Raw genomic sequence first — 114005 nt, 5'->3', positions numbered from 1 at the left:
CCAGGCGTCGAAGAGCGCGTCGAGCTGCTTACCCGACAGGCGTTCGGCCAGCGCCACGAACTGCTCGGTGGTGACGCTGCCGTAGCGGTGCTCGGCGGCCCAGGTCTTGAGCAGGGTGAAGAACGTCCGGTCGCCGATGGCCCGGCGCAGCGCGTGCAGCGTCATGCCGCCCCGCGTGTAGACGGACTCGTTGAACAGGTCGGCGGGCCTGGCCCGGCCGGGCGGGTAGGACCAGATCGGGTCGGTGGCCGGGCGGGCGTGGTAGGAGGCGAACAGGGCGTCGGCGGTGCGCCGGCCCTTGTGCTCCGACCACAGCCACTCGGCGTAGGTGGCGAAGCCCTCGTTGAGCCACAGGTCCTTCCACCGCTTGATGCTGAGGCTGTTGCCGAACCACTGGTGGGCCAGCTCGTGCGCGATGATGCCGTCGTCGGGCTCGAAGCCGCCGTAGATCGGCTTGGTCTGGTTCTCCAGCGCGTAGCCGGCGGAGAAGTCGTCGACCACGCCCCCGGTCGAGCCGAACGGGTAGCGGCCGAAGACCGTGCTCCAGTAGTCGGTGATCTCGCCCGAGACCCGGTGGAACTTCTCCAGCGTGGAGCGGAACCTGGGGTCGACGGCCGCCAGGTTGGGGATGCCGCCCGTCGTGGTGCCCTTCTTGAGGTGGAACTTCCCGATGGTGGCGGTGGCCAGGTAGGTGGTCATCGGGTGCGTCTCGCGCCACCGGAACGTCGTCCTGCCCTCGCTGGTGCGCGGCTCTCCGCGCAGCTCGCCGTTGGCCAGCGCCGTCACGCCCTCGGGCACGGTGATCTCGAAGTCGAAGGCCGCCTTGTCGGCGGGGTGGTCGTTGCCGGGGAACCAGGTCTTGGCGCCGTTGGGCTCGCACGCCACGAACGCCCCGTCGGGGGTCGGGACGAAGCCGTAGGTGCCCAGGTTGGTGGAGTTGCGCACCGGCTCGGGCACTCCGGAGTAGGAGACCCTGGCGATGAACGGCACGCCGCGAGCGAGCGGGCGGGCCGGGACGACCGTGAGCTCGTCGCCGGCCCGGGTGAACGTGGCGGCGGTCCCGTCGACCCAGACCCCGTGCACGGTGAGGCCCCTGAGGTCGAGGTTGAACCGCGACAGCGGCGCCGTGGCCGTGGCGCGGATCGTGGCCTCGCCGTCGAGCTGCTTGCTCGCGGGCGTGTAGCCGAGCTTGAGCGCGTAGTGGGCGACGTCGTAGCCGCCGTTGCCGTCGGTGGGGAAGTCGGCGTCCCCGATGCCCGCCGCGCCCGCCTGGGCCCCCGCCGGGCCCTCGTCGCGGGCCGCCCCGTCGGACGGCCCGCACGCGAGCACGCTCATCAGGGCGGCCAGCGCCGCTGCCCGCCGCCTGGTGTGCCTCATGACGCGGCTCCCCTTCGTGATCGCAAACTTACGTAACGTAAGCATCCACGAAGGAGCCGCTGATCACCACCGGTTCAGAGGTTGCCCCTGCGCTCCTGCTCGCGCTCGATGGCCTCGAACAGCGCCTTGAAGTTGCCCTTGCCGAAGCCGAGCGAGCCGTGGCGCTCGATGAGCTCGAAGAATACCGTCGGGCGGTCCTGCACCGGCTTGGTGAAGATCTGCAGCAGGTAGCCGTCCTCGTCCCGGTCGACGAGGATCTTGCGCTTGTGCAGCTCCTCGATCGGCGCGCGCACGTTGCCGATGCGGGCGCGCAGCTCCGGGTCCTCGTAGTAGGAGTCGGGGGTGTCGAGGAACTCCACCCCGGCCGCCCGCATGTGGTCGACGGTGGTCAGGATGTCGTTGGTGGCCAGCGCGATGTGCTGCACGCCGGGGCCGCCGTAGAACTCCAGGTACTCGTCGATCTGCGACTTCCTGCGGCTGACGGCCGGCTCGTTGAGCGGGAACTTGACCTTGCGGGTGCCGTCGGCCACGACCTTGGACATCAGCGCCGAGTATTCGGTGGCGATGTCGTCGCCGACGAACTCGGCCATGTTCGTGAAGCCCATGACGTTGCGGTAGAACTCCACCCACTCGTCCATCTTGCCGAGCTCCACGTTGCCGACGCAGTGGTCGACGGCCTGGAAGAGCCGGCCGGACTTGGTGGCGGGCGGGGCGACCAGCGGCTCGGCGGCGACGTAACCGGGCAGGTAGGGGCCGCCGTAGTTGGACCTGTCGACGAGCGTGTGGCGGGTCTCGCCGTAGGTGGCGATCGCGGCGAGCACGACCTTGCCGTGCTCGTCCTCCACCGTGTACGGCTCGTCGAGGCCGCGGGCGCCGTGCGAGACGGCGTGCTGGTAAGCCGCCTCGACGTCCGGCACCTGGATGGCCAGGTCGATGACTCCGTCACCGTGCGCGGCCACGTGTGCGGACACCCCGGTGCCCGCCCGTACGGCGCCCCGGAACTCGAACGTGGCGCTGCCCGAGGTCAGCACGTAGGCCACCTCGTCCCGGCTGCCGTTCTCGGGCCCTCGGTAGGCGGTCAGCTTCATGCCGAACGCCGTGGAGTAGTAGTGGGCGGCCTGCTTGGCGTTGCCGACGGCGAAGACCACTGCATCCATGCCGTTGACCGGAAAGACATCACTCATGCCACTAACTCTCGATTTACCTGGGCGAGTTGTGCAAGAGTTACGTAGATGAGTGGACAATCTGCCCAATCCTGGGTGTGAAGCACCGGAGAACCTGTGACTATTGACCACCTCGACGCGCGCCTCATCGCTCTGCTCGCCGCGGAGCCGAGGCTGGGGGTGCTGGAGTGCTCGCGCCGGCTCGGGGTCGCCCGCGGCACCGTGCAGGCCCGGCTCGACCGGCTGATCGCCCGGGGCGTCATCACCGGGTTCGGACCCGACGTGTCGACCGTCGGGCTGGGCTACGACGTCACCGCGTTCGTGCTGATGGAGATCCGGCAGGTCGCCGGGCACGACCCGGTGGCCGACCGGCTGGCCCTCATCCCCGAGGTGCTGGAGGTGCACACCATCACCGGAGGCAGCGACCTGCTCTGCCGGGTGGTCGCCCGGACCAACTCCGACCTGCAGCGCGTCATCGACCAGATCGTCGGTGTGCAGGGAGTTCTCCGGACTTCTTCGATCATCGCCCTGGACACCCCTGTTCCGTACCGAGTGTTGCCTTTGGTGGCCGATGTCCCGCGCAGGGAGGGTCAACGGCCGTAGCATCGGCTCAGGACGATGCACCGTTATCGATCGTTTACCCTTGACGTTCGCGCCGAGGACCAGGGGAGGGCGGCACGATGCGAAAGCGGCGGTTGCTGCGATTCCTGCTGATCACGGCCGGTGCCGGCCTCGTCGTGCTGGCCGCGCTGTTCGGCATCGCGTGGGCGATGACGCCCATCCCCGACAGCACGCAGAAGGACGCCACCGCCCAGGGCTCGGTCATCTACTACCGCGACGGCAAGAGCGTCATCGCCCGCCAGGGCATGAACCGCCGGGTCGTCACCCTGGACAAGGTGCCCGAGCACGTCCGCGACGCCGTCATCGCCGCCGAGAACCGCTCCTTCTACGAGGACGGCGGCGTCTCGGTCAAGGGCACGACCAGGGCGCTGTGGTCCACGCTCACCGGGCAGCAGCTCCAGGGCGGCTCCACCATCACCCAGCAGCTCGTCCGCAACTACTACAGCGGCCTGAGCCAGGAACGGTCGGTCACCCGCAAGTTCAAAGAGATCATGATCTCGCTGAAGGTCGACCAGTCCAAGTCCAAGGACTGGGTGCTGGAGCAGTACCTCAACACCATCTACTTCGGACGCGGCGCCAACGGCGTACAGGCCGCCGCCCAGGCGTACTTCGGCAAGGACGTCGAGGACCTGAGCATCGCCCAGGGCGCCTACCTGGCCGCGGTGATCCAGCAGCCGAGCCGCTTCGCCGACCCGGTGGGCCCCGACCTGGACGCCGCCGAGGCCCGCTGGCGCGCGATCGTGGACGCCATGGTGGAGACCCGCGCGCTCACCCCGGCCCAGGCCGCCGAGCAGAAGTTCCCCAAGCTCAAGGCGCCCAAGAAGCCGTTCCAGCTCAAGGGCCAGGCCCAGTACATGCTGGAGCAGGTCACCGCCGAGCTCAACCGGCGCGGCTACACCGACGAGGACATCAACGGCGGCGGCCTGAAGATCGTCACCACGTTCGACAAGGACCTCATGGCGGCCGCCGAACGCGCCGTCAAGGAGACGCTGCCGGACAACCTGCCCAAGAAGCTGCGCACCGGCCTGGCCGCCGTCGACCCGGCCACCGGCGAGGTCGTCGCCTTCTACGGCGGCAGCCCCAGCAAGTCCAAGTACGACAACGCGTTCTCGGCCAAGGTGATGGCCGGCTCCACGTTCAAGCCCTACACGCTGGCCGCCGCGCTCGACAACGGGTTCGGCCTGTCGACCAGGGTCAACGGCAACTCGCCGATGCGGGTGGCGTCCGACCCGGACAACCCCATCCCCAACGACAGCGGCCGCTCCTACGGCCGGATCGACCTGGTCTCCGCCACGCAGAACTCGGTCAACACCGCGTTCGTGGACCTCGCGCAGAAGGTCGGCCCCGAGAAGGTCGCCGCCACCGCCGAGGCGATGGGCATCCCGGCCGCCCAGCTCGCCCCGCACGTCCAGGCCGCCACGTTCCCGCTGGGCGTGGCCTCGGTCAGCGCCGTGCAGAACGCCTCCGGCTTCGCCACCTTCGCCAACGGCGGCGTCCACATGGAGACGCACGTCGTCAGGAGCGTCACCGACGCCGACGGCATGAAGGACGTCGTCAAGCCCGAGGCCACCCGCGCCGTCAACGAGCAGGCCGCCGCCGACGCCACCTACGCGATGCAGCAGGTCGTCCAGTACGGCACGGGCACCGCGGCGCGGCTGTACGACCGGCCGGTCGCGGGCAAGACGGGCACCACCGACGACTCCCGCGCGGTGTGGTTCAACGGCTTCACGCCGCAGCTCGCCGTGGCCGTCGACATGTTCCGCGACGACAACAAGACCGTGAGCATCCCCGGCTACGGCGTGCAGTTCGGCGGCCAGCTCCCGGCGCGGATCTGGCGGGCGTTCATGGCCGAGGCGATGGAGGGCGAGCCGGTCGAGCGCTTCCCCGAGCCGTCGCGCTACGGCTACCAGCCCGACTACGGCGAGCCCCGGCACGACCAGCGGCGGCCCGAGACGCTGCCCACCGACGGGCCGGAGCAGGAGTGGACGGAGACGCCCGACTCGCCCGACGCCACCGAGCCGCCGATCCCCGAGCCCACCACCGAGCCCGACACGCCCGACGAGCAGTCGCCGACCGTCCCGGACGAGCAGCAGGGCCCGCCGACGCAGGCGCCGGCCGAGCCCACGGGCGGCCCGCCCGACGACGGCGGCCGCCCGGAACCCGTTCTCTAGCCGGGCCGCCCACACGTCCTGATCGTGTGGGGACCGGCGTCCCTCCGGCCGCTGTGGAACGTTCTGCGGCTCATACGCTGCCTCTCCCCGTCGGTGCGTTTCACCCCGACGCTAGAGAGCGCGTGTTGGGAACCTGTTGGTGCCCGGTCAGCCCCCGGAGCGCTCCAGCTGCGCCCGCAGGTCGGCGGCCGTGGTGACCGGCAGCTTGCAGGCGAAGCCCTCGCACACGTACGCGGCCGGCGACCCGGCGACCAGCCCGCGCCCCTGGAGCAGCGGCACGGCGTCAGGCGCCGACCCGGAGCCCAGCGCCACGACGGCGCCCGGCGCCCCCGCCAGGTAGGCCGCCTTGTGCAGCTCGGCGGTGCGCGGGTCGTCCGGCGGTCCGACGACCGCCACCTCGACCGGCCCGTCGAGCGCCGCCCGCGCCACGGCCAGCCCCCACCCGGCGAACCGGGCGTGCTTGCCGGCCAGGACCGACACGGTGCCGAGCGCGGCGTGGGCCGCCTCGCGGTGCCGGGCCGAGCCGGTCAGCGCGGCGTAGGACAGCAGCGCGCCCGCCGCCGCGTACTGGCCGGACGGGGTGGCGTTGTCGGTCGGGTCCTGGGGCCGCTGGAACAGCCGCTCGGCGTCGTCGGCGGTGTCGTAGAAGCCGCCCGTCCCGTCGCCGAACCTGTCGAGCACGGTGCCGAGCAGCGTCTCCGCCAGCCGGAACCAGCGCGCCTCACCGGTCACGCCGTGCAGCGCGATCAGGCCCTCGGCCAGGTTCGCGTAGTCCTCCAGCACGCCCGCGTTGGCCCCCGCCCGCCCGTCGCGGGAGGTGCGCAGCAGCCTGTCGCCCTCGACGTGCACCTCGTGGAGCAGCACGGCGGCCGAGGTGGCGGCCTCGACCAGGTCGGGCCGGTCGAACACGATCCCGGTCTCGGCCAGCGCGGCGATCGCCAGCCCGGTCCAGCCGGCCACCACCTTGTCGTCGCGGCCCGGCCGTACGCGCTCCTCGCGGGCGGCCAGCAGCCGGGCCCGCACGCTGTCGAGCCGGGCCGTGTCGGCGGGGTCGGACAGCAGTTGCAGCACCGACGTGCCGTGCTCGAACGTGCCCGTCACCTCGAACACCCCGGCCGCCCAGGCGCCGTCGTCGTCGCCGAGCACCTCGCGGAGCTGCCCGGGGGTCCAGACGTAGAACTTGCCCTCCTCGCCCTCGCTGTCGGCGTCGAGCGCCGAGGCGAACCCGCCCTCGGGCGTGCGCATCTCGCGCAGCAGCCAGTCGGCCGTCTCCAGCGCGATCCGCCTGGCCAGCGGGCCGCCGCCGGCGACCCACCAGTGGGTGTAGACGCGCAGCAGCAGGGCGTTGTCGTAGAGCATCTTCTCGAAGTGCGGCACCACCCAGCCGGCGTCGACGCTGTAGCGGGCGAACCCGCCGCCGAGCTGGTCGTACAGGCCGCCCCTGGCCATCGCCTCCAGCGTGCGGCCGCTCATCTCGCGCTCGCCCGAGCGCAGCAGGAACTCCAGCACCATCGACGGCGGGAACTTCGGCGCGCCGCCGAACCCGCCGCGGACCGGGTCGTACGACTCGCGCAGGTTGGCCACGGCCTGCTCCAGGGTCCCCGCCGTCGGCAGCGGGCCGCTGGGCAGCGTGGTGCCGGAGCCGAGCACCTCGACGACCTTCGCGCCCTGCTGGAGCACGGTCTGCCGATCCTCGGTCCAGGCCTGGTGCAGCCCCAGCAGCAGCCGCTGGAACTGCGGGCGCGGGAAGTAGGTGCCGCAGTAGAAAGGATGCCCGTCGGGGGTCGCGAACACCGTCATCGGCCAGCCGCCCTGCTGCGTCATGGCCTGCGTGGCGCTCATGTAGACGGCGTCGACGTCGGGCCGCTCCTCGCGGTCGACCTTGACGTTGACGTAGTGCTCGTTCATCAGCCGGGCGGTGGCCTCGTCCTCGAAGCTCTCGTGCGCCATCACGTGACACCAGTGACACGCCGAATAGCCGACGCTGATCAGCAACGGGACGTCGCGGCGCCGGGCCTCGCTCATCGCCTCCTCTCCCCACGGCCACCAATCGACCGGATTGGCGGCATGCTGGAGCAGATAAGGAGAGGTCGAGCCGGCGAGCCTGTTCACACAGCCAGGCTCTCACACGCCCGGGACCCACCCGTTATCGGCGGACCGGTGTTTGCGAAGGCGGCGGGGGCGTAGTTTACGGATCGTGGATCTCGACTTCGTCTGCGCGCACGCCGGGCGCGCACCGGCCGCGCTCACCCGGCGCGACGTCGCCCGCGCCCTGCTGGCCGTGGCCTCCGGGGTGGCGCTGGTGGCGCTGCCCGACCTGCGGCGGGCGATGATGGCCGCGGGCAACCCGCTGTCCGTGCGGTTCTGGGACTCGGCCAGATCGGCGCTGAGCTCCATCGAGTCGGGCGCCGCCACGATGGGCGACGTGCAGCGCTGGGTCGAGTCGACGGGCACCGAGCCGATCCTCATGACGCCGAGCTACTTCGTGTGGCCGGAGGAGGACGAGCGCGGGCCGGTGGCCCAGGAGATGTTCGGGCGGCTGGTGGCCTACCTGGAGGAGCGGGTGCGCTCGGGCGAGATCGACCCCGACGCGCTGGCGGCCGGCGACCAGGGCGCGCGGCGCGCGTACGAGGAGCTTCAGGAGCGGTGGCTGGCCACGCCGCTGGCCGACGGGCGGGTGCCCGGGTTCGCGGTCAGCGACGAGCAGGACGAGGAGCTGTTCGCGGCGTTCGACGAGGAGGAGGCGTTCGCGCTGTCGGAGCTGCGGCGCATCCTCGGCGAGCTGGACAAGCTGCCGGAGCTGCCGATCGCGGAGCTGGACCGGGCGGCGACCCGGCTGCGCGAGCTGCTGGGCGAGCCCGGCTATCCCGGCAACGTGCTGCGGGCCTGCGCGGGGTTCGACGAGCGGCCGCTGCCGGTCGACGAGGCGGAGCTGTGGCTGTCGGTGGCGGCGGGCATCGCCGGGCCGGTGTCGGACCTGTCGGAGGAGAGCGACCTGCTGGAGGAGTTCGCCGACCTCGACCGGGAGGTCAGCGTCGAGGACTCGGTGCTGGCCAACCTGTGCGCGCTCCAGCACGCCGACTGGCTGGCCGCGGTGGCCGCGCTGACGCGGCTGGGGCCGGGCGCGCCCGCGTCGCCGGAGCGGATCGCGGTGCTCATCGCCGAGTCGGAGGACATCGACGGCTACGACGAGGACCCGGGCGACCTCGACGCGACGGAGGCGCTGTTCGTGCCGGTGGTCGCGCTGTGGGCGCAGCTCGGCATCGTCGACGAGGACGAGAGGCTCACGCCGCTCGGCTGGTGGGGTCTGCCGATGGCGCTGGAACGCGCCTGGTCGCCCGCCGACTAGCTGCCGGGCTGGTCGCCGAGCAGGCTCTTGAAGTCGGGGTGGCGCTCGATGTAGGAGGCCACGTAGGGGCAGAGCGGCTGCACGGTCAGGCCGGTGTCACGCGCCGCCTCCAGGGCGTGCTTGACCATCCGGCCCGCCAGCCCCTGCCCCTCGTGCTCGGGCGAGACCTCGGTGTGGGTGAAGACGATCTTGGTGGGCAGCAGGCGATAGTCGGCGAACCCGGCGACCTTGCCGTCGACGAGAACCTCGAACCGGCTCTCCGCCGAGTTGTCGACAACTTCAATCGGCATTTTTCACGCTTTCCTGCTGCCGAAGCTCGGCCTCGGAAGGCACCTCGATCTTCGAGATCTGCTTGTTCATCGACTTGACCAGCAAATAGAGCGCGAAGCCGATGAGAGCCACGACGGTGAAGCCGAGGATGCCCGGACTGATGTCACCTGCTGCTAGAACGGTCACACCTCCAGTCTGCCACCTGGGGGTGGTGCTCCGACCGGCGCCTCAGTGGCAGGCGGGGGAGGTCTCCTCGGCGTGGATCCCGGCGAACAGGTCGTCCTCCGGCAGCTCGGTGTCGACCAGCGAGCGCGCCAGGTGGTAGTCCTCCGTCGGCCAGATCTCCTCCTGCAGCTCACGCGGGCAGACGAACCACCAGCCGTCGGGGTCGACCTGGGTGGCGTGCGCCTTGAGCGCCTCGTCGCGGATCGCGAAGTACTCGCCGCACGGCACCTTCGTGGTCACCTCCCACTTGGCCGGCCGGTCCTCCCAGCGGGAGATCCAGTCGGCGTACGGGGAGCCCATGTCGCGCGCGGTCATCGCCTCGTGCAGCGCCTCGAAGCGGGCCCGGTGGAAGCCCATGTGGTAGTAGAGCTTGAGCGGCTGCCACGGGTCGCCGGTGCCCGGGTAGCGGTCGGGATCGCCGGCCGCCTCGAACGCCTCCACCGACACGCGGTTGGTCATGATGTGGTCGGGGTGCGGGTAGCCGCCGTCGTCGTCGTACGTGATGATCACGTGCGGCCTGAACTCGCGCACGGCCGCCACCAGCGGCGCCGAGGCGTCCTCCAGCTTCTGCAGCGCGAAGCAGCCCTCGGGCAGCTCCTCGTCCTCGCTCTCGGGCAGCCCCGAGTCGACGAAGCCGAGGAAACGCTGCTGCACGCCCAGGATCTCGCGGGCCCGGTCCATCTCCGCGCGGCGGACCGCGGCGATGTTGGCCACGATCTCCGGCCGGTCCATCTTCTCGTTGAGCACGGAGCCGCGCTCGCCGCCCGTGAGCGTGCAGACCAGCACGTCAACGCCTTCGCGGACATATCGCGCCATCGTGGCGGCGCCCTTGCTCGACTCGTCGTCGGGGTGGGCGTGGACGGCCATCAGCCTCAGCGGTGCACTCACGGGCTCGATGTCTCCTCAGTAGGGACCGATCAGTTGCCCAGAGAGGTTAGTTTCTGCTGGGCGGTCGCGAGGGCGTGACCCCCGCGGGCGACAATTGTCTCGGATAACGCTCAGGGAGTGCAGGGAGATTCCGCCATGGCCACCAGAGATGTCGGGAACGGACCCGTTCTCGGCACACCCGCCGACTTTCCGGACCGTCCCGAGCGGGGCGGCCGGCTCGTCGTGCACGTCGTGATCGGGGTGCTCGTGGCCATCGTCGCAGGTGGCTGGGGTTACGTGATGTGGTCGATGACGGGCACCGCGACGGGCGCCAAGGCGCAGGTGGTCTCGTTCCGGATCGAGGATCAGGCCCGGGCCGAGGTAACCTTCACGGTGCACAAGCCCGACGACCGCTCGGCGGTGTGCCGGATCAGGGCCACGGACGTGAACCACGGGGAAGTAGGCAGCAAGGAAGTAAGAATTCCGGCTGGTGAGGGTAGTAAGCCCCGCAAGGAGCGCCTGGACACCAGTGCCCAGGCGACGTCTGTCCACGTCCAGTACTGCAATCTCGTATAGTGAGACATTTGGGGAAGCGTTCCAGCCGTTGACTTGTTAGCCTTTCGCAATTCAACCGTACGCAACCTTCAGTGATCTCAGGGCCCCCTAAGCAAGCAAGGAGAACCCGTGGCCGACTCTCGCGATGAGAACGTCACATGGCTGACGCAGGAGGCGTACGACCGCCTGAAGGCCGAGCACGAATATCTCTCGGGGCCCGGGCGCGTCGACATCGCCAAGAAGATCGAGGCCGCCCGTGAAGAGGGCGACCTCAAGGAGAACGGCGGTTACCACGCAGCCAAGGACGAGCAGGGCAAGATGGAGGCCCGGATCTTCCACCTCCGTCAGATCCTGGACAGCGCGCAGGTCGGTGAGGCCCCCAAGACCGAGGGCGTGGTCGGCCCCGGCATGACCGTGACGATCCGCTTCGAGGGCGACGACGACGAGGTGACCTTCCTGCTGGCCTCCCGCGAGGAGAGCGGCGCCCCGATCGACGTCTACTCGCCCAAGTCCCCGCTGGGCGCGGCGATCAACGGCAAGAAGATCGGTGAGAAGGCGACCTACAGCATGCCCAACGGCCGCCAGAACACCGTCGAGATCCTCGAGGCTGTGCCGTACATCGGCAACTGACCCCCGCAGACCGGCACCGCCGGGCCCACGACGGCCCGGCGGTGTTCACGCGTGCCCCCTCGGGCATCCGGCAGGACCTCAGCTTTTTGGTCAACACCCCCAGGCGGCGTGACCACCGCAGGCTGATCCCGTTCATCGTGGTGGCGCTGGTGGCCGTGCTGACGGCCGACGTGCTGCTGCTGGCGGAGATCGAGCGCCCGGCGCCGCAGCCCGTCGCCGCCGAGCCCGTACGTCCCCGCCCGGCGCCCCGGCAGAGCCTGATGGCCGGCACGAGGACGGTCGAGCCGGTCAAGCCGCTCGGCACGCTGCACAAGCCGCACCTGTTCGTGGTGACGCGCAAGCCGTTCACCGCCAAGCAGTTAGCCAAGATCGCCAAGGTGCCCGGCGTGCGGGCGATGGAGCTGGCCGACGCCGCCAGCATCACGCTCGACGGCAAGCGGGTGCAGACGCTCGCGGTGTCGCCGTCCACGTTCCGGGCCTACACCCCGAAGGTGACGGCCGCCTCCGACCCGCTGTGGTCGAACGTGGCCGCCGGGGACGTGGCCGTGTCGTTCGTGCTCGGCAACGACGGCGGGCTGACGCTGCACAGCAGGGTCAGCGGGCCGCGCGGGCCGCTGCGGATCGGCGCCTACGCCACCACCGGGCTCGGCGCGGTCGACGCGGTGGTGTCGCGGGAGACCGGGCGGGCGCTCGGCCTGCCGCGCGACAACGCGCTCATCATCAGCGCGCCCAAGACCAACTCGGCCGAGCTCCAGCGCCGGGTGATGAAGCTGCTGCCCAAGGGCACCCAGTCGGCCATGGTCAACCCGGTCCTGCCGCCGACGCGGGCGCGCGAGCGCAACTGGCCGACCGGCTCGTTCATGACCGGCGAGCAGCTCACGGTCGCGCTGGAGGCCGCCGCCTCCAAGCTCGGCCGGCCGTACGTGTGGGGGGCCGAGGGGCCCGACACCTTCGACTGCTCGGGGCTGGTCCAGTGGGCCTTCGCGCGGGCGGGGGTGCGGATGCCGCGCGTGACGCACCAGCAGTGGCTGACCGGCCCGCAGGTGCCGCTCTCCCAGGCGCAGCCCGGTGACCTGCTGTTCTGGCGCAACGACCCCACCAACCCGGCCTACATCTCGCACGTGGCCATCTACTGGGGCAAGGGCAAGATGCTGCACGCGCCGCGCACGGGCGACGTGGTCAAGATCGCACCGATCAGCACCCGCAACCTGGCCGGGGTGGTGCGGGTGAGCCCGCAGGCCGCCGGGCGGGTCTGAACGGTTCCCCCTACGGATACCCGATGGGCTTCGGCGCGTGCATTCGGGACGCAACTGTGTAATGGTGATTACATGGCAAGCGATGATGTGACCGCGCAGATACGCGGCTGGTTCACCGGGCGGCTCCCCGAGGGCTGGTTCACCGGTGCGCCCGAGGTCATCAGGGACCGCGAGGAGATCGCGGTGCTCGGCACGCTGCCCGACCCGCCGGCCGGCGCCGACGACGCCGAACGGGCCGCGCTCGTCGAGGGGCTGATCCGGCGCTTCCGCGAGGAGACCCGGGAGCGGCGGATCGAGATCGCCAAGGAGGCCGAGCGCCGGTTCCGGCAGAAGGTCTCGTGGGGCGTCGTCTGCGGTGGCGAGACTGTGATGTTCACCACACTCTCTGTGCCCGTTATGACCAGATTGCGGCAATCTGAGCGGCAAGTTCTCGACACGCTCGTGGCCGCCGGCGTGGCCCGCAGCCGCAGTGACGCCCTCGCCTGGTGCGTCCGTCTCGTCGGCCGCAACACCGACACCTGGCTGGCCGAGTTGCGCGACGCGCTCCAGCACGTCGACCGCGTTCGCTCCGCCGGCCCCGATCTGCATTCCTGAGGCACGCAGGGAAAACCGTCCGGGCAATGGACTAAACCATTTCCGAAATTGGTTTAGACCATCCCTATTGGACTGAACCAGTGCCCGGACGAGTTTCTTTTAAATCGTGTCCCGGTGGGTAGGCTCCCCCAATCGTCGAGGCCGCTGCCTGCGGCGACACCCGAGTCAGAGGTCTACGCCAATTGGCTTTCGGGTGCCGTCGTCGTTAATGATGAGCGGGCCCTGAGAGAGTGGAGGAGCCGCAGTCGTGTCCGTTTCCGTGGAAGTCCACGCGCCGACCAGCAATCGCGAATTGGCCGCGTGGGTGAAAGAGATAGCGACCCTTACCGAGCCGGACCGGATCGAGTGGTGCGACGGCTCCGAGGAGGAGTGGACGCGCCTGACGAACCTCCTCGTGGAGCAGGGCACGTTCGTCCGCCTGGCCAAGCGGCCCAACAGCTTCTACGCCAAGTCCGACCCGAGCGACGTGGCGCGGGTGGAGGACCGTACGTTCATCTGCTCCGAGCGCGAGCAGGACGCCGGCCCGACCAACAACTGGATCGCTCCAGCCGAGATGCGCCGGACCTTCGGCAAGCTGTTCAAGGGCTGCATGCGCGGGCGCACCATGTACGTGGTGCCGTTCTGCATGGGACCGCTGGGCGGCGAGATCTCCCAGCTCGGCGTCGAGATCACCGACTCGCCCTACGTCGCGGTGTCGATGCGGATCATGACCAGGATGGGCGAGCGGGCGCTGCGGCTCATCGAGGAGCGCGGCGAGTTCGTCAAGGCCGTCCACAGCGTGGGCGCGCCCCTGGAGCCGGGCCAGGACGACGTGGCCTGGCCGTGCAGCTCCACCAAGTACATCAGCCACTTCCCGGAGACCCGCGAGATCTGGTCCTACGGCTCCGGCTACGGCGGCAACGCGCTGCTCGGCAAGAAGTGCTACGCGCTGCGCATCGCCAGCGCCATGGCCCGCGACGAGGGCTGGCTGGCCGAGCACATGCTCATCCTCAAGCTCACTCCGCCCACCGGCGAGACCCGCTACATCGCCGCCGCCTTCCCGAGCGCCTGCGGCAAGACGAACCTGGCCATGCTCCAGCCGACCATCCCCGGCTGGAAGGTCGAGACCGTCGGCGACGACATCGCCTGGATGCGCTTCGGTGACGACGGCCGCCTGTACGCCATCAATCCCGAGGCCGGCTTCTTCGGCGTCGCGCCCGGCACCGGCCAGGTCACCAACGCCAACGCGGTCAAGACGCTCTGGGGCAACAGCATCTTCACCAACGTCGCGCTCACCGACGACGGCGACGTGTGGTGGGAGGGCCTGACCGAGGAGCCGCCCGCGCACCTCACCGACTGGAAGGGCCGTCCCTGGACGCCCGACAGCGGCGAGCCCGCGGCGCACCCGAACGCCCGCTTCACCACACCCGCCTCGCAGTGCCCGACCATCGCCCCCGAATGGCAGGACCCCAAGGGCGTGCCCATCTCGGCGATCCTGTTCGGCGGCCGCCGCGCCACGGCGGTGCCGCTCGTGACCGAGTCGCTGAGCTGGGAGCACGGCGTCTTCCTCGGAGCCAACGTCGCCTCCGAGAAGACCGCCGCCGCCGAGGGCAAGGTAGGCGAGCTGCGCCACGACCCGTTCGCCATGCTGCCCTTCTGCGGCTACAACATGGGCGACTACTTCGGCCACTGGCTCAAGATCGGCCGTCGCAAGGGCGCCAAGCTGCCGCGCATCTACTACGTCAACTGGTTCCGCAAGAACGCCGACGGCAAGTTCATCTGGCCCGGCTTCGGCGAGAACAGCCGCGTGCTGAAGTGGATCGTGGACCGGCTCAACGGCGAGGCCAAGGCCGTGCCCACGCCGATCGGCCTGCTGCCGGAGACGCTCGACACCGAGGGCCTGGACCTGCCCGAGGAGGACCTGCGCACGCTGCTCACCGTCGACCGCGAGGTCTGGCGCGAGGAGGCGGCGCTGATTCCCGCCCACTTCGACACCTTCGGCACCCATCTGCCCAAGGAACTGTGGGAGGAGTACAACGCACTCCTCGACCGGCTCTCCTGACCTTGCGCGTGCGGTGCGGCCGTTCTAGCTTGGCCGTACCGCACCCGGGGGAGTCGTGGATGAACTTATCGATCGTCGCCGTCCTCGTGGCGGCGGTGTTCCTGATCGCCGCCGAGCCGTACGTCGCCGTCGCGCGACGGCGGGTCGCCGAGAAGCCGCCCAGCGGCATCGATCACCACTTGTCTCACTATGAGCTGGCCTATCTGGCCGGCGGGCCCCGGCGGGCCGTCAACACGGCGCTGACCGTCCTCGCGACGGCCGGCGCCGTCCGCGTCTCACGGGCCGGAGTCAGCCTCGTGTACGGCGCCGCGCCGTCGCCCGTGCCCGTCGAGCAGGCGGTGATCGACTACCTGGCGGCCAGGCCCGGCGGGTGCACCGCCGCGGAGGTGCGGCGCGGGCTCGCCGAAGACCGCGCGGTGACCGCGATGGCCGACGGCCTCGTCCGCCGCGGGCTGCTCGTGCCCGAGGGCGCGCTCGACCACGCCCGTTCGCGGATGCGCCTGCTGGTGACCGCGCTGTTCGTGGTGATAGGCGTCGACGCCGCCGCCCTCGCCCTGACCGCCGGCGGTCTGCTGGGCGACCCCGACGACCTCTCCGTCCTCACGCCCATCAGCCTGTTCACCGTGGTCTACGGGATCGCCACGGTCCTGCGCCAGCGCGAGAAGCTGCGCGCCGTGCTCACCCGCGAAGGGCGGCAGGTCCTGAAGACGGCGCGCTCGGCGCACCCGCGCACCGCCCGCGACCGCACGTCCGTCGCCGCGGCCGTCGGCGTGCCCGTCGCCCTGTACGGGCTCGGCGCGGCCGGCGATCCCGTGATCACCGACGAGCTGGCCAGAGGTGCCCCGGGCGGCGACGTGAGCGGGGTCTGCGGCAGCCACGCCGACCATTCGTCGGGCTTCGGCGACAGCTCCTCCTCCGACAGCTCCTCCTCCGGCGGCGGAGGCTGCGGGGGTGGCGGCGGCTGCGGTGGCGGCGGATAGGTTCTTGAGACCTTCACGGCACAGCCGTCCGGCCGGGGCCGATCATCTCTCCAACGACAGCGTCGTCCGCGGACACCTTCCACCGAAGAGGAGGCCGCTTTGGACAGCATCCCCGGGCTCGTCCTCACCCTGATCGTCTGCGCCGCCCTGGCCGTGCCCATCTCCCGGGCCGTCTCCGCCCTGGCCGAGCTCGACCGGCGGCAGCGCGCCGGCGGCGACGGCGACCGCACCCGCGACCTGACCCCCTACGAGCTGGCCTACCTGGCGGGCGGGCCCAAACGGGTGGTCAACACCGCCATCGCCGTCCTGGTCCGCTCCGAACGGCTGCGCGTCTCACGCGGCGGTCAGCTGCACCGCCTCACCGGCTCCTCCCGCCCGAAGGAGCCGGTCGAGCGGGCCGTCCTCGACGCCGTACGGGCGCAGCCCGCGGGCCTGCCCGCCGCCTCCGTACGCCACCAGGTGGGCAACGGCCCCGCCGTGGACAGCGTGCGGCACCAGCTCGTCCGGTACGGGCTGCTGGTGCCCGACGGCTCCCACGCGACGGCCAGGCGGCTGCTCAGGCGGCTCAAGGCGCTGTCGGTGGTGTCGCTCGTCCTGGCCGTGGCCGGGCTCGCCGTCTTCCTGGCCGTGCCGCACACCCTGGTCGTCGGGTTCGGCGCGGCGGCCCTCGCCGTGGCCGGCGTCACCGGCCTGATCGCGCACCGCCGCCGGCGGGCGCTCGCCGACGAGCTCACGGACGCCGCCCACGAGCACCTGCGCCTCGCCCGCTCCGCCCACCCCGCGGGCGTCCTCGCCGCGTCCGGCATGGGCGCCCTCGCCGTCCCGGTCGCCGTGCCCGTCGCCCTGCACGGCCTCGGCGAGCTGGGCGACCCCGAGCTGGAGGCCGAGCTCCACAGCCGCGGCCAGGACGTCCCGTACGGATCGAGCTGCGCGGGCGGCAGTTGCGGCGGCGTCGGCGGCAACGACTTCGGCAGCGGCAGTAGCAGTGGCAGCGGCGACAGCGGAGGCGGCGGCGGTGACGGCGGCGGCGGTTCCAGCTGCGGCGGCGGTTGCGGAGGCTGCGGCGGCGGCTGACCCCGCCGCCTCCGGTCCCGCCCGGTCGCGTGTCAGCGGCGGCGTCAGCCCGGTGACGGCCCGGCGTCAGCGCGACCGGCGACCGTGGACGTCATGGACGGTGCAGCGAGTCGCTGACGACAGTCCATGACCGCCACCTGGGACCGAACACCGTAGGTAGGGACAGTCATGAGGGAACAAGGCAACCACGGCTCCTCCGCAGCAGGACACGCCGGAGCGACCGGGACGATCCGCCGCGACGGCGGCGCGCCAAGGCGCCGCCACACCGTCTTCCGGCCGATGGCGGTCACAGCACTGGCGACCGGGCTGCTGGCCGGGGCCATCGCACCCCCGGCTGTCGCGCCGGCCGCGGCCGCCGCCACCAGCAGCGCGGTCGTGTCGAACGACGCCGGCCAGGACCGCCCGGAGCTGCAGCGGGCCGCCCAGGCGTTCGTCGACGCCGGGTTCCTCGGCGTGCAGGTGCGCGTGCGCGACGAGCGGGGCGAGTGGACCGGCAGCGCCGGGCGGCGCAAGCTGGGCGCGAGCGCGAAGCCGCCCGCGAACGGGCACACCTGGGTGGGCAGCGTCACCAAGACCTTCGTCGCGACCGTGGTGCTGCAACTGGTGGCCGAGGGCGAGCTCGGGCTGGACTCCCCGGTGGACGGCTACCTGCCCGAGTATGGGCTGGACCGGCGGATCACGGTCCGCATGCTGCTGCAGCACACCAGCGGCCTGTTCAACTACACCGGCGACCTCGCCCCCGACGGCTCATGGGTGCCCGGTCTCCCCGCGACGGGCAAGGAGTGGCTGGACAACCGGTTCCGCTCCTACCAGCCGGAGGAGCTGGTGCGGTTCGCGCTGTCCAAGCCGGTCAAGTTCGCGCCGGGGGCGGACTGGAGCTACTCCAACACCAACTACACGCTGGCCATGCTGCTGATCGAGAAGGTCACCGGCCGTTCGTTCGACGCGGAGCTGAAGCGGCGGGTCGTGCGGCCGCTCGGGCTGACGGGCACCGTCGTGCCGGGCGACCGGACCCGGCTGCCCGGCCCGTACGCCCACGGCTACTTCCGCTACCAGGACGCCGGCCAGTGGAAGGTGGCCGACGTCTCCCGCCAGAACAACACCCTGCTGGCCGGCGCCGGTGACATGATCTCGACCACCGAGGACCTCCAGACGTTCTTCTCCGCGCTCAACGGCGGCAAGCTCCTGCCGGCCCGGCTGCTGACCGAGATGCGCGAGCCGCACGCCAAGAGCGACCCCCTCTACGGCCGCTACGGCCTCGGGGTGTTCGTCAAGGACCTCGGCCCCGGCTGCGGCACCGTGGTCAACCACAACGGCAGCCCCCCGGCGGGCTACGCGGCGCTGATGTACAGCTCGCCCGACGGCGCCAGGACCGTGACGGCCGCGCTGACCGCCGGAGACGCCGAACTCGACATGGCCGCCTATCCGAAGCTGCTGGACGGGCTCGTCAAGGCGGCGCTCTGCGACGGGCAGCCCACCGGCTGACCAGGCGCCGGACGACGGGAGGGACGAAGGTCACCCGCCCGGGGGTTTCCCCGGGCGGGCAGGTGGCGGTTTCATGGGCGGCGACGCCGGAACCTGACGATCGGGGAGGGTGCGTGGAGCGGCTGGGTGTGGGGATCGGCTGGCGGGCGGAGATCGACCTGACCGTCGAACGGCTGCCGGGCGTCGAGTTCGTGGAGGTCATCGCCGAGAACGTGCGCCCGGCGGCACTCCCGCACTCGCTGCGGCTGCTGCGCGAACGCGGCCTGCCCGTCATCCCGCACGGCGTCAGCCTGGGCGTCGGCGGCGCCGAACCACCCTCGCTCGCCACGCTCGCCCACCTCGCCGCCTGCGCCCAGGCCCTCGACGCGCCGCTGGTCAGCGAGCACCTGGCGTTCGTCAGGGCGGGCGGCATCGAGGCCGGCCACCTCCTGCCCGTGCCCCGCACCCGCGACGCGCTCAAGGTCGTCGCCGAGAACGTCCGCCAGGCCCAGGACGCCCTCCCCGTGCCGCTCGCCCTGGAGAACGTCGCCGCCCTCTTCGGCTGGCCCGACGACGAGCTCACCGACGCCCAGTTCCTCACCGAACTCGTCGAACGCACCGGCGTACACCTGCTGATCGACGTGGCCAACCTCTACACCAACCAGGTCAACCTCGGCCTCGACGCCGCCCACGCCCTCGACACCCTGCCCCTGGAACGGCTCGCGTACGTCCACGTGGCCGGCGGGTACGAGCGGGACGGCGTCTGGCACGACACCCACACCACGGCCGTCCCCGATGCCGTCCTCGACGTCCTCGCCCAGCTCCGCGCCCGCGTCGACCCGCCGGGCGTCCTTCTCGAATGGGACGACCACTACCCCAGCGACGACGCCCTGGCCGCCGAGCTCTCCCGCATCCGGGCGGCACTGGCATGACCGGCGAGCGCGACGACCTCGCCCGGGCCCAGCAACGGCTGATCGCCGCCCTGGTCACCGGCGCGCCCCCGCCCGACGGCTTCGACCCCGAACGGCTGCGCATCCAGGCGAACAGCCTCGTCGCCAAACGCCGCAGCGTCGTGGCCAGGCTCCGCCCGGACGCCGCCGCCGCCTCGGGGCCCGACCTGGCCGCCGACTTCGCCGCGTACGCCGCCTCCCGCACCGCCCCGCCGCCCGGCTACCGCGCCGACGCCGACGACTTCGCCGCCTGGCTCACCGCCCACGGCAAACTCCTCCCGCCCCCCAAGCCCCCTTGGTGGACCCGCTTCCTCCCGCACCGATAACCCAGGCGTTGCGCGTACGTCCTGTTGAGGAGGGGCGGGGACCGGGCCGCAGGCGCGCCCTCCCGGCTGCTGGCGGCGGTCCTGGCAGGGGGAGGGCGGGGCCCTTGGGGCGGGCGTGCCCTCCCACCTGCTTGCGGCTGCGTACGCCTTGCCGGGGAACGGGGTTGGTTGGTGCCGGGTGGGAAGAGCTGCCGTACGGGGCGGGGCGGGGGCGAGCTGGGCTGCTGGTTGCGTACGATTCCGGTGTGGGAGCCGCGGCCGGGCGGGCGGTGCTGACGTCGGCGGAGCCGGCGGGCTTCGTCCGTGGCCTGGTCCACGAGGCCGAGATCATCTGTTGTGAAGAACTATCGCGTTCAGGCACGGGCACGGGCGAAACGCGGTGATAATTGCCTGTTAGGTCATCCGACCTGAGGCACGCCAGCGCTGGAGGGACTCCGTGGGCCTGCGCGATCTGGTCTACCGGCTGTATGAGCGCCGGTTGGAGGCCAAGCTGTCGAAGGACAGCATTCCCCGGCACGTCGGGGTGATCATCGACGGCAATCGCCGCTGGGCGCGTGCCATGGGCATGAGTGATGTGGCCAAGGGCCACCGCAAGGGCGCGGACAAGATCTCCGAGCTGCTCGGCTGGTGCCGTGAGACGGGTGTCGAGGTCGTCACGGTCTGGATGCTGTCCAACGACAACCTGAACCGGCCCAGCGAGGAGCTGGAGCCGTTGCTGCGCATCATCGAGGACGTCACGCAGGAGCTGGTGGACCAGGGCTGGCGGATCAGCCCGGTCGGCGCGCTCGATCTGCTGCCGGATCGCACGGCTAATGTCCTAAAAACTGCGAAAGAAGCAACATCGCACCGTCCCGGCCTGATTGTGAACGTTGCAGTTGGGTATGGAGGAAGGCGTGAGATTGCCGATGCGGTGCGCTCACTCCTGCAGGAGCATGCGAGCAAGGGCGCGAGCATCGAGGACCTCTTCGAGGTGCTCGATGTCGAACATATCGCGGAGCATCTCTACACCCGCGGCCAACCCGACCCGGATCTCCTCATCCGGACCTCGGGCGAGCAGCGTCTGTCGGGCTTCATGCTGTGGCAGAGCGCTCATTCAGAGTTCTACTTCCACGAGGCATACTGGCCCGACTTCCGCAGGGTCGATTTCCTGCGGGCGCTGCGCGACTACGCTGCGAGACACCGGCGTTACGGTTCCTGACGGGACATCTGGGTATCCAGGACGTAACGTTGGAAGTGTCCGGCCGCAGGCCGGACGCTCCGGAAAGGGCCCGCCTTTGCGCCAACACTGCCGAGGGGGGCCGGAGTCCGGCGCCCCCGGTGGCATGTCGCGGTCGGGGACACGGGCCCGGTCCGATTCCCGCCTCGTCTGCAGGGCGCCCGTCCCCATGGGCGCCCGGGGGAGAACGTGTGGCAGTGTCCTCGAGCAACCCTTCGTCCAACTCGGCCAAGCGCACGTACGTGCTCGACACATCGGTCCTGCTCGCCGACCCGGCGGCCATGACCCGCTTCGCGGAGCACGACGTCGTTCTGCCGATCGTCGTCATCACTGAGCTGGAGGGGAAGCGGCACCATCCCGAGCTGGGCTACTTCGCCAGAAAGGCCCTGCGCTACCTTGACGACCTGCGGGTTCAGTACGGCCGGTTGGACGAGCCGATGCCGACCGGCGACGGCACGATCAGGGTTGAGCTCAATCACAGCGATCCGTCCATCCTGCCCGTGGGCTTCCGCCTGGGCGACAACGACACCCGCATCCTGACGGTGGCCCGTTCGCTGGCCGCCGAGGGGTGTGACGTCGTGCTCGTCTCCAAGGACCTGCCGATGCGGGTCAAGGCGGCCTCGATCGGCCTGGCCGCGGAGGAGTACCGCGCCGGTCTGGTGATCGAGTCGGGCTGGACGGGGATGGCCGAGGTCCAGGTGACCGCGGAGGACGTCGAGACGCTGTTCGACAGCGGCACGGCCGATCTCGAGGAGGCCAGGGACCTGCCGGCGCACACCGGTCTGCGGCTGCTGTCGGCGAAGGGTTCGGCCCTCGGCCGGGTCCAGCCGGACAAGTCGGTCAAGCTGGTGCGCGGCGACCGCGAGGTGTTCGGTCTGCACGGCCGGTCGGCGGAGCAGCGCATCGCGCTGGAGCTGCTGATGGACCCGGAGATCGGCATCGTGTCGCTGGGCGGCCGGGCCGGCACCGGCAAGTCGGCGCTGGCGCTCTGCGCGGGCCTGGAGGCCGTCCTGGAGCGCCGCCAGCACCGCAAGGTGGTGGTGTTCCGCCCGCTGTACGCGGTGGGCGGCCAGGAGCTGGGCTACCTGCCGGGCACCGAGGGCGAGAAGATGGGCCCGTGGGCGCAGGCGGTCTACGACACGCTGAGCGCGGTCACCACGCCCGAGGTGATCGACGAGGTGCTCGACCGGGGCATGCTGGAGGTGCTTCCGCTCACCCACATCCGCGGCCGGTCGCTGCACGACGCGTTCGTGATCGTGGACGAGGCGCAGTCGCTGGAGCGCGGCGTCCTGCTGACCGTGCTCAGCCGGGTCGGCGCCAACTCGCGCGTGGTGCTCACGCACGACATCGCCCAGCGTGACAACCTGCGCGTCGGGCGGCACGACGGCGTGGTGGCGGTGGTGGAGAAGCTCAAGGGCCATCCGCTGTTCGCGCACGTGACGCTCACGAGGTCGGAGCGCTCGCCGATCGCCGCGCTGGTGACGGAGATGCTGGAGGACATCACCCTCTAGGGCTCACCTGCTCCGGGCACTGGAGACCGCCCTCGCGCCTGGCCGGGCGGCGGTCTCCGTACGTCTGCACGATCCTGATGTCCTCGACGGAGGGGTCCTGCTGGGCCGTGCAGACGATCTGGGCTTTGCCGACCCTGGTCAGGGTTCCATCGCCGCGGATGTAGATGGTGAGCGTCGAGGTCCTGGGCAGCCTGACCTCGTCGCGCGGGACGGGGTTCAGCGAGTCCTCGATGCGTTCGAGCGTGAAGCCGCGCAGCGCCGTGTCCAGGTCGCCGAGCGGCTTGGTGGAGGCCGCGAACAGGGCGTTCAGCAGGCTGCTGACCGAGTCGGACTGGACGTCGGCGGGCTCCAGCGACAGTTCGCCGTCCTTGAGCAGGTAGATGGTCTTCGAGGGCGGCGGGATGTCGACGACGGGCGCCTGGGCCCGGTCGACCACGTCGGTGGGCGCGATGCCGCACGCCGCCGTCAGCAGCAGCAGGGCTCCGGCCAGGGTCCGTCTCATGCCAGCGGGCTCCTGTTGTGCGGGAGCCAGACGGTGAAGAGCGTGCCGGGGTGCTGGGCGCGTACGGAGATCGTGCCGCCGTGCAGGTGCACGTTGGCGCGCGCGATCGCCAGGCCCAGCCCGCTGCCCTGGCTGCGGGCGCGGCCGGAGCCCGCCTTGAAGAAGCGGTCGAAGACGTGCGGCATCGCCTCCGGCGGGATGCCCTTGCCGTGGTCGCGCACCTTCACCTCCAGGCCGTTGTCCGTGGCTCTCGCGCTGACCATCACGGGTGGTTCGCCGTGTTTGAGGGCGTTGCCGACGAGGTTGGCGACGATGACGTCGAAGCGTCTGGGGTCGAGGCTGACGAGGAGGCTGCGGGAGGAGTTCACCCGGACCTTCTCGCTCCAGCCGCGCACCTCCAGGCAGTCCTGGATCGCGTCGGCGACGTTGACCTCCTCCAGGTTAAGCGTGGCGGTGCCCGCGTCGAAGCGGCTGACCTCGATGAGGTGCTCGACGAGCTCGCGCAGCCGTTCGATCTCGCGCAGGACCAGCCGTACGGCCTCGGCGGGGGCCTGCGGGAGCCGGTTGGCCTCCTCCGAGAGCATGTCGGCCACGGCCGTCATGGCGGTCAGCGGGGTGCGTAGCTCGTGCGACACGTCGGCGACGAACCTGCGCGACATCGCCTCCAGGGAGCGCAGTTCCGACACGCTCAGCTCCAGGGCCGCCGCGGCGTCGTTGAACCGGGCGGTGAGCTCGGCCAGCTCGTCCTGCCCGCGTACGGGCAGGCGGGTGTCGAGGCGGCCCTCGCCGAGCGCCTGGGCGGCCGCGCTGAGCCGCCGTACGGGCAGCAGCACCTGCCGGGCCGACAGCAGTGCCACGATCAGCGCTATGCCCACGATGGCCGAGCCGCCCTGGGCGAGCTTGGAGCGCAGCGTGGCGAGCTGGCTCTCCTCGTCGCGCATGGGGAAGAAGACGAACGCGCGCAGCCCGGTGGCCTCGGGGCCGGCGCCGTGGTCGCGGTAGACCTCGGCGCCCACGATCAGCCACAGCTCGCCGTGCAGGAGCTGGCGCTGGGAGACGACCATCTGCTTGGCGCGGCCGTGCAGCTCGTTCGGCACGTCGGCCATGGTCATCGGGCCGTCGGCGTTCGTCAGGTTGCCGTACTCGATCACCACGCTGCGGCCGGGCCCGTCGAGCGCCTGGGTCAGGTAGCCGAGCTCGCGGGTGCTGGGCGCGGCCTCGCCGGGCCGCAGCCGGCCGATGGGGAAGGTGATCCGGCTGAGCTCCCGGGAGATGAGGTCGACGGCGGAGTCCTCGGCCCGCTTGACCAGCGCCGACTTGGCCAGTTCGAAGCCGATGGTGGCGACCAGGACCGACGCGGTCACGGCGACCAGGGTGAAGGTGATGACCAGGCGCGCCCGGAACCCGGTGGGCAGCCTCATCACGGAGGGCTGAACCGGTAGCCGAACCCGCGGACGGTGTGGATGAACACCGGCTCGGCCGGCCTCGGCTCGATCTTGGCGCGGACCCGCTGCACGCAGGCGTCGACGAGCCGGGAGTCGGCCACGTGCGTGTGGTCCCAGACGGCGCGCAGCAGGTAGCGCCGGTTGAGCACCTGGCCGGGGTGGCGCACCAGCTCCAGCAGCAGCCGCAGCTCGGTGGGCGTCAGGTGGATCTCCTTGCCTGCCAGCGTGACCTTGAGCGCGCCCCGGTCGATCATGAGGTCGCCGAACGTGATGCGGTCGGAGGAGGCCGATTCGGCGCGGCGCAGGATGGCGCGGATGCGCGCGTCGAGCACGCGTGGTTCGACGGGTTTGACCACGTAGTCGTCGGCACCCGCCTCCAGGCCGACGACCACGTCGAGGTCGTCGCCGCGGGCGGTGAGGAGGATGACGGGGAGCTGGTCGAGCTTGCGGATGCGGCGGCACACCTCGACGCCGTCGATGCCGGGCAGCATGACGTCGAGAATGGCGATCTCGGGACGGCGTGACCGGATGTGGTCCAGGGCCTCCTCACCCGTCGCGTAGGAGGTGACGGAGTGCCCCTGCCGGGCCAGCGCCAGCTCCAGAGCTGTGCGGACCGAGGGGTCGTCTTCGACGAGAAGGATGCCTGCCACTCGCACATTATTCCGGCTTGTCAGGTATATCCGGGTTGTGTCATGAAACTGTGACGCGCCTCTTGCCTGATCCTTAAACCCCTGTAACAGCGTATGAATCGGCCCTCCCCTCGGTTACGGGTGCCCGAGGGGCGGGCCAACCAGTGTGACCAAAATCACAGTTGCCGGTAACCTGCTGGTTGGCCAAGGTACGGCCAAGCGAATCCCGTGTTCCGGTTGCGCAGCACCCCCCAAGTCACGGCAAGCTCATGGATCGTGAGCCCAGGTCCCAGGTTGAGTGAGCGCCCGTCGCGCAGCGTCCCCCGCTCGGCACGCCGACGCTCGCGGGTGACCCCCAAGCGAGTCGTGATCATCGGCCTCTCCGCCGTGATCGTCTTCGGCGGCGGCGGCTTCGTCGCCTACCGCGCCATCGAGAACGCCAGCGCCCCGCCGGCCGACCCGCTCTCGCTGGAGGACCTCGGCCGGATGGCCAGCGGCGACTTCTACTCGCCCGACCCCGAGGCCGACCAGCTCAAGGAGGCCGCGCTCCAGGCCCACAGGGCCAAGAAGCTCAAGGAGGGCCGGGCGGCCAACGACGACCCGCTCGACGTCATCGAGATCAAGAAGCAGGCGCCCGGCGGCGACGGCTTCCCGCCCGCCAACTTCCCGCCCGGCAGCGACCCCTCGCCCGGCAGCAACAAGGCCACGGCCAAGGCCATGCTGTCCTCGTTCGGCTTCGGCACCGACCAGTGGGGCTGCCTGGAGAACCTCTGGCAGAAGGAGAGCGGCTGGAACGAGCGGGCGATGAACCGCTACTCCGGCGCCTACGGCATCCCCCAGTCGCTGCCCGGCAGCAAGATGGCCAGCGCCGGCGCCGACTGGCAGACCAATGCCGCCACCCAGATCAAGTGGGGCCTCGGCTACATCAAGGGCCGCTACGGCACCCCTTGCGGCGCCTGGGGGCACTCGCAGGCCAGGGGATGGTATTAACAGGTCAGCATTCCTCCTGTAATCGGCAAGCCGTCAGGCCCCGCCGTGTATGACCGCGCACGCTGGCCGCATGGGTGTGAAGGTCAGTGTGATCGTCAATGTCCACAACCCGGGGGATTCCGCCGACGCGTGCATCCGCTCCACACTGGAGCAGACGCTGCCGCCGGACGCGTATGAAGTGATCTTCGTGGACGACGGGTCCACGGACGGCATCGCCGAACGGCTCGACACCGTCGCCGCCGTGCGCCGCAACGTGCGCGTGCTGCACCTGCCGCACACGGGCTCGCCCATGCGCGGCCGCAACGTCGGCATCGCCTCCGCCCGGGGCGACTACGTCTACCTGCTCGACCAGCACGACCGGCTGGAGCGGGACGCGCTGGAGCGCATGCACGAGCGGGCCGTCGAGACCGACGCCGACGTGCTGGTGGGCCGCCTGGTGCGCGACGGCGGGCCGCCGATGACCGCCTTCGGCCGCAGCAAGGCCCGCGCCGACATCCTGCGCGACCGGCTGCTCACCCTGCTCACCCCGCACAAGCTCTACCGCCGCGCCTTCCTGGAGGAGCACGAGCTAGGCTTCGCCGTCCCCGGCGGGGCCATCGCCGAGCAGGCGTTCGCCGTCCGCTGCTACCTCCAGGCCAAGGTCATCGCCGTCCTCGCCGAACAGGTCTGCTGCCACCTCGGCGAACGCCCGCCCGCCCCCGAGGAGCCGCGCGCCGCCGTCCGCGAGCTGCGCGCCCTACTGCGCGACATCGACGCGTACGTGGGCGAGGGCCGGCAGCGGGACCGCATGTACGCGTTCTGGTTCCGCTCGGCGGTGCTGCGGCCGTTCCTGTCGACGGCGTTCGCCGGGTCGTCCACCGACCGGGGCGCCTACTTCCGCATGATCCAGGAGCTGGTGGCCGAACGGTTTCCGGACCGGCTCGACCGCTACCTGCCCGTCCAGCTCAGGGCCGTGGCCGCGCTGATCCGCGCCGGCCGGCTCGACCAGCTCGTCATGCTGGCCAACTCCACCCGGCGGGCCGGGCTGAGCGCCGGGCTGACCGAGGTGCGCTGGGACGCCCAGGTGCTCGTGCTCGGCCTGGAGGTCGAGGTGCTGAGCGGCGACGGCAAGCCCGAGCGCTTCCGCGTCGACGACGACCGCCTGCACTGGCGGCCGCCCAGGGCCGTCGACCCCAAGCTGCTCCCGCAGAGCGTCACCGACGTCAGCGAATCCGTCGAACGCGCCCGCATCGAGGTCTACCTGCGGCACGCCGAGTCCGGCGACGTGCACTTCCTGCCGGTGGCCTACCAGGTCGAACGGGTGCCCGACGGCCGCAAGCACGCCCGGGTGCGCATCGTCGGCGAGGCCAGGGTCGACGTGACCGCGGCCGCGCAGGGCGAGCCGCTCAGGCCCGGCCAGTGGGAGGTGCACGTGCGCATGTTCGGCGGCGCCCACCAGGCCAGGAGCCGGGTCCGGCGGCCGGAGGGCCCGCTCAACTGCCTCGGCGTGCTGGCCCAGCGGCCCAGGATGCGGCTCGTGGTGCCCTGCTGGACCGACGCGGGCGAGTTCGGCCTGGCCGTGGAGCCACGCACGTTCACCGAGTCGATCGCGCTGGTGTCGCCGGGCGTGGAGACCAAGCTGGTCGGTGAGAGCCTGTTCGTGGTGCTGCCCGTGCCGTACCTGCCGCCGAGCGGCGGGCCGCCGCTGGAGCTGGTGCTGCGCGGCACCGGCCGCAGGCCCCGCGAGGTGTCTGCGCCCGCGCTGGCCGAGGCCGGGGTGCCCGGCAAGATCGCCGGGCAGCTCGTGGCCAAGCTGCCGATCAAGCGCAGGATGCCGGGCCGCGACGAGCTCGGGACCGGCGTGTGGCTGCCGGTGCTGCGGGGCCCGGAGGAGGAGGTCGGGCTCCGGTTCGCGCTGGAGGTGCGCAAGGGCCGGGTCACCGTGCACCCGGCCACCGCCGCCGACCCGAAGCGGCGCTCCCCGATGGGCCGCGACACCCGGCTGCACCGGCTGGGCCGGCGGCTGCCCGGCGCGCGGCACATGGTGCGGCTGGCCCGCGCGCACAAGCACCGCTACCTGCGCGACTGAACCCACGCCTCCAGCTCGGCGAACGACTCGCGGAACACCGGCAGCATCGGCGTCAGCCTGCCGGGGTGGGCGTCGACCAGGCCGTCGAGATGGTTGCCGCCCTCCACCCGGTGATAGCGGAAGGGGCGGTGCGGCCCGACCATCTCGGCGTACACGTCGGAGGAGCGCGAGATCGGCAGCAGCGAGTCGAGCGTGCCGTGGATGGTGATCAGCGGCTTGGTGATCCTGCCGGTCAGCGCGATCCTGGCCACCGCCGCGTACGGCCTGCGCTCGGCGTAGTCGTAGTCGGCCGGGGCGCCCTCGTAGGACGGGTCCAGCTCACGCTGGTAGAGCTGCTGGGTGAGCTCCCAGTAGTGCTGCCGGTGGAACGGCCACAGGAACTCCGAGCCCGCCGCGAACCCGGCCCGCCGCACGCCCTCCGGGTCCGGGTACGCCTTCAGCGCCTCCGGCAGGTAGTCGAGCAGGTTGTCGCCCTTGAGCCGCCAGAGCGTGCCCTCCCAGTCGAGGCCGCCGTCGTAGAGGTGGCCGCGGTTCTCCAGCTGCCACCTGACCAGGTAGCCGCCGTTGGAGATCCCGGCCATGAACGTACGGGCCGGCTTCCTGCCGTAGCGCTGCCTGACGACGGCCTTGGCGGCGAGCGTGAGCTGGGTGACGCGCTCGTTCCACTCGGCGATCGCGTCGCCGGGGCGGCGGCCGTCGGTGTGGAAGTCCAGGCCGGTGTTGCCCTTGTCCGTGGCGGCGAACGCATAGCCCTTGGCCAGCACCCAGTCGGAGATCGTGAAGTCGTTGGCGTACTGCTCCCGGTTGCCCGGGGTGCCGGTGACGACCAGGCCGCCGTTCCAGTCGTCGGGCAGCCGGATGACGAACTGGGAGTCGTGGTTCCAGCCGTGCGTGGCGTTGGTGGTGGAGGTGTCGGGGAAGTAGCCGTCGATCTGGACGCCGGGCACGCCGGTGGGGTTGACCGTGGCGGCCGGGTGCAGTCCGGCCCAGTCGGCGGGGTCGGTGTGGCCGCTGGCGACCGTGCCGGCGGTGGTGAGGTCGTCGAGCCGGGCGGTGACGGCGTGCTCGGCGCCCGGCACGGTCAGCCCGCCGGGGCCGCCGGGCACGAGCAGGCTCGCCACGAGCGACATGGCCACGATCATCGTGCCTCCTCGAGGTGCGCGGCCAGCAGCCGGTCGAAGTCGGCGGGCCGCTCCAGGTGCGGGCTGTGGCCGCAGTCGTCCAGCACGACCTCCCGGTAGCGGCCGTAGCGCTCCAGCACCGCCCGGGTCTGGGCGACCATCGGCTGCGCGGGCGTGCCGGGGGAGCCGGGCACCACGCCCAGCGCCCCGAGGTGGGCCAGGTCGTACAGGGAGGTGTCGGAGACGATCAGGTCGTCGGCGCCCCTGATCCACAGGATGGGCGGCCTGGGCTCGACCTGCGGCAGGCCGTCGAGCCGGAAGTGGGTGGGGGCCAGGGCGTTGAGCACGCCGTGCTTGCCGGGGGCGACGTGCGGCCAGGCCGCCGAGGTGGCCGGGTCGCCCGGGTAGTTGGCCTCGCCGACGCGGGTGGTGAGCATCGCCCGTACGTAGAAGTCCTCGTCGGGCACCGGGTGCTTGACGTAGGTGGCGCGGAAGACCGAGCGGGGCGAGGCGGGCGACTCGTCCGACAGGTCGCCGGCCTTCAGCCGGGTGACGAAGTCGGGGTTCGCGGCCCCGGCTCCGGCGCCCGCGCCGTCGGGGTGCGTGAGCGTGCCGTCGGGGCCGTGCGTGCCGCCCCAGCCGTACGGGGACACCGGGTTCACCAGCGTGACGCTCCTGACCAGGGCCGGGTGGTCGAGCAGGAGCTGCAGCACGACGCCGCCGCCCATGCTCCAGCCGACCAGGTGGAGCGCGGTCAGGCCGAGGGCGTCGGCCAGCTCCGCCAGGTCGTCGGAGAAGTCGCGGACGCCGCGCGTGGCGTCGACCGGCTCCGGGTCGCTCTCGCCGAAGCCGCGCAGGTCCACCGCGAGCGGGCGGAAGCCGCCGGGCAGCGCGGCCATGCTGTCGCGCCAGAACGCGCCGGAGGAGACGTTGCCGTGCACGAACAGCACCGGCTCGCCGGTGCGGCCCTCGACGGTCCTGACGTGCTGGGTGAGCCTCGGCGTGGTGATCTTCACGCGCGGATCCTCTCTGCCAGGTCGCGGCCCTGGGTCTCCTTGGCGGCGTAGACGGCGGCCAGGGTGAGCGCCGACGCGAGCGCCAGGTAGGCGGAGATCGGCAAGCTGCTGCCGAACTCCCGCAGGAGCTGGACCGCGATGATCGGGGCCAGCGCGCCGGCGACGATCGCCGAGAGCTGCGCGCCGATCGACACGCCGGTGTAGCGCATCCTCGTCCCGAACAGCTCCGAGAAGAAGGCCGCCTGCGGGCCGTACATCATGCCGTGGAACAGCAGCCCCACCGTCACCGCCAGCGTGATCGCCAGGAAGTTGCCCGTGTCGATCAGCGGGAAGAACGCGAAGATCCACAGCCCGACGCCCGCGGCCCCCGCCAGGTAGATCGGGCGGCGGCCGAACCGGTCCGACAGCGCCCCCCACAGCGGGATCGTCACGAAGTGGATCGCCGAGGCGATCAGCACCGCGCCGAGCACGGTCGAGTTGTCCAGACCGGTCGTCTTGGCGTAGGTGATGACGAAGACCGTGATCAGGTAGAAGGAGATGTTCTCCGCCATCCGGGCGCCGATCGCGATGACCACGTCCCGCCAGTGGTGCCGCAGCACGCCCACGATCGGCGGCGCCTTCTCCGGGGCGGCCTGCTGGAACACCGGCGACTCGGTGATCGTCAGCCGGATCCAGAGCCCGATCAGCACCAGCACGCCCGACAGCAGGAACGGCACCCGCCAGCCCCACGCCAGGAAAGCCTCGTCCGACTGGAACGCCGCCAGCGCGGCCAGCACGCCGGTGGCCAGCAGGTTGCCGCCCGGCGCGCCCGCCTGCGGCCAGGACGCCCAGAAGCCGCGCCGCTTCGCGTCGCCGTGCTCGGAGACGATCAGCACCGCGCCGCCCCACTCGCCGCCCAGCGCGAACCCCTGCACCAGCCGCAGCCCCGTCAGCAGCAGCGGCGCCGCCGCGCCGATGCCCGCGTACGTGGGCAGGCAGCCGATCAGGAACGTGGCGACGCCCATCATGAGCAGGCTGACCACGAGCAGCGTCTTGCGGCCGACGCGGTCGCCGAAGTGGCCGAACACCAGCCCGCCGAGCGGGCGGGCGACGAAGCCGACGGCGTAGGTGAGGAACGCCAGCAGCGTCCCGGTGAGCGGATCGGACTCGGGGAAGAAGAGCTGGTTGAACACGAGTGCGGCTGCCGAGCCGTACAGGAAGAAGTCGTACCACTCGATGGTGGTGCCGATCAGGCTCGCGCCGACGATCTTCTTGATGGAAGTGGCCATGCCGTCACGCTAGGGAGTGACCCGCGTCACTCATATGGGCGCCGGCCCCACACTCTAGCTGGAGGGTGTGTGGCCGAGCCGGTGCAGCCGGAGGGCGAGCTGGATCTCCAGGGCGCGCTCCGGCTCCTGCCAGCCGTCGCCGAGCAGCTTGGCGACCCGGTCCAGCCGCTGGGTGACGGTGTTGACGTGGATGTGCATGGCCTCGGCCGTGCGTGACGGCGACATGCCGGAGCCGAAGTACGCGGCCAGGGTGGCGGCCAGCGCCGTGCCCCGGCGGGCGTCGTACTCGATGACGGGGCCGAGCGCGCCCGCCACGAAGCCGGGCACGTCCCTGCCCTCGCCGATGAGCAGCCCGACGAACCCCAGCTCGCCGGCGCTCGCGCCGTCACCGGCGCGCCCGAGCGCGACGAGCGCGTCCGCGCACCGCCGCGCCTCCCGGTAGGCCCGCGCGACCCCGACGGGGCCCGTCTCCGGGGCGGAGGCGCCCGCGGTCGCGGGGGTGCCGAGCGACGCCGACAGGTCGCCGGCGGTGCGCTGGGCCAGCGCGCCGGGGTCGCGGCCGGGCAGCAGCAGCACGACCTCGCCGGGCCGCGCGGCGGCCAGCCCGTGGCGCTGGGCGGCCTGCGAGGACGCCCAGAACGCGGCACGCTCGCGCTGCCCGTCGTGCCGGGCGACGACCACGACGTGCGGGGCCGTCAGGTCGATGCCGAGCCGCCTGGCCCGGTCGGCCAGCCCGGGGGAGCCGGGCCTGGAGATCAGGTCGTCGAGCAGCTCGCCGCGCACCCGCCCCTCGGCCTCGGCGACGCTGCGCCGGAACAGCAGCAGCAGCGCGCACACCAGCGCGGCCCGCTCCAGGATGCGCTCGTCGGCGTCGTCGCTGCGCAGCACCAGCGTGCACAGCGGTTCGCCGCCGACGTCCACCGACGCGATGCACAGGTCGCCCCGGCGCACGGTGCGGCCCAGCGCCCGCGACGCCTGCGCCGCCTCCAGCACCCCCGGGTCCACCCCGCCGGGCGCGTCCGCGTCCGGCCCGGCAGCCCGTACGGGATCGGTCAGGCCGGCCACGTGGCCGGTGAGCGGGCGGCCGAGGTCGTCGAGCACGGCCAGCGAGCCGCCGAGCACGTCGGTGACGACGGCGGCGACGTCCTCGATGCCGCCGCCGCGCAGCACCAGCGACGTCATGCGGTCGTGCGCCGTGGCGGCCCGCTCCACCGCCTCCGCGTGCGCCCGCGCGGTGCGGTGCGCCTGGGAGAGCTCCTCCAGCGCGTTCCTGGTCTCCTGCAGCAGCCTGGCGTTGTCGATCGCGACGGCGGCGTGCGCGGCCAGGCTGGCCAGCAGCGACACCTCCTCCTGGTGGAACGGCCTGGCGCTGCGGTTGGCCGCCATCAGCACGCCGATCACCCGCTGGCCCAGGCGCAGCGGCACGCCCAGGATCGCGACCAGCCCCTCCTCCTGGACGGCCTCGTCGATGTCGTCCTTGTGCCGGAACCGGGCGTCGGCGAAGTAGTCGGCGGTCGAGTACGGCACCGCCGTCTGCGCCACCAGCCCGCCCAGCCCGGCCCCCATCGCCAGCCGCAGCGACCGGAACTTGGCCGAGATCGACCCGTCGGTCACCCGCATGTACGTGTCGCCGCGGTCGGGGTCGTGCAGCGTGAGATAGGCGGTGTCGGTGGCCAGGAGCTGCCTGGCCCGGTGCACGATCGCCTCCAGCACCGCGTCGAGGTCGCGCAGCGCGGCCAGGTCGCCGGCCGTGTCGTAGAGCGCCGACAGCTCGGCCTCGCGCCGGGCCCGGCGCCTGAGCAGGGCGCGCACGCGCAGCGCCTCGACCTTGGCGCGTTCGAGCTCCTCGATCGCCGCCGGGTCGGCGCCCGCGGCCCGCGCCTCGATGACCGGGCCTTCGAACTCGACCGCCGACGCCTCCCTGGCCAGCAGTTCGAGGAACCGCCTGACCACTACCGCGCCGTCCAGCCGCCGTCGACCGGCAGCGACACGCCGGTGATGAACGACCCGGCCGGCCCGCACAGGTAGGCGACCAGCTCGGCGACCTCCTCCGGCTCGATCAGCCGCTTGATCGCCGCCGGCCTGAGCATGATGTCCTCGACGACCTCGTCCGCCGCGATGCCGTGCGCGCGGGCCTGGTCGGCGATCTGGCCCTCGACCAGCCCGGTCCGCACGTACGCCGGGCACACGCAGGTGGAGGTCACCCCGTGCGGCGCCCCTTCGAGCGCCAGCGTCTTGCTGAACCCCTCCAGCGCGTGCTTCGCGGTCGTATAGGCCACCTTGTACGGCGAGGCGCGCAGCCCGTGGACCGACGAGATGTTGACGATCCGACCCCAGCCCCTCGCGTACATGCCCGGCAGCACCCGGCGGGCGATCAGGAACGGCGCCTCCACCATCACCCGCATCATGGCGGCGAACACGTCGGGCGGGAACTCCTCGATCGGCGCCACGTGCTGGAACCCCGCGTTGTTCACCACGATGTCGACCGGCTCATCGGGCAGCGTGCCGGCGAACCCCGGCTCGGCCAGGTCGGCCTCCACGGCCAGCCCGCCCACCTCGGCCGCGACCTCGCGCGCCAGGTCGCCCCGCCGGTCGACGACCAGCACCCGGGCCCCGCCCGCGGCCAGCCGCCGGGCGCACGCCGCGCCGATCCCGCCCCCGGCCCCCGTCACGAGCGCAGTGCGCCCCGTCAGCTCCATGCCTCCGACCCTAGGCGGTCGCGGCTGCGGCACGCATGGGCTGGGACGACATACCTGACCGCTTCCCTATGTGGTCCGGCGCACCTGATAGCCTGTCCGCGTGATCGCGTATCCGTCCCAGTGGTGGCCCGCCTCCTAGGCGGTCCCACCAGCGCATACGCATCCCTGGCCGCCTCGACGAGGCGGCCCGCCGGGAGCTCCCGCGACGCCCTGTCGAGCTCCCCGACACACGAAAGGGCGTCCTCATGACCGTCACCTGGTCCGCACTGCTCACCACGCTTCTCGGCGGCAGCTCCCTGTCGGCGCGCGAGGCGGCCTGGGCCATGTCGCAGATCATGTCCGGCAGGGCCACCGACGCGCAGATCGCCGCCTTCGCCGTCGCGCTGCGCGCCAAGGGGGAGACGGTCGAGGAGGTGGCCGGCCTGGCCGACGGGCTGCTCGCCGGCTCGTCCGCGATCAGGATCCCCGGTGACACGGTCGACCTCGTCGGCACCGGCGGCGACCGCGCCAACACCGTGAACGTGTCCACCATGGCCGCCGTCGTCGCCGCCGCGGCCGGCGCCAAGGTGGTCAAGCACGGCGGCCGGGCCTCGTCCTCCACCACCGGCGCGGCCGACGTGCTGGAGGAGCTCGGCGTGGTCGTCGACCTGCCGCCGGCGGCCGTGGCGCGGGTGGCCGAGGAGGCGGGCATCACGTTCTGCTTCTCCGCGACCTTCCATCCGGCGCTCAGACACGCCTCGCGGGCCCGCCGGGAGCTGGGCGTGCCCACGGTGTTCAACTTCCTGGGGCCGCTGACGAACCCGGCGCTGCCCGCCGCCCAGGCCGTCGGCGTGTTCCATCCGCGCATGGCGCCGGTGATCGCGGGCGTGCTGGCCGAGCGCGGCGGGTCCTCGCTGGTCTTCCGGGGTGACGACGGGCTCGACGAGCTCACCACGTCCGGGCCGTCGTCGGTCTGGGTGGTGCGGCGCGGCACCGTCACGCCCACCTCCTTCGACCCGGCCGAGCTGGGCATCCCGCGCGCCACGCCCGACGAGCTGCGCGGCGGCGACGCCCGGCACAACGCCGCCGTCGCCCGCGCCGTGTTCGCCGGGACGCCGGGGCCGGTGCGCGACATCGTGCTGCTCAACGCCGCGGCCGCGCTGGTGGCCGCCGACGGCGCGCCCCCGGCCGAGGGGCTCACCCAGGCCCTGGAGGGCGCGTACAAGCGGGCCGCCGACGCCGTCGACTCAGGTGGGGCCGCGGATCTGCTCGCCCGCTGGTCAGCGGCCACCCGGGCACTTGCTTCCAACTCGTAATGGAGTTAACCTGCAACTGTAGTTGGAGGTTACAGCCACTCCGAGTTTCAAGGAGGTTCGGATGCTGCTCACGTCGATCGACCCGTTCTTCCAGGAGTTCGAGCGCCAGTTCAACCGCCTGGCCCGCCAGACCTTCGACGACGGAGCCGCGATGGCCATGGACGGGCTCCGCCGCGACGACGACGTCATCCTGCGCTTCGACCTGCCCGGCGTCGAGCCCGGCTCGATCGAGGTGACCGTCGACCGCGGCGTCCTGAGCGTCAGCGCGCGCCGCGAGGAGGAGATCGGCGAAGGCGAGCGGCTGTTCGTCCGCGAGCGCCCGATGGGCACCTTCACCAGGCGCGTCTACCTGTCGGAACACCTCGACAGCGAGCGCATCGACGCGGGATACGACAACGGCGTCCTCACCGTCCGCATCCCCGTCCTCGAACGCGCCAGACCGCGCAAGGTGGAGATCCAGCGGACCACGCCCAAGGCCATCAACGCCTGACACCGGCGACCGGGGCGGGCGCCACCGCCCGCCCCCCGTCCGCCCCCGTCCGAAAGCGAGAGAGGCCGCATGCCCCAACTCCCCTTCGACAACGAGCACGCCCCGCTCTACTCGCTCGGGCAGGTGGCCGAGATGCTCCAGGTCCAGCCGGCCTACCTGCGCCGGCTGGACCGCCACGACGTCATCAGCCCCGGCCGGTCCAACGGCGGCCAGCGCCGCTATTCACGCCACGACATCCTGGCCGTCCAGCACGTCACCCGCATGGTCGACGAAGGCATGACGCTCATCGCCATCCGCCGCATCCTGGAGCTCGAACGCGAGCTCGCCCAGGTGCGCGACGAACTCGACCAGGCCCGCGCCCGGCTGGCCGAGCTCGACCGGCCCTAGCCGGGCCGCGTCATCGACAGCACGTCCAGCAGGCCGTCGAGCTGCTCCTCCGTCAGCGTGCCGTTCGCGACGTGGCCACGCTCGATCACCACCTCGCGGATCGTCTTGCGCTCCTGGAGAGCCTGCTTGGCGATCTTGGCGGCCTCCTCGTAACCGACATGCCGGTTGAGCGGCGTCACGATCGACGGCGACGACTCCGCGTACTCCCGCAGCCTGTCGACGTTGGCCGTGATGCCCATGACACACCGGTCGGCCAGCAGCCGCGACACGTTCGCCAGCAGCCGGATCGACTCCAGGATGTTGCGCGCGATCAGCGGGAGCTGCACGTTCAGCTCGAAACTGCCCGACGCGCCCGCGAACGTGATCGCCGCGTCATTGCCGATCACCTGCGCCGCCACCATCGCCGTGGCCTCCGGGATGACCGGATTGACCTTGCCCGGCATGATCGACGAACCCGGCTGCAGATCCGGCAGGTTGATCTCACCCAGCCCCGCCCGCGGCCCCGACCCCATCCAGCGCAGATCGTTGGCGATCTTGTTCAGGGAGACGGCCACCACCTTGAGCTGGCCCGACAGCTCCACGACCGAATCCTGCGCGCTCTGCGCCTCGAAATGGTCCATCGCCTCACGGAACCCGATCCCCGTCGCCTCACGCAGCCGCGCGATCGCCAGCTCCGCGAACCCCGGCGGCGTGTTGATCCCCGTGCCGACCGCCGTGCCGCCCAGCGGAAGCTCCAGCAGATGGCCCAGCGCCGCCTTCACCCGCACCGCGCCGTGCTCCACCTGCGTCGCGTAACCGCCGAACTCCTGGCCCAGCGTCACCGGCGTCGCGTCCATCAAATGCGTGCGGCCCGACTTCACCGCATCCTGGAACTGCAGCTCCTTCGTCCGCAGCGCCGTCGCCAGATGCTCCAGCGATGGCAGCAGATGGTAGGTCACCTCCGTCGCCGCCGCCACGTGGATCGACGTGGGGAAGACGTCGTTCGACGACTGCGAGGCGTTCACATGGTCGTTCGGATGCACCGGGCGGCCCAGCCGCTCCTCCGCCAAGGAGGCGATCACCTCGTTCGCGTTCATGTTGGACGAGGTGCCGGAACCCGTCTGGAAGACGTCGATCGGGAAATGCTCGTCGTGCTCGTTCTCCGCCACGTCGGCCGCCGCCTGCGCGATCGCCTCCGCCAGATCCTTGTCGATCACGCCCAGCTCGCCGTTGACCTCCGCGGCCACGGCCTTGATCAGGCCGAGCGCGGCGATGTGGGACGGCTCCAGCGTCCGGCCCGAGATCGGGAAGTTCTCCACCGCTCGCTGGGTCTGCGCGCGCCACCTGGCGCCCGCCGGGACGCGCACCTCGCCCATCGAGTCACGTTCGATACGGTACTCGCTCATGCCTCCCAGTCTGGCTCACGGGCAGGCGATCAGCCCTGAAGCAGGGCCACGATCAGGATGGCGATCACCACGGCTGCGGCGGCGGCGACGCCCATGAGCATGAGCATGCCCTTGCGGTTGCCGCTCGCGGGCTCGTCGGGGCCGGCGATGGCGAACAGGTCGGTGCCCAGGCCGTGGGAGTCGGGGCGCTCCGGCTGCTGGGGCCCCGGCGGGTACGGGCCCTGCTGGGGCTGCCCGGGAGCGGGCTGCTGGGGGCGCTGCTGCTGCGGGGTCGGCGGGTACACCTGGAGGCCCGGCGCGCTCGGCAGCTGGATGCGCGTCGTGACGATGGTGCTCTCGTCCCCGGCCTTGCCCACGGGCCCAGGCCGCCCGGCGCCCTGAGGCCCAGGCCCCTGAGGCCCCTGCGCCCGCGGTCCGCGTCCCTGAGGCCCTTGCGGTCCGGCCGCCTGCGGTCCGGGGCCCTGTGGTCCGGGGCCGTGAGGGGCGGCCGCCTGGGGTCCCGGCCCCTGGGGTCCGTTCGCTTGGGGCCCCGGTCCGTGGGGTCCCGGTCCCTGCGGCCCTTGTCCTTGGGGGCCGGGGGCGTACGGGCCCTGAGGAGACGGAGGCTGAGGGGACGGAGGCTGGGGGGACGGAGGCTGGGGGGCGTGCCCGGGGTCGCCGTGCGGGGGCGTGCCCTGCGCCGGGCGGCCCTGCGGGGGCGACTGCGGCGCGGGCGGCGTCCGGGGAGGGGCGGGCTGGGGGAAGGGGCTCTTGGGCCGCTGCAGGCTGACCGTCCTGTCGGAGTCGGCCACCGCGCCGGGCCCGCCGAGCTGTACGGGCGCCGCCGCGCCGGGCGCGAACGCCGAGCCGACCTCGCTGCTCGCCGGCGTCCCCGCGCCCGGCCCGGGTGTGGCTGGGGGTACGGGCTGGGGGCGGGAAGCGGGCTGGGACAAGGGGGACTCCTGGTTGAGGGCCTCGCCGGTGATGGCCGGCATCTCGCTCGTCGGCGTGTCGGCGACCATGCGCAGCATGGTCTCGGCCTTGGCGGCGTTGAGCCGTTGCTTGTAGTTCTTGTGCAGGAGCCCGTCGAGCACCGGGCGGAGCTGGCCGGCCTGGGTGGGCGGGTCGGCGCTCTCGCTGAGCAGCGCCGCCAGCGTCTCGGCGATCGTGGAGCGTTCGTAGGCGGGCCGGCCCTCGACGGCGAAGTAGAGCGTGGCCCCCAGGGACCAGATGTCGGACTCGGGCCCGGTGTATTCGCCTCTGGCACGTTCCGGGGCGGTGTAGCCGGGGGAGCCGATCACCATGCCGGTCCGGGTGAGCCGGGAGTCGCCCTCGGCCTTGGCGATGCCGAAGTCGGTGAGGACGACGCGGCCGCTCTCGGTGATGAGCACGTTGCCGGGTTTGACGTCGCGGTGGGTGATGCCCTGGGCGTGCGCGGCGCGCAGTGCGCCGAGGAGGTCGACGCCGATCTCGGCGACGAGCCGGGGCGGCAGCGGGCCCTCCTCGTCGATGACCTGCTCCAGGGAGCGAGCCTCGATGAGCTCCATGATGATCCACGGGCTGTTGTCGTGGACGAGCACGTCGTGGATGGCGGCGACGGCCGGGTGGCTGATGCGGGCGGCGATGCGCCCTTCGCGGACCATGCGTTCGCGCAGCTCGGCGCGTTGCTCCTCGGTGAGCCCGGGATCCTGGCGGATCTCCTTGACCGCCACTTCGCGGCCGAGGGCGCGGTCGCGGGCACGCCACACGGTGCCCATGGTGCCCCGGCCGAGGGGCGAGATGAGCTCGTAACGCTCCGCTAGCAGGCGCGTCTGCTGTTCCGGCATGAGAAGAAGATATCGATTCTCGCTTGGGAAGTGCTTTAACCTCGCTTGCGAAGTTCTCTTGGCCAGAACCGCCGAGGAAGGAACAACTTTATCACCGTCGATTTCAAGCGGGCATAAGCCGACGGGGCGGGCCTGGCTTCCCCTCTTTTCCTGTGAACTCCCTCACCCGGCTTGCGTTCCTGCCGCTGGACGGGCACGCTCACGGTCGCCGAGGAGGTGACGTCGGCCCGGTGGAGCCCGCGGTGCGCGGGCCGGCGTGGGAAAGACGGCGCGTGGAGCGCCATGGCCGGGCGCGGGGCCTTGCGCGGGGTCAGCGGCTCCTCGGCGGACCCGCCCGCCGCCACGCGGGCGAGCATGAGGGAGGCGCGCACCGAGTCGAGCCGGGTGTGCGGGTTGATGCGCAGCAGCGCGTCGAGCACCGGGGCGAGCGGCCCGGCCTTGGCCATCGGGATGGGCTCGCCGCTGGTCAGCGCGGCCAGCGCGGCAGCTGCCGTACGGCGTCCGTGCAGGCCGCGGCCCTCGACGGCGGTGTAGAGGGTCGCGCCGAGCGACCACAGGTCGGCGGCGGGGCTGGCCTTGGCGCCGAGCACGCGCTCTGGAGCGATGTAGCCGGCGGAGCCGAGCACGATGCCGGCCTGGGTGATGGAGACGTCGCCTTCGAGGGCGGCCAGGCCGAAGTCGGTGAGCACGGCGCGGTCCTCGGTCACCAGCACGTTGCTGGGCTTGACGTCGCGGTGCAGGATGCCCTTGGCGTGCACGGCGCGCAGCGCGCCGAGGATCTGGCGGCCGATCTCGGCGGCGTGGCGCGGCTGGAGCGGTCCCTCCTCCTGGATGAGCTGCTCCAGGGACTTGGCCCGGAGCAGCTCCATCACGATCCACGGCCGGTCGTCCTCGGTGACCACGTCGAAGACGGTGATGACCGACGGGTGGGCGACCATGGCGGTGGCCCGGCCCTCGCGTTCGGTGCGCGCGCACAGCTCGGCGCGCAGCTCCTCGTCGAGCACGGTCGGAAGGCGCACTTCCTTGACCGCGACCTCGCGGTTGAGCAGCTCGTCATGTGCCCGCCACACGGTGCCCATGCCGCCGCGTCCGACCGGTTCGACGAGCCGGTAGCGCGCGGCGAGGAGGTAACCGGAGGGCGCACGCATGCCTGGCAGCTTACCTATTTGTGTAAACCGACCAGTAGAGGCGTGGCCGATAATTTGTTGCGAATCCAAGTCAACCGGTCTGACCGGTGACGTCAGCAAAGCGGGCGGCCACATCCTCCCAGTTGATCAGGCCCCAGAGCTTCTCGACATAGTCCGGGCGCACGTTGCGATACTGCAGGTAGTAGGCGTGCTCCCAGGCGTCGAAGACGAGCAGCGGCGTGGTGTTCATGCCGACGTTGCCGTGGTGGTCGTACACCTGTTCGACGACCAGCCGCCGGCCGAGCGGTTCCCAGGCCAGCACGCCCCAGCCGGAGCCCTGCACGGACGCGGTGGCGGTGGTGAGCTGCTTCTGGAACGCCTCGAACGTGCCGAAGTGCTCGTCGATGGCGTCGCGGAGCGGCCCGTCGGGGCGGTCGCCGCCGTCGGGGGAGAGGTTCTGCCAGAAGATCGAGTGCAGTACGTGCCCGGACAGGTTGAACGCGAACGTCTTCTCCAGCCCGACCAGGCCGCCGAACTCGCCCTTGTCGCGGGCCTCGGCCAGCCGCTCCAGCGTGTCGTTGGCGCCCTTGACGTAGGCGGCGTGGTGCTTGGCGTGGTGCAGCTCCAGGATCTCGCCGGTGATGGCGGGCTCCAGCGCCGCGTAGTCGTAGGGCATGTCCGGAAGGGTGTAGTCGCCCATGAGTCCTCCTTCGGTGGTGATCACGACACTATTGCAAGAGATTCGCAGTTGCATCAGTCTTGCGACCTAGGACTCGAGTCGGGCAGCATGGGAGGGCAGTTCGGTCCTGTCCGGGTGGGCGGCTCGCCCCGCCCGCCCGGGTGACCGCACTCCACTCCTCTTAGACACGCCGCCGGGTAACGGGCAGGCAGTGATTGCTGACGGGAACTCTGGGGACGCGTCAGCAAGTTGTAAGGCTGTGGTAAGGGCACGCAGGCATGCTGGATCTATCGGGCAGGAAGGCACATAAGGAGGCCGAATCTGTCGGTGCCGATCGTCACAATGAAGGCATCAGCCCGAAGCTCGACAGCAACTGACAACCGATCGAGGGACGTGGTGAAGATGCGCCAGATCCAGGTTCGCCGCCGGCCCCGCAGGCCGAGCGGGGCCTCGCTGGACCTTCGCACGCCGTCCGGGCGCCAGCTGCCCTACTGAGATCAGAACCCAGGAGCGCCATCTGAGAGGTGCACGATGTGCAGTCACGTCCCCACTTGTCCGAGTTCCGATTCCCCCGACCGTGAAGCCGCGCACGTGATCTCGGCCCACCCCGACCAGGGCTGGAGCCTGCTCTGCAACGGTGTCGTCCTGTTCGAGGACACCGGCCTGCTGCTGCCCGACGGCAGCGTCGTGGCGCCGCATCGGGTGCCGGTGGCGGCCTGACCGCGCTGCCCGGCACCCTGGGACGTCAGGCGGCTCAGCGCCGCCCGATGCTCAGCACCGGCCCGGTGCGGTCGGTGAAGAAGTCGTCGCCCTTGTCGTCGACCACGATGAACGCCGGGAAGTCGACGACCTCGATCTTCCACACCGCTTCCATGCCGAGCTCGGGGTATTCGAGGACCTCGACCTTCTTGATGCAGTCCTGGGCCAGCCGCGCCGCCGGGCCGCCGATGGAGCCCAGGTAGAAGCCGCCGTACTGCTTGCACGCCTCGGTGACCTGCTTGGACCGGTTGCCCTTGGCGAGCATCACCATCGAGCCGCCGGCCGCCTGGAAGCGCTCGACGTAGGAGTCCATGCGCCCCGCGGTCGTCGGGCCGAACGACCCGGACGCGTAGCCCTCAGGCGTCTTGGCCGGGCCCGCGTAGTAGACCGCGTGGTCCTTCAGGTATTGGGGCATCTCGCCGCCGTTGTCGAGCAGCTCGCTGATCTTGGCGTGCGCGATGTCGCGGGCGACCACGAGAGGGCCGGTGAGCGACAGGCGCGTCTTGACCGGATATTTCGTGAGCTCGGCGAGGATTTCGGGCATCGGGCGGTTGAGGTCGATGGAGACGACGTCGTCCGACAGGTGCTCGTCGGTCGTCTCGGGCAGGAACCGCGCCGGGTCGGTCTCCAGCTTCTCCAGGAACACGCCCTCCGGCGTGATCTTGGCCAGGGCCTGCCGGTCGGCCGAGCACGACACCGCGATCGCCACCGGGCAGGACGCGCCGTGCCGGGGCAGCCGGATCACCCGCACGTCGTGGCAGAAGTACTTGCCGCCGAACTGCGCCCCGATGCCCAGCTTCTGCGTCAGCTCGAAGACCTTCGCCTCCAGCTCCAGGTCGCGGAAGCCGTGCCCGGACGCCGACCCCTCGGTGGGGATCGAGTCGAGGTAGCGGGCGCTGGCGTACTTCGCGGTCTTGAGCGCGTACTCGGCGGACGTGCCGCCGACGACGACCGCGAGATGGTACGGGGGGCACGCGGCGGTGCCGAGCGAGCGGATCTTCTCCTCCAGGAAGGCCATCATCCGCTTCTCGTTGAGCACCGCCTTCGTCTCCTGGTAGAGGAAGGACTTGTTGGCCGAGCCGCCGCCCTTGGCCATGAACAGCAGCTTGTACTCGTCCGGGTGGCCGTGCGGGTCCTCGGCGTAGAGCTCGATCTGCGCGGGCAGGTTGCTGCCGGTGTTCTTCTCCTCCCACATGGTCAGCGGGGCCATCTGGGAGTAACGCAGGTTGAGCCGCGTGTAGGCGTCGTAGACGCCGCGCGAGATGTGCTCGGCGTCGGCCCCGTCGGTCAGCACGTGGCGTCCGCGCTTGCCCATGACGATCGCGGTGCCGGTGTCCTGGCACATGGGCAGCACGCCGCCGGCCGAGATGGAGGCGTTCTTCAGCAGGTCGAGCGCGACGAACCGGTCGTTGCCGCTGGACTCGGGGTCATCGACGATCTTGCGGAGCTGGGCGAGGTGCGACGGCCGCAGGAAGTGGGAGATGTCGTGGATCGCCGTCTCGGTGAGCAGCCGCAGCGCTTCGGGCTCCACTTCGAGGAAGGTCCGCCCGGCCGCTTCGATCTTCTTCACCCCATCCGACGTGATCAGCCGATATTCCGTGTCATCGGCGCCCAGGGGAAGCAGATCGGTGTAGTCGAAGTCCGGCATGGTCAGTAGGGTACGCGCTCTCCCGCGCCGTCCGCCGCGCGGTGGTCAGGCCGATGAGGATGCCGACGATGACCAGCCCGGCGCCGAGCAGGTCGTAGCGGGACGGCGTGGCGATGCCCAGCACCAGACCGGTGCTGATGGCCCCCACCGGGATCAGCCCGGCGAACAGCCCGGCCCGCCCCGGCCCGAGCTTCGGCAGCGAGGTGTACCAGAGCAGGAACGCCCCCACGGTCACCACGACCGCCAGGTAGCCGAAGCCCAGCGCCTCGGCGGCCGTCGGCATCCGGAGCATCCCCGTGCCTTCCCGGACGAACCCGGTCACGGCCAGCAGGGGCACGGCCAGGACCGTCGAGTACGTGGACACCCGGATGGCCCCCAGCTTGGGCAGCAGCGGCAGCGCCAGCAGGGAGAAGCCCACCTCGCCCACCAGGGCGACGAGCGCCCACAGCAGGCCGGGCAGGTTGCCGCTGCCGAGCCCGGTGGCGAGCGTGGCCCCGGCGACGACCACCACGGAGCCGGCCAGCAGGCGCGGAGCGGGCCGGCCGCCGGCGATGGCCAGCGCGAGCGGCACGGTGCCGAGCACGGTGCCGACCAGGGCCGGGCCCGCCACGCGGGTGGACTCGATCACGGCCACGTTGAAGATCACCAGCCCGACCGTGGTGAGCGCGCCGAGGAGCAGCCACTCCCGGCCCGTCAGCCGGACGAACCGCAGCTTCATCACCCGCGTCACCGCGACCAGGACGACGGCCGCGAGCAGGTAGCGCACGGCCTGCCCGCCGTACACGGGATAGTCGTTGACCAGCCCGGACACCCCGGCCAGTGTCCCGACGAGGAACATGGCGGCTGTGGCCCCGGCGACTCCGTTTCTCATGTACGGCATGCTAGGAAGCCAATGGTCTCCGCAAATAGTCCAAAGAGCCGAGGTAAAACAGGACCATTATGGCCGACCTTCATATCGCGATAAATCGCGGCAAGGGGGCGATCGCTGGGCAGATCGCCTCCGAGGTGCGTGACTCCATCCGGCTCGGCAGACTCACCCCCGGCACCCGCCTGCCCGCCTCCCGCGACCTGGCCGCCGACCTGGGCGTCTCCCGGGGCGTGGTGGTCGAGGCGTACGAACAGCTCGTCGCCGAGGGCTTCCTGATCTCCCGCGTCGGCTCCGGCACCCAGGTCGCCCCGGCCGCCGCCCGCGCCCCCAGCCCCGCGCCGCCCCGGTCAGGGCCGCGCGCCCCCTACTACGGCCACCGCCCCACCTCCCCGGAGCTCGGCCACTTCCCGCGCGAACGCTGGCTGGCCGCAGTCCGGCACGTCCTGGCAACCGTGCCCGCCGACGCCCTCGACTACGGCGACCCCGGCGGCGTCCCCGAGCTCCGCGAGGAGCTGGCCGGCTACCTGCGCCGGGTGCGGGCCGCCGACGTGCGCGCCGAGAACCTGGTCATCGTCGGCGGCGTCGCCCAGGGCCTCAGCCTGATCCTGCACGTGCTCACCCCCGCCGGGCTGGCCGTCGAGGACCCCAGCAGCCACCGCCAGGCGCCCCTGCTGCGCCGCGCCGGGGCCGAGCTGGTGCCCGTCCCGGTGGACGAGGACGGACTCGACGTCGCCGCCCTGCGGGCCCGCCGGGCCGACTCGGTGCTGGTCACGCCGGCCCACCAGTTCCCGACCGGGGTGGTGCTCTCGCCCGCGCGGCGGGCCGCCCTGCTGGAGTGGGCGTGCGAGGGCGACCGGACGATCCTGGAGGACGACTACGACGCCGAGTTCCGCTTCGACCGCGACCCCGTCGGCTGCCTCCAGGGGCTCGCGCCCGACCGGGTGATCCTGTCCGGCAGCGTCAGCAAGGCGCTGGCGCCCGGCCTGCGCCTGGGCTGGGTGGCCGCCCCCGCTCACCTCGCCGACGCCGTCCGCCGCGCCCGGGGCGAGCTCGACCTGGGCTCCCCGGTCATCGAGCAGTACGCGCTGGCGCATTTCCTGCGCACCGGCGGCTACGACAAGCACCTGCGCCGCATGCGCCGCGAGTATCACCGCCGCCGCGACGCGCTGGTCCAGGCACTGGCCGAGCACGTGCCCGGTGTCCGGGTGCGCGGCATCGAGGCCGGGCTGCACGCCTACCTGGACCTGCCCGACGGCTGGGACGAGGACGAGGTGGTGGAGGCGGCGCTGGAGCTGGGGCTCTCGGCAGAGGCCGTCGCGCCGATGCGCTCGTCCGCCGGACCGCCGGCCGTCGTGATCGGCTTCGCCCGGGTGCCCGCCCGCAAGGCCGCGGAGGCCGTACGCGGACTGAAGGTCAGAATGTCTGGACAGGAGTAGGGCGCTCGCCTAGAAAGAAGCCATGCGCGTGGGACTGCTCGGGCTGGGCCGCATCGGCGCCTTCCACGCGGCCACGCTGGCCGCGCATCCGCTGGTGGACGACCTGGTCGTGGCCGACCCGGTGCGCACCTCGCCGCACGGCAGGCCCGGCGACCCGTTCGAGGCCGACGCCGTGGTGATCGCCACGCCCACCGGCACGCACGCCGCGCTGCTGCGCGAGGCCTGCCGGCGCGGCGTCCCGGCCTTCTGCGAGAAGCCCGTCGCCGCCGGCGTCAAGGAGACCGCCGAGGTGCTGGAGGCGGCCCGCGGCCACCGGGTGCAGATCGGCTTCCAGCGCCGCTTCGACGCCGGTTACGCCGCCGCCCGGGCCGCGCTGCGCGCCGGCGAGCTGGGGGAGCTGCACCGGGTGCACCTGATCACCGCCGACCCCGCCCCGCCGCCCGCCGCCTACATCCCGCAGTCCGGCGGCATCTACCGTGACTGCCACATCCACGACTTCGACATCCTGCGCTGGGTGACCGGCCGCGAGGTCGTCTCCGTGTACGCGACCGGCACCAACCGCGGCGCCGCCTTCTTCGCCGAGGCCGGCGACGTCGACACCAGCGCCGCGCTGCTCACCCTCGACGACGGCACGCTGGCCACCGTGCAGGGCTCGCGCTACAACGGCGCCGGGTACGACGTCCGCATGGAACTCGCGGGCACCCGGGGGACCCGCGCCGTCGGCCTGGGCCCGCGCGCCCCGCTGTCGTCGGCCGAGGGGCTGCAGCCGCACGGCGAGCCGTGGCCCGACTTCGTCACCCGCTTCGCCGACGCCTACGCGGCCGAGCTCGACGCGTTCCTGCGCGGCGCGCCCGGCCTGTGCCCGATCGAGGACGCCCTGGAAGCCCTGTACGTCGCCGAGGCCGCCGAGCTGTCACGCCGCGAACGCCGCCCGGTCGAGGTCGCCGAGGTGCGCGAACCGGTTACGCCCCGGCCCTGACCCGGGGCGCGAACCCGCGCGCCAGCACGATGATCGCGGCGGCCAGCACGAGCGGGGCGGCGAACGCGACCCGCATGTCGGCGGCCTCGGCGATCGCGCCCACCAACGCCGAGCCGACGATGAACCCCACGTAGTTGAACAGGTTGACCAGGGCGATCGCGTTGCCGGTGCCCGCCGGGTCGAGCTTGCCCGCCGCCGAGAACGACTGCGGCGCCACCACCGACAGCCCCACGCCCGTCAGCCCGAACGCCACCACGGCCAGCGGCTGGCTGGGCGCCGCCACGATGCCCAGGAAGCCCAGCGTGGCGATCGCGCCGCCGAGCCTGACGATGCCCGCCGAGCCGTAACGCCTGACGGCCAGGTCGCCCGCGAGCCGTACCAGCAGCGTGGTCGCCTGGTAGGCGGCATAGGCCAGCGGGATCACCCGGGCGTCGGCGGCCAGCGTGTCCTGCATGAAGACCGTGGAGAAGTTCGACACCGCCGCGTCGCCCACGTACAGGAAGGCCATCGCCAGGCAGAGCGGGAGGAGCGGCCGGAACGGGACGCGACCACCTGCCGTGGCCGTCTCCGGGACGGCCCGCTCCTCGGCCGCCGTGTAGAGCTTCGGCCCCGCGACCAGGGAGCCCGCGACGGCCACGGCCATCGGGATCGCCATGGTCGCCTCCAGCGGCAGCCCGTCGCCCACCGCCGACACCCACAGCGCCCCGGCCAGGCTCAGCACGCTCCACAGGCAGTGGAAACCGTTGAGCACGGCCCGGCCGTAGCGGCGCTCGACCGCGACGCCCTGCATGTTCATGCCCGCGTCGACCGCGCCGACCGCCACCCCGAACAGCAGCAGCGCCGGCACCAGCAGCGGCACGCCCGGCGCGAGCCCGGCCAGCACGACGGCGGCGGCCACCAGCGGCTGGGCCACGCGCAGCAGCGCCTTGCTGCCCAGCCGGGCCGCGATCGAGCCGGCCGCCACGCTGCCGACCCCGGCGAAGACCGGCACGATGAGCAGCAGCACCGTCAGCGCCCCCGTGTCGAGCCGGTGCTTGTCCTGGAGGTGGGCCACCTGGGTGAGCAACGTGGCGAAGGAGAGCCCCTGCACGGCGTAGACGGCGAACGTGGCGAGGCGGGCTTGGCGATCACGCGGGGACGGCACGGCGGCCTCCTGATGGGGGGAATCAAACGTGAGGCGGGGTCAGGTTAGCCCGCCGACGTCTCCTCCACCAGGCCCACCGGCTTGCCCGCCGCCCACACCCCGAGCGCCGTCAGCGCGATCACCTCGATCGCGGCCAGACACCGCTCGACCAGGCCCAGCGGCATCACCTGCCACCACGCCAGACCGCTGCGCGCCCCCACCATCACCACCGCGCCCATGCCCAGCACCCACAGCACCGCCACGATCCCGAACACGAACGCCGCCAGCGCCGCCCGATGCCGCTCCGCCCGCCACGGCCTGGCGATGATCAACGCCGCCAGTGGCAGGCTCAGAAACGCGATCACGCTGCCCGCCCGATGGATGCTGCCGCTCAGCGACGGCCCCACCGACCAGTCGTGCTTCGGGAACCACGCCGTCACCAGCAGCCCGGCACTCCAGGCTAGCAACGCCACCGTGCCCACCACCCCCGCCAGCCGCCGCCGCGCCAGCGACACGCCGATCGCCGCCGACCCCACCGCCAGCAGCGCGACCCCCAGCCCGAACAGCCACCCCCGCTCACCCAGGCCGTGCTCGCTGATCGTGCGCCGGAACGGGTCCATCTCGCCCAGCGCGGCCAGATCCAGGCCCACGAGCAACGCCGCCCCCGCGCCCACCGCGCCCAGCCCCCAGCGTGCCGACCGATGCACGAACACCCCTCCCGACGCCTGCCTGTCCGGCTCAACGGCCGCAATCTCAGGGAGATTCCGGGGTCCGCTCCCGCGGAGCGCCGGATATTGTCAGAACTGTGAACGAACGCCCCGGGTCCTGGTTGCCGCGCCTGCAAGAAGTCGGTGAGCGCCTGGCCGAGGAGTGGGTGTCCGCCCGCCGCCCGGCCCAGGAAGGCGCGCCCCAGCCACACGAGCTGCGCGCCTCCGACGCCGACCGCGAACGCATCGCCCAGGTGCTCCAGGACGCCCACGCCGACGGCCGGATCACGCTGGAGGAGCTCGAAGAGCGCCTCACCACCCTCTACGCGGCCCGCACGCTCGGGGAGCTCGCCCAGCTCACCGCCGACCTGCTGCCCGCCGACCAGCAGCCGCTCAACCTCGACGGCCGGCCCGTCTCCGCCGTCTTCAAGAAGCAGGAACGCGGCGGCCGGTGGGTGGTGCCCGCCGAGCTGTCGGTCACCGCCATGTTCGGCACCACCAAGCTCGACCTGCGCGACGCGATCCTGCAGAACCGGCGCATCGTCATCAACGCCACCCTCGTCTTCGGCGGGCTGGAGATCCACGTGCCCGAAGACCTGGAGGTCATCCGCGTCACCAAGGACAAGACCGTCAGGCTCACCAAGCAGCCCACCGAGCCCGGCGCCCCCGTCGTCGAGGTGCGCACCAGCAACTTCGCCGGCGAGGTCAAGGTCAAGGAGCCGCCCCGCCGCAAGCGCCGCCGCTGACGGTCCCGCTCAGCCCGCCGTGTCGAAGTTGATCGCGCTGTAGGCGCGCAGCTTCCACAGCTGGTGCTCGCTCTCCACCTTGCGGATCGTGCCCGAGCGCCCGCGCATCACCAGCGACTGCGTCACCGCGACCCCGCCGCGGAAGCGCACACCGTCCATCAGCTCGCCCTGGGTGATGCCCGTCGCGGCGAAGAACACGTCGTCGGACCTGACCAGGTCGTTCGTGGTCAGCACCTGGCTCAGGTCGTGACCGGCGTCGATCGCCCTGGCCCGCTCGGCGTCGTCACGCGGCCACAGCTTGCCCTGGATGACGCCGCCCAGGCACTTGAGCGCGCACGCCGCCACGATGCCCTCGGGCGTGCCGCCGATGCCCAGCATCAGGTCGATGCCGGTGCCGCCGCGCGCCGCCATGATCGCGCCCGCCACGTCGCCGTCGGTGATGAACTTGATCCGCGCGCCCGTCTCCCTGATCTCCTTGACCAGCCGCTCGTGCCGGGGCCGGTCCAGGATCACCACCGTGACGTCGGCCGCCGAACAGTGCTTGGCCTTGGCCACCGCGGCGATGTTCGCCGCCACCGGCGCCTCGATGTCCACCACGTCGGCCGCCTCCGGCCCCGTGACCAGCTTCTCCATGTAGAACACGGCCGACGGGTCGTACATCGACCCGCGCTCGCTCACCGCGATCACCGACACTGCGTCGGGCATGCCCAGCGCCGTCAGCCTGGTCCCGTCGATCGGATCGACCGCCACGTCACACTCAGGGCCACCGCCGTCGCCGACTTGCTCCCCGTTGAACAGCATCGGGGCGTGATCCTTCTCACCCTCGCCGATCACCACCACCCCGTTCATCGACACGGTGTTGATCAGCTGGCGCATCGCGTTCACCGCGGCGCCGTCCGCGCCGTTCTTGTCGCCCCTGCCGACCCAGCGGGCGGCCGCCATCGCCGCCGCCTCTGTAACGCGTACGAGCTCCAAGGCGAGATTCCGGTCAGGGGCGTGCTCGCCCGTAGCAAGTGCAGCCGGAACCGACGTCTGATCGGACATGATGAAGGGCCTCCTCGTGGACGACTATCCCGATCGTAGTTGTCCCTGTATCCCCGGTCAGCGGAGGATAATGTGCCAGCCATGAGCAGCGAAGTGGAACAGCCGGTCACGGCCCGCACCTCCGAGCGGGGCGCGGCCACGCGCAGCGCTCTGCTGAGGGCCGCCCGCGACGTGTTCGTCTCCAAGGGCTTCGCCGAGGCGGGCGTCACCGACGTCGTGGCCAAGGCCGAGGCCAGCGTCGGCAGCCTCTACCACCACTTCGCCGGCAAGGCCGACCTCTACCTGACGCTGTTCGAGGAGTTCCAGGCCCGGCAGACCCAGCGGACCAAGCAGGCCGCCCGCGACGTGCGCGACAGCGGCGAGAGCGACCCCATGCGGGTCTTCGTCGCCGCCGCCCGCGCCTACCTCGACGGCTGCCTCGAAGAACGCGAGCTCGCCGCCCTCTTCCTGCGCGGCGACGGGCCGCCCGGGTTCGAGGTCGTCATGCGCGACCGGCTGCGCACCTGGGCCCGGCGCAACGCCGCGCTCTTCGACGACTCCGAGAACGCCCTCGTCGTCGTCATCACCGGCGCCCTCGCCGCCGCCGTCAGCGAAGTCGTCCAGACAGGCGACCGGGCGCTCGCCGACGACGTCCTCGCCATCGTCGGACGCATTCGCCCGACCGGCGACGCCACCGGGTAACCTCGCCAAGTGTGCGACGGTTCACCGAAGGTTTCTACGGCTACGCGGTAGCCCTGTTCGTCTGTTTCGGGGCGGTAGGGTTGTTCCTGCTCATCACCCCGCAGAGCCAGGGCGAGCACATCCCGAAGCTCGACTACACGATCACGGTGGCCAACTTCGCCCGCACCGTCCCCTACCAGGTGTGGGCCCCCGCCAAGGACCCCGAAGGCTGGATCCCCAACAGCAACCGGATCGCCAAGGGCGAGGGCAAGGCCCAGGTGCTCCACGTCGGCTACGCCACCAAGGCCCGCCAGCACGCCATGCTCATCCAGAGCGACGAGAAGCCGGCGGCGGGGTTCGCCAGCCGCATGGCCAACTCCGACAAGCCCACCGGCACTCAGGACGTCAACGGCCAGCAGTGGGAGCGGCGCTTCCGCGAGGACAAGAACCAGCGGACGCTCATCCGCATGCTGCCCGACGTGACGCTCGTCGTGACCGGCACCGCCGACTGGACCGAGCTCGGCCAGCTCGCCGCCACCCTCCAGCAGCGCCCCAAGCCCGCCGCCTGAGCTTCGGCGGGGCCCCTTCGCGGGGCTGGGCTCACGCGTTCGGGTGTTTCGGTCCCTGTGCGGGCGGTGGGGCGTGTTCTGTCGGGTGGGGCCCCTAGGGTTGGAGGGTGGCAGATGACAAGGCACCCTCATACGAGCAGGCCCGCGAGGAGCTGACCGAGGTGGTGCGCCGCCTGGAGACCGGCGGGCTCACCCTGGAGCAGTCCATCGAGCTCTGGGAGCGGGGCGAGAAGCTGGCCGCGATCTGCGAGGAGTGGCTCCAGGGCGCCCGGGTCAAGCTGGCCGCCGCGATGGCGCGCCGGTCCGACCCGTCGGCCACGCCGGGCGACGCCCCCTTCTAGCCTGCCCCGTTCCAGCCTGCCGCGTACTAGCCGCGGTGCAGGGCCACGACCGGGATGCGGCGGGTGGTCCTGGCCTCGTACTCGGCGAACGTGGCGGCGACGGCCACCATCCGCGCGTAGAGCTCGTCACGCTCGGCGCCTTCGACGAACTCGGCCTTGACCTCGAACGTCTCGGTCCCGATCTCGGCCGTGGCCACGGGGTTGGCGCGCAGGTTGTGATACCAGGCCGGGTGGTGGTCGGCGCCCGCGTTGGAGGCGATGATCACGTAGCGGTCGCCGTCTTTCAGATACATCACCGGGGTCGTCGTCGGCTTGCCCGACTTGGCGCCGGTCGTGGTGAGCAGCACCAGGTCGGAGCCCTCGAAGTAGCCGCCCACGCGTCCGCCGTTGGCCCGGAACTCGTCGATGACCTGCTGGTTGAAGTCGTTCGCCATGATTCCCACCTCTAATCGGAGAACTCTCCGTTCTCAACCGCGGAGCCTAAACGGAGATTCCTCCGGTTGCAATCGCTATGCTCAGCGTGTGCGCCGACAGTTGCCAGTGGTCGGGCAGCCGCAGCCGGAGCGGGCCGACGCGGCGCGAAACCGGCAGAAGATCATCGACTGTGCCACCCGCCTGATCGCCGAACGGGGAGCCGACCAGCTCTCCCTCGACGAGATCGCCCGCGAGGCGTGCGTGGGCGTCGGCACCGTCTACCGCCGCTTCGGCGACCGCGCCGGGCTCGTCTACGCCCTCGTCGACGAGCGCGAACGGCGCTTCCAGGAGGCGTTCATGACCGGGCCGCCGCCGGTCGGGCCGGGGGCGGAGCCCGTCGAGCGCATCAGGGCGTTCCTCGCCGCGCTCGTCGACCGGATCGTCGAGCAGCTCGACCTGTTCATGCTCCTGGAGACCGGGCCGCCCAAGGCCATGTTCGGCGGGCCGTACCAGGTCCATCATCGGCATCTGACCACGCTGATCGCGCAGGTCAGGCCCGGCTCACGCGCCGGCTTCCTGGCCGACGCGCTGCTCGCCTCCGCCACCGCCCGGCTGATCTCCTATCAGCGCGAGGAGCGGGGGCTGAGCGTCGAGGAGATCAAGGCCGGGTTCGACGAGCTGGCGCTGGCGCTCGTCACTCCCCGGCAGGCTCCGCGCGCACCGTCACCCGGTCGTCCGGCAGCCGCACCGTGAGCACGGCGCCCGGCTCGATGTCGGCGGCCCGCCGCACCACCTCACCCGACGGGTGCTGGACGATCGCGTAACCGCGCTCCAGCGTGGCCGCGGGCGACAGGGCGACCAGACGCGCCCGTACGTGCGTGAGATCGTCGCCGGCCCGGTCGAGCGAGGACGTCAGCGAACGCCTGGCCCGCTCGCGCAGCGCGTCGACCTGCTCGGCGCGGCGCTCCAGCTCGCGCACCGGATCGGCCAGCGAAGGGCGGGAGCGCACCGAGGTCAGCCACGACATCTCGCGGTCGAGCCAGCCGCCCACCACCCGGCGGCCCCGGTCACGCAACTGGCGGACCAGCGTGAGCTGCTCGCCGACGTCGGGCACCACCTTCTTGGCGGCGTCGGTCGGGGTGGAGGCGCGTACGTCGGCCACCAGGTCGAGCAGCGGGCTGTCCTGCTCGTGGCCGATCGCGCTCACCACCGGCGTGCGGGACGCGGCCACGGCCCTGACCAGCGTCTCGTCGGAGAACGGCAGCAGATCCTCCAGCGACCCGCCGCCCCGGGCGATGACGATCACCTCGACCGAGGAGTCGGCGTCGAGCCTGGACAGCGCCTCGGTCACCTCGCCCACCGCGTAAGGGCCCTGGACCGCGACCTCCTCGACCTTGAACCGCACCGCCGGCCAGCGACGCCTGGCGTTCTCCAGCACGTCGCGCTCGGCCGCCGAGTCACGGCCGCAGATCAGCCCCACCGTGCCCGGCAGGAACGGCAGCCGCCGCTTCCTGTCGGCGTTGAACAGTCCCTCGGCCGCCAGCAGCCGGCGCAGCCGCTCAAGACGCGCCAGCAGCTCGCCGACGCCCACCGGGCGGATCTCCAGCGCCGTGAAGGCGAACGAGCCCCTGTTGACCCAGAAGTCCGGCTTGACGTGCACCACGACCCGCGCGCCGTCGGCCGGGCGCGGCTCGGTCGCCTCGTAGACGCCGCGCGGAGCCGTGACCCGGGCCGACACGTTGGCCACCGGGTCGCGCAACGTCAGGAAGACCGTGCCGCCGCGGGCGCTCAGGTCGGTGATCTGACCCTCGACCCACACCGTGCCCAGCTTGCCGATCCAGCCGCCCACCATCTGCAGGACGGTGCGGACCGGCAGGGGCGCCTCGGGGGTGGTCTTCGAGCTCATGCCCGAAGCCTACGGTGCCGCGCCGACTATTCCCCGGCCTGCAGCTTGGCCAGCCGGTTCTCGTACATCTTGACGACCTCGGGGCGGGCGGCCGTCGCCTGCTCGTAGGCGAGGCAGGCGCCGATCTGCTCGGCGGACTTGCCGCGCATCCGGGCGCGCAGCGAGGCGACGCTCAGCTCGGAGTAGCCGGGCATCGGCTCCACCAGGCCCGTCTCCTTCACCGGGGTGGCCACGGCCGGAGCGGTCTCCTGCGCGGGGGCCTCCTTGGCGGGAGTGGCCTCGACCGCCTCGGCCAGCTTGTCGGCCTTCGCGGCCTTGGGAGCCTTGGGCGTGCTGGTCTTGGCGGGGCTGGTCTTGGCGGGCGCCTTCGCGGCGGGCTTGGCGGCGGCCTTGGGCTTGGCCTTCGGCTTCTCGGCCGCGGGCTCGGCCACGGCGGCACGCTCCGTCACGGCGACGGCCTCGGCCACAGACGGCTCGGGCACGGCGACGGCCTCAGGCGCGGCAGCGGCTTCCGGCTTGGCCTCGGCGGCGGGCTCGGCCTTGAGGTCGGCGGCGGCCTCGGGCTTGGCCTCCGGGGTGGCGGGCTCCGGCTCGGCCTCCGTGGGGGCGGGCTTGGGCTGGGGAGCGGCGGCGGCCTCGGCGGCGGGCTTGTGGACGGCCTCGGCCTGGGCCTCGTCCTGCTTGGGCGCCGGGGTGAAGATGACCGGGTCGGGCTTGGTCTTGGAGGTGCCGTTGGGCGCGGCGGCGTCGGGCCGGGGCGCGAAGATGACCGGCTCCCTGCGGGCCGGCTTGTCCTCCTCCTCGGCGGCAACCGCGTCGGCGGGACGGGAGTCGCGCTCCTCCTGCTTCTCCTCCTCTTCCTTGCTGCCCAGCCCCTTGATCGAGTTCTTCACCCGGTCGACGAACTGGAGGGCGTGCCCGGCGATGCTGAGCGTGCCCTGGACGAAGAGGACGGGCAGGTCACGGGCCTTGCCCTTGAGCTCGTCCTTGTCGGTGACGGTCTTGGTGATGTTGCGTATCACGTCGCTGAGGGACATGTACGTCTCCCTGGGAGGTCAGTATTGGACGGCCAGTCTGGCAAAAGGCGGGCAACCGCGCACGCTCGGGCTTGCTGGTCGTTCCACGTAGCATAAGAAGTATGGAGCCCCAGACGTCCACTTCCCGCCGCGTCCTCGTGGCCAGGCCGCGCGGCTACTGCGCCGGAGTCGATCGAGCCGTTGTCGCGGTCGAGAAGGCCTTGGAGCAGTACGGCGCGCCGATCTACGTGCGCAAGCAGATCGTGCACAACACGCACGTGGTCAAGACGCTCGAGGCCAAGGGGGCCATCTTCGTCGAGGAGACCGAAGAGGTGCCCGAGGGCGAGATCGTGGTGTTCTCGGCGCACGGCGTCTCGCCCGCCGTGCACGGCGAGGCCAAGGAGCGCGGCCTGCGCACCATCGACGCCACCTGCCCGCTGGTGACGAAGGTGCACAACGAGGCCAAGCGCTTCGCGAGCCAGGACTACGACATCCTGCTCATCGGGCACGAGGGGCACGAGGAGGTGGAGGGCACCTCCGGCGAGGCGCCCGACCACATCCAGCTCGTCGACGGCCTCGACTCCGTCGACCGCGTCCAGGTGAAGGACCCGAGCAAGCTCGTCTGGCTGTCGCAGACGACGCTGTCGGTCGACGAGACGACCGAGACCGTGGCCCGGCTCAAGGAGCGCTTCCCGACGCTCATCGACCCGCCGAGCGACGACATCTGCTACGCGACGCAGAACCGGCAGGTCGCCGTCAAGGAGATCGCCGCGCAGTCGCAGCTCGTGATCGTCGTCGGCTCGGAGAACTCGTCCAACTCCAAGCGCCTGGTCGAGGTGGCCAAGGACTACGGCGCCGACGCCTCCTACCTGGTCGACAACGCCTCGTTCATCCGTGACGAGTGGCTCGACGGCGTCACCACCGTCGGCGTCACGAGCGGCGCGTCCGTGCCGGAGGAGCTGGTCGAGCAGGTGCTCGAACGGCTGGCCGGCCACGGGTTCGGCGACGTGGAGGAGGTCGAGCCGGTGAAGGAGAGCATGCGTTTCGCCCTGCCGCACGAGCTCCGCAAGGACCTGCGCGCGTCCTGACCCACGATCGGCCCGTACGGGATCCCGTACGGGCTAGTCGTCGCCCCGGGGGGTGCCGTAGACCTTCGGCTCGAAGTAGCCCTCGGGCTCGGGGACGAACGGCTGGCGCGGGCGCGGCACGTCGGCGCCCGCCCGCAGCTCCTCGCGCAGCTCACGCACGTTGTCGCGCAGGCCGCGCCCCCAGGCGATGCCGAGCACCACGGCCGAGCCGGCGAACAGCCAGGGCGCGCCGCGTGACAGCGAGCTGTAGAGGCCGAGCGCCAGCGACTGCACGATGCCCACGGAGCTGAGCGCCCGCCCGAGCTCGACGAAGAGGGTGGCGACGAAGAACACCAGCGGCGGCGTGACGACCAGCGACAGCAGCTCGCGTGGATTGACCAGGAGCACCGCGAGCAGGCACGCCGCCACGAACGCGACCCCGACCAGCGCCTCGATGCCGGCGACCGCGGCCAGCACGTAGCCGGCGAGCGTGGCGAGCAGCGTGAGCGCGATGGCGCCGCGGGCGGTCAGCCTGACGGCAGATCTCTTGCCTTTCCCGGTCATCGGACCCGCCCCCCTTTATTGCGACCCGTTGGCCAACTTACCGTTCGTGTGCGGGAGGAGAGACGTGGTTTCGAGCAGTTCGGGGGAGGCCAGGGGCCTGGGCACGCCTTCGAGCGTCTCGGGCGTGGCCAGCTCGCCGTCGACCACGCCCAGATCGTGCAGCTTGCGCGCGGTGACGAGCACCCGGCTCTCCAGAGAGCCGACCGTCTTGTTGTACGCCTCCACCGTACGCGCCAGCGAACGGCCCAGCGACTCCACGTTGCGGCCCATCGAGGACAGTCTTTCGTACAGCTCCTTGCCCAGCTCGAACACGGCGCGGGCGTTCTCGCTGAGCGCGGCCTGCTGCCAGGCGTAGTGGGCGGTGCGCAGCATGGTGATCAGCGTCGTCGGGGTGGCGATGTGCACCCGGCGGGCCATCGCGTACTCCAGCAGCCCGGGGTCGCGCTCCAGCGCCGGTGACAGGAACGCCTCGCCCGGGATGAACAGGACGACGAACTCCGGCGACGGGTTGAACCCCTGCCAGTAGGACTTGGCGGCCAGCCGGTCGATGTGCTCGCGGATGTGGCGGGCGTGGGCGTCGAGGCGTACGGAGGCCAGTGACTCGTCGGCGGCCTCGGCGGCCTCCAGGTAGGCGGCGAGCGAGACCTTGGAGTCGACCACGATGTTCTTGCCGCCGGCCAGGCGCACCACCATGTCGGGCCGCATCGCGCCCTCGGTGACCTGTTCGTCGAAGTCGCAGTGGCGCTGCATCCCGGCGATCTCGGCGACGCGGCGCAGCTGCATCTCGCCCCAGCGCCCGCGCGCCTCGGGCCGTTGCAGGGCGCGCACCAGCGCCGTCGTCTGGGCGCGGAGCTGTTCGTGGCTCTGCCGGACGAACTCCATCTGCTGGGTCAGCTCGGCGCTCGCGGCCCGGCGTCCCGACTCGGTGTCGCGCAGCTGCGACTCGACCCGCGCCAGCGCGTCCTTCAGCGGCTCCACCAGGTGTTCGACGGCCTGCCTGCGCTGGTCGAGGTCGCCGGTGGCCTCGGCGCGGGTGGCGGCCAGCCGGGTCTCGGCCAGCTCCAGGAAGCGCACGTTGTTGACGTCGAGCGCCCGCGTGGACAGGGCCTGGAAGCGCTCGGCGAGCTGTTCCTCGACGTAGACGAGCTTGTCGGCGGCGGCCTTGGCGCGCGCGTCGGACTCGGCCACCCGCACCGCCGCCCGCGTGCGCGCCACCAGGAATCCGATGGCCGCGCCGACGAGCAGCCCGATGAGGAGGGAGACGACATCCATCCACACGATGATGGCAGCCCTGCCGCGCCGGGACGGGTCCCGACACGCGACACAGTAAACTCGCTGGACGTGAGCCTCTCTATCGGCATCGTCGGCCTGCCCAACGTCGGCAAGTCCACGCTTTTCAACGCGCTGACCAAGACCGGCAACGCCCTGGCGGCCAACTACCCGTTCGCGACGATCGAGCCCAACGTGGGCATCGTCGGCGTGCCCGACGACCGGCTGCCCGTGCTGGCCAAGATCTTCGGCTCGGCCCGGATCCTGCCGGCCAAGGTGGAGTTCGTGGACATCGCCGGGCTGGTCAAGGGCGCGTCCGAGGGGCAGGGCAGGGGCAACCAGTTCCTGGCCAACATCCGCGACACCGACGCGATCTGCCAGGTGATCCGGGTCTTCGGCGACCCCGACGTGACGCACGTCGACGGGGAGATCTCGCCCAAGCGCGACATCGAGACGATCAACACCGAGCTGATCATGGCTGACCTGCAGACGGTGGAGAAGGCGATCCCGCGCCTGCAGAAGGAGTCGCGTCACAACAAGGACAAGAAGGGCGCGCTGGAGGCCGCCGAGGCCGCGCTCAAGGTCCTGGAGACCGGCAAGACGATCTTCGAGGCCCAGCTCGACGGCGAGGAGCTGCGCGAGCTCCACCTGCTGACGGCCAAGCCGTTCCTCTACGTGTTCAACCTCGACGCCGACGAGCTGGTCGACGACGACCTGCGGGCCCAGCTGTCGGCCCTGGTCGCGCCCGCCGAGGCGGTGTTCCTCGACGCCAAGATCGAGTCGGAGCTGGTGGAGCTCGACGACGAGGAGGCGCTGGAGCTGCTGCAGTCGGTCGGCCAGCAGGAGTCGGGCCTGTCGCAGCTCGCCCGGGTCGGCTTCGAGACGCTCGGGCTGCAGACCTACCTGACGGCCGGGCCGAAGGAGACCAGGGCCTGGACGATCCGCAAGGGCGCCACCGCGCCCGAGGCGGCCGGCGTCATCCACACCGACTTCCAGCGCGGCTTCATCAAGGCCGAGGTCGTCTCGTTCGACGACCTGGTCGAGGCCGGCTCGATCGCCAGCGCCCGCTCGGCCGGCAAGGCCCGGATCGAGGGCAAGGACTACGTGATGCGCGACGGCGACGTGGTGGAGTTCCGCTTCAACGTCTAACGTGGGCGCGTGCCCGACGCGATCTTCGCCGATCCCCGGCTGGCCCGGATCTACGACCCGCTCGACCCCGACCGGAGCGACCTCGACGCCTATGCGGCGATGGTGGCGGAGTTCGGCGCCCGGCGGGTGCTCGACGTGGGCTGCGGCACGGGCACGTTCGCGTGCCTGCTGGCCGCGCGCGGCGTCGAGGTGGTCGGCGTCGACCCGGCGCAGGCGTCGCTGGACGTGGCGCGCGGCAAGTGCGGCGCGGTGCGGTGGATCCACGGTGACGCCACCACGCTGCCGCCGCTGCGCGTGGACCTGGCCGTGATGACCGCGAACGTGGCCCAGGTCTTCCTCACCGACGACGACTGGCAGGCCACGCTGCGCGGCGTCCGGGCGGCGCTGCGGCCGGAGGGCGTGCTGGCCTTCGAGACCCGCGTTCCCGCCCGGCGCGCCTGGCTGGAGTGGACGCGCGACCGTACCCGCAGGCGGGTGGAGATCGCGGGCGTCGGCGAGGTCGAGACGTGGTGCGAGGTGCTGGACGTGTCCGGCCCGCTCGTGACCTTCCGGCACACGTACGTCTTCGGCGACGGCGGGGACGTGGTCACGTCCGACTCGACGCTGCGGTTCCGGGAGCGGGACGAGGTCGAGCGGTCGCTGGTCGCGGCGGGCTACCGGGTCGAGGACGTGCGCGACGCGCCGGACCGGCCGGGGCGGGAGTTCGTGTTCGTCGCCCGGTTCGTTGCCTGAGGGACAGCTTCCGCGTCAACCACCCGGCGAGTTTGCGCGTCGAATCGTCACGGCGTTCACGCTGAATCGGGAGGCCCTCATGATCCGTCGCATCATCCGCAGACGTCGTCCGGTGCCGAAGCTCGCGGGCATCACCCTGGAGGAGGAGCTGGCCCTGCTCAGGGTGGAGCTCATGTACGGCCTGCGCGTCAACCGGGAGGCATATCTGCGCAGGAAGGTGGACGAACGGGAGGAGCTGGCCACCCGCACGCGCGGAGGCGACGCCAGGATGATGCTCGCGGAGCTGCGCGGGTCGCTGGAGCGGGCCGTACCGCCCGCCGCACCCCCGACCGTCGTCGAGCTTCACAGCCGCCGCAGGCCGGTCGGCGACCAGGGCCCCGAGCCGGCCTGACCCCCTATACGGACGTGCCGCCTGCCCGCTGCCGGGCAAGGCGGCCGTTCCTGTTTTCAGGAGGAAATCGCAGGTCAGAGCACCCCTGACGCCATATGGACAGGAATAGGTGGCCACCGGGTTATGCGTTTTTAGGTCTCTGGCCTGGTCAAATGCCCATTCGACAGGGAACGCACACAAGTCGGCGCTCCGATGCGTCCCATGCGCACTCGGTTTGCCCCCGGACGGCGATGCTTGCAGCATGGGCGTGGCTTTCCTGGAACAATGGCGGAGACCGGATAGGGTGACTGCTTCACCGCGGATGATGGGGATCGGCAACGGACGACACCGCGCCAGCCGGGGGGATTGGCGCGAGCGGAGGCGTGATGGCTCGTAGGTCAACCGTCCAGCACGGTCCTCGGATCGCTGGCGACCCCGGCCTTTCCGCACGCCCTGAACACGACTTCGACGCGCCGCCTCCGCACAGGCCGCGGCGCGGAGGCTGGTCGGGCGGCGGCGGGCGATGGCTGGTGTGGACCGGGCGCATCATTCTCTGGGCGCTTATTGTGGTTATCGTGGTGAATGGGATCCGTGCCCCTTTTGAGCGGTTTACCGGCCAAAACGCCGCCGCGCCGAATGCGGCCGCCCAACCGGGCAGCTCGTTCCCGGCGGACCGTGGCATGGCGTTCGCCGCGCAGTTCGCCGGCGTTTACCTGAATTTCAGCCCCGACGACGCCGTGAGCAGGTCCGGCAAGCTGGCCGCGTTCATGGCCGACGGCATGGACCAGCAGATGGGCTGGGACGGCAACGGCAAGCTCGGCGCCGTGGCGATCCAGCCGTACGACATCCAGGTCAGCGACGACAACAACGCGATCGTCACCGTCGCGTTCCAGTCGGGCTCCCGCAGGCTTCACCTGTCGGTGCCGCTCTACTACTCCGAGGACAGGTTCGTCGTCTCCGGCTGGCCCGCCATCCTGCCCGCCCCCGCGCCGGCCGAGCTGCCGCAGGTGGCCGCGCCCGAGAGTGACGACGTGGCGGCCGCCGAGCTCAAGCCGCAGCTCGAAGGCTTCTTCCGCTACTACGCGCTGGGCAACACCGTCGAGCTGCAGCGTTACGTGACCGCCGGCACGAGCCTGCCCACCTTCGCGGGCGCGTTCACCTTCGGCGAGCTCAAGAGTGTCGTGGTGCCTGTGGGGGGTGCCACCCGTGAGATCCAGGCGGTCGTGGTGTGGATCGTGCCCGACGGCACGCCGCCCGCGGACGAGGCCAACAACCCCGAAGCGGTGTCCGGCCGCCTCCAGCAGGCTTACCGCCTCACTGTCGAGAAGCAGGGCGACAAATGGTACGTCGACGACATCCGCGGCGCCGGTAGGGCCGTTGGGTAGACGCACGACCGCGCTGCTGATCGGCACCCCCCGGGAGGACAAGAAGTGATCTTGAAAACCATAGTGCTCAACCTCATCGAAATGACGCCCACACCAGCACCGACGGGCGTCAACACCGAAGGACTCGCCGACTTCCTGCGCGCGTTCTTCGCCCCGCTGTTCCTCGTCGTCGTGTCCGTGGTCGCGCTGTTCTTCCTCTTCACCCGCGAGATCACGCGCTTCGTCCAGTTCCTGATCCTGGCCGTGGCCATCGGCGTGATCTTCTACGTGCCCAACATCATCGAGGTGACGGCCAAGGCGATCGCGGGCGCGCTGGGCATCGACCAGTGAGGGTTGGGACCGCCTCCGCGCGGTCATGAACGAGCGGGTGGAGAGGAGGACCGCGTGGACCTGCCCACGTACACGAACATCTGGCGTATCGAGAAGCGGCTCTACAAGCTGTACGACCTACGGCTCCCCATGCCGCTGCCCATCGTCTGGATCGGCGTGTTCGTCGGCGTCTTCGTGCCGTGGTCGCTCCTGCTCTGGCTCGTCGGCGTACCCGTCGAGATGCCCTGGCACGTGCTCTTCCTGGTCCCGCCCGGCATCGTCACCTGGCTGTCCACCCGGCCCGTCATCGAGGGCAAACGGCTGACCGAGCTGCTGGAGTCGCAGCTGCGCTACCTGGGGCAGCCGCGCGCCTGGTACCGGCTGTCGCCAGCGGCCGAGCCCGAGACCATCACGTTCTCCGGCCGCGTCTGGCACGCCACGCCCAAGCGGGTGAAGGTCAAGAAGCCCCGCAAGGCCCGCCAGACCCAGCGCAAGCGCGCCCCCGAACGGGTCACCGGGCCCCGCCAGGTCCGCCCCGCCGTGGCCGCCGCCGCCGTGGCCGCCGCCCAGGCGCCGCTCGCCGACCCGCCCGTCCGCTGGGGTTCCCGCGTCCGCCCCACCGCCGCCGCCCCCGCCCTCGCCCCCGAGCCGTCGTCACCCTCGTCGTCGCCCGTGCCCTCGCCCTCGGCCCCGGTCGAGCTGCGCCTCGTACGCGACACCCCCGCCGCCCCCGACCCCGCACCGGACGCGCAGGGCCTGCGCGCCTTCGACGGCGTACGCGACCCCGCCCCGGCGCGCCCCAGACCGGAGACGGCGGCCCGCAAACCCACGGGCAAGCCGATCGACACCGAGGCCCTGCGCCGCCTCCGCAAACTCGCCGCCACCGCCGACCCCCCCAAACCCACCCCCACCCCCGACGCCACCCAGACCCCCGAGGTCACCCCGGGCCGCCACAAGGGCAGCCCGACGCCCGACCGCGCACTGCCCGCCGGGAGCGCGCCCGCGCCCGAGCCGGCCGCGGCCCAGGAGGGGGCGTCGGCCTCCGGGCAGCCTCCGGCCCGTGAGCCTGCCCCTGCGTCCGGACAGCCCCCGGTGCCTGCGGTGGCGCGTGGAGAGTCTTCGGTCCGTGAGAGTGCCTCCGTCTCCGATGCGGGGCCGGCCGCTGAGGAAGCGGCCGCTTCCGGGGGGTCCCCGGTTGGGGGGAGTGCCGCCCCCGCCTCCGAGCAGGCCCCCGCCCACCAGCGGGCCGCCGCTTCCGAGCAGGCCGCCGCCCCTGAGGAGGCCCCCGCGTCCGAGCGGGGCGCCGCATACGGGGAGGCCGCCGCCTCTGAGGAGGACGCCGCCCGCTTCCGGGCCGTCGCCCCTGAGGAGGCCCCCGCGTCCGAGCGGGCCGCCGCCCGTGCGAAGGAGGGCGCCTCCGCGCAAGCCCCCGGTCCGGAGCAGGCCGGTGCCCCCGAACGGGCGGCTGCATCCGGGCGGGTCTCCGCCTCCGAGGAGGCCGCCGCCTCCGAGGAGGTCCACGGTGAGGTTGGTGGGGCTGGGCCGGAGGCCGAGGGGGATGAGGCGGCGCGGAGTCAGCACAGGAAGGGGCAGCCGCCCAGGTTGGGGCCGGGGGTGGCGTTGCCCGACGCGCGGGCGTGGGCGCCGTTGAGTCCCGACGCCAAGCCCGTCACCCTGTCGCGCCCGCTGCGGGGGCGTGAGGCTGAGCTGCCGAGCCGGGCGATTCATCGTCCGGACGTCGTGCCCGGGGAGTTGCCGCCGCCGGAGGAGGTCGCGCCGGAGCCGGTGGCCGAGGCGCCGGTGGCCGAGGCGCCGCCGGTGGCCGAGGCGCCGACGGTGCCCGTTGAGCCGGAGGAGGGGCGTGACGGCGGGGCGGCCGTGGTGCCGGGGCCCAGGCCGGGGCAGCGGGTGCGGCGGGTCGAGTCCGTGGTGGGGCGCGACTCGGGCGGCTGGCGGCGCATCGCGCAGGTGGTCGTGGGCGGCAACGGCGTACGGACCGACGGGTCGGAGCTGGACGAGGCGCGCGCCCGGGGCGTGTTCGCCGGGAGCCGGCGGGTGGTGGTGCTGGGGTGCACCGGCGGCGCCGGGCAGAGCACGACGGCGCTGATGCTGGGTCACACGTTCGCGCAGTACCGCGACGACCGGGTGGTGGCCGTGGACGCGGCGTCGGGTGACAGCAGCATGACGAGCCGCATCCATCCGGAGACGCCCGAGACGCTGACGTCGCTGCTGGCGGGGTTGCAGCGGGTGAGCGGCTATCTGACGATGCGCGGCTACACCACGCGCACCGCTTCGGGGCTGGAGGTGGTGGGGGCCGACGGCGACGAGCAGCGGCTGGCCGACCGGGGGCTGTTCTCGGACCACCGGCTGGGCGAGGCGATGAGCCTGCTCGACCGGCACTACAAGCTCACGGTGATCGATCCGGCCGCCGCGCTGGCCGCCCGCGTGCTCCCGTACGCGGATCAGCTCGTGCTCGTGGTGCCCGCGAGCGTGGAGGCGCCGGACGCGGTGGCGATGACGTACGAGTGGCTGGACGGGCACGGCTGCGCGCACCTGAGGCGGCGCGCGGTCATGGTGGTCAACGGGGTGAGCCGGCGTTCGATGACGGACGTCGAGCAGGCGGAGGCGGTGGCGCGCGGCAGGTGCCGGGCCATCGTCAGGGTCCCCTGGGACGACGATCTGGCGCCGGGCGGCGCCGGGGTGGTCGATCCGGGGCAGCTGCGCGCGGCCGGGCGGCGGGCGTATCTCGCTCTCGCCGGGGTCGTGATCGCGGGCTTCGCGGCACAGAAGGTCCGAACTGAGGAAGAGGAGCTGGCGAGTGACCCCCCGGGCACGAGAATCGGTGAGCGATAAGTGAACATGCGAGCAGGCATGGCCCGTTCATGCGCCGAGGGGGCGGCATGAGCAGGGCGTCTAGAGCGCGTCAGCGCCTGGCGGTCCGCTATTTCGACGACCGCATCCTGCTCACGGACACCGACGCATGGGCGTATTTCCGCCTTCCGACGGTCAGCTACGAGTTCGTCACGCCTGAGGAGCGTGAGGCGCTGGCCACCAACATCACGATCGCGCTGGCCGCGATCAGGATGCCCGACGCCGAGGTGCACCTGCGGGTGGCGCATCGCGCCTATCCGGCGGCGGAGTGGGCGATGGCGCTCAACGCGACCTCCGACGAGGGGCCGGGCTGGCGCGACTACCTGGAGGAGATGTACCGGCACGTCTGGGCGAAGGACTTCTGGTCGAAGGAGGTCTATCTGGGCGTACGGCTCGGTCCGCGGGGCAAGCAGCTAGGCGCCGGGGTGCTGGCTCAGGTGTTCGGCTTCTACCAGAAGACGGAGAAGGTCCTCGGGCTGGAGGACGACCACGTGCCCGAGAGCGAGGTCGGCCGGTGGACCGAGCAGGCCGAGCGGCTGGGCCGGGCGCTGGCGTCCAGTGCCCTGTATGCCCGGCATGCCACGTCGGTGGAGGTCGCGTGGCTGTTCCAGCACGCGGCGGCGGGGGCGCTGGCGGACGCGGCGCCGTCGGCGAGCCCGAAGCGGCGCTGGGGCAAGGGCGAGATCGAGTCGCTGGTCGAGGGTGAGATCCACAACGGCAGGTCGCTGCTGCGGATCGTGCAGCCGCAGGGCGACTCGTACGTGGCGTATCTGTCGTTCGCCCGGTTCCCGGACCTGATGCCGTTCCCCGACGGGGAGCCGTGGATGCACTTCGCCGACCAGTTGCCGTTCCCGGTGGAGGTGTCGTCGCGGATGCGGCTGATCCCGCCGGTGAAGGCGTCCAAGGACGTGGCGCGCAAGCTGGCGCACGCCCGCGACATGGACATCCACATCCGCGAGGCGGGCGCGGAGGCGCCGCTGGCGCTGGCGGAGCAGATCGACGCGGCCCGGATGCTGGAGCACGGCATCACGAAGGAGCGGCTGCCGTTCGTGTACGGGTGGCACCGGCTGATCGTGTCGGCGCCGACCGAGGACATCTGCGTGCAGCGGGTGGAGGCGGTCGTCGAGCACTACCGCGACATGGGCATCGACGTGGTCAACTCGACCGGTGACCAGTTCTCGCTGTTCTGCGAGTCGCTGCCGGGCGAGAAGGTGGGCGTCAACGCCTACGCCCAGCGTCAGCCGCTGCGGACGATCGCGGGCGGGATGGCGACGGCGACCGTCGACCTGGGCGACCGGCTGGAGGAGGGCGGCGAGGGCTGGCTGGGCCCGTACATCGGGGAGACCGTCGGCCGGGCGCGCAGCATCGTGCACTTCGACCCGCTGCTGGCGGCCAGCCGCAACCGGCCGACCGCCATCGCGATCACCGGCGAGCCGGGCGGCGGCAAGACGACGCTGGCCCTGCTGATGATCTACCAGATGGCGTTGCGCGGCGTCACGGTCGCGGTGATCGACCCGAAGGGCGACGCCGAGTCACTGGTCGAGCTGCTGCAGAAGCGCGAGCGCAAGGCGCGGATCATCCCGCTGGGCTCGGCCGCGCCGGGGCTGCTGGACCCGTTCTCGTTCGGGGACGACATCGCGGCCAAGAAGACGATGGCGACCGAGACGCTGCGGCTGCTGCTGCCGCGCATGTCGGAGGAGCGCGAGTCGGCGATGATCCAGGCGGTGGCGGCGGTGTCCAACGCCGCCGACCCGTCGCTCGGCAAGGTCGTCGACTATCTGGGGCAGGCCGAGGACGCCGCGTCGAAGAACCTGGGCGCGGTGCTGCGCTCGATGTCGGAGATGCACCTGGCCAGGCTCTGCTTCGACCCGTCGGGCGGCGACCAGATCGACAGCGAGGGCTGGACCACCGTGTTCACGCTCGGCGGGCTGACGCTTCCCGACGTGGCCACGGGCCGCGACGACTACTCCTACGAGCAGCGGCTGTCGGTGGCCCTGCTCTACCTGGTGTCGCAGTTCGCCCGGCGGCTGATGAACGGCCTCGACCGGCGCGCGCCCAAGGCGATCTTCCTGGACGAGGCGTGGGCGATCACGTCCACGCCCGAGGGCGCCAAGCTGGTGCCCGAGGTCAGCCGGATGGGCCGCTCCCGCAACACCGCCCTCGTCCTGGTCTCGCAGAACGCGGGCGACCTGCTCAACGAACAGGTGACCAACTGCCTGTCGTCGGTGTTCGCCTTCCGCTCGACCGAACGGGTGGAGGTCGGTCACGTGATGTCGCTGCTGGGCGTCGAACCGTCGGAGGAGCACAAGGCCGTCCTCAGATCGCTGGGCAACGGGGAATGCATTTTCCGTGATCTGGATGGCAGGGCGGGCCGCATCGGAGTAGACCTGATCTCCGAGGAGCTGCTCCGCTGGCTCGACACGAACCCGACACACGACAAACCCGGCGGCGGCGGGCATGATGATCTTCAAGGGGGAGTGGGCCACGCGCAGGAGGTGCGGTCATGAGGATCCGGCTACCCAGACGATGGGCTCTGGCGCTTGTGGTGTTGCTCGGCGTCCTCGTGGTGCCGATCGTGGCGGGCAGCCTGTCGCCCGCCGCCGCGGGCCCGTGTGACCTGTCCGGCGAGCTCGCCCCCGAGGTGATCGGCGGCGGCACCGACGGCATGATGCAGCCGCCGACGCCCGAGCCCGGCACGCCGGCGGCGGTCACCAACTACAGCCAGTTCGGCATGGCCGGCCAGTTCTGGCACACGCACGAGCTCGGCTGCTCCGACATCGCGGCCGTGCTCGGCAACTCGTGGGCCAACACGATCTTCCTGTGGGCCAAGGCCGTCGACCGGCTCACGATCACGACCTACCAGGCGGCGGCGACCGAGGGGCCGCTCCAGTCGATCAAGGACGTGGTCGACGACATCGTGACGAACCTGTCGGAGGCCATGTACTGGCCCTACCTGCAGCCCATCGTCATCCTCGGCGCGATCTGGCTGGCCTGGTACGGGCTGATCCGCAAGCGGGCCACCACGACCGCCGAGGGCGTGATCTGGATGGTGCTCGCGGTCACGGTCGCCACCTGGTTCCTCAGCCGGCCGCAGGACTTCACCGGCTTGGGCAAGGTCGTCACGGACAAGACCGGTGAGGTCGTCAACTCCGCCTTCTCCGGGCTGCCCGGCGCGGGCGGCGCGTCCTGCCTGCCGCCTCCGGGCGACGCCAGCCCCGAGGTCAAGGCCGGCGGCTTCGGCCAGAACGGCACCCCGGGCGTCGACCAGAACGCCGACGCGCTCTGGTCCACGCTGGTGTGCAAGCCGTGGCTGATGGGCCTGTTCGGCACCGCCGACCCCAACCAGCCGATCGTGCGCGACTTCGGCCGCACGATGCTGGAGACGCAGTCCATCCCACCGGCCACGGCAGGCCAACCGGCACCCGATGTGGGAGCGCATCAGGCGAAATATGCCGAGATCGCTGACAAGCTGCGCAACGACTCGCGTTACTTCATCTTCTCCGGGCGTGACTGGACGAGCCGGCTCGGCGTGGCCATCGGCGCGCTGATCGCCGCGCTGGTGGCCGGGGTGCTCATCTTCCTGGTGGCGGTCTCGCTGCTGGTGCTCAAGGTGGGCTTCCTGCTGTTGCTCATCCTCGGGCCGGTGTTCCTGCTCATCGGCGTGCATCCGGGCAGCGGGCGGATCATCGCCATGCGCTGGGTGGAGATGCTGATCGGCACCCTGCTGCGGCAGGCCGTGCTCGCGCTCGTGCTCGGCGTGCTCGTGTACGGTTACGCGCTGATCATCTCGACCGCGATGCCGTGGGGCATGCAGATCCTGTTCATGGCGTTGCTGACGATCGCGGTGTTCTTCTACCGGCGGCCGTTCCAGCACCTGTTCGCCTCCATGAACGGGCACACGCTCACCACCCGCATGCTCGGCGACGCGGCCAGCTCGCCCGTCCTGGAGCGGGCCTCGAACGTGCTGCCGCCGGTCGCCTCGGCCAGGATCGGCCGCTGGGGGGCGCGTAAGGCGGAGCCCATCGTCAGCGCGGTGGCGGGCGGCGCGGCCGGCGCCACGGCGGCGACCGTCGCCCAGGGCCGGGCGCGCGGCGAGGAGGGCGAGACCGGCGCGATGCCGTCGGGCGTCCGGGTGCCCGCGCCGCTCGACACTGACCCGCAGGGCGGCAAGGCGGCCGGGCGGCAGGCGACCGCTCCCCGCAAGGGCGACGCGCCGCCGCTCAACCTGGGTGGCACGCCGACCCGCACGCGCGGCGCCGGCGCGGCCCCGCGCGGCGCCGCCCCTGGCCGTCCCGGCGGCTCAGGTGGCTCGGGTGGTTCCGGCGGTTCCGGTACGGCGGGCGGCGGCTGGTTCGGCGGCCGTTCGGGCGGTGGCTGGGCGCCACGCGGAGGCTCGGGCGGCACCCGTACGGGCGGCTCCCGCCTCGGCGGCTCAGGCGGCTCAGGCGGCGCGAGCGGGTCCGGCGGGTCGGGCGGGTCCCGGTCCGGCGGCTCCTGGTCGGGCGGGTCCGGCGGGTCGCGGTTCGGCGGCTCCGGGTCCGGCGGGTCCGGGTCCGGGGGGTCGCGCGCGTCGCGGTTCGGCGGTTCGGGCGGCGGCGGGTCCCGGTCGGGCGGGTCGATGTTCGGCGGGTCGCGGCGGACCGGCTCCGGCGGCGGGTCGCGGTCCGACCGGCAGTCGTCAGGCGGCGGCATCTTCGGCAGGAACGAGGACGGGCGGGTGTTCGGCAACGGCGGAGGCGGCAGCATGTTCAGCCGCTCCGAGTCCGACGGCCGCGCCTCCGAGCCGCCGCCGCTGTGGGGCAGCTCCCGCAAGGCCGAGCCGCCGGTGCCGTTCTGGCTCAACCCCTCCCACCCGGACAGGGACTGATCATGGCTCAGCGGGGCGACAAGCGAGGGATGGCCTTCGCCGTCATCGTCGTGATCATCGCTGCCGTCGGCGCCTACCTGTGGCTGTGGCCCGACCCGGAGCAGCCCGCCGCCGAGCAGGCCGCCTCCGGCCGGACCACGAGCACGCCGGCCATCGCGAGCACGCCGCTGGCCACCGCCAGTGACGCGCCCTTCGACGTCTACTCCTTCCTGCCGATGTCCAAGGAGCAGCTCGCCGCCGCCGCCGACCTGGCCGAACGCTTCACCGCCGAGTACGCGACGTACCGCTTCGACGAGGCGCCGCAGACGTACGCCGACCGGGTGCGCAAGTACACCACCGCGGACTTCGGCAACATCCTGGCCAGGACCCGCACCGCGGCCGGCCCGGTGGAGCAGGACGACCAGACCGTGTCCACGGCGACGGCCGCGCTGAAGGAGATCCGGCAGATCGAGAAGACCAGCATCGTGTTCGTCATCACCGCGACGCAGCAGCTCACCGGCAAGAGCGGCGCCAAGCAGCAGGCGGCCGACTACGCGGTGACGGTCAGCCAGCTGGGCTCCGATTGGCGGGTGTTCGACCTGAGGCCCGCCGACGAGGGCCAGGACGGGGATCCGCAGGGGTGAACACCTCCCGCCCCCGCGTGATCCTCGCGGTCGTCGTCGCCGGGATGCTGCTGCTCGTCCTGGTCATCGTGTCGCCGATGCTGATGACGTCCATCCCCTCGTTCGTCGGCAGCGGTGGCGCGCCGCCCGACTGCACCGACGGCACCCAGGTGCAGGAGGCGTCCGACTCGGCCGCCTCCGACATCCCCACCGAATACCTGGAGCTCTACCGGCAGCACGGCAAGAAGATCGGCGTCCAGTGGAACATCCTGGCCGCCGTCGGCAAGCGTGAGACCGACCACGGCCGCTCCAACCTGCCGGGCGTCAAGAGCGGCACCAACTACGCCGGCGCGGCCGGGCCGATGCAGTTCCTGATCAGCACGTGGGGCGGCAAGGCCCGGATCCCCATGTCGTCGACGTTCAACGGCTACGCCTCCGACGGCGACGGCGACGGCATCGGCGACGTCTACAACCCTGCCGACGCCATTCTCGGCGCGGCCAGGATGCTCAAGCGCAACGGCGCCCCCGAGAACGTCCGCCGCGCCCTGTTCGTCTACAACCGGGCCTGGTGGTACGTGGACCAGGTCGAGGAGATCGCCAGGAAGTACGCCAGGTCCGGCGAGGTCGAGGTGCCGCCCGAGACCGACGACTCCTGTGACGAGCCGCTGGTCGAGGCCGCGCCCAGCGACGTCGTGCGCAAGATCCTGGCCTACGCGCTGGACCAGCGCGGCAAGCCGTACCTGTGGGGCGGGACCGGGCCCGACGCGTTCGACTGCTCGGGCATCATCTTCGCCGCCTACCGGTCGGCTGGGCTGTCGATCCCGCGCACCACGTTCGGGCAGTGGCCGTTCGGGGTGAAGATCGAACAGGGCACCGAGCAGCCCGGCGACCTGGTGTTCTTCAACGCCGGGCCGGGCACGTCGGCCAACAACCCCGGGCATGTCGGGATGGTCGTGTCGAAGGGGAAGATGGTGGAGGCACGCTGCCGGCTGTGCGGGCCGATCAAGGTGACGAGCTACGAGTCGCGGGACAAGATCGTCGGGTTCACCCGGCCTCTGCAGAACCCCGCCGTCCTCGACCAGCTCGAGAAGCTGAAGAATGCATCCCTATGACAGTGATCGTGGTGGCCGCGGCGATCGTGGGAGACGGCGGGCAGGTGCTCGCCGCGCAGCGGGGCGCGCCCGCGGCGCTGAGAGGCGGGTGGGAGTTCCCCGGCGGGAAGGTCGACCCGGGGGAGAGCGAGCTCGACGCGCTGGTCCGCGAGTGCCGCGAGGAACTCGGCGTGGAGATCGCCGTCGGCGAACGGGTCGGCGGTGACTGGGCGCTCGGCAAGGAGTACGTGCTGCGCGTCTGGCTCGCCACCGTCGCCGCAGGCACGCCCCGGCCCAAGGAACACCTGGCGCTGCGCTGGCTCGCGCCCGGCGCGTACTACGACGTGCCGTGGCTGGCGGGGGACCTGCCCGTGATGAAAGCCGTGGAGAAACTGCTCCGCGAGGATTGAATGGTCGCCCTCTGTGACATAACGATTACTGGGCGTTATTTGTCACGATGAGGGAGGCGGCGTCATGAATCGGGGCTGGATCGTGGGCGGAGCCCTGATGCTCGCTGCCGCAGTGCCCGCCGTGCCTGCGGCGGCCAACGGGGTGTCCATGGTGCTCGACCAGGTGGGCAACCCCGACGGGGTGCTCAAATGGATCAGGACCGGCGACGTGCTGCGCTACCAGGTGCGGCTCAAGGGCCTGGGGCACGACGCCCGGCTCGCGGTCGCCACGGTCCCGGCCGCCGCCCTCACCACCGTCGCCTGCCCCGCCACGGGCGCTGTCGCTGGGGCTGTCACCGGGGTCGTCCCTGAGGTCGTAGCGAGTCCCGCGCCGGTGGGGGTCGCCGCTCCTCCGGAGGGCGTCCCCGGGCGGGTGGCAGGCGCCCGGGTGACGGCGAACCGGGCGCTCTCGGGGGCGGTGGACGCCGGTGCCCGCGTGTGCCCGCTGGGGCGGCTCGCCGGCAAGCAGGTCGTGGACGTGACGCTCACCGTTCCGCAGGGGGCCGGCGAGGTCGAACTGGCCGCTGTGGCGAAGGTGCGCGAGGACGACGGGCTCGGGCACACGACGATCGCCAGGAGCGTGCGTACCGCGGTCTTCGAGGGGCCCGTGCCGCGTGACGCGGTGGGCTTCAGCGGCAACGCCGTACGCCTCACCCGGAAGGCAGCCCCGCCCGCCGCCGTCCCTCCGTACCCCGGAGGCCACTCGGCCCGGCCGTCCCGGCAGGACGCGCTCGCCCAGAGGGACGCATCCCGCCACGAACGCCCGCCCGCCCAGGACGCGCCCGCTCTCCATGCCGCACCCTCCCTCAAGGCCGCACCCTCCGTCGGGGGCGCACCCGCGCCGGGCGACGCCACCACGCGCAGGCGCACGCCGCCCGTAGGTGGCGCGCCCGCGCCGGGCGACCCCGCCGTACGTGGCCGCACACCGTCCACCGGCGGCGCGCCCGCTCAGAGGGGCGCATCCGCTCAGAAGGGCGCGAACGCCCAGGACGCGCCGGCCCTCAGCGCGGCACCCTCGGTCGGGGGTGCGCCCGCGCCGGGTGGGGCCACCGTGCGGGGGTACGCGCCGTACGTCGCGGACGCGCCCGCGTTGGGTGGGGCCACTGCCGTTGAGGGCGTGCCCGCCCAGCAGGAGGCGCCTGCCGCTGCTCCCGGTGGGGGCGGGGTGGCGTTGGCGCCTGTGCAGACCGGGCAGCCGGCGGAGGCGGTGGAGGCGCCCTTGCCGCGGGAGGTCGGGGGCGGGAAGATGCGGGTACGGGCCGAGGAGGCGGTGAATCCGCTGGCCGGGCCGCGGGGCGTGCCTGCCGTGGCGGTGGGGATCGCGGCGCTGATGGGGGCGCTGTGGCTGATCGCCAGGGTGCAGCGGGCACGCATTCAAAAAAACGTCTGGTAATTCCGTCTTTACTGTGCCTTTTACCCGACTAGTATTCCCTTGACCAAGGTTGCGGGACTGCGCGGAGGGCACAGGTGGCACGCACGCGAGCGACGGCCGTGTCCGCGATGGTGCTCGCACTGGGGCTGACCTGCGCGGGTGTCGCCCCGTTCGTGGGGCAGAGCGCTTCGGCGACGGCCTTGACCCCGGTGGAGCCGTGTGACGCGGGCGAGGTGTGCGAGGAGGGTCCGCCGGAGACCACGGTCACCGTCATCACCACGCTGCCGACGCCGACCCCGACGGAGCAGCCGGAGACGACGGTCACCAAGACGGTCACGGCGACGCCGACTCCGAAGAAGACGACCGCCAAGCCGACGCCGACGAAGACCACGCAGGCGCCCGATCCGACGCCGCAGACGAGCTCGGCCCCGCAGCCTCAGCCGCTGCCGACGCAGAGCGTGGAGGTCCCGGCGGCGACGCCTTCCGAGACGGAGTCGGAGGTCGAGATGCCGCAGGTGGCCACCAGCGACCCGCTGCCGTCGGAGACGCTGCCGCAGTCGTCGGAGAGCGAGCCGATCCCGCTGGAGGTGCGTAACGCGGCGCCGGAGTTCGACCAGCGGACGCTGACGCAGCAGCTCAGCATTCCGGCGCTGGTCATGGTGCTGCTGGTGCTGTTCGCGGTGCTGATCTTCGAGGGCCGGTTGCGCCGGATGGCGCATGCCGCGGCGGTGCGCAAGGCGGGGCCGCAGCTGCCGCCGGTGCCGCCGGAGATGGCGGGCTACCCGGCGGGTCCGGGTTATGCCACGGCGGCGTTCCCGGCGCCGGGTTATCCGGGCGGCACGGCGTACGCGCCGATCATCAGTTTCGTCCCGGTGCAGACGTATCCGGGGGGCCAGGTCCAGTACGGCGCGGTCTACCAGGACCCGGCCATGTACGGCCAGGCGGCTCCCGAGCACCAGCAGCCGGCGCCCGTGCAGGAGCCGGTGGTGCTGCAGCCGGACCAGTTCGACACCGTGGACCAGGAGCCGGCCTACCGGGCGCCGTTCGAGCCGCTGGTCCCGCCGGAGCCGCCGCCTTCGGACATCCCGCCCGGCGGCGCGGGCCCGTACGAGGACACGCCCGAGCGCCCGCTGGGTGCGGCGTCGATGGCCGAGCAGGGCGACGCCGAGCCGTGGCAGGCGTTCGCGGCGGACCGGACGGTCGTCCAGCCGCTGCCGGACACGCCGGCGGAGGACACGCCGGCAGACGGCGCGACGGTGGAGGAGCCCCGGCCCGAGCAGGGCAAGCGCAGGCGCGGGCTGCGGCGCAAGAGCAAGTGAGAACGGCGGGGCCCGAAGGCCCCGCCGCCGGTGTCACTTGGACGAGCGCTTGAAGATCTTGTTGCCGAGCCAGACCAGCGGGTCGTACTTGCGGTCGACCACGCGCTCCTTCATCGGGATCAGCGCGTTGTCAGTGATCTTGATGTGCTCGGGGCAGACCTCGGTGCAGCACTTGGTGATGTTGCAGTAGCCGAGGCCGTGGTCCTGCTGGGCCGAGTCCTTGCGGTCGGCCACGTCGTACGGGTGCATGTCCAGCTCGGCGATCCGCATGAGGAAGCGGGGGCCGGAGAAGGCCGGCTTGTTCTCCTCGTGGTCGCGGATGACGTGGCAGACGTTGTTGCACATGAAGCACTCGATGCACTTGCGGAACTCCTGGGACCGCTCGACATCGACCTGCTGCATCCGGTACTCGCCGGGCCGCACGCCCTCCGGGGGCGTGAAGGACGGCACCTCCCGGGCCTTCTGGTAGTTGTACGAGACGTCGGTGACCAGGTCCTTGATGACGGGGAAGGTCCGCATCGGGGTCACCGTGATGGTCTCGTCCTCCGCGAAGGTGGACATCCGGGTCATGCAGCCCAGGCGCGGCTTGCCGTTGATCTCCATCGAGCAGGAGCCGCACTTGCCGGCCTTGCAGTTCCAGCGGACCGCGAGGTCGGGGGCCTGGGTGGCCTGGAGCCTGTGGATGATGTCGAGGACGACCTCGCCCTCGTTCACCTCGACGGTGAAGTCTTCGAGCCTGCCTTCGCCTCCCTCACCGCGCCAGACCTTGAACTTCGCCTTGTAGCTCATTTCGAAATCCCGTCGAACTCGGCCATCTCTTCGTCGGTGAGATACTTCTTCAGCTCGTCGCGGTCGAACAGGGTGATCAGGTCGTCGCGCATCGGAGGCTGGACGCGCTCCTCGACCTGGATCGACCGGCCGTCGCCGGTGGAGCAGACGAGCAGCTTGCGGCGCCACTCGGGGTTCATGCCGGGGAAGTCGTCGCGGGTGTGGCCGCCCCGGCTCTCCTCGCGCTTGAGCGCGGCCCGCGCCACGCACTCCGAGACGAGCACCATGTTGCGCAGGTCGAGCGCCAGGTGCCAGCCGGGGTTGTAGACGCGCGACCCGGCCGCGCCGACGAGCTGGGCGCGCTCCTTGAGCTTCTCCACGACCTCCAGCGCCTCGGCGACCTCGTCGGCCTTGCGGATGATGCCGACCAGGTCGTTCATCGTCCGCTGGAGCTCCTGGTGGACCTCGTACGGGTTCTCGCCCGAGCGCTGGAGCGGCGCCTCGGCCTCGGCGCGGGCGGCGTCCACGTCCGCCTGCGCGGGCCGGGGCCGGGCGGCGAGCGTGTCGACGTAGGCCGCCGCGCCCGCGCCGGCCCGCCGGCCGAAGACCAGCAGGTCCGACAGCGAGTTGCCGCCGAGCCGGTTGGAGCCGTGCATGCCGCCGGACACCTCGCCCGCCGCGAACAGGCCCGGCACGGAGGCAGCGCCGGAGTCGGCGTCGACCTCGACGCCGCCCATGATGTAGTGGCAGGTCGGACCCACCTGCATCGGCTCGGCGGTGATGTCGACGTCGGCCAGCTCCTTGAACTGGTGGTGCATCGACGGCAGCCGGCGCTTGATCTCCTCGGCGGGCAGCCGGGTCGACACGTCCAGGTAGACGCCGCCCTGGGGGGATCCGCGCCCGGCCTTCACCTCGGCGTTGATGGCCCTGGCGACCTCGTCACGCGGCAGCAGCTCCGGGGGGCGGCGGTTGTTGGCCTGGTCGGTGTACCAGCGGTCGCCCTCCTCCTCGGTGGTGGCGTACTTGTCCTTGAACACCTCGGGGATGTACTTGAACATGAAGCGCTCGCCCTCGGAGTTGCGCAGCACGCCGCCGTCGCCGCGCACCGACTCGGTGACGAGGATGCCACGCACGGAGGGCGGCCAGACCATCCCGGTGGGGTGGAACTGGATGAACTCCATGTTGATCAGCTTGGCCCCGGCCAGCAGGGCCAGCGCGTGGCCGTCGCCGGTGTACTCCCAGGAGTTGGAGGTGACCACGTACGACTTGCCGATGCCGCCGGTGGCGAGCACCACGGCGGGGGCGTCGAACAGGACGTAGTTGCCGCTCTCGCGCCAGTAGCCGAACGCGCCGGCGATCCGGTCGTCCTGCTTGAGCAGGCGGGTGACCGTGCACTCCTGGAAGACCTTGATGTAGGCCTCGTGGTCGCCGTGCGTCTCGAAGTCCTCCTGCTGGAGGGCGACGACGCGCTGCTGCAGGGTCCGGATCATCTCCAGGCCGGTGCGGTCGCCGACGTGGGCGAGCCGGGGGTACTCGTGGCCGCCGAAGTTGCGCTGGCTGATCTTGCCGTCCTTGGTGCGGTCGAACAGCGCGCCCCACGCCTCCAGCTCCCAGACCCGGTCCGGGGCCTCCTTGGCGTGCAGCTCGGCCATGCGCCAGTTGTTGAGGAACTTGCCGCCGCGCATGGTGTCGCGGAAGTGCACCATCCAGTTGTCGTCGGAGTTGACGTTGCCCATCGCGGCGGCGGCGCCGCCCTCGGCCATGACCGTGTGGGCCTTGCCGAACAGCGACTTGCACACGATCGCGGTGCGCTTGCCCTGCTGACGGGCCTCGATGGCGGCGCGCAGCCCGGCGCCTCCCGCGCCGATGACGACGACGTCGTATTCGTGACGCTCGATTTCCACTGTGAAACGATTCCTTACGCGAACGGGAAGGCGATGATGCCCTTGGCCACCAGACGGACGTAGAGGTCGGCGCCCATGACGGAGAACATCGAGGCCCAGGCCCACTGCTGGTGCTTGGCGTTGAGCTTGGAGACGAGGGTCCAGGCCTTGTAGCGGAACGGGTGGCGCGAGAAGTGGTTGAGCCGGCCCGCGGTGATGTGCCTGCAGGAGTGGCAGCCCAGCGTGTAGCCGAGGATGAGCACGGCGTTGGCCAGCAGGATGTAGCTGCCGAGGCCGAGCGGCTTGTGGACGAGCGCCAGGATCGCGTCGTAGGTGAGGATCGCGCCGATCAGCAGGGCGAAGTAGAAGAAGTAGCGGTGGATGTTCTGCATGATCAGCGGGAAGCGGGTCTCACCGGTGTACTTCCCGTGCGGCTCCTGCACCGCGCACGCCGCCGGCGACAGCCAGAACGAGCGATAGTACGACTTGCGGTAGTAGTAGCAGGTCAGCCGGAACCCGCCCGGCAGACCGAGGATGAGCAGCCCCGGCGGCAGCGCGTACCAGTCGCCGATCGGAGCCCACCCGAACAGCCGGGCGCCGTCGCACACCGCGGAGGTCGTCAGGCAGGGCGAGGCGAAGGGGGCGATATAGGGCTCGACGAAGTTGCTCGTGTCGATGATCGCCCACACCCCGTAGACCAGGAATGAGCTGAGCCCGAGAAACGTCAGCAGCGGGGTGATCCACCATCGGTCCGTGCGCAGGGTGCGCACCTTGACTTGGGCACGCTGCCTTCTCACTGGAGCGTCGGGCGTCGTCTGGGTCATCGCGGACCTCTCCACCTCCCGCGGACCCCGCACGCCTGGGGTCCGGGTCGTCTGTCTGGCGCGCACATGTGGCGGGCGCTGTGCTCCGCTCCGGCGCGCGTTGGTGTGGGATACGTTACGACGCCCGCATACGGATTTGTGAGAAGCATCACTCACTTTTTCCAGGACGACCTGTGATTCCTGTCACGTCCGCCGTCAGGCGCGCAACCCCTGGTTGGGCAACTTCACCACAGTCACAAAAAAGTTATCGATTTGACGGACAACTCTTATGAACTGCTGAAAATCGACCGGTTTTGCGACATACGCATTCGCGTGCAGCTTGTAGCTGAGCAGGATGTCCTCCTCGGCCTCCGAGGTCGTCAGGACCACCACCGGGATGGTCCGCAGATCCTCGTCGAGCTTGACCTCCTCCAGCACCTCCAGCCCGCTCTTCCTGGGCAGGTTGAGGTCGAGCAGGATCAGGTCGGGCCGGGGCACGCCGGTGTGCTCGCCCTTCTGGCGCAGGAAGTCCATCGCCTGCTCGCCGTCGTTCACCACGTGCAGGCGGTTGCTCACCTTGTTGAGCTCGAACGCCTCCCGCGTCAGCAGGATGTCGCCCTGGTCGTCCTCGACCAGGAGCACCTCGATCGGGCGCCAGTCATTCATCGTCGTCTCCCGCGGCCGGCAGCGTCCATCGGAACGTCGTGCCCGGCCTCTCCGCGTCGCCGTCGAGCCACAGCTGCCCGCCGTGATACTCGACAATCTTGCGGCAGAGCGCGAGCCCGATGCCCGTACCTGGATACACGTCCCGCGGGTGGAGGCGCTGGAAGATGAGGAAGATCCGGTCGGCGTACTTCGGCTCGACGCCGATGCCGTTGTCGGAGCAGCTGAACTCCCACATGCCGCCCTTGCGGGTGACGCCGATGTGGACGCGGGGCGGCTGCTCGCCGCGGAACTTGACGGCGTTCTCGATGAGGTTCTGGAAGAGCTGCGTGAGCTGGACGCGGTTGCCGACGACCTCGGGCAGCTCGTCGGCGGTGACGGTGGCCCCGACGTCCTCGATCATGCCCGAGAGGTTGACCAGCGCCGCGTCCAGCGCGGGCCGCGTCTCCACCACGGTCCGGCCACTGGTCACCCGGCCGACGCGGGAGAAGTCGAGCAGGTCGTTGATGAGGAGCTGCATGCGCTTGGCGCCGTCGACGGCGTAGTGGATGTACTGCTTGGCCCGCTCGTCGAGCTGGTCGCCGTAGCGCTGTTCGAGCATCTGGGTGAAGCTGGCGACCTTGCGCAGCGGCTCCTGCAGGTCGTGGCTGGCCACGTACGCGAACTGCTCCAGCTCCCCGTTGGAGCGGCGCAGCTCGTCGGCCTGGTCCTGGGCGATGCGCCAGTTCGACAGGATGCGCCGGCGCATCGAGTCGACGTGGCTGGACAGCTCGGCCAGCTCGGCGGGCCTGGCCACGCCGAGGCGGTGGTCGAAGTCGCCGCCCGCGACGGCGCGCACCTGGTCGGTGAGCCGCGCGATGGGCTTGAGCACGGTGAAGCGGACGATGAGCACCAGCGCCAGGACCGAGGCCAGCAGCACCGAGCAGAGCACCACGAGCAGCACGGTCAGCCGGTTCACCTGGGCGGCGATCTCGGGCCGGGGCTCCAGCACGCTCAGCTCGGAGATCATCATCATGATCAGCGTGGCCGAGGTCAGGAACGCGACCCCGGTGAGCGCGCCGGTGATGAGGAACCAGCGGGCGAGCGGGATCCGGCCGACTCCGGTGGCGGGCTTGGCCGGAGGCAGCGGGTTGATGCTCATGAGGCGCTCCTGCGGACGAGCACCGCGGCGAGGTCGTCGCTGAGGGTGCCCACGTGTCGGATGAGCCGGTCGAGGTCGATGACGCCGTGCTGCTTGACCAGGCTGACCAGGCCGTCGACGCCGAGCTCGCCGCCCTGCCCGGCGGCGGCCTCGATGAGCCCGTCGGTGTAGAGCATCATCGACCACCGCTCTCCGAGCGGCACGTCGATGACCGCCCACTCGCGGTCGGGGAAGATGCCCAGCGGCGGGCCGGACGGGGTGCCCTCGACGATCTCGACGACGCCGTCGCGCAGGAGCACGGGCGGCGGGTGCCCGGCGACCCGCATCGCGGCGTGGCTCAGGTCCGGGCTGATCCTGGCCGTGCAGAGGGTGGTGTAGATCTCCGGCGCCTTGCGCTCGGCGCGCAGCAGCGTGTCCATGGTCCGCAGCAGCGGGTCGCCGTCCAGCCCGGCGAGCACGAGCGTGCGCCAGGCGATGCGCAGCGAGACGCCGAGCGCCGCCTCGTCGGGGCCGTGCCCGCACACGTCGCCGATGACGACGTGGACCGCGCCGTCGGGGGTCTGCACGGTGTCGAGGAAGTCGCCGGCCAGCCGCTGGCCCTGTGAGCCCGGCAGGTAGCGGGTGACGTGCTCCAGGTCGTGGGTGCGCAGCAGCGGGGCGGGCAGCAGGCCGTTCTCCAGCCGGGCGTTCTCCTCGGCGGTCAGCTCGGCCTTGGTGAGGGCGATGTGGGCCAGGTCGGCGCGCTTGCGTTCCATCGCGTAGCGGACGGCCCTGGCCAGCAGGCGGGCGTCGATGTCCTGCTTGACCAGGTAGTCCTGGGCGCCCGCCTGGACCGCCGCCACGCCGACGTGCGCGTCGCGCAGCCCGGTCAGCACCAGGACGGCCGCGTGCGGGGCCATCGCCAGCACGTGCTCCAGCGCCTCCAGGCCGGTGGCGTCGGGCAGCGACAGGTCGACCAGCACGCACTGGATGTGGGGGGTGAGCTTGGTCCTGGTCTCCGCCAGGCTGCGGGCCCAGGTGATCCGGGGCGGCGCCGCGGCCTGCTTCAGCAGCTCCTCCACGAGGAACGCGTCTCCGTCGTCGTCCTCGATGAGCAGGAGCGTCAGCGTTTCGGATAGGGATGCCGTCACAAACGCCTCTTCGCTGGAGGTAGGCCGTCCGCTCATTCTGCGATGAGCTCGACCCCTTGGGGAAGCGTACCCTCCTGACCAGCTTCGACGACGAATGTGAGCAATGTCGTCCGGAACGCCTGGGCCGCCCGCGTCGGCTCCACGTCGCGCCGGTGCGCCAGCGCTATCGTCCGGCTCAGCCCCGGCGGGGCCAGCGGCGTCCCGGCCAGCCCCGGCCGGCCGTCGAGCACCATCGACGGCACCACCGCCACGCCCAGCCCGGCCTCCACGAACCGCAGCACCGCGTCCATCTCGCCGCCCTGCACCGCGAACCTCGGCTCGAACCCCGCCTGCCGGCACGCCGTCAGCGTCGCCTCCCGCAGGTCGTAGCCGCGCCGGAACATCACCATCGGCCGGCCGCGCAGGTCCTCGATCCGCATGTACGGTTTGCGCAAACGCTCATGGGAGGGCGCCACGACCACCAGGTTCTCGCGCAGGATCTCCTCGGTCAGCAGCGCCGGGTCGTCATGCTGCAACGGCATGATGATCAGCGACAGGTCGAGCTGCCCCCGCGCCAGCGCCCGCACCAGGTCACGCGAGCCGCCCTCCTCCACCAGCAGCTCGATGCCCGGGTAGGCGTGGTTGAAGCGGGCCAGCACGTCGGCCATCAGCCCGGCGCACAGCGACGGCGTCGCCCCCAGCCGCACCCGGCCGCTGCGCAGTCCCGCCAGCTCGGCGACCTCCCGCCGGGCCGTCTCGGCGTCCTCCAGCATCCGGCGCGCCAGCGGCAGCAGCGCCTCACCGGCGGCGGTCAGCGTGACGTTGCCGCGAGCACGGGAGAACAGCGGGGCCCCGAGCTCGGTCTCCAGCGCCTTGATCTGCTTGCTGAGCGACGGCTGGGCGACCCGCATCCGCTCGGCCGCATGGGTGAAGTGCCTGGTCTCGGCCACCGCGACGAAGTACGCCAACTGCTGCAACTGCATGTGATTTTCCTCGCACCGGCGGACTCGCTGGCTTTTATGCCGGCCATACAAACCAGACATCATAGCCTTTGGCTATGGAAACCAGGCCCGCGATGACTTGGACGGATCATCGCTGGTTACCTAGCTTCAGAAGATGTGACAGCCACGATAGAGCGCGGCGCCGCCACCGCGCCCGTTACCTCCCCAGCACCCGTGAAGAAGCCAACGCGCAAGCGGCCCCGCGGGTTCCTCAGCTCGTCCAACGGCAAGAAAGCCGTCATGGCCGTCACCGGCGCCGTGATGGTGCTCTTCCTGATCGGCCACATGCTGGGCAACCTCAAGATCTTCATCAGCAAGGACTCCTTCAACGAGTACGCGCACGCCCTGCGCACGCTGCTGGAGCCGCTGCTGCCCTACCGGACGCTGCTGACGATCGTGGAGATCGCGCTCGTCCTGTCGGTCGTGCTGCACATGTGGGCCGCGATCTCGCTGTCGCGCCGGGCCCGCTCGGCCCGCCCGGTCAAGTACGTCGCCAAGAAGTCGCAGGCCACCGGCTACGCCACGCACATCATGCGGTTCGGCGGCCTGACGATCGCGCTGTTCGTCGTGTGGCACCTGCTCGACCTCACCTTCGGCGTCGTCAACCCCAAGGGCTTCGACTCCACCCCGGCCGACCGCATGATCGCCGGGTTCGACCCGTCCCGCTGGTGGGTCACGCTCATCTACCTCGTGGCCGTCGTCATGGTCGGCCTGCACCTGCGCCACGGCGTGTGGAGCGCCTTCCAGACGCTCGGCTGGGCCAACCGTGACCGCAACAAGGCGCTGCGCCTGAGCGCCGGCCTGCTGTCGGCCGTCCTGGTCGTCGGCTTCCTCGCCCCGCCGCTCGCCATCATGTTCGGAGTCGTGCAATGAAGTACACCGAGGGCCCGGAGATCCGGGACACCAAGGCGCCCGAGGGGCCCATCGAGGAGCGCTGGGAGAAGCGCAAGTTCAGCGCCAGGCTGGTCAACCCGGCCAACAAGCGCAAGCTCAACGTCATCGTGGTCGGCACCGGCCTGGCGGGCGGGTCCGCCGCCGCCACGCTCGGCGAGCTCGGCTACAACGTCAAGTCGTTCTGCTACCAGGACACGCCCCGGCGCGCCCACTCCATCGCGGCGCAGGGCGGCATCAACGCCGCCAAGAACTACCGGGGCGACGGCGACTCGATCTACCGGCTGTTCTACGACACCGTCAAGGGCGGCGACTTCCGCGCCCGCGAGTCGAACGTCTACCGCCTGGCCCAGGTCTCGGTGAACATCATCGACCAGGCCGTGGCCCAGGGCGTGCCGTTCGCCCGCGAGTACGGCGGCCTGCTCGACACCCGCTCGTTCGGCGGCGCGCAGGTGTCGCGTACCTTCTACGCGCGCGGCCAGACGGGCCAGCAGCTCCTGCTCGGCGCCTACCAGGCGCTGGAGCGGCAGATCGCCGCCGGCACCGTCGAGATGTTCACCCGGCACGAGATGCTCGACCTGATCGTCGCCGACGGCCGGGCGCGCGGCATCATCGTGCGCGACATGGTCACCGGCGAGATCGAGCGCCACACCGCCGACGCCGTCGTGCTCGCCACCGGCGGCTACGGCAACGTGTTCTTCCTGTCCACGAACGCCAAGGGCTGCAACACCACCGCCATCTGGCGGGCCCACGAGCGCGGCGCGTACTTCGCCAACCCCTGCTACACGCAGATCCACCCGACCTGCATCCCGGTCTCCGGCGAGTACCAGTCCAAGCTGACGCTCATGTCGGAGTCGCTGCGCAACGACGGCCGCGTCTGGGTGCCGCTGCGCAAGGACGACAAGCGCGCCCCCGGCGACATCCCCGAGGACGAGCGCGACTACTACCTGGAGCGGATCTACCCCGCTTTCGGCAACCTCGTCCCGCGTGACATCGCCTCCCGCGCCGCCAAGAACGTCTGTGACGAGGGCCGCGGCGTCGGCCCCGGCGGCCTCGGCGTCTACCTCGACTTCCGCGACGCGATCAACCGGCTCGGCCGCGACGCCGTCGAGAAGAAGTACGGCAACCTCTTCGAGATGTACGAGCGCATCACCGGCGAGAACCCGTACGACGTGCCGATGCGCATCTACCCGGCCGTCCACTACACGATGGGCGGGCTGTGGGTCGACTACGACCTGCAGTCGACGATCCCCGGCCTGTTCGTGATCGGCGAGGCGAACTTCTCCGACCACGGCGCCAACCGCCTCGGCGCGTCCGCGTTGATGCAGGGCCTGGCCGACGGCTACTTCGTGCTGCCGACCACGCTCGGCGACTACCTGGCGGACGGCCCGTTCGGCGAGGTCGACGAGGCGGCGGTCGCCGAGGCCGAGCTGAAGGTGCGCGACAGGATCGAGCGCCTGCTCGCCGTCAACGGCACCCGCACCCCCGACTCCTTCCACCGCGAGCTCGGCAAGCTCATGTGGGACTACTGCGGCATGGAGCGCACCGAGGAGTCGCTGCGCAAGGCCCTGGACCGCATCCCCGAGCTGCGCAAGGAGTTCTGGGAGAACGTCAAGGTCTCCGGCACCGCCGAGGAGCTCAACCAGGTGCTGGAGAAGGCCGGCCGGGTGGCCGACTTCTTCGACCTGGCCGAGCTCATGTGCCTGGACGCGCTGGTGCGCACCGAGTCGTGCGGCGGCCACTTCCGCGCCGAGTCGCAGGACGCCGACGGCGAGGCCCTGCGTGACGACGAGGCCTTCGCGCACGTGTCGGCCTGGGAGCACTCGCCCGACGGTGAGCCGGTGCTGCACAAGGAACCGCTCGTGTACGAGTACGTCAAGATGACCCAGCGGAGTTACAAGTGAACCTGACCCTTCGCGTCTGGCGGCAGAGCGGCCCTTCCGACGCCGGCCGGATGGTGACATATCGGGTTGAGGAAGTCTCGCCGGACATGTCGTTCCTGGAGATGCTGGACGTCCTCAACGAGCGCCTCATCCTCGAAGGCGACGACCCGATCGCCTTCGACCACGACTGCCGCGAGGGCATCTGCGGCATGTGCGGCATGGTGATCAACGGCGTCGCCCACGGCGAGCAGCGCGCCACCACCACCTGCCAGCTCCACATGCGCCACTTCGAGGACAACGCCACCATCACCATCGAGCCGTGGCGCGCCGCGCCCTTCCCGGTGGTGAAGGACCTCGTCGTCGACCGCAGCGCCTTCGACCGCATCATCCAGGCGGGCGGCTTCGTCTCCGTCCCGGCCGGCTCCGCCCCCGACGCCCACAGCGTCCCGGTGCGCAAGGAGGACGCCGACGCCGCATTCGACGCCGCCACCTGCATCGGCTGCGGCGCCTGCGTCGCCGCCTGCCCCAACGGGTCGGCGTCGCTGTTCACCGCGGCCAAGATCACCCACCTGAGCCTGCTGCCGCAGGGCCAGCCCGAGCGCCTGTCCCGCGCCAAGGCCATGGTGGACCAGATGGACGCCGAAGGCTTCGGCGGCTGCACGAACACCGGCGAGTGCACCGCGGTCTGCCCCAAGGGCATCCCGCTCGACACGATCGCCCAGATGAACACGGACTACCTGAAGGCGAACGCCAAGTAGCCGCAGTTTCCGGCCCACCGTGCGTGCGTGAAGCTCGCGCTACCGTGCGTGCGTGAAGCTCGCGCGGTAGGCCGTCGGCGTGAGCCCCACCCGGTCGACCAGGTGCTTGCGGAGGGAGTCGGCGCTGCCCAGCCCGCTCTTCTCCGCCACCTGGTCCATCGGCAGCTCCGTCGTCTCCAGCAACTCCCTGGCCCGGTCGACCCGGCGGTGCAACAGCCACTGGAGCGGGCTCAACCCGGTCTCCGCGTGAAAACGCCTGGTCAGCGTACGGACACTGGTGCTCGCGTGCGCCGCCAGGTCGGCCAGCGTCAACGGCCGGTCCAGCCGCGCCAGCGCCCACGCCCGCGTCGGCGCCAGCGACGTGCCCCGCTCCGGAGGCAACGGCGTCTCGATGAACTGCGCCTGACCGCCCGGCCGCACCGGCGACACCACCGCCGCCCGCGCCGCCACGTTCGCCACCGCCGCCCCGAAGTCCAGCCTCACCAGGTGCAGGCACAGATCGATGGCGGCCGCCGCGCCCGCCGACGTGAAGATGCCGCCGTCCTCGACGAACAGCAGATCGGGCTGCACCTCCACCGACGGGAACCGGGCCGCCAGATCCCCGGCCAGCCCCCAGTGCGTCGTGGCCCGCCGCCCGTCCAGCAGCCCCGCCTGGGCCAGCACGAACGCGCCCGTACACAGGGACGCGATGCGCGCGCCCGCCCGCTCCGCGTTCCGCAGCGCCGCAAGCACCTCCGGCGGAGCCGGCTCACCGCCGCTGCCCACGGTGATCACCGTGTCGACGCCCGCCACCGCCTCCAGGCCGTCCGTCACCACGATGTCCGGCCCCCCGACGGTCGGCACCGCCCCCGGCCGCGCCGTACAGATCCGCACGTCATAGTCCGGAACGCTGTTGAACACCATCAACGGGATCGACACATCGAAACTCAGCACCGGCGTCACGACCACGACGGCAATCCGGTGCCTGTCCTGAATTTCCGTCATGGCCAGATCCTCCGGATAGTTGGCATTCCGGCCACTAGGCTACGCCGCCGCCACCCGGCAGCGTGGTCGCCATGACTTTTCACGTGATCGTGGGCCGCGGCGCCGCCGCCTCGAAGACCGCACAACTGCTCGCCGAGGACGGCGAACGCGTGCGCATGATCAGCCGCGCCGGAGGCGGCCCCGAACATCCCCTCGTCGAGCGCATCGCCGCCGACGCCACCGACACCGACCGGCTCACCGAACTGGCCACCGGCGCCCGCACCCTCTTCACCACCGCCGCACCGCCCTACCGCGCCTGGCCCGCCCAGTTCCCCGCCCTCGCCGCCTCCCTGCTCACCGCCGTCCGCCGCACCGGCGTCCCGTACGTGATGCTCGGCAACCTCTACGGCTACGGCCCCGTGGACGGCCCCATCCGGCCCGACTTCCCCCTGACGGCGACCGGGCCCAAGGGACGCACCAGGGCACGCATCTGGGAGGAAGCCGTCGCCTCGGGCGTCAAGGTGACCGAGGTGCGCGCCGCCCAGTTCTACGGCGCCGGCGCCTACTCCGTGTTCAGCCTCATGGTGCAGCAGCCCGTCCTCGAAGGCAGGCTCGCCCTCGTCCCCCAGGAACTCGACGTCCCGCACAGCTACTCCGCCATCACCGACACCGCCCGCACGCTCATCGCCGCCGGGCGCGACGAACAGGCGTACGGCCGCGCCTGGCACGTCCCCACCGCGACCCTGTCCGTCCGCGACCTCGCCGGCCGCCTCGCCCACCTCGCCGGCGCTCCGACCCCCCGCCTGGAGCAGTTGACCGAGCGGGACCTCACCCTGCTGGCGCTCACCGACCCCTTCTGGGCCGAACTGCACGAAGTCCTCGCAAAGCCCGGCCACCCCTTCGTCATCGACCACACCGAAACGGAGAAGATCCTCGGCATCACCGCCACTCCCGTCGACACCGTCCTGAGCGACCTGCTCTAAGCCTGATCGAGAACCACCCCCCAACCGCGCCCCACCGGTGGGTGCCCCGCTGGGTCGTGCGCTGCCGGGTCGCGCATCTTCCGGCCGCGGGCAGTCAGTCCGCACGTCGGCAGGCCAGCACCGTCGGGGCACGCATGATCCGGTCGCCCACCGCCGGGCCCCGCATCGTCTGGCCGCAGGCCGTCAGACCGGCACCGTCGGGGCACGGACCGGTCGCGCACCACCCGCTTGAGCGCCGTCCGTGGGCGCACCCTCTGGCGGGCCACCGCTTGGCCACCGCGCCCCGTCCGCCCACGCTCCGTCCATGCCCCGTCCGCCCGTCCGCTCGCCGTCCGCTCGGGCGGCTGTCCGCCCGACGGCCGTCCGTCCGTCCGCCGTCCGTCCGTCCGCCGTCCGTCCGTCCGACGGCCGTCCGTCCGCCGTCCTTCAGATCGCCCCCACCGTTAGACCTCCCGCCGTCAGGGCGCGCGCCGTTCCTCCGCCGTTCACCCGCTCCGCCGGGCCGCCATCCGCGCCAGCTCACCTCAGGTCGGGCGCGGTCAGGTCGGCGTGGTCAGGCGAGGTCAGGTCGGGCGGGGGCAGGTCGGCCGGGGTGGGACGGTCGGGGGCAGGTCGGGCGGAGGCACGGGCGCGGTCAGGGCGGACGCAGTGAGGCCCCACCGTCTGGTGCGGTCGTTCGGCTGGCGGGCTGGCGGGCTGGCGGGCTGGCGGGCTGGCGGGCTGGCAGGGTGGCGGGCTGGCTGGGTGGCTGGGGGTGCGGTGTGTCCCGTGGGTAGGACGGGGCGCCCCGCTCACCCGATCGTCTTGGGCACTGGGCAACCCGCCAGGCCGGACGCCGCTGGATAACCCGCGCCTCCCGCGCGTTTGGGCGGCGGGAGGCGGTGGGTGTCTGCGCCGGTCCGTGGGGTTTCACGTGAGGAAGTCCGACAGGACGGGGGCGAGCTTGTGCGGGGCCATCATGACGGCTCCGTGGTTGAGGCCGGCGAGTTTGCGGTGCTCGGCGTGCGGCAGCACTTCCACCAGTGCCCGGGCCGCGTCGTGGAACCCGGCGGGGCTCTTGCTTCCGGTGAGCACCAGCGTGGGCGCGACGGCTCCCGCCCATGCGGCCGCGTCCAGAGGCCGCCCCTGCTGAGTGTCGCCCATCACCGCGATGTCGTACGGCAGCGTGGGCGCGAGCCTCTTGAGCGTGGACCACACGCCCGGCATCAGCCGCATCATGGCGACCATGAACGACGGCATCCCCTGTGCCCGCGTCATGAAGTGCTTGACGGCATCCCCGGGCCGGTCGGCGGCCAGCAGGGCGTCGATCTCCTGGGCGAACCCGGCCGGTGGCGCGAACCCGTCGCCCGTCACCGCGAACGGCGGCTCGTACAGGGCCAGACGGTCGACGTTGAGGCCCGCGGCGGCGGCACGCAGGGCGAGCACCGCACCGGACGAGCTGCCGAACAGCGACGCCGAGCCGCCCGCATGGTGGATGAGCGCGGCCACGTCCTCGATCTCGCGCTCCACGGTGTAGGCGGACCCGTCGCCGCTCGCGCCCCGCCCCCGCCGGTCGTAGTTGATCACTGTAAAGCGCGGTGCGAGCAGGCGGGCGAGCTTGGCCGCGTCCTTGCGGTCGGCCAGCGCAGAGGCGACCAGGATGACGGCGGGACCGGCGCCGAGCTGCTCGAAGGCGATCGGGGTGCCGTCGCTGGAGATCACGGTCGTGGTTGTGGTGGTGCGCATGGGGGTGTTGCTCCGTTTCTGTCACGTTCTCGACCGTGTGACGGGTGCCGGGACAAAAAGGAATCGGTCCTCCTGGTAAGGGCGTGAGTGGGTACGTTCGAGCGCGTGACCCTCCAAGGCAGGCCGCCCGCGCCGGTCATCACCGCGGCGGTGATGTTCGAGCTGGGCGTGTTGGTCGTGCTCGTCTCCGCGGTGGTCGGGATCTTCCAAGGTTCTGGCCGCTCGTCCTGCTCGCCGCGATGGCCGCCTTCGCCGGTGTCTCTGCGGCGCAGGGGCTGTGGCGCGGCTGGCGGGGCTCACGGATCTTTCTGATGCTGGTGGGCGGGTTGCTGGTGCCGGCGGGGCTGTCCGTGTATGAGTCGTCGTCAGGGCCGTACGTACCGGGATATGGGCTTTTCGGGCTCTTCGTCGCTGCCTATGGGGTGGTGATGGCTGTGTTGCTCGTCGTGCCGGGATCGTCGCGGGCCTGGTTCGCCGTCAGACCAGCCCCGCCTCGTACGCCGCGATGACCAGGTGGATGCGGCTGCGCGCGTCCAGCTTGGTGAGCAGGTGGCTGACGTGCGTCTTCACCGTGCTGAGGCTGAGGTAGAGCTGTTCGGCGATCTCGGCGTTGGACAGCCCCTTCGCGACCAGGACGAGCACCTCGCGCTCCCGTTCGGTGATGGCCAGCGGCGGGGGCGGCGCCGGACGCCGGATCCGCTCGGCGGCACGCGACACCAGGCTCCGGCTCCGCTCCACGGCGGGAGGCGCGGAGCTCACGAACTGCTGGATCAACCGCCGGGTGGCGGTCGGCGCCAGCAGCGACTCGCCTGACGCGATCACCTCGATGGCCTTGAGCAGCTCGGCCGCCGGGGTGTGCTTGAGCATGAACCCCGCGGCTCCGGCTCGCAGCGCTCCGTAGACGTACTCGTCCAGGTCGAACGTGGTCACGATGAGCACGCGGGTCTCCGGACGGGCGGCGCAGATGAGGCGGGTGGCCTCGATCCCGTCCATCACCGGCATGCGTACGTCCATCAGGACCAGATCGGGACGGTCCCGCTCGGCGAGCCGCACCGCCTCCGCACCCGTCGCGGCCTCACCGATCGCCACACATCCGGGCGCGCTGTCGACCAGCAGGCGGAAGCTGCCCCTGATCTGTGGTTGGTCGTCGGCCACCAGCACTCGTGTCACTGAGGCAACCTCGCCATCACCCGGAATCCGCCCGGCGCGTGGGCGCCCGCCGCGAACTCGCCGCCGAAGACGCGCACCCGCTCGCGCAGCCCCGTCAGCCCGTGCCCGTAAGGCCGCACCGGCCTGTGGCGGCCGTCGTCGACGACCTCCACGACCAGCCCGCCCTCCTGCCGCTGGATCCGGACGTCGACGTGCTGGGCGTCGGCATGCCTGACCACGTTGGTCAGCGCCTCCTGCACGATCCGGTAGACCGTCAGCTCCATTTCTCCGTTCACCTTGCCGTCGATCGCCAGGTCCACTTCCAGCCCGGTCGCCTCGGCCCGCCTCACCAGCACGCCGAGATCGGCCAGGCCGGGAACGGGGGCGAGCTCCGCCCCGTCGTCGTCGCGCAGCACGCCGAGCAGCCTTCCGGTCTCGCGCAGCGCGGACCGGCTGGTCTCCTCGATCGAATGCAGCGCCCGGCTCATCTCGCCCTCGATGCCCACGTGGCCCGCCACGCCCGCCTGGACGGCGATCGTGCTGAGGCTGTGGCCGACGACGTCGTGTAACTCCCTGGCGATGCGCAGCCGCTCCTCCGCGGCTTGGGCCCGGGCACGCTGCTCGGCGTGCTGGGTCAGCCGCTCGGTGTAGACCCGGCGCTGGCGCACGGTCGTGCCGACGGCCCAGGAGGCGACCAGGATCGCCGCCACCAGGGCGAGCTGCTCCAGCACCGTGTCGGTCACCGGCAGCTCGGCCACGCCCTGCCAGCCCACTGCGACGGCCGCCACGAGGGGGACCGCGGCCCGGTGGCGTGCCGCCACCGTGTAAAGGGCGAGGGGCAGGCACAGCAGGTCGGCGTGCGGGAGCAGGAACTCGCGCATGCCGAGCCCCGCCGCCAGCACCACCAGGAACACCGCCCGCGGCCAGAGCCGCCGGACCGCGATCGGCAAGGTCGTCGCCAGAGCCGCCGCATAGTCGAACACGTCGGGCGCCACGCTGCCGCGTGACGAGGCGAGCCCCACGAAGGCGGCCGCGAAGAACACGGCGACGCCTGCGTCGAGGCACAGCCAGGCCCGCTCGGGGACCCGGCTCAACAGCGGGGGACGGAGGTCTTCGCGCACGGAACGAAGGTAACCGGGGAGGCGGGGCCGAACATCGGTCTCAGGACCGATGTGGAAAACCCTCGTTCCGGCCGATCGTGGAGCACGTGATCGAAGTGAACGGGCTCACCCGGCGTTTCAAACAGACCCTGGCCGTGGACGACCTCACCTTCGAGGTGCCGTCGGGCAGGATCACCGGCTTCCTCGGCTCCAACGGCGCCGGGAAGACCACGACCATGCGGCTGATCCTCGGCCTCGACCGGCCCACCGCCGGTCAAGCCACCGTCGGCGGCAGACCGTACCGAAGCTTGGAACGGCCGCTCACCCACGTCGGCGCGCTGCTGGACGCGACCGCGGTGCAGGGCGGGCGGCGCGCCGAGCAGCACCTGCGCTGGCTGGCGGCCTCCAACGGGCTCTCCGCGCGGCGCGTGGGAGGGCTGCTCGACCTCGTCGGCCTCGGCGACGCGGCCGGCAAACGGATCGGCGGTTTCTCCCTCGGCATGAAACAGCGGCTGGGCATCGCCGCGGCGCTGCTCGGCGATCCCGGCACGCTCCTGCTCGACGAGCCGGTCAACGGGCTCGACCCCGAGGGCATCCGCTGGACGCGGCAGTTGCTGAAGTCGCTGGCCGCGGAAGGGCGCACGGTCCTCGTGTCGAGCCACCTGATGAGCGAGATGGCGCTGACGGCAGACCATCTGATCGTCATCGGGCGCGGCAGGCTGCTCGCCGACGCGCCGATCGCCGAGCTGGTCCGGCCTGGGACGTCGTTGGAGGACGTGTTCATGGACCTTGTCTCGGAGGGCCGGGAGGCTCCAGAAGGGGACGAGGGGGCTCGGGAGCGACGTGGGGCAGTTCAGGACATGAGGCATTCGGGGGTGCGCGGTGGACACGGTCAACGCTGAGTGGATCAAGTTGCGGACCCTGCGTTCGACCTGGTGGACGATGGGGATCGCGGTGTTCGTCGCGCTCGTGCTCACCGCACTGGGCGCCGGCGCCGTCATCTCGCGCTGGAACCCCGGTCACGCCCCTGACCAGGCCGCCATGGGCATCGTGGTGGCCGTGTACGTGGGCGTCGTCCTGGCCCAGCTCCCGCTCGGGATGCTCGGTGTGATGACGATCAGCGGCGAGCACGCGTCCGGCATGATCGACACCACGCATGTCGCCACGCCCGCAAGATCGCGGGTCCTGCTGGCCAAGGCGGTGGTGCTGGCCGGCGCCGCGGTCGTCGCCTCGCTGCTCATCGCGGTTCCCAGTTATCTGTACGGGCGCGTGGTGGCCGCCGAGTTCAACCCGTCGGCACTGCCGGGGGAGGCGTGGCCGGTGATCGCCGGTGGCACCCTGATGATCGTGGCGACCACCCTCCTCGGGCTGGCGCTGGGCGCCCTCCTGCGTAACGGGGCGGCGGCGATGGCGGCGCTGATGGCGATCATCCTGCTGGTGCCGTTCGTGGCCCGCATGCTGCCCGGGGGCGAGTGGGGCAACTACTTATTGCCGACCTACCCGGCGCTGCAGCTCATCGGGCAGGTGCCGGTCATCATGCCGGGATGGGTGGCTTTCACGGTGCTCGGCTGCTGGGCGGTCATCCCGTTGGGCATCGCGGCCCTTGCCGGACGGCGCTGAACGGAAGGCCCGCCGGGCCCCGTCCCGGGTCAGGGGAAGGGCGTGCGCGTGCGGACCTTGCGGAGGGGCCGGGTGGGCCTGCTGTGGACCTGCTGTGGGCCCGGGGGCCTGCTGTGGACCTGCTGTGGGCCCGGGGGCCTGCTGTGGGCCTGGGGAGTGCCGGTTGCGCTGTGGGAAGGGCCGGTTGTGCTGCGGGAAGGGGCGGTTGTGCTGTGGGGAGTGCCGGTTGTGCTGTGGGAAGGGGCTGCATGGGCCGTCCCGGCCTCCCCTGGGGTTGTGCACGGGAGGCCGGGACTGGGTGGGCGTCAGTGGGGGCAGGTGTCGCGGTATTCCTCGATGGCCGTGCCGCTCGGTGGCGGGCAGAGGAAGCGTTCGTAGCGGGTGTCGTCGTCGACGAACCTCTTCAGCCAGGCGACCATCGACTTGGCCATCGTGGTGTTCGTGGTCTGCGGGAAGAAGTGGCTGGCGTTGTTGAGCTCCAGATACGCCTTCTCCGACGAGGAGGGGATGCTCTCGTAGAACGGCTGGGAGTGGGTGGTGACCGAGGCGATGGAGTCGCTCTCGCCGCCGATGATCAGCGTCGGGACGCGTACGCCTGACCAGTTCTTGGTCAGGTTCCACGGCGCGAGCGGTACCGCGGCCTGCAGTGACGGGCGGTCGTCGGCGGCTTCGAGGGTGCCGCCGCCGCCCATGGAGTGGCCGGCCACGGCCAGTCGGGAGCCGTCGATGCGGCTGCGGATGGCGAGCGGGCTGTCCTCGACCAGCCAGTCGAGGGCGGCCAGGAGCTGGCGGCCACGGCTGGCGGGCTGGTCGTAGCGGGAGTTGGTCTCGATGCCGATGACCACGAAGCCGTGCGAGGCGATGCGCGGGCCGAGCCAGTCGAGGCTGGACCAGGAGGCGGTGTAGCCGGGGGAGATCGCGATCGCGCCGAACGTGCCCTGGCTGGTGTCGTTCGGGTAGTAGACCTCTCCGCCGCCGAACCCGCTCACGCTGAGGGAGGAGACCGACTGGTCGGAGGTGGAGAAGGGGCCGCGGAGCGCTTCGAGGATGGCGTCGGTGGGGTCGGGGCCGCGCTCGTACGGGCCGGCGGCATGCGCGGGCAGCGCGATGGTTCCGCATGCCAGGGTCGCGGCCATGGCGATCTTCGCGATGGTCCTCGCTGGGGATGACGACATGTCGGGAACTCCAGGTTCTCGGGGGGTGCGACGTCGTCATTTTCAAACGGGGGTGAAGGGGACGCATCGGGTGAATCGCCGGTGTCAGGAGAGGAGGCGGGACAGTTCGACGCGTGAGCGTACGCCGAGCTTGGCGAAGACGTTGCGGAGGTGGTGGTCGATCGTGCGCGGGCTGAGGAAGAGTTGTGCGGCGACCTCGCGGTTCGTGGCGCCTTCGGCCACCAGGCGGGCGATGCGCAACTGCTGTGCGGTGAGCAGCCGCTCGGGGCCGTCGGCCGGCGCGATGGGCACGACGGTCTCGCCCGACGCGCGCAGCTCGGTCCTGGCGCGCTCGCTCCACAGGCCCGCGCCGAGGCGCTGGAACGTCTCCAGGGCGCCGTGCAGGTGTTCTCTGGCGGCTCCCGGCCGGCGTTCCCTGCGCAGCGCGACCCCGTACAGCAACTGCGTGCGCGCCGTCTCGAACGGGCACGCGTGCAGCTCCAGCGCCTCCCTGAACAGCTCGCCGGCCTCGCCGCCGGTGGCGAGCAGCGCCCGGCAGCGCGCCACGAGCGCGCGCCGGTCGGGGCTGCGCGTGCTGCCCGCCCAGCGGTCGAGCACCCGCAGCGCGGCCGAGGCGCGCCTGCGGTCGCCGGTACGGGCCGCCGCCTCGATGAAGTGCGGGCTGGCCATGACCCGGATGACGACATGATCGTTGCCGCGATGGCCGCGCAGCTTGGCCGCCGCCTCCGCCGGACGTCCCGTGGCCAGGTCAAGATGAGCCAGCGCCCAGTTGCCGAGGCTGGTGGCGATGCCGAGACCGTGGGATTCGGCCAGGTCCAGCGCGGCGTGGGCGCGTTCGCGGCAGCCTTGCGCGTCGCCCTGTACGGCGGCGGCGTGGGCCAGCCAGCCGAGGTGACGGGCGGCGGAGTTGAGCTGCCCCGATGCCTGGGCCAGTCGCAGCCCGTCGGCGGCGTGCATGGCCACCGACGAGTAGCGGCCCAGCCAGAACTCCGCCTGGATCAGCGACTCCAGCAGCTGGGGCACCACGCTGACCGCGCCGCGCCGGCGTGCGGTGTCGATCGCGCGGGCCGACAGCTCGATGGCCGTGGCGTCCTCGCCGAGCAGCAGGCTCGCTACGCAGGCCCAGACGAGGGTGGTGGGGTTGCGTACGGCCGGGGCCAGCGCGACGACCCGCCGCAGTGGTCCGGCCGCCGCCCGGTGCCTGCCGCTGAACGTCGCCGCGATCCCCTCCAGATACTCGAACATGAGCTGCGTGTCCTGGCAGTCGTCGCTGCGCCGCAGGAGTGCGGCTTGGTGGGCGATTGCATGAAATGTACGGATATCGCCGGACATGTAGCTGGCTTCGGCGGCATGCAGGAGCGCCTTGACCGCGACCAGCCGGTCACGGTCCACCAGCCGGGCGGCGGCGGCCAGCAGCTTGGCGCTGGCGCTGTCGGCATGTCCGCTGAGCAGTTCCAGGCGCCCGTACATGAGCTCGGCCTCGTCGGTGACCACCGGGCGGTGCAGCCCGGCCAGCAGCGACCTGGCCCGGGGGAAGTCGCCGGACATCCACGCGTGCCGGGCCGCCGCTGCCAGCCATGCCGCCTTGCTCGCCTCGTTCCCGCCGAGCTGCGCGGCTCTCTCGTACGCGAGGGAGGGGGTGGGGTGACAGTGACCACCACCCGAGCCGCCCGGCGCGTTCGGTCCGCCTGGCCCCTGCGCCCCGTAGTCCGTGGTGGGCTCGTGGTTTGTGCCCGGTGTGTGGTTATGGCTTGGAGCGTAGGTGGGTGGTGGGCCGGGGATGGGGGCGGGGGCGTACGGGGTGGTGCGGGCGGCGGTGGAGGCGGCGGCGGCCAGGTCGGCGGCGAGTTCGTCCGGCGGGCCGTCGAGTGCGGCGGCGCGGTGCCAGGCGCCGGGCAGGCCGGTGAGCTGCCTCCCGAGCAGCCGGTGCACCTCCCGGCGGCGGGCCAGCGGGGCTTCGGCGTACGCGACGGCCCGCAGCGTCTCGTCGGCGAACACGTACCGGTCCCCGTCCGGCCGGATCACCCCCGCCCGCTCGGCCACCGCCAGCACGGCGAGCGGATCCGTGGACCGGACGGGTGCCGCATCGACGGGAGGATCGTCGGCGCGCCAGGCGGGAGGCGCCGGGATGGCCACGGGATCGCCCGTCCGGACGGCGGGCGGGTCGGCAAGTTCGCGCGGTCCCAGGGGCGCGGCCGTGGGTCGAGCGCAAGGCGGGCCCTCTGCGGCCTGGAGGAGGGCGCTGGTGGGGAGGCCGGGGGCGGCGGCCAGGAGGAGGAGCAGGGCGCGGGTCTCGTCCGGTAAGCCCGCGAGCCGTTCGGCGTGTGCCCGGTGGAGGCGTCCGCCGGGCGGCAGGGTGTCGGGCGGCGGGGCGAGCCCGGCGAGTTGCGCGGCGGTCAGCGACTCGGCGAGTTCGCGCAGCCCCAGGGGGTTGCCGTGGGCGGCCCGTACCAGACAGGCGCACAAGCCCTCCGAGGCCCGGCCGGACAGCAGGTCCCTGGCCAGCGCGTGGCTCGCGGTGTCGTCCAGCGGTCCGACGGCGAGGACCGGGACGTCGTCCGGCACCGGCGGGTCGCCCGGCGTACGGGCTGAGAGGAGGAGAGCGATCCGTTCACCGGCCAGCCGCCTGGCCGCGAAGCAGACCGCCTCGCGGCTGGCCCGGTCGAGCAGGTGCACGTCGTCCACGCACGCCAGCACCGGCTGCTCGGTGGCGAGCTCGCGCAGGAACTCCAGCACCGCCACCGGCAGGGCCACCCCGCCCCCGGCCACCCCGGTGCGCAGCGCCCGACCGAGCACCCCGGACCGCACCCGATCGGCGACCGGCCGCAGCAGCGCGTCCAGCCCGGACAGCGGCAGGTGGGCCTCCTGCCGCACCCCGCGCACCCGCAGCACCGTGAACTCGTTCGCCAGCGAGGCCGCCAGCTCCAGGACGGCGGTCTTGCCGATCCCCGGCGCCCCCAGCACCGCCAGCGCGCCCCCGTCACCGCCCCGTGCCCCGTCGAGCAGCCGCCGCACCGCTTCCTGCTCGGCGGCACGGCCATACAGCGTGGTGGACATGACCAGAGTGTTACTCGGGTGTGTCAAGCGATAAAGGGCCCCCTGTAAGGCAGGCGATTTCACCGATTCGCCCAGAAAAATATAGTCCCAGCTATTATAGATGCAGCTATAATAATCCTATGAGCCTCAAGAAGCCCAAGCGGCTGTACGGCCGGGACTCCGAGTGGGAGGCGCTAACCGACTTCGTCGCGGCGCCGTCCCCTGGTGCCACCTTGGGCCTGGTCTACGGACGTCGCAGGCAAGGAAAGACGCTCATGCTCGAGCTGCTGGCGCGGGAGACGGGCGGCATGCTCTTCGGCGCCACCCAGCAGAGCGAGGCGCAGAACCTCGCCGACCTCGGCGCCGCCTACGCCGAACATCGCAACCTCAGGCAACCGGTCGTCTTCACGAACTGGCGTGAGGCGCTGGACGAGCTCCTTCGCCTCGGGGAAGAGCGGGCGGTGCCCGTGATCATCGACGAGTTCCCCTACCTCGTGTCCGCCACACCGGCCCTGCCCTCCTACCTCCAGCAGGCCCTGAGCCCGCTCGGCCATGCACGGGAGCGCACGTCGACCCGACTGATCCTGTGCGGCAGCGCTCTCACCACCATGGCGCAGCTGCTCGGCGGCGGAGCCCCGCTCCGGGGGCGTGCGGTGCTCGAACTGGTGGTGAAGCCTTTCGGGTTCCGCGACGCGAGCGCGTTCTGGGGGCTCCAACACGACCCGGAGCTGGCGTTCAGGGTGAACGCGCTCGTCGGCGGCACGCCCGCCTATCTGGAGATGTGCGCCGGATCGGGACCTGCCGACCTCGCCGGGTTCGACCAGTGGGTGGGGCGACGGCTGCTGAATCCCGCGTCGGCGATGTTCCGCGAGGGCGGGCTGGTGCTGCGTGAGGAGCCCTCCATCTCGGACCCCACCTCCTACGCCGCCACGCTGGCCGCCATCAGCGCCGGCAACCACCGCCGTGGTGAGATCGCGGCCGCGATGGGCCGACCCGCCGCCGCCATCGCGCATCTGCTGTCCGGGTTGACCGACATCGGGCTGCTGGAACGGATCGATGACGCCCTGCGTGCCAAGCGCAGCGTGTTCCGGATCGCCGAGCCGGTCGTACGGTTGCACAACCTCATCACGCAACGACACGAGGCCCAGCTGGTCATCGGTCAGGCGGAGCGCGTCTGGCAGTCGAACGCCGACACCGTGGCAGCCAAGATCTACGGCCCCCATTTCGAGGACCTGGCCCGGGAATGGTGCTTCCGACATGCGTCGCAGGACACGCTCGGCGGCTTCGCGACAGCGGTGCGCCCCAGCGAGATCGCCTGCCCGCAGCATCGCCGTGGACACGAGCTGGACCTGGTCGTCAGCGAGACGAACTCGTTCGCGTCCGATCGCGTCATCGCCATCGGCGAGGCGAAGAGCACGCTCGCGCCCATGGACGTGCCCCAGCTTCAGCGGCTCGAGCACCTACGCGCCCTGCTCCCTGACGCGCGCGTCGACGGCCCGCCCAAGCTGCTGCTGTTCGCGCGATCCGGTTTCAGCGGCGACCTGCTGCGCGCCGCCGAGGGCCGGCGCGATGTCGAGCTCGTGGACCTCGCCAGGATGTATTCAGGACATTGAGTCAGATACGCAGCGTCAGGCGAACGTCCAGGCGCTGGTGGTCTCGATGCGGTGGCGCCAGAGCTTCTCGCCCTCGCCGCCCGGTTCCCAGCGGGCGGTGAAGTCGAGCAGTGACCGGCAGCGGGCCAGCATGTACGCGTGCCGGTCGGGCCACGGCGGCACCGGTCCGCCGTAGGCGTCGAAGAAGTGACGCAGGTGCGGCACGTGCTCCGGGTGATGCGATCGGACAATCCACTCACACCACGCCAGATCCTCCACCGGGCGGCCGGGATGCGCCCACTCCCAGTCGAGGATCGCCGCCGTCTCGAACGTCGCCGGGTCGAACAGCATGTTCTGCGGCCCGTAGTCGCCGTGCACCAGGCCCAGCCGGTGCAGCCGCGCCAGCGTGCGCCCGCACTCCGCCAGCACCTCCGCCGCCCGGCCCTCGTCGAGCAGGTCCTGGCCGTGCGCGCCCGGCACGAACTGCATGCTCAGGCTCGTCTCGGTGACGGAATGCAGGCGCGGCACCGGCAGCCGCCCGCGCAGCCGCCGCAGGAACCGGCTCTCCGTCCCGAGCCTGATCCGCGCGTCGGGACCCTGGTAACACTTGACGACCAGGGCGCCGTCTCCGACCGTGCTGTTGGTGTAGCCGTGCTCCACAGCCAACGATTCTGGCGCACTCCCGGGCGCGCGTCAGCCCTGGAAAAATGGATTGCTGGAGCGGCAACGACTTTGTCAACCTTGACAGGCTATGCGCTCCCTTCCCGAAGCCGATCCCGGCGTGCCCGACATCCGAAGCCCGCTGCGCTACCTCTGGTGGAACGCCCGTCGCCAGGGCCGTCAGCTGCTGGCCGGCATCGGGTTCGCCACGCTGTGGTGGCTCGTGCAGTCGCTCGTGCCCGCCGTGCTCGGCAAGGGCATCGACGCCGTCACGGCCAAGGACACCCGCGCGCTGCTGACCTGGTCGGGAGTGCTGCTGGCGCTCGGGCTGGTGCAGGCGTTCAGCGGGATCATGCGGCACCGGTTCGCCGTCTACAACTGGCTGGCCGCCGCCTACCGCACCGTCCAGCTCACCACCCGGCAGGCGGCCAGGCTCGGCGCCACCCTGCCCAAGCGGCTGTCGACCGGCGAGGTGGTCAGCGTCGGCAACTCCGACATCGCGCACATCGGCAGCTCGATGGACATCCTGCTGCGCGGCACCGGCGCCGTCGTGGCGATCGTCACCGTGACGGTGATCCTCATCTCCACCTCGCTGCCGCTCGGCCTGCTCGTGCTGGTCGGCGTGCCGGTCATGGCGGGCGCCGTCGCGCCGCTGCTCAAGCCCCTGCACAGGCGGCAGCACCGGCAGCGCGACCTGACCGGCGACCTGTCCACCCGGGCGGCCGACATCGTGGCGGGGCTGCGGGTGCTGCGCGGCATCGGCGGCGAGCGGGTGTTCGCCGAGCGCTACCGCGAGGAGTCACAGCGGGCGCGCCACGCCGGCGTCTCCGTCGCGCGCGTCGAGTCGCTGCTCGAAGGCGCCCAGATCCTGCTGCCCGGCCTGCTCATCGCGCTCGTCACCGGCGTCGGCGCGTCCTTCGCACTGTCCGGCCAGATCTCCGTCGGCCAGCTCGTCGCCTTCTACACCTACGCGGTGTTCCTCATCGGGCCCATGCGCACGCTCACCGAGGCGGCCGACAAGCTGACCAAGGGCCACGTCGCCGCCCGCCGCGTGGTGCGCATCCTGTCGATCGAACCCGAGGTGACCGGCGGCTCCGGCGCCAGCGCCGGCGGCGTGCTGCGCGACTCCTACAGCGGCGTCACCGTACAGCCCGGCAGGCTGACCGCGCTGGCCGCGAGCAGCCCCGAGGACGCCGCCGCCATCGCCGACCGCCTCGGCCGCTACTCCGACGGCGACGTCACCTTCGGCCCCGCCGAGCTCGCCACGCTGCCCCTCGACGAGGTACGTGAGCGCATCCTGGTCGCCGACAACGGCGCTCGCCTGTTCACCGGCCCGCTGCGCGACGAGCTCGACGTACGCGGCGGCGCCTCCGCCGAACGCGTCCGCCAGGCCCTGCACGACGCCTGCGCCGAGGACATCGTCGAGGCGCTGCCCGACGGGCTCGACGCCGAGGTGGCCGAGGCCGGGCGCGAGTTCTCCGGCGGTCAGCAGCAGCGGCTCCGGCTCGCCCGCGCGCTGATCACCGACCCGGAGGTGCTCATCCTCGTCGAGCCGACCAGCGCGGTCGACGCCCACAGCGAGGCCCGCATCGCCCAGCGTCTCGCCGACGCCCGCGCCGGCAAGACCACGCTCATCTGCACCACCAGCCCGCTCGTGCTCGACCGCACCGACCACGTCTTCTACGTCGAGGACGGTCGCGTACGAGCCGAAGGCGCCCACCGCGACCTGCTGGCCACCGCGCCCGCCTACGCCGCGACCGTCACCCGAGGGGAGGACTGACGAGATGGCCCGCGAGATCCTGCCCGTCGCCGATCAGAAACAGGTGCGCGCCTACGCGCGGCGGCTCACGCTCAAGTACCCGCGCCAGCTCGCCGGCGCGCTCGGCCTGCACGGGCTCGCCGCCGTCGCGGGCCTGGCCGTGCCGTGGCTGCTCGGCAATCTCGTACGTGACGTCGAGACGGGCGCCGAGGTCAACGCGTTCCTGGTCGCCGCCGGCATCGCCGGATTCCTGCTGCTGCAGGGGACGCTGGTGCGCTATGCCGTGCTCGCCTCGTCCAAGCTCGGCGAGAAGGTCCTGGCCGAGCTGCGCGAGGAGTTCGTCGACCAGGTGCTCGCGCTGCCGCTCTCCACGGTCGAACGGGCCGGCGCCGGCGACCTGCTCACCCGTACGTCCCGCGACGTCGACTCTCTGTCCAGGACCGTACGGCACGCCGTGCCCGAGACGCTGATCGCGGTCGTCACGTTCACGATCACCATCGGCGCGATGTTGCTCGTCGGGCCGCTGCTCATGCTGCCCATGCTGGTCGCGGCGCCGCTGCTCTACTTCAGCACCCGCTGGTACCTGAAGCGGGCCCGTGACGGCTACCTGCGGGAGAACGCCGCATATGCCGACATGACCGAAGGGCTGGCCGAAACCGTCGAGGGCGCCCGCGCCATCGAAGCCCTCGGCCTCCAGCAGCGCCGCCGCGAACGCACCGACCGCGACATCAGCCGCTCCTTCGCCGCCGAACGCTACACGCTGCGCCTGCGCGTCATCTGGTTCCCCTCCGTCGAGCTCGGCTACGTCGTCCCCGTCGTGGCCGCGCTGCTGTGCGGCGGCCTCTTCTACAGCTCGGGCTGGGTCACGCTCGCCCAGGTCACCGCCGCCACCCTCTACGCCCAGCAGCTCATCGACCCGCTCGACAGGTTCCTCATGTGGATCGACGAGCTCCAGGTCGGCGGGGCCGCCATGGCGCGGCTGCTCGGCGTCGCCAACGTGCCCGACGACCGGCAGCCCAGCGACGCCCGCCCCACCGGCGAACTGCTGGAAGCCGACGACGTCCGCTACGCCTACCGGCCCGGCCGCGACGTGCTCCACGGCGTGTCGCTGACCGTGCGGCCCGGCGAACGGCTGGCGATGGTCGGCCCGTCCGGCGCCGGCAAGTCCACCCTCGGCCGGCTGCTCGCCGGCATCCACGGCCCCCGCATCGGCGCCGTCACCGTCGGCGGCGTGCCACTCGTCGACCTGCCCCTGGACGACCTGCGCGGCCACGTCGCGCTCGTCACCCAGGAGCACCACGTCTTCAAGGGCACGCTGCGCGACAACCTGCTGATCGCCCGGCCCGAGGCCGACGACGACGCCGTACGCGACGCGCTCGCGGCCGTCGACGCGCTCGACTGGGTGCTCGCCCTGCCCGACGGCCTCGACACCGTCGTCGGCTCCGGCGGCCTCGACGTCTCCCCGGCCCACGCCCAGCAGCTCGCGCTGGCCCGCCTCGTGCTCGCCGACCCGCACACGCTCGTCCTGGACGAGGCCACCTCGCTCATCGACCCGCGCGCCGCCCGGCACCTCGAACGCTCCCTCGCGGCCGTCCTCGACGGCCGCACCGTCATCGCCATCGCCCACCGCCTCTACACCGCCCACGACGCCGACCGGGTCGCCGTCGTCGAGGACGGCCGCATCAGCGAGCTCGGCTCCCACGACGAGCTCGTCGCCGAAGGCGGCTCCTACGCGGCGCTGTGGCAGAGCTGGCACGGCACCCCGACCACCACCACCCGCTCCTGACCAGCGATAAAGCGAAACCAAAGCGGCCCTCGCTACCGTCGGCGCCGTCGATCCGACGAATGACGGGGGCAGACATGCGCAAGTGGCTAGTCATCCTGGGGATAGCGGCAACGGCCTTCACCGGGGTCACCGGCCCCGCCGGCATCACCGCCGACGGACCGGTCCCGGACCCGCCTCGCCTGTGCGAGACGAACCCGAAGATCGACTGCGACATCCCGTGGACCATCTGACGGAAGGACGCGGCAGCCGCTGACCGGCGTGCGGCTCTGGAGCAGTCGCCACAGCGCGACACGGGGACCAGAGCTGATGCCACGCCGTACCAGCGGCTGCCACACCCGGCGCGCGGGGGACGCGCCCGGGGTGGCGGTGACGCGGGGCCGGGACCCGGCCCCGCCCGCCACGCAACAGGGGGGTGTGCCTGCTGGCGACAGCGGCACGGTGGGGCACGTAGAGCTCCGCATTCCGCCGCGCCGGCCAGCGGCCACGCCGGGGCACGTAGAGCTCCGCCCCCTACCGCGCTGGCCAGCGGCCACGCCGGCCGGTGGAGTGGGGCGCTCGGAAGAAGCGCCCGCAGGAGACTCCGGGGGCAGCGGGGCAGGCGCGCGGCGAGTGCCCAGGGGGAGTCGCAGGGGGTGCGGCGGCCACCGGGGGTGAGCGCCCAAGGGTGCGCCGTAGGGGTCGTGAGGGGGCGCTGGGCAGCGGTGGGTGCCGAGGAGGCGTCGTAGGGGGTGCGGCGGGCACGAGGGCGGGGTGAGTGCCGAGGGCGCGTCGTAGGGGTGCGGCGGGCACCGGGGGCGAGCGCCCGCGCGTGCGCCGTAGGGGGCGTGGAGGGGCGCTGGGCAGCGGTGGGTGCCGAGGGGGCGTCGCAGGGGGCGGCGGGCACCGGGGGTGAGTGCCCGAGGGGGCGTCGCGAGGGTGGGCGGGGTGGGGCACGCCGTGGGCGGGGCCGCACGCCGCCTGGAGACGGGGAGCCGGGGCGGGGGACAGCGGGGCTCCGGTGGGCATGTGTGAGCTCCGGGGGTGCGTGGGCCCGGGCGTGTGGGCCGGGTGTGTGGGGGTGGGGGTGCGCGGGCCGGGCGTGTGGGTCGGGGTCTGTGGGCCGGGTGGGGGCCGGGTGTGTGGGTCAGTGGCTGCGGGACAAGGCTGCGGCGGCTTTGGCGCGTAAGGGCTCGGCGTGGATCTCGGCGAACAGCGCCTGTGCCCGTTCCAGCTCCAGCGTCGCGCCGGAGCGGCCGCTCTCCAGCAGGAGCGTGCCCAGGGCCAGGCGGGCGCGGCCCTGGATGAGCCGGTCGCCGACCTCGGCGGCGACGTCGAGGGCCTCGCGCAACGTGCGCTCGGCGTCCGCCGCCCGCCCCAGCTTCAGGTGCGCCTCCCCGAGCCCCTGCAGCACGTACGCCTCCCCGATGCGGTCATGCGCCTCACGGACGATCCTCCTGGCCTTCTCGTACGCCTCCAGCGCCGGCTCGGAACGGCCCCGGCGCAGCGACAACTCCGCCAGCCGCATCAGCGCCTGAGCCTCGCCCCGCCGCACGCCCTCCTGGGTGTAGAAGGTCAGCGCCTCCCTGAGCAGCGGATCGGCCTCGTCCAGCCGCCCGCATTCGCCGTGGATGAGGGCCATGTTCGACAGCACGTACGCCTCCGCCGCCCGGTCGCCGACGGCGCGCAGCAGGCGCCGGGCCTCGGTGTAGCGGTGCAGGGCGCCGTCGAGGTCACCGGCGGCCCGGTCGAGCAGTGCGGCGTTGCGCAGGGCCAGCGCCCGGCCGTGATCTTCGCCGATCTTCTCGAAGATGGCCAGCGCCGAGCCGACCAGGGGAGCGGCGTCGTCGTAGCGCTGCTGGAAGATGGCCAGCGAGCTGAGCGAGAACAGCATCGCGCCCTCCCCACGGGCGTTGCCCGCGGCGCGGCAGGCGGCGAGCGCGGTCTCGGAGACGGCCCGCCAGTCGTCGAAGTAGCCGTAGGTCTCGAACAGCGTCACCGCCGTCATGGCCAGGCTCCACGCCAGCTCGGCCAGCCCGTGGTCGGCCGTCTGCCGCACGGCGCGGATCAGCACCGGCAGCTCGGAGTCGAGCCAGGCGAGCGGCTCGTCCCCGAACAGCCGTGACCCGTCGATCGTCGGCAGGTCCACCAGGCCGCGCAGCACGGTGAAGTGGCCGCTGTAGTGGTGCCGGTGCGCCTGCTCCACCAGGGCCAGCAGGGTCGCGCCCGCATGTTCGAGCACCGCGGTGCGGATCTCCCGGGGGTCCTCCGCGAACGCGTGTTCGGCGGCGAACATCCTGACCAGGTCGTGCCACACGTAGTGGTCGCCCCGCCGCCGCAGCAGCGCCGCGTCCACCAGCTCCTGGAACGCCCGTTCCAGCACCGCCGGGGCACCGGACGGTGAGGGCGACGGCGGGGTGAGGGTGCCCGAGATCACGGGATCGTCGCCCACGTCCCGCCTCGGGCTGTCCGTCCGCGCCGATTCGGCCAGGGCGGTGGACGGGGAGTGGATGGGGCGGGGGAAGGTGGAGTGGGGTGCTGTGGTCAGCTTACGCTGGAGGGATCGGGTGGCCGGGGTGGAGATGAGGGCGTGGGCCAGCCAGGTGCCGATCTGCTGGCCGCTGATGAGGCCGAGGCGGCGGAACAGGGCCTGGGCCTGGGGCGAGAGGGCGCGGTAGCCGACGTCGAGGACGGCCTTGACGTCCAGGTCGCCGATCGTCATGACGAGGTCCTGGACGGCGGAGTGCGGCCAGGTGCCCAGGCTCGTGCCCGCGATCCGGAGGGCGAGAGGGTGGCCGCCGCACTGCTCGACCAGCAGGCGGATCGCCGCCGGGTCGGCTGCCGGTCCGCCCGCGGCGATGTCCTGGGTGAGGAGCTCGGCCGCGTCCGGGCCGTCGAGCAGGCCCAGCCGGATCACCTGGCGCTCGGGCAGGCCGACGAGCGTGCGGCGGCTGGTCACTAGGACGGCGCAGGACGCGCCGCCGGGCAGGAGCGGCTCGGTCTGCTGCATCGACTCGGCGTCGTCGAGCAGGACGAGCACCCGGCGTTCGGCCACCGTCGAGCGGAACAGGGCTGAGCGCTCCTCCAGGGTGCGGGGGACGGCGGGCAGGCCCAGGGCGCGCAGGAAGCGGGCCAGCGCGTCCTGAGGCCGCAGCGCGCCGGACTGGAGGTCCACGTAGAGCTGGCCGTCGGGGTAGGCGTCGGCGAGCCGGTGGGCCGCGTGCAGGGCGAGCTCCGACTTGCCGACCCCGGCCTTGCCCAGCACCGCCACCACGGGCAGCGTCGTCCCGTGCCGCTCGGTCAGCAACTCCTCGATCCGGGCCAGCTCCGCTTCCCGGCCCGACAACCGCGACAACACCGGAGGAAGCTGACGCGGCACCGGCCTCGGCGCTGATGCCGGCCGTGAGGCCGATCCGGGCGCTGGTGCCGGTCGTGAGGCCGATCCGGGCGCTGGTGCCGGTCGTGACGTCGACCCGGGCGCCGGTGTGGGCCGGGGCGTCGGCCCGGGCGATGGGTCGGGCGCCGTTGCCGCCCCGGCTGCGTCTGAGGCCGGTCCCGTCGATGGTCCCGCCGCCCCTCCCTGGGCGGTCGCTGCCGGGAAGGAGGCGCTGGGAGCGCCCCGCTCTTGAGAGGCGGGGCCGCCCCGCTCCTTATGGGAGGCGGGGCCGCCCCGCTCCTTATGGGAGGCGGGAGCGCCCCGCTCCCCCTGGGCGGCGGGGCTTCGGCCGCCCTGCTCCTGGGAGGAGGACATGGGGCCGCCTCGCCCCTGGGAGGAGACGGGGCCGCTCCGGGTGGATGCGGCGCCACCTCGCCCCCTCTGGGGAGACAGGGGGCCGCCCCCAGGGCTCTGGGCGGAGGATGCGGGGCCGCCACGCTTCCCCGGGGAGGAGGCGGGGCCGTCTCCGGATGTCTGGGAGGAGAACGGGCCGCCGTCCGGTCTTTTGGAGGAGGGCACGGGGGCCGAACCGTTCGGGACGGTGGGCCGGCCACGGGGATGGTGGCCGTTCAGGGGGCGTCCGGCCGGCTCCTGGGGTGGGGTGTCGGTGCGGGGGGTCGGAGGGGTGGGGGAGGCGTGGTTGAGGATGGCGTGCTCGATGCGGCGTAGCTCCTCGCCCGGTTCGAGGCCGAGGGTGTCGAGCAGGTAGGTGCGGTAGGAGCGGAACACCTCCAGGGCCTCGGCCTGGCGGCCCGCGCCGTAGAGGGCGAGCATGAGGTGGCCGTGGGGGCGTTCGCGCAGCGGCTGGGCCTGGGTGACGGCGCGGAGCTCCTCGATCAGCCGCAGGTGGTGGCCGAGCTCCAGCTCCAGCTCGACACAGCGCTCGAAGGCGAGCAGGCGGCGCTCCTCCAGGCCGTGGGCGATGCTGCGCACCAGGTCGCTGTCGACGTCGGCCAGGGCGGGGGCGCGCCAGAGGGTGAGCGCCTCCCGCAGGGTGCGGGCGGCCTGGTCGCGGGGTTGCGACTGGGCCTGGGTGATGAGGTGTTCGAAGACGGTCAGGTCCAGGTCGGCGGGGGCGACGCGGATGAGGTAGCCCGACGGCTTGGTGATCACGGTCTGGTAGGGCTGAGCGGTGTCGCCGAGGGTGCGGCGGAGCTGGGAGATCCGGATCTGCACCTGGTTGCGCGGGGTGCCGGGCGGGCACTCGCCCCAGATGGCCTCCACGAGCCGGCTGATCGGCACCACCTGGTTGGCCTCAAGGAGCAGCATCGCGAGCACGATGCGCTGCCTGCCCCCGCCGAGCTCAAGCTCTCCCGCGTCGCCCAGGACTTGCAGCGGTCCGAGAATCCTGAATCTCACGGGTCGGATCATGCCCTGGTGCTTTTGCACCAGGATTGTGGACGGGTTGCATTGGCGCAATTTCGTAATATTGCGCCGTTTGCGAGGCTTGCCCGGGAGGGTCGTCAGCACGTCGTGCCCTGGGACGGGAGCCGCCCGTCGGTGAGGTAGCGGTCGATGTGGTCACGGGCGCAGGCGTTGGCGCCGTACAGGGTGTGGCCGGGACCGTCGTGGGCGATCGTGACGCTGCCCGGCACCTGGGCGAGGATGCGCGAGACGGCGTCGGACTCGCCCCACGCGCCGGCGCCCAGCAGCGGCGGGAGGCCCTTGGGGAGCGGGGCGGGCGGGTTGGTGACCGGGGTGGGCCAGCCGATGCAGGCCAGCGACCCGGCGGCGAGGGTGTTGGCGGCGCCGGCGGTGGGGGCGGCGCGGCGCACGCGGGTGACGGTGGCGTCGAGCTCCGCGCGGGAGGCGGGGCGCGGCCAGTCGGTGCACTCGGTCACGCCGGTGCTCTGGTCGGGATAGCGGGCGCCGCGCTCGGGGAGGAAGCCGGAGGCGTCACCGGCGTGGGCCCGGCGGACGGCCTTGGCCAGGGCGGGCCAGCCCGGCTCGCCCTGCCGGGCCCGGCCGATCGCGAAGGAGCGCAGGTCACGGCCGGTGTAGGCGACGCCGGCCGCGGCCCGGACCGGGGTGCGGTCGGCCCGCCTGACGAGGGAACGGAACTTGCCGGGGACGTCGCGGCAGTCGCCGGAGGCGGCGCACCAGGTGAAGAAGCGCCGCAGGTGCCGCTCGTTGTCGGCGGCCATGGCCGCAACCTCCGCGCCCCAGTCGGCGGTGCTGTGGTTGAGGGTGCCGTCGAGGACCATCGTGCGGACCTGGCCGGGGAACAGGCGGGCGTAGGCCTGGCCGTAGATGCCGGAATAGGAGGCGCCGTAGTAGTTGAGCCGGTCGCCGCCGAGCGCCTTGCGGATCGCCTCCATGTCGCGGGCGTGGTCGGCGGAGCTCATGTGGGCGAACAGCTCGGGGTCGTTGTGGCGGCACACCTCGGCCGCCCCGCGGTTGGTGTCGGACAGGCGGCCGAAGCCGGCGTCGTCACGCGGGAACTCGGGGATCGGCAGGCGGGTCCAGGTGCAGTCGAGGCCGGTGGCGAGGCCGCCGAACTGGCGGCCGTAGCCGCGGGTGTCCCAGGTGACGAGGTCCATGCGGGCGCGGAGCTTCGTCCACCACGAGGACAGGCTCTGCGTCAGGCCGATGCCGGGACCGCCGGGGCCGCCGTAGGAGATCAGGACCGAGCCCTCGGACCTGCCGGTGGCCTTGAGGCGGCCCAGTTTGAGCGTGATGCGGCGGCCGTCGGGCTTGCTCCAGTCGACGGGCACCTGGAGGTCGGCGCACTCCATGCCGATCTTGTCGCCGGGGCACGGACTCCAGGCGAGCGAGGGAGCGGGGGACTGTTGCGGGGTGGGCAGGACCAGGGCCAGCGCCAGCAGGAGGGGCTTGAACATGACGTTCACGATCGCGGACGCGGCGCCCCCCGCACATCGGACCACGGTCTGGTTCTGGCGGGTGCCGAATCAGACCGTGGTCTGTCAGACCTGGGTCACAGGTGCAGCGCCTTCTTCAGGAAGTCCACCTGGAGCAGCATCATGTTCTCGGCCACGACCTCCTGCGGCGTCATGTGCGTGACGCCCGACAGCGGCAGCACGCTGTGCTGGCGCCCGGCCGCGAGCAGCGCCGACGACAGGCGCAGCGTGTGGGCCGCGACCACGTTGTCGTCGGCCAGGCCGTGGATGAGCAGCAACGGCCGTTCGAGCTTGGCCGCGTCACCGAAGAGCGAGGACTTGTCGTACACGTCCGGCTGCTCCGCCGGGTCCCCCAGGTAACGCTCGGTGTAGCAGGTGTCGTACAGCCGCCAGTCGGTCACCGGCGCGCCCGCCACGGCGGCGTGGAACACGTCGGGCCTGCGCAGCACCGCCAGCGCCGCCAGGAACCCGCCGAACGACCAGCCCCGGATCGCCACCTTCGTCAGGTCGAGGTCGTCGGGATACTGCTCGGCCACGCCCTGGAGGGCGTCGATCTGGTCGTCGAGCGCGGGCGTGGCCAGGTCGTTCAGCACCGCCCGTTCGAACGCCGGACCGCGGCCCGGCGTGCCCCGCCCGTCGGCCACCACCACGGCGAACCCCTGCTCGGCGAACCACTGGCTCTCCAGGTAGCCGCCGCGCCGGTTGAGGACGCGCTGCGCGTGCGGACCCCCGTACGGATCCATGAGGACGGGCAGCGCCCGCGAGCCGGGCTCGTGCCACGAGGGCAGCACCACGGCGGTGGACAGCTCGCGGCGGCCGGAACGGCCGAGCGAGACGCGCAGGTCGAGGCCGGGACGCTCGGCGTGGGAGGGGATCGGGATCGCCACGCCGTCGCGCCGGACGACGGTGGTGGCCACGCCCTCGGTGTCGAGGCTCTGCTCCGACAGCACGCCGACGCCGCCCGCCATCCGGCCGGAGAACACGCCGGAGCGGGTGGAGACGGGCAGCAGCGAGTGGCCGTCCCAGGTCCAGAGCTGGATCTCGGTGGGGTCGCCGCTCGCGCTGAACAGCACGCTGTCGTGGTCGACGTCGAGCACGGCGCGCACCTGGAGCGTGGGCGGGGTGACGGCGCGGTCGCCGACGAACAGCCGGTGACCGCCGTCGGCGGACGCGACCCAGACCAGCGTGCCGTCGTCGAGGTGGGCGGGCACGCCGGTGACGATGTCGACCCAGGCCGGGTCGGTGTCCTCGCGCACCAGCGTGGACGCGCCGGTCGCGGGGTCGACGGAGAGCAGGCGCATGGTCTTCTGGTCGCGCGACAGCGTCACGATCGACAGCGCGTGGGAGTCCCAGGAGGCGGTGGTCAGGTATTCGTGCTCGAACGGCACCGCGACCCGGGAGCCGTCGAGGCCCAGGACGAACAGCTCGGTGACGGCGTTGGGCGTGCCCGCGGCGGGGTAGCGCTGGACGGTCGCGGGCCGGTCGGGGTTGGCCGGGTCGGCGATGTACCAGGTCCGGACCGGCGCGTCGTCGGCCCGCTCGACCAGGAGCGCGTCGCTCGACGGCGACCACCAGTGGCCGCGCATCCGGTCCATCTCCTCGGCGGCGACGAACTCGGCCAGGCCGTAGGTGACGGTCGGGGACTCGGGCGTCGCCAGGACGCGGTCGGCGCCGGACGTCAGGTCGTGCACGTGGAAGGCGCCGCCGGTGACGTACGCGACATGCCGCCCGTCGGGCGAGATGCGGGGATCGATCACCAGACCGGGCGTGTCGAGCCTGCGCGTGCTCCCGTCGGCCAGCTCGGTCACGTACAGCCCGCCGGCCAGCGCGAACGCCGCCCTGGTCACCGCGGAGTCGGTCGAGTAGGCGACGACGCCGCCGGCCTGCTCGCGGCTGCGCTCACGCCGGGCGCGCTCCTCGGCAGGCAGGTCGCCCTCGTCGGCGTCGAGCGTGCGCGGATCGACCACCAGCCGCTCGACGTGCGTCTCGGTGTCGAGCTCCCACAGGCAGGTCACCGGGTCGGTGCCGGACCTGGTCCGCAGGAACACCACCCTGCCGCCGTCAGGGGAGATCGTGAAGCCCCTGGGCACTCCGAGGGTGAAGCGGCGGGTCCTGGCGGCCAGGCGCGGGAAGCTCTCACTCATGGGCCCAATCCTGCCAGCAACCAGGCGCCCGTTACGCTTCGGACCATGATGGACCGACGTCTGCTGCTGGTGCACGCACACCCCGACGACGAGTCGATCGGCACCGGCGCGACCATGGCGCGCTACGCCGCCGAAGGCGCCCACGTCACGCTCGTGACCTGCACGCTGGGGGAGGAGGGCGAGGTCATCCCGGAGGAGCTCGCGCACCTGGCCGCCGACCGCGACGACGCGCTCGGGCCGCACCGCATCGGCGAGCTGGCGGCCGCCTGCGCCGCGCTCGGCGTCGAGGACCACCGCTTCCTCGGCGGGGCGGGCCGCTGGCGCGACTCCGGCATGATGGGCGTGGCCTCCAACGACCGTCCCACCGCGTTCTGGCAGGCCGACCTGGACGAGGCCGCCGGCGCGCTGGTCGAGGTGATCCGCGAGGTCAGGCCGCAGGTGCTGGTCACGTACGACGAGAACGGCCATTACGGGCATCCCGACCACATCCAGGCGCACCGGGTGTCGCGCCGGGCGTGGGAGCTGGCCGCAGATCCGGCGTTCGGCGGGGGCGAGCCGTGGCGGATCGCCAAGCTCTACTACACGGCCAGCGCCAGGTCCGTGATGCGCCGGAGCAACGAGGCGCTGCGGGAGGCCGGGTCCGGGTTCATCGTCGAGGACGTGGACGAGATGCCGTTCGGCAGCCCCGACGACGTGATCACCACCGAGATCGACGCGCGCCCCTGGATCGGTCACAAGGCCGCCGCCATGCGCGCCCACGCCACGCAGATCACGGTCAGGGAGCCGTGGTACGCGCTGTCCAACGACATCGGCCAGGAAGTGCTCGGCGTGGAGCACTTCGTGCTGGCCGAGGGCGTACGCGGACCCGCCGTGGCAGGTCCGCCGATCGAGGCCGGGGGGCTCGGCGAGCCGCATGTCCGCGAGAACGATCTGTTCGCCGGCATCCACTAACCTCTCGATATGGAGCAACGCAGCCAGGCCGAGTCGGCGCTGGGCGGAGCCGCCTACGGGATGCTCTTCGTCCTGGGCGTCGTCATGGGCGTGGTGGGCGGCTTCACCCATGCCCACGACGGCGTGCGCCAGCCTGTCACGGCGATCGCCTGGCTGGTCATCCTGTTCGGCGTCAGCCTGGGGGCGGGCAGGCTGATGGGGACCCGCCTGGGCTCCGCGGTGACCTCGGCGGGGTGGCTGCTGGTGTCGATGGCGTTCTCGTTCAAGCTGGGCGCGGGCGATCTGGTCATCTCGGGAAACACGCCCGGGTACGTGTACCTCTACGGGGGGATCGCGGCCGTGGTCGCGGCGTTCCTGCTGTCGCCCTCATCAGGGGGTTCGTGGTTGATGCACGGCCACCCGGAGAGCAGCCGGTCGTAGCGGCATAAAGTAACCTTCGTGCACCATGCGTCCATAGAGCGGCACGGAGATCGGCAAACGTACCGGAAAGTCGTCGGGCGTTTCGCCACCGGTGTGACGGTCGTCACGACCCGGCTCGGAGACGTCGACTACGCGATGACCGTCAACTCCTTCACGTCCGTGTCGCTGGAGCCGCTGCTGGTGCTCTTCTGCGCCGAGAAGGTCGCGCGCTTCCATGACGCGGTGCTGGAGGCGGGGGTGTGGGCGGTCTCGGTGCTGCCGGCCTCGATGGAGGACGCCTCGCGCTTCTTCGCCCATCGCGGGCGGCCGTTGAACGGGCAGCTCGCCCGGTGGGGGCACCATCGGGGGGAGACGGGGGTCGCGCTGTTCGACGCGGCGCTGGCGACGGTGGAGTGCCGGACCGACGCGGTGCACCCGGGCGGCGACCATTCGATCATCGTGGGGGCGGTGACAGCGCTGGGGATGCCGGGTGAGGGCGAGGCGCTGACGTACCACGAGGGGCGCTACAAGAAGCTCTGACGGTCCCACCGGCCCCCTGGATCGGGAGCCGGTGGGACGCCGCGTCACTGGACCGGGGGCTCAGGGACGGTCGGC

101 protein-coding genes (2 of these 101 cut by a window edge) are annotated in these 114005 nt (G+C 71.9%); 55 read left to right on the top strand and 46 right to left on the bottom strand.

Going from position 1 to position 114005, the window contains the following annotated elements; translation table 11 throughout:
* Window positions 1-1377, bottom strand: partial view of a M1 family metallopeptidase gene (locus ACWDXC_RS31385; RefSeq protein WP_364176903.1) — the 5' portion only. Its footprint begins 27 nt before the window's first position; only the first 1377 of its 1404 coding nucleotides appear in the window; it begins with the start codon at window positions 1375-1377; its stop codon lies beyond the left edge, outside the window.
* A 74-nt stretch (window positions 1378-1451) separates the two neighbouring features.
* The gene (gene hppD, locus ACWDXC_RS31380) at window positions 1452-2561 is read right to left on the bottom strand and encodes a 4-hydroxyphenylpyruvate dioxygenase (RefSeq protein ID WP_219505019.1); all 1110 of its coding nucleotides are present in this window, start codon (window positions 2559-2561) and stop codon (window positions 1452-1454) included.
* A gap of 96 nt (window positions 2562-2657) precedes the next feature.
* Between hppD and ACWDXC_RS31375 the strand changes: the two genes are divergently transcribed.
* Both ACWDXC_RS31375 and ACWDXC_RS31370 read left to right on the top strand, forming a co-directional pair.
* Window positions 2658-3143 (top strand): Lrp/AsnC family transcriptional regulator, encoded by a 486-nt coding sequence (locus ACWDXC_RS31375; protein ID WP_449987711.1) that lies wholly within the window; start codon window positions 2658-2660, stop codon window positions 3141-3143.
* 77 nt (window positions 3144-3220) lie between these two features.
* The gene (locus ACWDXC_RS31370) at window positions 3221-5332 is read left to right on the top strand and encodes a transglycosylase domain-containing protein (protein WP_449987708.1); all 2112 of its coding nucleotides are present in this window, start codon (window positions 3221-3223) and stop codon (window positions 5330-5332) included.
* A gap of 147 nt (window positions 5333-5479) precedes the next feature.
* Here the strand turns inward: ACWDXC_RS31370 and ACWDXC_RS31365 are convergent, their stop codons facing one another.
* The gene (locus ACWDXC_RS31365) at window positions 5480-7444 is read right to left on the bottom strand and encodes a thioredoxin domain-containing protein (RefSeq protein ID WP_449987705.1); all 1965 of its coding nucleotides are present in this window, start codon (window positions 7442-7444) and stop codon (window positions 5480-5482) included.
* 85 nt (window positions 7445-7529) lie between these two features.
* Between ACWDXC_RS31365 and ACWDXC_RS31360 the strand changes: the two genes are divergently transcribed.
* Window positions 7530-8681, top strand: coding sequence for a hypothetical protein (locus ACWDXC_RS31360; RefSeq protein ID WP_449987702.1), 1152 nt, complete (start codon window positions 7530-7532; stop codon window positions 8679-8681).
* Here the strand turns inward: ACWDXC_RS31360 and ACWDXC_RS31355 are convergent.
* Genes ACWDXC_RS31355 through mca form a run of 3 tightly spaced genes read right to left on the bottom strand, consistent with a single transcriptional unit; the run spans window position 8678 to window position 10064 of the window.
* Window positions 8678-8971 carry a GNAT family N-acetyltransferase gene (locus ACWDXC_RS31355; protein WP_449987700.1) on the bottom strand — a complete coding sequence of 98 codons (294 nt, stop codon included), beginning with the start codon at window positions 8969-8971 and terminating at the stop codon, window positions 8678-8680. The two genes, ACWDXC_RS31360 and ACWDXC_RS31355, sit on opposite strands and share 4 nt — an antisense overlap.
* Window positions 8961-9137 carry a hypothetical protein gene (locus ACWDXC_RS31350; RefSeq protein WP_364176889.1) on the bottom strand — a complete coding sequence of 59 codons (177 nt, stop codon included), beginning with the start codon at window positions 9135-9137 and terminating at the stop codon, window positions 8961-8963. The genes ACWDXC_RS31355 and ACWDXC_RS31350 overlap by 11 nt, the downstream gene beginning before the upstream one ends.
* 42 nt (window positions 9138-9179) lie before the next feature.
* The gene (gene mca / locus ACWDXC_RS31345) at window positions 9180-10064 is read right to left on the bottom strand and encodes a mycothiol conjugate amidase Mca (protein WP_449987696.1); all 885 of its coding nucleotides are present in this window, start codon (window positions 10062-10064) and stop codon (window positions 9180-9182) included.
* Window positions 10065-10199: 135 nt separating this feature from the next.
* Here mca and ACWDXC_RS31340 point away from each other — a divergent pair, with 135 nt between their 5' ends.
* The 12 genes from ACWDXC_RS31340 to ACWDXC_RS31285 all read left to right on the top strand — a co-directional run bounded on the left by ACWDXC_RS31340 (window position 10200) and on the right by ACWDXC_RS31285 (window position 22640).
* Window positions 10200-10619, top strand: a complete 420-nt coding sequence (locus ACWDXC_RS31340; protein WP_219505010.1) for a DUF4307 domain-containing protein — start codon at window positions 10200-10202, stop codon at window positions 10617-10619.
* Between the two features lie 108 nt (window positions 10620-10727).
* Complete coding sequence (greA, locus tag ACWDXC_RS31335; RefSeq protein WP_219505008.1) at window positions 10728-11228, top strand: transcription elongation factor GreA; 501 nt, start codon at window positions 10728-10730, stop codon at window positions 11226-11228.
* Between the two features lie 41 nt (window positions 11229-11269).
* Window positions 11270-12484 carry a C40 family peptidase gene (locus ACWDXC_RS31330; RefSeq protein WP_308125747.1) on the top strand — a complete coding sequence of 405 codons (1215 nt, stop codon included), beginning with the start codon at window positions 11270-11272 and terminating at the stop codon, window positions 12482-12484.
* 72 nt (window positions 12485-12556) lie between these two features.
* Window positions 12557-13078 carry a hypothetical protein gene (locus ACWDXC_RS31325; protein WP_364176878.1) on the top strand — a complete coding sequence of 174 codons (522 nt, stop codon included), beginning with the start codon at window positions 12557-12559 and terminating at the stop codon, window positions 13076-13078.
* 247 nt (window positions 13079-13325) lie between these two features.
* Window positions 13326-15119, top strand: a complete 1794-nt coding sequence (locus ACWDXC_RS31320) for a phosphoenolpyruvate carboxykinase (GTP) (protein WP_449987692.1) — start codon at window positions 13326-13328, stop codon at window positions 15117-15119.
* Between the two features lie 59 nt (window positions 15120-15178).
* The gene (locus tag ACWDXC_RS31315; protein ID WP_449987690.1) at window positions 15179-16099 is read left to right on the top strand and encodes a TIGR04222 domain-containing membrane protein; all 921 of its coding nucleotides are present in this window, start codon (window positions 15179-15181) and stop codon (window positions 16097-16099) included.
* Window positions 16100-16198: 99 nt separating this feature from the next.
* Window positions 16199-17173, top strand: a complete 975-nt coding sequence (locus ACWDXC_RS31310) for a TIGR04222 domain-containing membrane protein (RefSeq protein ID WP_449987688.1) — start codon at window positions 16199-16201, stop codon at window positions 17171-17173.
* Between the two features lie 168 nt (window positions 17174-17341).
* A complete protein-coding gene (locus ACWDXC_RS31305; protein ID WP_449987686.1) occupies window positions 17342-18658 on the top strand; it encodes a serine hydrolase domain-containing protein in 1317 nt (438 codons plus the stop codon).
* Between the two features lie 113 nt (window positions 18659-18771).
* Complete coding sequence (locus ACWDXC_RS31300) at window positions 18772-19569, top strand: DUF692 domain-containing protein (protein ID WP_449987684.1); 798 nt, start codon at window positions 18772-18774, stop codon at window positions 19567-19569.
* On the top strand, window positions 19566-19913 hold the full coding sequence (locus tag ACWDXC_RS31295; RefSeq protein WP_449987681.1) for a hypothetical protein: 348 nt from the start codon (window positions 19566-19568) through the stop codon (window positions 19911-19913). The genes ACWDXC_RS31300 and ACWDXC_RS31295 overlap by 4 nt, the downstream gene beginning before the upstream one ends.
* A gap of 436 nt (window positions 19914-20349) precedes the next feature.
* The gene (locus ACWDXC_RS31290) at window positions 20350-21111 is read left to right on the top strand and encodes an isoprenyl transferase (RefSeq protein ID WP_049573692.1); all 762 of its coding nucleotides are present in this window, start codon (window positions 20350-20352) and stop codon (window positions 21109-21111) included.
* A gap of 260 nt (window positions 21112-21371) precedes the next feature.
* The gene (locus ACWDXC_RS31285; protein WP_219505104.1) at window positions 21372-22640 is read left to right on the top strand and encodes a PhoH family protein; all 1269 of its coding nucleotides are present in this window, start codon (window positions 21372-21374) and stop codon (window positions 22638-22640) included.
* On the opposite strand, the gene ACWDXC_RS31280 is transcribed toward ACWDXC_RS31285, so the two are convergent.
* From ACWDXC_RS31280 to ACWDXC_RS31270, 3 genes are read right to left on the bottom strand one after another with little or no spacing between them, the layout of a single operon-like run.
* Window positions 22630-23142, bottom strand: a complete 513-nt coding sequence (locus ACWDXC_RS31280) for a hypothetical protein (protein ID WP_449987679.1) — start codon at window positions 23140-23142, stop codon at window positions 22630-22632. The two genes, ACWDXC_RS31285 and ACWDXC_RS31280, sit on opposite strands and share 11 nt — an antisense overlap.
* Window positions 23139-24563, bottom strand: a complete 1425-nt coding sequence (locus ACWDXC_RS31275; protein ID WP_449987676.1) for an ATP-binding protein — start codon at window positions 24561-24563, stop codon at window positions 23139-23141. Before ACWDXC_RS31275 ends, ACWDXC_RS31280 begins: the two co-directional genes overlap by 4 nt.
* Window positions 24563-25237, bottom strand: coding sequence for a response regulator transcription factor (locus ACWDXC_RS31270; protein WP_219504991.1), 675 nt, complete (start codon window positions 25235-25237; stop codon window positions 24563-24565). The genes ACWDXC_RS31275 and ACWDXC_RS31270 overlap by 1 nt, the downstream gene beginning before the upstream one ends.
* A 327-nt stretch (window positions 25238-25564) precedes the next feature.
* On the opposite strand from ACWDXC_RS31270, the gene ACWDXC_RS31265 reads away from it, so the two are divergent.
* Window positions 25565-26206, top strand: coding sequence for an aggregation-promoting factor C-terminal-like domain-containing protein (locus tag ACWDXC_RS31265; protein WP_308125745.1), 642 nt, complete (start codon window positions 25565-25567; stop codon window positions 26204-26206).
* Between the two features lie 70 nt (window positions 26207-26276).
* On the top strand, window positions 26277-28274 hold the full coding sequence (locus ACWDXC_RS31260) for a glycosyltransferase family 2 protein (protein WP_449987672.1): 1998 nt from the start codon (window positions 26277-26279) through the stop codon (window positions 28272-28274).
* Here the strand turns inward: ACWDXC_RS31260 and ACWDXC_RS31255 are convergent.
* Genes ACWDXC_RS31255 through ACWDXC_RS31235 form a run of 5 tightly spaced genes read right to left on the bottom strand, consistent with a single transcriptional unit; the run spans window position 28259 to window position 34378 of the window.
* Window positions 28259-29416 (bottom strand): alpha/beta hydrolase family protein, encoded by a 1158-nt coding sequence (locus ACWDXC_RS31255; protein WP_364176846.1) that lies wholly within the window; start codon window positions 29414-29416, stop codon window positions 28259-28261. The two genes, ACWDXC_RS31260 and ACWDXC_RS31255, sit on opposite strands and share 16 nt — an antisense overlap.
* A complete protein-coding gene (locus ACWDXC_RS31250; protein ID WP_449987669.1) occupies window positions 29413-30411 on the bottom strand; it encodes an alpha/beta fold hydrolase in 999 nt (332 codons plus the stop codon). The genes ACWDXC_RS31255 and ACWDXC_RS31250 overlap by 4 nt, the downstream gene beginning before the upstream one ends.
* Window positions 30408-31679 carry an MFS transporter gene (locus ACWDXC_RS31245; RefSeq protein WP_449987667.1) on the bottom strand — a complete coding sequence of 424 codons (1272 nt, stop codon included), beginning with the start codon at window positions 31677-31679 and terminating at the stop codon, window positions 30408-30410. The genes ACWDXC_RS31250 and ACWDXC_RS31245 overlap by 4 nt, the downstream gene beginning before the upstream one ends.
* 54 nt (window positions 31680-31733) lie before the next feature.
* The gene (locus ACWDXC_RS31240) at window positions 31734-33632 is read right to left on the bottom strand and encodes a helix-turn-helix domain-containing protein (protein ID WP_449987664.1); all 1899 of its coding nucleotides are present in this window, start codon (window positions 33630-33632) and stop codon (window positions 31734-31736) included.
* Entirely contained in the window at window positions 33632-34378 is a 747-nt protein-coding gene (locus ACWDXC_RS31235) for an SDR family NAD(P)-dependent oxidoreductase (RefSeq protein WP_449987661.1), read from the bottom strand. The genes ACWDXC_RS31240 and ACWDXC_RS31235 overlap by 1 nt, the downstream gene beginning before the upstream one ends.
* 245 nt (window positions 34379-34623) lie before the next feature.
* Here ACWDXC_RS31235 and trpD point away from each other — a divergent pair, with 245 nt between their 5' ends.
* From trpD to ACWDXC_RS31220, 3 genes are all read left to right on the top strand, one after another.
* Window positions 34624-35673: an anthranilate phosphoribosyltransferase gene (trpD, locus tag ACWDXC_RS31230; protein WP_364176831.1), complete on the top strand. Its 1050-nt coding sequence runs from the start codon at window positions 34624-34626 to the stop codon at window positions 35671-35673.
* 61 nt (window positions 35674-35734) lie between these two features.
* Window positions 35735-36163, top strand: a complete 429-nt coding sequence (locus tag ACWDXC_RS31225; protein ID WP_219504975.1) for an Hsp20/alpha crystallin family protein — start codon at window positions 35735-35737, stop codon at window positions 36161-36163.
* Between the two features lie 69 nt (window positions 36164-36232).
* On the top strand, window positions 36233-36550 hold the full coding sequence (locus tag ACWDXC_RS31220) for a MerR family transcriptional regulator (RefSeq protein WP_219504974.1): 318 nt from the start codon (window positions 36233-36235) through the stop codon (window positions 36548-36550).
* Here ACWDXC_RS31220 and ACWDXC_RS31215 read toward each other — a convergent pair.
* From ACWDXC_RS31215 to ACWDXC_RS31200, 4 genes are all read right to left on the bottom strand, one after another.
* Window positions 36547-37935, bottom strand: coding sequence for a class II fumarate hydratase (locus ACWDXC_RS31215; protein ID WP_357586295.1), 1389 nt, complete (start codon window positions 37933-37935; stop codon window positions 36547-36549). The genes ACWDXC_RS31220 and ACWDXC_RS31215 overlap by 4 nt on opposite strands.
* A gap of 29 nt (window positions 37936-37964) precedes the next feature.
* Window positions 37965-39740: a protein kinase domain-containing protein gene (locus tag ACWDXC_RS31210; RefSeq protein WP_449987656.1), complete on the bottom strand. Its 1776-nt coding sequence runs from the start codon at window positions 39738-39740 to the stop codon at window positions 37965-37967.
* 35 nt (window positions 39741-39775) lie between these two features.
* On the bottom strand, window positions 39776-40888 hold the full coding sequence (locus ACWDXC_RS31205) for a serine/threonine-protein kinase (RefSeq protein ID WP_219504968.1): 1113 nt from the start codon (window positions 40886-40888) through the stop codon (window positions 39776-39778).
* A 70-nt stretch (window positions 40889-40958) separates the two neighbouring features.
* Entirely contained in the window at window positions 40959-41567 is a 609-nt protein-coding gene (locus ACWDXC_RS31200) for a superoxide dismutase (RefSeq protein WP_219504966.1), read from the bottom strand.
* 510 nt (window positions 41568-42077) lie between these two features.
* Between ACWDXC_RS31200 and ACWDXC_RS31195 the strand changes: the two genes are divergently transcribed.
* Window positions 42078-42266 (top strand): DUF5999 family protein, encoded by a 189-nt coding sequence (locus ACWDXC_RS31195; protein ID WP_357586301.1) that lies wholly within the window; start codon window positions 42078-42080, stop codon window positions 42264-42266.
* A gap of 34 nt (window positions 42267-42300) precedes the next feature.
* Here the strand turns inward: ACWDXC_RS31195 and ACWDXC_RS31190 are convergent, their stop codons facing one another.
* Both ACWDXC_RS31190 and ACWDXC_RS31185 read right to left on the bottom strand, forming a co-directional pair.
* Window positions 42301-43953 carry a fumarate hydratase gene (locus tag ACWDXC_RS31190; RefSeq protein ID WP_219504962.1) on the bottom strand — a complete coding sequence of 551 codons (1653 nt, stop codon included), beginning with the start codon at window positions 43951-43953 and terminating at the stop codon, window positions 42301-42303.
* Window positions 43907-44824, bottom strand: coding sequence for a DMT family transporter (locus tag ACWDXC_RS31185; RefSeq protein ID WP_449987650.1), 918 nt, complete (start codon window positions 44822-44824; stop codon window positions 43907-43909). The genes ACWDXC_RS31190 and ACWDXC_RS31185 overlap by 47 nt, the downstream gene beginning before the upstream one ends.
* Window positions 44825-44892: 68 nt before the next feature.
* Between ACWDXC_RS31185 and pdxR the strand changes: the two genes are divergently transcribed.
* A complete protein-coding gene (gene pdxR / locus ACWDXC_RS31180; RefSeq protein WP_449987647.1) occupies window positions 44893-46257 on the top strand; it encodes a MocR-like pyridoxine biosynthesis transcription factor PdxR in 1365 nt (454 codons plus the stop codon).
* A gap of 22 nt (window positions 46258-46279) precedes the next feature.
* Complete coding sequence (locus ACWDXC_RS31175; RefSeq protein ID WP_449987644.1) at window positions 46280-47236, top strand: Gfo/Idh/MocA family protein; 957 nt, start codon at window positions 46280-46282, stop codon at window positions 47234-47236.
* Here the strand turns inward: ACWDXC_RS31175 and ACWDXC_RS31170 are convergent.
* Window positions 47220-48380 carry an MFS transporter gene (locus ACWDXC_RS31170; RefSeq protein ID WP_219504955.1) on the bottom strand — a complete coding sequence of 387 codons (1161 nt, stop codon included), beginning with the start codon at window positions 48378-48380 and terminating at the stop codon, window positions 47220-47222. The genes ACWDXC_RS31175 and ACWDXC_RS31170 overlap by 17 nt on opposite strands.
* 44 nt (window positions 48381-48424) lie before the next feature.
* On the bottom strand, window positions 48425-49066 hold the full coding sequence (locus ACWDXC_RS31165; RefSeq protein WP_449987641.1) for a DUF998 domain-containing protein: 642 nt from the start codon (window positions 49064-49066) through the stop codon (window positions 48425-48427).
* A 98-nt stretch (window positions 49067-49164) separates the two neighbouring features.
* On the opposite strand from ACWDXC_RS31165, the gene ACWDXC_RS31160 reads away from it, so the two are divergent.
* Entirely contained in the window at window positions 49165-49812 is a 648-nt protein-coding gene (locus tag ACWDXC_RS31160; protein WP_449987639.1) for a DUF1707 SHOCT-like domain-containing protein, read from the top strand.
* A gap of 9 nt (window positions 49813-49821) precedes the next feature.
* On the opposite strand, the gene glpX is transcribed toward ACWDXC_RS31160, so the two are convergent.
* Window positions 49822-50856 (bottom strand): class II fructose-bisphosphatase, encoded by a 1035-nt coding sequence (gene glpX / locus ACWDXC_RS31155; protein ID WP_449987637.1) that lies wholly within the window; start codon window positions 50854-50856, stop codon window positions 49822-49824.
* An 81-nt stretch (window positions 50857-50937) separates the two neighbouring features.
* On the opposite strand from glpX, the gene ACWDXC_RS31150 reads away from it, so the two are divergent.
* The 3 genes from ACWDXC_RS31150 to ACWDXC_RS31140 all read left to right on the top strand — a co-directional run bounded on the left by ACWDXC_RS31150 (window position 50938) and on the right by ACWDXC_RS31140 (window position 52426).
* Entirely contained in the window at window positions 50938-51537 is a 600-nt protein-coding gene (locus ACWDXC_RS31150) for a TetR/AcrR family transcriptional regulator (RefSeq protein WP_449987634.1), read from the top strand.
* Window positions 51538-51548: 11 nt separating this feature from the next.
* Window positions 51549-52085: a DUF4245 domain-containing protein gene (locus ACWDXC_RS31145; protein ID WP_449987631.1), complete on the top strand. Its 537-nt coding sequence runs from the start codon at window positions 51549-51551 to the stop codon at window positions 52083-52085.
* 107 nt (window positions 52086-52192) lie between these two features.
* Window positions 52193-52426: an exodeoxyribonuclease VII small subunit gene (locus tag ACWDXC_RS31140; protein ID WP_364176795.1), complete on the top strand. Its 234-nt coding sequence runs from the start codon at window positions 52193-52195 to the stop codon at window positions 52424-52426.
* 26 nt (window positions 52427-52452) lie between these two features.
* On the opposite strand, the gene ACWDXC_RS31135 is transcribed toward ACWDXC_RS31140, so the two are convergent.
* Complete coding sequence (locus ACWDXC_RS31135) at window positions 52453-52860, bottom strand: nitroreductase family deazaflavin-dependent oxidoreductase (RefSeq protein ID WP_219504948.1); 408 nt, start codon at window positions 52858-52860, stop codon at window positions 52453-52455.
* Window positions 52861-52948: 88 nt separating this feature from the next.
* On the opposite strand from ACWDXC_RS31135, the gene ACWDXC_RS31130 reads away from it, so the two are divergent.
* Window positions 52949-53593, top strand: coding sequence for a TetR/AcrR family transcriptional regulator (locus ACWDXC_RS31130; protein ID WP_308125743.1), 645 nt, complete (start codon window positions 52949-52951; stop codon window positions 53591-53593).
* Here ACWDXC_RS31130 and xseA read toward each other — a convergent pair.
* Both xseA and ACWDXC_RS31120 read right to left on the bottom strand, forming a co-directional pair.
* Window positions 53535-54746 carry an exodeoxyribonuclease VII large subunit gene (gene xseA, locus ACWDXC_RS31125; RefSeq protein WP_219504946.1) on the bottom strand — a complete coding sequence of 404 codons (1212 nt, stop codon included), beginning with the start codon at window positions 54744-54746 and terminating at the stop codon, window positions 53535-53537. The two genes, ACWDXC_RS31130 and xseA, sit on opposite strands and share 59 nt — an antisense overlap.
* A 26-nt stretch (window positions 54747-54772) precedes the next feature.
* Window positions 54773-55783: a hypothetical protein gene (locus tag ACWDXC_RS31120; RefSeq protein ID WP_449987626.1), complete on the bottom strand. Its 1011-nt coding sequence runs from the start codon at window positions 55781-55783 to the stop codon at window positions 54773-54775.
* Window positions 55784-55884: 101 nt separating this feature from the next.
* On the opposite strand from ACWDXC_RS31120, the gene ACWDXC_RS31115 reads away from it, so the two are divergent.
* The gene (locus ACWDXC_RS31115; RefSeq protein ID WP_449987623.1) at window positions 55885-56850 is read left to right on the top strand and encodes a 4-hydroxy-3-methylbut-2-enyl diphosphate reductase; all 966 of its coding nucleotides are present in this window, start codon (window positions 55885-55887) and stop codon (window positions 56848-56850) included.
* Between the two features lie 33 nt (window positions 56851-56883).
* Here ACWDXC_RS31115 and ACWDXC_RS31110 read toward each other — a convergent pair whose 3' ends face one another.
* Both ACWDXC_RS31110 and ACWDXC_RS31105 read right to left on the bottom strand, forming a co-directional pair.
* Window positions 56884-57393, bottom strand: a complete 510-nt coding sequence (locus ACWDXC_RS31110; RefSeq protein ID WP_219504940.1) for a DUF6542 domain-containing protein — start codon at window positions 57391-57393, stop codon at window positions 56884-56886.
* Between the two features lie 15 nt (window positions 57394-57408).
* The gene (locus ACWDXC_RS31105; protein WP_364176781.1) at window positions 57409-58665 is read right to left on the bottom strand and encodes a DNA recombination protein RmuC; all 1257 of its coding nucleotides are present in this window, start codon (window positions 58663-58665) and stop codon (window positions 57409-57411) included.
* A 69-nt stretch (window positions 58666-58734) separates the two neighbouring features.
* Between ACWDXC_RS31105 and ychF the strand changes: the two genes are divergently transcribed.
* The 13 genes from ychF (at window position 58735) to ACWDXC_RS31040 (ending at window position 75178) form a co-directional block, all read left to right on the top strand.
* Window positions 58735-59811 carry a redox-regulated ATPase YchF gene (gene ychF, locus ACWDXC_RS31100; protein WP_357589893.1) on the top strand — a complete coding sequence of 359 codons (1077 nt, stop codon included), beginning with the start codon at window positions 58735-58737 and terminating at the stop codon, window positions 59809-59811.
* A gap of 9 nt (window positions 59812-59820) precedes the next feature.
* A complete protein-coding gene (locus tag ACWDXC_RS31095) occupies window positions 59821-60543 on the top strand; it encodes a class I SAM-dependent DNA methyltransferase (protein WP_449987618.1) in 723 nt (240 codons plus the stop codon).
* 79 nt (window positions 60544-60622) lie between these two features.
* Window positions 60623-60934: a hypothetical protein gene (locus ACWDXC_RS31090; protein ID WP_449987616.1), complete on the top strand. Its 312-nt coding sequence runs from the start codon at window positions 60623-60625 to the stop codon at window positions 60932-60934.
* 659 nt (window positions 60935-61593) lie between these two features.
* The gene (locus tag ACWDXC_RS31085) at window positions 61594-62298 is read left to right on the top strand and encodes a conjugal transfer protein (protein ID WP_449987614.1); all 705 of its coding nucleotides are present in this window, start codon (window positions 61594-61596) and stop codon (window positions 62296-62298) included.
* 81 nt (window positions 62299-62379) lie between these two features.
* On the top strand, window positions 62380-62628 hold the full coding sequence (locus tag ACWDXC_RS31080; protein WP_449988041.1) for a hypothetical protein: 249 nt from the start codon (window positions 62380-62382) through the stop codon (window positions 62626-62628).
* A gap of 54 nt (window positions 62629-62682) precedes the next feature.
* Complete coding sequence (locus ACWDXC_RS31075; protein WP_449987611.1) at window positions 62683-65460, top strand: TcpE family conjugal transfer membrane protein; 2778 nt, start codon at window positions 62683-62685, stop codon at window positions 65458-65460.
* Window positions 65461-65507: 47 nt separating this feature from the next.
* Complete coding sequence (locus tag ACWDXC_RS31070) at window positions 65508-67985, top strand: ATP-binding protein (protein ID WP_449987609.1); 2478 nt, start codon at window positions 65508-65510, stop codon at window positions 67983-67985.
* The gene (locus tag ACWDXC_RS31065) at window positions 67982-70345 is read left to right on the top strand and encodes a type IV secretion system protein (protein ID WP_449987606.1); all 2364 of its coding nucleotides are present in this window, start codon (window positions 67982-67984) and stop codon (window positions 70343-70345) included. Before ACWDXC_RS31070 ends, ACWDXC_RS31065 begins: the two co-directional genes overlap by 4 nt.
* Window positions 70346-70347: 2 nt before the next feature.
* On the top strand, window positions 70348-70968 hold the full coding sequence (locus ACWDXC_RS31060; protein ID WP_449987603.1) for a hypothetical protein: 621 nt from the start codon (window positions 70348-70350) through the stop codon (window positions 70966-70968).
* A complete protein-coding gene (locus ACWDXC_RS31055) occupies window positions 70965-72059 on the top strand; it encodes a C40 family peptidase (protein ID WP_449987600.1) in 1095 nt (364 codons plus the stop codon). The genes ACWDXC_RS31060 and ACWDXC_RS31055 overlap by 4 nt, the downstream gene beginning before the upstream one ends.
* A complete protein-coding gene (locus ACWDXC_RS31050; RefSeq protein ID WP_219511469.1) occupies window positions 72056-72448 on the top strand; it encodes a (deoxy)nucleoside triphosphate pyrophosphohydrolase in 393 nt (130 codons plus the stop codon). The genes ACWDXC_RS31055 and ACWDXC_RS31050 overlap by 4 nt, the downstream gene beginning before the upstream one ends.
* Window positions 72449-72545: 97 nt before the next feature.
* The gene (locus ACWDXC_RS31045) at window positions 72546-73880 is read left to right on the top strand and encodes a hypothetical protein (protein ID WP_449987598.1); all 1335 of its coding nucleotides are present in this window, start codon (window positions 72546-72548) and stop codon (window positions 73878-73880) included.
* A gap of 74 nt (window positions 73881-73954) precedes the next feature.
* Complete coding sequence (locus ACWDXC_RS31040) at window positions 73955-75178, top strand: hypothetical protein (RefSeq protein WP_449987596.1); 1224 nt, start codon at window positions 73955-73957, stop codon at window positions 75176-75178.
* Between the two features lie 33 nt (window positions 75179-75211).
* Here ACWDXC_RS31040 and ACWDXC_RS31035 read toward each other — a convergent pair whose 3' ends face one another.
* The 7 genes from ACWDXC_RS31035 to ACWDXC_RS31005 form a co-directional block, all read right to left on the bottom strand.
* Window positions 75212-75967 (bottom strand): succinate dehydrogenase/fumarate reductase iron-sulfur subunit, encoded by a 756-nt coding sequence (locus ACWDXC_RS31035; RefSeq protein ID WP_219511475.1) that lies wholly within the window; start codon window positions 75965-75967, stop codon window positions 75212-75214.
* Window positions 75964-77850: a fumarate reductase/succinate dehydrogenase flavoprotein subunit gene (locus ACWDXC_RS31030; RefSeq protein ID WP_219511476.1), complete on the bottom strand. Its 1887-nt coding sequence runs from the start codon at window positions 77848-77850 to the stop codon at window positions 75964-75966. Before ACWDXC_RS31030 ends, ACWDXC_RS31035 begins: the two co-directional genes overlap by 4 nt.
* 14 nt (window positions 77851-77864) lie before the next feature.
* The gene (locus ACWDXC_RS31025) at window positions 77865-78599 is read right to left on the bottom strand and encodes a hypothetical protein (RefSeq protein ID WP_449987592.1); all 735 of its coding nucleotides are present in this window, start codon (window positions 78597-78599) and stop codon (window positions 77865-77867) included.
* A 249-nt stretch (window positions 78600-78848) separates the two neighbouring features.
* A complete protein-coding gene (locus ACWDXC_RS31020) occupies window positions 78849-79298 on the bottom strand; it encodes a response regulator (RefSeq protein WP_449987589.1) in 450 nt (149 codons plus the stop codon).
* Window positions 79291-80436, bottom strand: coding sequence for a sensor histidine kinase (locus ACWDXC_RS31015; RefSeq protein WP_449987587.1), 1146 nt, complete (start codon window positions 80434-80436; stop codon window positions 79291-79293). Before ACWDXC_RS31015 ends, ACWDXC_RS31020 begins: the two co-directional genes overlap by 8 nt.
* Window positions 80433-81566 (bottom strand): PP2C family protein-serine/threonine phosphatase, encoded by a 1134-nt coding sequence (locus ACWDXC_RS31010; protein WP_449987584.1) that lies wholly within the window; start codon window positions 81564-81566, stop codon window positions 80433-80435. The genes ACWDXC_RS31015 and ACWDXC_RS31010 overlap by 4 nt, the downstream gene beginning before the upstream one ends.
* 32 nt (window positions 81567-81598) lie before the next feature.
* Complete coding sequence (locus tag ACWDXC_RS31005) at window positions 81599-82528, bottom strand: LysR family transcriptional regulator (RefSeq protein ID WP_219511486.1); 930 nt, start codon at window positions 82526-82528, stop codon at window positions 81599-81601.
* A gap of 192 nt (window positions 82529-82720) precedes the next feature.
* Between ACWDXC_RS31005 and ACWDXC_RS31000 the strand changes: the two genes are divergently transcribed.
* Genes ACWDXC_RS31000 through ACWDXC_RS30990 form a run of 3 tightly spaced genes read left to right on the top strand, consistent with a single transcriptional unit; the run spans window position 82721 to window position 86078 of the window.
* Window positions 82721-83419, top strand: a complete 699-nt coding sequence (locus ACWDXC_RS31000; RefSeq protein WP_308126070.1) for a succinate dehydrogenase cytochrome b subunit — start codon at window positions 82721-82723, stop codon at window positions 83417-83419.
* The gene (locus ACWDXC_RS30995; protein ID WP_449987580.1) at window positions 83416-85341 is read left to right on the top strand and encodes a fumarate reductase/succinate dehydrogenase flavoprotein subunit; all 1926 of its coding nucleotides are present in this window, start codon (window positions 83416-83418) and stop codon (window positions 85339-85341) included. The genes ACWDXC_RS31000 and ACWDXC_RS30995 overlap by 4 nt, the downstream gene beginning before the upstream one ends.
* Entirely contained in the window at window positions 85338-86078 is a 741-nt protein-coding gene (locus ACWDXC_RS30990; protein WP_219511491.1) for a succinate dehydrogenase/fumarate reductase iron-sulfur subunit, read from the top strand. The genes ACWDXC_RS30995 and ACWDXC_RS30990 overlap by 4 nt, the downstream gene beginning before the upstream one ends.
* Window positions 86079-86117: 39 nt before the next feature.
* Here ACWDXC_RS30990 and ACWDXC_RS30985 read toward each other — a convergent pair whose 3' ends face one another.
* Window positions 86118-87062, bottom strand: coding sequence for a GlxA family transcriptional regulator (locus ACWDXC_RS30985; protein WP_449987577.1), 945 nt, complete (start codon window positions 87060-87062; stop codon window positions 86118-86120).
* Between the two features lie 71 nt (window positions 87063-87133).
* Here ACWDXC_RS30985 and ACWDXC_RS30980 point away from each other — a divergent pair, with 71 nt between their 5' ends.
* Complete coding sequence (locus ACWDXC_RS30980; RefSeq protein WP_449987574.1) at window positions 87134-88024, top strand: NAD-dependent epimerase; 891 nt, start codon at window positions 87134-87136, stop codon at window positions 88022-88024.
* A 909-nt stretch (window positions 88025-88933) separates the two neighbouring features.
* On the opposite strand, the gene ACWDXC_RS30975 is transcribed toward ACWDXC_RS30980, so the two are convergent.
* The 3 genes from ACWDXC_RS30975 to ACWDXC_RS30965 form a co-directional block, all read right to left on the bottom strand.
* The gene (locus ACWDXC_RS30975; protein ID WP_449987571.1) at window positions 88934-89749 is read right to left on the bottom strand and encodes an alpha/beta fold hydrolase; all 816 of its coding nucleotides are present in this window, start codon (window positions 89747-89749) and stop codon (window positions 88934-88936) included.
* Between the two features lie 477 nt (window positions 89750-90226).
* The gene (locus ACWDXC_RS30970) at window positions 90227-90919 is read right to left on the bottom strand and encodes a response regulator (RefSeq protein ID WP_449987568.1); all 693 of its coding nucleotides are present in this window, start codon (window positions 90917-90919) and stop codon (window positions 90227-90229) included.
* Window positions 90916-92019, bottom strand: coding sequence for a sensor histidine kinase (locus ACWDXC_RS30965; protein ID WP_449987565.1), 1104 nt, complete (start codon window positions 92017-92019; stop codon window positions 90916-90918). The genes ACWDXC_RS30970 and ACWDXC_RS30965 overlap by 4 nt, the downstream gene beginning before the upstream one ends.
* Window positions 92020-92105: 86 nt before the next feature.
* Here ACWDXC_RS30965 and ACWDXC_RS30960 point away from each other — a divergent pair, with 86 nt between their 5' ends.
* The gene (locus ACWDXC_RS30960; protein ID WP_449987561.1) at window positions 92106-92900 is read left to right on the top strand and encodes an ABC transporter ATP-binding protein; all 795 of its coding nucleotides are present in this window, start codon (window positions 92106-92108) and stop codon (window positions 92898-92900) included.
* Window positions 92881-93618 (top strand): ABC transporter permease, encoded by a 738-nt coding sequence (locus ACWDXC_RS30955; RefSeq protein WP_449987558.1) that lies wholly within the window; start codon window positions 92881-92883, stop codon window positions 93616-93618. Before ACWDXC_RS30960 ends, ACWDXC_RS30955 begins: the two co-directional genes overlap by 20 nt.
* 305 nt (window positions 93619-93923) lie before the next feature.
* On the opposite strand, the gene ACWDXC_RS30950 is transcribed toward ACWDXC_RS30955, so the two are convergent.
* Both ACWDXC_RS30950 and ACWDXC_RS30945 read right to left on the bottom strand, forming a co-directional pair.
* Window positions 93924-94793 carry an alpha/beta hydrolase family protein gene (locus tag ACWDXC_RS30950; protein ID WP_449987555.1) on the bottom strand — a complete coding sequence of 290 codons (870 nt, stop codon included), beginning with the start codon at window positions 94791-94793 and terminating at the stop codon, window positions 93924-93926.
* An 84-nt stretch (window positions 94794-94877) separates the two neighbouring features.
* Window positions 94878-97850 (bottom strand): LuxR C-terminal-related transcriptional regulator, encoded by a 2973-nt coding sequence (locus ACWDXC_RS30945; RefSeq protein ID WP_449987552.1) that lies wholly within the window; start codon window positions 97848-97850, stop codon window positions 94878-94880.
* Between the two features lie 119 nt (window positions 97851-97969).
* Here ACWDXC_RS30945 and ACWDXC_RS30940 point away from each other — a divergent pair, with 119 nt between their 5' ends.
* Window positions 97970-99442: an AAA family ATPase gene (locus ACWDXC_RS30940; protein ID WP_449987549.1), complete on the top strand. Its 1473-nt coding sequence runs from the start codon at window positions 97970-97972 to the stop codon at window positions 99440-99442.
* Between the two features lie 15 nt (window positions 99443-99457).
* Here ACWDXC_RS30940 and ACWDXC_RS30935 read toward each other — a convergent pair whose 3' ends face one another.
* Complete coding sequence (locus tag ACWDXC_RS30935; RefSeq protein ID WP_357589924.1) at window positions 99458-100081, bottom strand: phosphotransferase; 624 nt, start codon at window positions 100079-100081, stop codon at window positions 99458-99460.
* Between the two features lie 91 nt (window positions 100082-100172).
* Between ACWDXC_RS30935 and ACWDXC_RS30930 the strand changes: the two genes are divergently transcribed.
* The 3 genes from ACWDXC_RS30930 (at window position 100173) to ACWDXC_RS30920 (ending at window position 103856) form a co-directional block, all read left to right on the top strand.
* On the top strand, window positions 100173-101861 hold the full coding sequence (locus ACWDXC_RS30930; RefSeq protein WP_449987546.1) for an ABC transporter ATP-binding protein: 1689 nt from the start codon (window positions 100173-100175) through the stop codon (window positions 101859-101861).
* A 4-nt stretch (window positions 101862-101865) separates the two neighbouring features.
* Window positions 101866-103626, top strand: coding sequence for an ABC transporter ATP-binding protein (locus tag ACWDXC_RS30925; RefSeq protein WP_449987543.1), 1761 nt, complete (start codon window positions 101866-101868; stop codon window positions 103624-103626).
* Between the two features lie 74 nt (window positions 103627-103700).
* A complete protein-coding gene (locus tag ACWDXC_RS30920; RefSeq protein WP_219511524.1) occupies window positions 103701-103856 on the top strand; it encodes a hypothetical protein in 156 nt (51 codons plus the stop codon).
* Window positions 103857-104749: 893 nt separating this feature from the next.
* Here ACWDXC_RS30920 and ACWDXC_RS30915 read toward each other — a convergent pair.
* The 3 genes from ACWDXC_RS30915 to ACWDXC_RS30905 all read right to left on the bottom strand — a co-directional run bounded on the left by ACWDXC_RS30915 (window position 104750) and on the right by ACWDXC_RS30905 (window position 112040).
* Entirely contained in the window at window positions 104750-108397 is a 3648-nt protein-coding gene (locus ACWDXC_RS30915; RefSeq protein ID WP_449987540.1) for a BTAD domain-containing putative transcriptional regulator, read from the bottom strand.
* A gap of 104 nt (window positions 108398-108501) precedes the next feature.
* The gene (locus ACWDXC_RS30910; protein ID WP_449987537.1) at window positions 108502-109878 is read right to left on the bottom strand and encodes an alpha/beta fold hydrolase; all 1377 of its coding nucleotides are present in this window, start codon (window positions 109876-109878) and stop codon (window positions 108502-108504) included.
* A 95-nt stretch (window positions 109879-109973) separates the two neighbouring features.
* Window positions 109974-112040, bottom strand: coding sequence for a S9 family peptidase (locus ACWDXC_RS30905; RefSeq protein WP_219504726.1), 2067 nt, complete (start codon window positions 112038-112040; stop codon window positions 109974-109976).
* Between the two features lie 45 nt (window positions 112041-112085).
* Between ACWDXC_RS30905 and mshB the strand changes: the two genes are divergently transcribed.
* From mshB to ACWDXC_RS30890, 3 genes are read left to right on the top strand one after another with little or no spacing between them, the layout of a single operon-like run.
* Complete coding sequence (gene mshB / locus ACWDXC_RS30900) at window positions 112086-112991, top strand: N-acetyl-1-D-myo-inositol-2-amino-2-deoxy-alpha-D-glucopyranoside deacetylase (protein ID WP_449987534.1); 906 nt, start codon at window positions 112086-112088, stop codon at window positions 112989-112991.
* A gap of 9 nt (window positions 112992-113000) precedes the next feature.
* A complete protein-coding gene (locus ACWDXC_RS30895) occupies window positions 113001-113411 on the top strand; it encodes a DUF6113 family protein (protein WP_219504731.1) in 411 nt (136 codons plus the stop codon).
* Window positions 113412-113429: 18 nt separating this feature from the next.
* Window positions 113430-113930, top strand: coding sequence for a flavin reductase family protein (locus ACWDXC_RS30890; RefSeq protein WP_357589934.1), 501 nt, complete (start codon window positions 113430-113432; stop codon window positions 113928-113930).
* A gap of 44 nt (window positions 113931-113974) precedes the next feature.
* Here the strand turns inward: ACWDXC_RS30890 and ACWDXC_RS30885 are convergent, their stop codons facing one another.
* Window positions 113975-114005, bottom strand: the 3' end of a protein-coding gene (locus ACWDXC_RS30885) for a hypothetical protein (protein WP_449987531.1). It continues 902 nt past the right edge of the window; 31 of the gene's 933 nt are visible here — the last part of the coding sequence; its start codon lies off the right edge, out of view — the gene reads right to left on this strand; the stop codon is at window positions 113975-113977.

This window comes from Nonomuraea sp. NPDC003214 (assembly GCF_053590035.1).
Note: the sequence above shows the minus strand (reverse complement) of the source record. Positions and strands in the feature narration are given on the sequence as shown.

Coding starts and splice junctions, on each gene's coding strand:
- ACWDXC_RS31235 (WP_449987661.1), bottom strand. CDS start 34,378: ATGGAGCTGACGGGGCGCACTGCGCTCGTGACGGGGGCCGGGGGCGGG.
- ACWDXC_RS30905 (WP_219504726.1), bottom strand. CDS start 112,040: ATGAGTGAGAGCTTCCCGCGCCTGGCCGCCAGGACCCGCCGCTTCACC.
- ACWDXC_RS31105 (WP_364176781.1), bottom strand. CDS start 58,665: ATGGATGTCGTCTCCCTCCTCATCGGGCTGCTCGTCGGCGCGGCCATC.
- ACWDXC_RS31205 (WP_219504968.1), bottom strand. CDS start 40,888: ATGCGTGCGCCCTCCGGTTACCTCCTCGCCGCGCGCTACCGGCTCGTC.
- ACWDXC_RS31220 (WP_219504974.1), top strand. CDS start 36,233: ATGCCCCAACTCCCCTTCGACAACGAGCACGCCCCGCTCTACTCGCTC.
- ACWDXC_RS31110 (WP_219504940.1), bottom strand. CDS start 57,393: ATGACCGGGAAAGGCAAGAGATCTGCCGTCAGGCTGACCGCCCGCGGC.
- ACWDXC_RS30975 (WP_449987571.1), bottom strand. CDS start 89,749: ATGCGCACCACCACAACCACGACCGTGATCTCCAGCGACGGCACCCCG.
- glpX (WP_449987637.1), bottom strand. CDS start 50,856: ATGTCCGATCAGACGTCGGTTCCGGCTGCACTTGCTACGGGCGAGCAC.
- ACWDXC_RS30925 (WP_449987543.1), top strand. CDS start 101,866: ATGGCCCGCGAGATCCTGCCCGTCGCCGATCAGAAACAGGTGCGCGCC.
- ACWDXC_RS30895 (WP_219504731.1), top strand. CDS start 113,001: ATGGAGCAACGCAGCCAGGCCGAGTCGGCGCTGGGCGGAGCCGCCTAC.
- ACWDXC_RS30950 (WP_449987555.1), bottom strand. CDS start 94,793: ATGTCGTCATCCCCAGCGAGGACCATCGCGAAGATCGCCATGGCCGCG.
- ACWDXC_RS31150 (WP_449987634.1), top strand. CDS start 50,938: ATGAGCAGCGAAGTGGAACAGCCGGTCACGGCCCGCACCTCCGAGCGG.
- ACWDXC_RS31115 (WP_449987623.1), top strand. CDS start 55,885: ATGGAGCCCCAGACGTCCACTTCCCGCCGCGTCCTCGTGGCCAGGCCG.
- ACWDXC_RS31005 (WP_219511486.1), bottom strand. CDS start 82,528: ATGCAGTTGCAGCAGTTGGCGTACTTCGTCGCGGTGGCCGAGACCAGG.
- ACWDXC_RS31185 (WP_449987650.1), bottom strand. CDS start 44,824: ATGAGAAACGGAGTCGCCGGGGCCACAGCCGCCATGTTCCTCGTCGGG.
- ACWDXC_RS31195 (WP_357586301.1), top strand. CDS start 42,078: ATGTGCAGTCACGTCCCCACTTGTCCGAGTTCCGATTCCCCCGACCGT.
- ACWDXC_RS31200 (WP_219504966.1), bottom strand. CDS start 41,567: ATGGGCGACTACACCCTTCCGGACATGCCCTACGACTACGCGGCGCTG.
- ACWDXC_RS31120 (WP_449987626.1), bottom strand. CDS start 55,783: ATGTCCCTCAGCGACGTGATACGCAACATCACCAAGACCGTCACCGAC.
- ACWDXC_RS31215 (WP_357586295.1), bottom strand. CDS start 37,935: ATGAGCGAGTACCGTATCGAACGTGACTCGATGGGCGAGGTGCGCGTC.
- ACWDXC_RS31050 (WP_219511469.1), top strand. CDS start 72,056: ATGACAGTGATCGTGGTGGCCGCGGCGATCGTGGGAGACGGCGGGCAG.
- ACWDXC_RS31020 (WP_449987589.1), bottom strand. CDS start 79,298: ATGAATGACTGGCGCCCGATCGAGGTGCTCCTGGTCGAGGACGACCAG.
- ACWDXC_RS31085 (WP_449987614.1), top strand. CDS start 61,594: ATGGCGTTCGCCGCGCAGTTCGCCGGCGTTTACCTGAATTTCAGCCCC.
- ACWDXC_RS31255 (WP_364176846.1), bottom strand. CDS start 29,416: ATGATCGTGGCCATGTCGCTCGTGGCGAGCCTGCTCGTGCCCGGCGGC.
- ACWDXC_RS31080 (WP_449988041.1), top strand. CDS start 62,380: ATGACGCCCACACCAGCACCGACGGGCGTCAACACCGAAGGACTCGCC.
- ACWDXC_RS30920 (WP_219511524.1), top strand. CDS start 103,701: ATGCGCAAGTGGCTAGTCATCCTGGGGATAGCGGCAACGGCCTTCACC.
- ACWDXC_RS31260 (WP_449987672.1), top strand. CDS start 26,277: ATGGGTGTGAAGGTCAGTGTGATCGTCAATGTCCACAACCCGGGGGAT.
- ACWDXC_RS30980 (WP_449987574.1), top strand. CDS start 87,134: ATGACTTTTCACGTGATCGTGGGCCGCGGCGCCGCCGCCTCGAAGACC.
- xseA (WP_219504946.1), bottom strand. CDS start 54,746: ATGAGCTCGAAGACCACCCCCGAGGCGCCCCTGCCGGTCCGCACCGTC.
- ACWDXC_RS30995 (WP_449987580.1), top strand. CDS start 83,416: ATGAAGTACACCGAGGGCCCGGAGATCCGGGACACCAAGGCGCCCGAG.
- ACWDXC_RS30940 (WP_449987549.1), top strand. CDS start 97,970: ATGAGCCTCAAGAAGCCCAAGCGGCTGTACGGCCGGGACTCCGAGTGG.
- ACWDXC_RS30945 (WP_449987552.1), bottom strand. CDS start 97,850: ATGTCCACCACGCTGTATGGCCGTGCCGCCGAGCAGGAAGCGGTGCGG.
- ACWDXC_RS31370 (WP_449987708.1), top strand. CDS start 3,221: ATGCGAAAGCGGCGGTTGCTGCGATTCCTGCTGATCACGGCCGGTGCC.
- ACWDXC_RS31355 (WP_449987700.1), bottom strand. CDS start 8,971: ATGCCGATTGAAGTTGTCGACAACTCGGCGGAGAGCCGGTTCGAGGTT.
- trpD (WP_364176831.1), top strand. CDS start 34,624: ATGACCGTCACCTGGTCCGCACTGCTCACCACGCTTCTCGGCGGCAGC.
- ACWDXC_RS31070 (WP_449987609.1), top strand. CDS start 65,508: ATGAGCAGGGCGTCTAGAGCGCGTCAGCGCCTGGCGGTCCGCTATTTC.
- ACWDXC_RS31340 (WP_219505010.1), top strand. CDS start 10,200: ATGGCCACCAGAGATGTCGGGAACGGACCCGTTCTCGGCACACCCGCC.
- ACWDXC_RS31305 (WP_449987686.1), top strand. CDS start 17,342: ATGAGGGAACAAGGCAACCACGGCTCCTCCGCAGCAGGACACGCCGGA.
- ACWDXC_RS31280 (WP_449987679.1), bottom strand. CDS start 23,142: ATGAGACGGACCCTGGCCGGAGCCCTGCTGCTGCTGACGGCGGCGTGC.
- ACWDXC_RS31060 (WP_449987603.1), top strand. CDS start 70,348: ATGGCTCAGCGGGGCGACAAGCGAGGGATGGCCTTCGCCGTCATCGTC.
- ACWDXC_RS30985 (WP_449987577.1), bottom strand. CDS start 87,062: ATGACGGAAATTCAGGACAGGCACCGGATTGCCGTCGTGGTCGTGACG.
- ACWDXC_RS31065 (WP_449987606.1), top strand. CDS start 67,982: ATGAGGATCCGGCTACCCAGACGATGGGCTCTGGCGCTTGTGGTGTTG.
- ACWDXC_RS30930 (WP_449987546.1), top strand. CDS start 100,173: ATGCGCTCCCTTCCCGAAGCCGATCCCGGCGTGCCCGACATCCGAAGC.
- ACWDXC_RS31225 (WP_219504975.1), top strand. CDS start 35,735: ATGCTGCTCACGTCGATCGACCCGTTCTTCCAGGAGTTCGAGCGCCAG.
- ACWDXC_RS31275 (WP_449987676.1), bottom strand. CDS start 24,563: ATGAGGCTGCCCACCGGGTTCCGGGCGCGCCTGGTCATCACCTTCACC.
- ACWDXC_RS31090 (WP_449987616.1), top strand. CDS start 60,623: ATGATCCGTCGCATCATCCGCAGACGTCGTCCGGTGCCGAAGCTCGCG.
- ACWDXC_RS31210 (WP_449987656.1), bottom strand. CDS start 39,740: ATGCCGGAACAGCAGACGCGCCTGCTAGCGGAGCGTTACGAGCTCATC.
- ACWDXC_RS31035 (WP_219511475.1), bottom strand. CDS start 75,967: ATGAGCTACAAGGCGAAGTTCAAGGTCTGGCGCGGTGAGGGAGGCGAA.
- ACWDXC_RS30910 (WP_449987537.1), bottom strand. CDS start 109,878: ATGTTCAAGCCCCTCCTGCTGGCGCTGGCCCTGGTCCTGCCCACCCCG.
- ACWDXC_RS31190 (WP_219504962.1), bottom strand. CDS start 43,953: ATGCCGGACTTCGACTACACCGATCTGCTTCCCCTGGGCGCCGATGAC.
- ACWDXC_RS31315 (WP_449987690.1), top strand. CDS start 15,179: ATGAACTTATCGATCGTCGCCGTCCTCGTGGCGGCGGTGTTCCTGATC.
- ACWDXC_RS31045 (WP_449987598.1), top strand. CDS start 72,546: ATGCTCGCTGCCGCAGTGCCCGCCGTGCCTGCGGCGGCCAACGGGGTG.
- mshB (WP_449987534.1), top strand. CDS start 112,086: ATGATGGACCGACGTCTGCTGCTGGTGCACGCACACCCCGACGACGAG.
- ACWDXC_RS31245 (WP_449987667.1), bottom strand. CDS start 31,679: ATGGCCACTTCCATCAAGAAGATCGTCGGCGCGAGCCTGATCGGCACC.
- ACWDXC_RS31135 (WP_219504948.1), bottom strand. CDS start 52,860: ATGGCGAACGACTTCAACCAGCAGGTCATCGACGAGTTCCGGGCCAAC.
- ACWDXC_RS31015 (WP_449987587.1), bottom strand. CDS start 80,436: ATGAGCATCAACCCGCTGCCTCCGGCCAAGCCCGCCACCGGAGTCGGC.
- ACWDXC_RS31325 (WP_364176878.1), top strand. CDS start 12,557: ATGGCAAGCGATGATGTGACCGCGCAGATACGCGGCTGGTTCACCGGG.
- ACWDXC_RS31295 (WP_449987681.1), top strand. CDS start 19,566: ATGACCGGCGAGCGCGACGACCTCGCCCGGGCCCAGCAACGGCTGATC.
- ACWDXC_RS31175 (WP_449987644.1), top strand. CDS start 46,280: ATGCGCGTGGGACTGCTCGGGCTGGGCCGCATCGGCGCCTTCCACGCG.
- pdxR (WP_449987647.1), top strand. CDS start 44,893: ATGGCCGACCTTCATATCGCGATAAATCGCGGCAAGGGGGCGATCGCT.
- hppD (WP_219505019.1), bottom strand. CDS start 2,561: ATGAGTGATGTCTTTCCGGTCAACGGCATGGATGCAGTGGTCTTCGCC.